Genomic DNA, 111,492 nt, shown 5'->3' with positions numbered 1-111,492 from the left:
GCCGACGGCGCCTTCGCCCGCCGCCGTCCCGAACATCAGGGAGATGATCGTCTCGGTATTCTCCGCATCGGAGGAGGCGCGCAGCGTCTCCGGCGCGATCTCACCGACGTTGCGCCCGAGCCGCAGCACTGAGATGCGGTCGCCATAGGCGACGGCCTCGTTCAGCTTGTGGGTGATGAAGATGACGGCGATGCCCTGCGCAACCAGCCGCCGCATCAGTTCGCCGAGTGCCACCGCCTCGTGCGGCGTCAGCATGGCGGTCGCCTCGTCGAGGATCAGGCAGCGGCTGCCGCGCATGAGCGCGCGCAGGATCTCCACCTGCTGGCGCTCGCCGAGCGACAGGCTGCTGACCAGGGCGTGCGGATCGACGCGCAGCCCGAGCCGACCGGCGGTCTCGCGGATCGCCGCCGCGATGCCCTTGCGGTCCGGCGTCTTCCACCACGCGCCGCCAAGCGCGAAATTGTCGATGACGGACAGGCTTGGCACCAGCATCGAATGCTGGAACACGGTTCCGATGCCGATCGAAAGCGCCTGCCTGGGAGAGCCGACGAGCGTTGGCCTTCCGTCGACCTCGATGCCGCCCTCGTCGGGCTGCTGCAGCCCGGACAGCATGCCGACCAGGGTCGACTTGCCCGCGCCGTTTTCGCCGAGCAGGACATGGACCTCGCCGGCATGGATCTCGATGGTGACGTTGTCGTTGGCGACGACGCCTGGAAACCTTTTGGTGACGCCCCTCAGCGCGACCACCGGCGCACCGGGCGGCGCGGTCGTGGAAGCGGCTGGCGCCTGACTGGGTGCTTGCATCAGCACGTCCTGAAAGAAGAGAGGCCCGCCGCGCTGTGGCGCGGCGGGTTCAATGTCGGATTGTCGGCTTACTGGACGGCCTTGACCAGCTTGTGCACGCTGTCGGCGTCGTATTTCGGCTCGACCACGATCTTGCCGGAGACGATGTCGGCCTTGATGGCTTCGATCTGGGCCCAGATGTCGTCGGGGACGTTCTTGGTCTTCAGCAGCGAAAGGCTGTTGTCCGACAGCTTGATGTCGTAGTTGCGCGTGCCGAACTTGTCGGCCTTCAGGTCTTCGATCATCGCGCCGTAGACCGGGGTCAGGTCCCAGACGACCGACGACAGGAGGTAGCCCTTGTCGATCGAGGTCTTGTCGCCGATCACGTCGATGAAATAGGCCTTGCCGCCATCGGTCGCCTTGGTGGTCTCGACCGCCTGCAGCATGCCGAAGCTCGAACCGTTGCCCTGGCCGAAGATGACGTCGGCGCCGGAGGCGATGACGGTCTCGGTGACGCGCTTGCCGCCGGCGGCGTCGGCATAGGCGGCCGGGCCGATCACCGCGTAGCGGACTTCAACGGCCGGGTCTTCGGCCTTGACGCCCTCGGCGAAGGCGACGGACATGTTGTTCCAGGACGGAGGCTCGCCGGAAACGACGATGCCGACCACCTTGGTGCGGCTCATCTTGGCGGCGAGCCTGCCGGCCAGATAGGCGCCCTGGTGTCCGGAGGCGGTGTAGTCGGCGACCTTTCCGGCTTCGAGCTTGTCGGGGCTGTCGACGATGGCGACGGGGATGTTCAGTTCCGCGCCGATTTCAGGGGCGGCGGTGTTGTAGCCGCTGGCGTGGGCGATGAGCAGGCTGGCGCCGTCCTCTCCCAGTTCGCGCAGCGTCGGGCGTACGTCGCCGTAGCCCAGGTTCTCGGCCACCACGACTTCCACGCCGGCGGCGGCAGCCGCAGCCTTGGCTGCGTCGACGCCCTGCTGGTTCCAGCCCATGTCGGTGCCCTGCTCGGGGGCGAGGATGGCAATCGACTTCACCTCGGCGGCGTGCAGCGCCACCGTCCCAACTCCACCCATGAGCGCCAGCGCCAGAGCCGTCCGGCTTGCCGTCTCGATCATCCATTGTTTCATGACATTGTTCCCAGTTCTCGATTTTGGTTGACTAATGGCCTTGAGCCGGGTGCATTCGTCCTGTCCTCACCCCCGAACGACGGTCAGAGATGCAGGTTTTGCCCCTTCTTGTTGCAGCCCTTGTCGGGCTGTTCGCTGCGCCGGCAGCCGCCGGTACGCAATCTTTCGATGTCACCATCAGGAACACCGGCGAGACCGTGCTCGCCTGCGATGCGTCGATCGCGCACTGGTTCTCGAACGCGCTCGGAGACGTGGCGCCCGGACAGACGCTGCGCTTCACGCTGCTCGCCGACGCGAGCGACGGAACGGTGTTCATGCGCAACAGCGCCGGCGACGAGATGCCCGTGCAGCGGTTGTGGTGCGGATTGAAGGGCCGGAGCTGGGCCACGCGCGCCGAGATCGGGCTCGACCGCCGCATCGGCGAAGTTCCCGCGCCGATCGCGCTCGACTGCGCCGGAAAGACGGCCAGCACCGTCTGCGCCCGACCGTAGGCGCACCGGATTGCTGAGATCGTGGGTCCAGACGTCGGACGCATGGAAATCACTTCTGGCGCGATGAGCAAACAGTTCTCCCGGCACTGGGCAAGCACCCGCCGGAACGGCTTTCGGCACGCTCCGATTGACAGCGCGAGAATACGATAACACTATCATACCGTATTACAATCGGAAAAACTCGCGCCCGCGGATTCTTGCGCCGCCGGGCATCCCGCGCGAGCTATCCCAGGCCCGGCCATCGTGGTCCGGGCCGCAGTCCTGAAGGATTTTGAAGATGCGTACTGCGATCGTTACGGGCGCCAGCAGGGGCCTTGGCCGGGCTTTCGCGATCGGTCTGGCCAAGGACGGATTCGCGCTCAGCCTCGCCGCGCGCCAAGCCGACGAACTTGCGGCGACAGCCGAGGCGGCGCGGGCGGCTGGCTCGCCGCTTGTGACGACGCACGCCCTCGACCTGTCGCTGCCGGAATCGCCGGGCATCGTGGTGGAGCGCACGCTTGCCGAGACGGGCAGCATCGACGCCCTCGTCAACAATGCCGGGGCGACCAAGCGCGGCGACTTCCTCGCCCTGTCGGATGCCGACTTCATCGACGGGTTCGGCTTGAAGTTTCACGCGACGGTTCGTTTCTGCCGCGCCGCATGGGAACCGCTTGTCGCCAGCCGCGGGGCGATCGTGAACATCTCCGGGGTCGGCGCGCACACGCCCGAACCGGACTTCACCATCGGCGGCCCGGTCAACTCCGCGCTCATCAACTTCACCAAGGCGATTGCCAAGCGCGCGCAGGGCACCGGCATGCGCATCAACACGCTCTGCCCCGGCCACATCGTCACCGAGCGTTTGGGAAAGCGCATCGAGACGCTGGCGCGCGAGCGCGGGATTTCCGTCGAAGAGGCACGCGAGGCGATGCGGATCAGCCAGGGCATCGCGCGCTACGGCGAGCCGGATGAAGTCGCCGACGTGGTGCGCTTCCTGTGCAGTCCGGCCGCGGCTTATGTGCACGGAACGGTGATCGACGTGGACGGCGGCGCGACGCCGGGGATCTGAAGCGAACGGCGCGCCGGTCGGCCCGGCGCCAGAGCGCTCAGCCGGCCGATTCGGCCGTCTCTTCGTCCAGCCGCTCGCGCAGGATCTGGATCGCCACCTTGCCCGCGTTCATGACGTGGCGGGCGGCCGCCTTGCGGGCGTCCTTGCCGCGGCGCGCGGCCAGGTGCCCGACGAGTTCTTCCAGTTCCTCGAGGCTTTCGCGCGTGCGGCCGGGCGCGCCGAGCGAGGTCGCCCGCAGAACCATCACCCGCGCATTGAGCGAGGACAGCGTGTGGCCGAGCGCCTCGTTGTGCGCGCCGTCGATCAGGCAGTCGTAGAAGGCGTTCTTGGCGGTGAGCCGCTCGAGCGGATCCGGGCTGCCGGCCGACGCCTTCAGGACGTCGAACGCCCGCTTCAGCGCGACGATGTCCGCGTCGGTGGCGTTGCGCGTGAACAGTTCGCAGGCGAGCCCCTCGAGTTCGACGCGCACCTCGTAGATGCCCTGCGCCTGCTCGGGCGACAGGCGCGCGACGATCGGGCCGCGATGCGGCAGGACCTGCACCAGCCCCTCGCTTTCGAGCTGCCGCAGGGCTTCGCGGACGGCCGTGCGGCTGACGCCCGTCATCTCGCAGAGGTCCCGCTCGGTGATCCGCTGCCCGGAGGTGAAGTAGCCAAGTGCGATCGAATTGCGGATGCTCTCGGTGACGCTGTGGCGCACCGGCGCGGCCGCCTTGGTCACTTTGAAATCGATAGGCAGTGCTTTCACGTTCATGCCTGGACCTGTGGACTTGGGTTTCCTCGGGCCCCCGACTCAATTCGCCCCGGGGGCATTGTATGACGATCCTACTATACGACCGGCCGGCAATTCGGAAGCCGGCACGGTCATGCTGCCGCCGAATCGATCACCCGCATGGCCGCCGCGACGCCCGCGCCAACGTCGATGCCCTTCACGCCGAGCGCCGCGCATGCGCCCGCTACCGCCGCGACGGCCACCAGCGAATAGATCGGCCGCGCCGTCGGCCCCATATGTCCGATGCGGATGAGCTTGCCCAGCGTTTCGCCGCGGCCCGACGAGACGACGACGCCGTAGCGCTCGCGCACGGCGCTTCTGAGCTTCGCCTCATCGACGCCTTCCGGCACACGGACCGCGGTACAGGTCGGCGAGGCGATGTCCTCGCTGGCCGCCCACAGTGAAAGGCCGGCCGCCTTGATGCCAGCGCGGCACGCGGCGGCGGTGAGCGCATGGCGCTGCCACACCGCTTCGTCGCCCTCGGCGAGGTAGAGGTCGAGCGCGGCGTCGAGGCCGTTGATCTCCGACACCGAAGGCGTGAAGGGGAACGGCTGCGTCGCCTCGTGCGCACGCCGCCAGTCGACGATGGACAGCATCGAGGCGCGGGGCGCGTCCGGGTTCGCCTCCATCTTGCGCCAGGCCGCATCGCTGACATGGAGCAGCGAAAGGCCGGGCGGGCATCCCAGGCACTTGTTCGGCCCGGTGACGAAGATGTCGGCCTCGCAGGCTTCCGGCAGGACATTCATGCCGCCGAACGAGGACACCGCGTCGACGATCAGCAGCTTGCCCGCGGCGCGGACGGCGGCGCCGATCTCGTTGGCCGGGTTCACGGTGCCGGACGGCGTGTCGTGATGGCAGAGCGCGACGACGGCGATGTCGGGGCGATTGCGGAGCGCTTCGGCGACGGCCTCGCCGCTCAGCACCTCGTTGTAGGGGACTGCCAGTTCGAGAACCTCGCCGGCGTAGCGGGCGGCCCAGTAGCCGAAACCCTTTCCGTAGACGCCGGACACGAGGTTCAGCACCACATCGCCCTTGGCGATCAGGGAAGCGGCCGCCGCTTCCAGCGCGAGCACGGGCTCGCCATGCAGGATGACCGGCTGCGACGCCGAACGGAATGCGCGGCGAACTTTTTCGTTGACCGCCTCGTAGTGCGCGAGGAAGGCCGGGTCGTAGTCGTAGAGAACCGGCCGCGAGAGGCCGCGCAGCACCGCCGGATAGGCGTCCACCGGGCCGGTGGTCAGCGTGAAGATCGGATCGGGGATGGGGGTTCTGGACACGTCTCTTCTCCTGTCGCGGTGCTTTCGCTTCAACTCTATCTCGGTCGTGCGAGCGCCAGGAAATGCGCGCCGTCGTCGGCGTCCTCAATTCCCCAGATCGCTTCAACCAGTTCGTCCACGGCCAGGTCGATCCCGCGCCATTCGACCTGCGCGCGCAGCTTGGCCGCGAGGTCGGCATCGGTCATCGGCCGCTCGAGCCCGCCCCTGGCGGCCTCGACGGAACGGACGATCTCGCGGCCGTCGGCGAGCGTGAGACGAACCCGCGCGCTTTCCAGCGAGCAGGACGGATCGTCGTGGAAACGCAGCCTTGCGCCGAAGGCGCGAAGGTCGGGATCGGCCACGCTGCGATCCGAAAAGGCGTCGAGGTCGGCGATGCCGCGCAGCAGGCTGACGGCCACGGCATGCTGTGCGCTCACCTGTGCCAGGCGGCCCGACGTCACGCCCGGTCGATCCGTCCTCTGGCGCAGCAGCGGATGTCCCGTCAGTTCGACGTCGACGATCGCCGCCGGGTCGAAGCCGCCTTCCGCGTGCAGAGCCAGACACGCCTCGATCACCGGGTTGAGCACGACGCCGCAGGGATAGGGCTTGAATGTGTTGTTGAGCACTTCCCACCCGCTGCCGAGGCCGTCGGTCAGCCGCGAGGGCTCTGCCGCATCGCTGTAGAGCGAGAAGAAGCCGTGCCGGCCGGTCAGTGGGCGTTCGGGTCCGGCAAAGCCGCGTTCGGCCAGCAGCGCGGCCATCAGCCCGCCGCGCGCCGCCTGGCCGACGCTCAGGCTTTTAGACATGGTGCCGAGCGTTTCCACCGAGCCGGCGGCCTGGGCGAGCGCATTGCCGAGCGCATCCGCCAGCGCGGGCGGCGCAAGGCCGAGCAGGCGGCCGGTGGCAAGCGCCGCGCCGACGATGCCGCAGGTCGAGGTGATGTGCCAGCCGCGCGCATAGTGTCCGCTGCCGGCTGCGTTGCCGAGCCGGCAGGTCGCCTCCATGCCGACGACGAAGGCTTCAAGCAGGGCAGAGCCGCTGACGGGGCGCCCCTCGGCTGCCCGCAGTTCGGCCAGCGCCAGCACGGCGGGGCCGACCGGCGCGGCCGGATGGATGACCGTCGGGACATGGGTGTCGTCGAAATCGAAGATGTTGGCGGCCGCCGCGTTGATGCAGGCGGCCCACAGCATGTCGGCGCGTTCGCGGCGGCCGATCAGGCCGGTCGTCGCCGCGCCGCCGAAGCCGGAGGAGAGTTCGGCCAGCCGGTCGATCGCCGCCTCGCCGGCGCCGCCGATCGCCGTGCCCACCATGTTCAGCAGCGAACGGCGTCCAGCCGCCCGCACGGCTTCGGGCAGGGCTTTCGGCGTGCCTGCGAACTCGGCGAGCAGCAGTTCCGGCGTCGGCGCGGCTCCGCCCACTCAGGCCTCCCTGGCGGCGCGGCCGCGCACCTCGACGCCCGCCCATCGCTCGAGCGGACGGATCACGGCGGTCATGTCGGCGTCCGGTCCGAAATCGGCCTTCGTCACGGCAAACAGCATGCGCACGGCGTTGCCGACCATCATCGGCACGCCGAGGCGCTCGGCTTCGTCCAGACAGAGCCGGATATCCTTCAGCGACAGCGAGATGGCGAAGCCGAAATCGAAGCTGCCCGGCAGCACGAAGCGCGGGATCTTGTCGACGCTGGCGGAGGTGCGGCCGCTTCCGGCGTTCAGCACCTCGACCATCACGTCGGCGTCGAGGCCTGCCTTCGCGCCCATCACCATCGCCTCGCTGGTGATCGCCAGCGAGGCCGCCGAGCAGATGTTGTTGATGAGCTTCATCACCTGCGCCTTGCCCGGCTCCTCGGCGATCCGGATCACCTTGCCGAAGGCGGCGAGCAACGGCTCCACCACGGTGAAATGCGCCGACGGCCCGGCCGCCATCAGCGCCAGCAATCCCTTCCTCGCGCCGGCGACGCCGCCGGACACCGGGCTGTCGACCAGCGCGACGCCGGCGCCGTTCAGGATGTCGGCCAGTTCCATCTCGCTCTTCGGGCCGGTGGTCGAGAGGTCGACCACGCGCTTTGCCCGGCCGGGCGCGGCGGCGATCGCCCTGCCGACCGCGAGCACCACCTCCGGCGTGGGGAGCGAGAGGAAGATCGTCTCCACCCGTTCCGCCAGTTCCTCCAGCGTGGCGGCCGTCGGGGCGCCCGCTGTCGCCAGTTCGGCCATGGCGGCCTGCGACCGGTCGTAGACGACCGGACTGTGGCCGGCGCCGATCAGTCGCTCGGCCATGGGCCGTCCCATGTTCCCCAAACCGACGAAGCCGATGGTGTCTTTCATGTCATTCTCCTTGCCGGCTGTTCGCTCAGGCGATGGACCAGCCATTGTCTACAGGGATCGCAGCGCCGTTGATGCCGTCGCTCTGCGGGCCGCAGAGGAAGAGCGCCAGCGCCGTCACCGTCTCCATGGGGATGAACCTGCCGCCTGGCTGACGCGTCGACAGGAAGAGGGCCGTCGCCTCGTCCCGGCCGATGCCGCGCTCGGCCGCAAGCGTGTCGATCCGCGCAAGCGCGCTGTCGGTCGCCATCAGTCCGGGACAGATCGCGTTGCAGGTGATTCGGGTGGACGCCAGCTCCAGGGCGACGGTTCGCGTCAGCCCGACCATGGCGTGCTTGGTGGTGACGTAGTCGGCGCGATTCGCCAGGGCGATCAGGCTGTAGACGGAGGCCATGTTGACGATGCGTCCGAAGCCGCGTTCGCGCATGCCGGGCAGGCAGGCGCGGATGAGCCGGAACGGCGCCGAAAGATTGACCTCCAGGGCGCGGTTCCAGTCGGCGTCGGCGAGATCGGTCACCGCCGCAATCTTCCGGATGACGGCGTTGTTGACCAGGATGTCGACGCCGCCCATCGCTTCGGTGGCCTCGGCGGCCAACCGGTCGGCGGCCGCGTCGACGGCGAGGTCGAGGATGCTCGATCCGACCGGCCTGCCGGTTGCATCGGAGAGGCTTCGGGCCGCGTCGGCGACGGCAGGCGAGATGTCGGTGAGGTAGACCGTGTCGCCGGCTTCGGCGAAGGCGCGGGCCAGGCCCAGCCCGAGGCCGACCGCCGAGCCGGTGACCAGCACCCTGCGCGGCGACGTGGTCTTTGCGCCGCTCATCGCGCCAGCTCCTGCCAGGACAGAAGCGGCGGCTCGTCCAGGCGGACTGCGATCCCTTCGAGCGAGGGATGGGGCGCGGGGTATGCACGAATCACCGCCGGGTCGTGGCCCGGCACGATGTGGTCGAGGCTCGGGGCCAGCGCGACCAGGCGCTCGAAGCCCCTCAGCAGCGCCTGTTCGTCGACGAAGATCGGGAACGGGTTGCGCCGCGCGAGGTTGGCGTAGAGGTGGGTCGCGTCGGACGCGACCACGACCCAGCCGCGCCGGGTGAAGACGCGCACGCATTGCAGGCCGGCGGAGTGACCGGGGACGGAATGCAGCCAGAGGCCCGGGGCAAGGCGCCGGTCGCCGTCGTGGAAGGTGACGCGTCCCGCATAGAGCGCGCGTACATAGTCGACGATGTTCTCGACGTCGAAAACGGCCCGGGCTTCCGGGCGGCATATGCAGGGGCCGGTGGCGTAGGCCGGTTCGGCGGCCTGAAGATGGAAGCACGCCCTCGGAAACTCCGTGAGGGTGCCGGCGTGGTCGTAGTGGAGATGGGTCAAGATGACCTGCTCGACCTGCGCGGCGTCGACCCCCAGCAGCCTCAGCGCTTCGGACGGCGTGCGCAGGAGCGTGCGCCCGCGGGCGGCCGCCGCGTCGGCTGCAAACCCTGTGTCGATGACGTAGATTTCGGCGTCGCGCCTCGCCAGCCATATGAAGTAGGCGAGGTCGGACCCGGCGTCGTGCGGGTCGGCGTGCAGGAAGTTGTCGGCCGGCGCCCGGCCGCCGTGGACGGCATAGCGCAGCGCATAGAGTTCGAAGGGCGCTGGCGCTTCCTCCCCGTCGACGTCCGCAGGCTCTGCCATCGCCTCCACCCGCTCGCCCGCACATTGGCGCGGCAAGCTTTGTATTTCAGTATGACCGTATTCCTGTCATACAATCTGTTGACACGTCAAGCGCGGCGTGTCTAACTCACACCATCAGGCGGCGCCGACCAACCGGCTTCGCTCCTGCCGCGAGGCGGGCAGCATCCCACCGGAGAGATTTATGACTCTTCCCGAATTCAAAGGCGAGCAGTTCGAGAAAGGGCTTAAGGTCCGCAAGGAGGTGTTGGGCGATGTCCATGTCTCCGCTTCCCTTGCTGCCGCGGACGACCTGACCGCTCCCCTGCAGAAACTGGTCACCGAATGGTGCTGGGGCGAGGTCTGGACCCGCCCAGGGCTTGACCGCAAGACGCGCAGCTTCCTGAATCTCGCCATGCTCACGGCCCTCAACCGCCCGCACGAGATCAAGCTTCATGTGCGCGGCGCGCTGAACAACGGCGTCACCGAAGAAGAGATCGTCGAGGTGATTCTCCAGGCTGCGATCTACTGCGGCGTGCCGGCTGCGCTCGATTCGATGCGCGTGGTCGCCGAGATGATCCGGCAGGTCCGCTCGGAAAAGGCCGCCGAAAGCGGCTGACGCAATTCATCCATGGCCGCTGAGCGCCCGCAAGAGAGGCGTCCCGGCACGAAATCCAATGGGAGACCCCGCTGTGACACAGCAGAAAGCCAGAACGTCCCTCGACAAGCCGCACCGGCTGAAGACAGGCGCCGAATACAAGGAATCGCTGCGCGACAACCGGCAGATCTGGGTCGGCGGCAAGAAGCTCGGCAGCGTCTATGACGAGCCCGCGCTCGCCAAGGGCGTCGACCTGCTCGCCTCGATGTTCGACGACCAGTTCACCGAGGAACACGCCGACGCGACCACCTATTTCGACAAGGACGCAGGCGCCATCGTGAGCCGCTCCTGGCAGGTGCCGCGCACCAAGGAAGACCTCGCCGACCGGCGCAAGATGATCGAGTACACCTCGCTCAAGACCGCCGGCACCTTCGGCCGCCCGCCGGATCTGGCGCCCGCCATCGTCGTCGGCCTCTATGCCTACCTGCCGACCTTCAAGAAGAAGAAGTCGCTGATCGATGGCGTCGATCCCGATTTCGCCGAGAACATCGAGCGCTATCTCGAGTTCGGCCGCGACAACAACGTGACCGCGTCGGAAAGCCTGGCCGGCCCGCAGGCCGACCGGTCGTCGCCCAAGGCCGGCGAAGCATCGCTGCTCAAGGCGCGCAAGGTTACCAAGGACGGCATCTACATCTACGGCGCCAAGACGGTCGGCTCGATCTCCGCGCAGGCCAATGACATCTTCTTCACCAATCTCGGCGGCATCCAGGATACGCCGGCCGACGCCTGCATCTGGGGCTCGATCCCGATCGACACCGACGGCATCAAGATGATCTCGCGCGAGATGGTGTCGCAGCCAGAATCCAGCGCGTTCGACCATCCGGTTTCGAGCCTCGGCGAGGAAGCCGACCAGTTCATCGTCTTCGACAACGTGTTCGTGCCGAAGGAGCGCCTGTTCAACCTCGGCGACCCGACCGCGATGAGCTATTACGGCCCGGTCTGCGTGTTCGCGCACTGGCACGTATTGACCCGCCTTGCCGTCAAGGCGGAGCTCTTCGTCGGCGCCGGCCAGATGGTGCTCGACTATCTCGGCACCGGCCGCATCCCGGCCGTGCAGATGATGCTCGGCCAGCTCATCGAGTACGCGCAGACGCTGCGCGCCTTCGTGGCCGCCGCCGAGGCGCTTGCGACCCCGACCGAGGGCGACGTGATGCGCCCCGACGTCGGCATGCTCACCGCCGGCCGCCTCTATTCGATCGAGAACTATCCGAAGATCATCCACATCCTGCAGGAAATGTGCGGCCAGGGCCTCGTCATGCGCTTCGGCAAGAGCGCCTTCGACAACCCCGACGTCGGCCACTACCTGCATGAGCTGCTGCCCGGCCACGGCGTCAGCGCCATGGTCAAGGAGCAGTTGATGAACTTCATCTGGGACATGACGTCCGGGTCTCTGGCCGGCCGCGTCGCGCTCTTCGAGAACGTCAACGCGACGCCTGCGCCCGCCTTGCGCGCGCGTCTCTACAACGAGGTGAAGCGCGACGGCTATGTCGCGCAGGTCAAGAAGATCGCGGGCATCGAATAGTCCCCCAAAGCTGGTTTGCGCCATGGATCACGCCGCGCTGATTGACCGCTTCTATGCCGCCTATGCCGGCCGCGACGCCGACGGCGCGGCGGCTCTCTACCACCCCGACGGGTGGCATGAGGAGGTGGCCATGTCGAAGCGGCGCGAGGGCCGCGAGGCCCTCGCAGGCGGACTGAACGGGTTCTGGCGCATGCTGCCGGACGCAGCCTGGGAGCGGCGCGGATACGTCCGCGCCGCCGATACCGTGGCGGTTCCCTACCACATGACCGGCACCTTCACGCCGAAAGGCGAGGGCGCGACGCGACGGCCGATCGCCCTCGACGGGGTCCACCTCTTCGAGATACGCGACGGCCTCCTGGCCGGCACCCGCGACATGTGGGATCTCGACCTCTTCCGCGCGCAGATGGGCTAGGCCTGGCATGGATGAGCTCGCCGAACTCGACGGCATGGCGCTTTCCGCGCTGATCGCCAAGGGCGAACTCAGCGCGCTGGAGGCGCTCGACGCCTCGATCGAGCGGATCGAGCGGCTCAACCCGTCCATCAACGCCGTCGTCCATGCCCATTTCGACCTGGCCCGCGAGCAGGTCCGGCATGTCCTGCCGAAAGGCCCGCTGTCGGGCGTGCCGATGCTGCTGAAGAACACCGGCTTCGAGGCGACGGGCATGATCCTGTCGACCGGATCGGAGCTGCATCGCCATACCGTCAGCCAGAGGGACTCGACGATCACCGCGCGCTACAAGGCGGCCGGCATGGTGATCCTCGGCAAGAGCAACACGCCCGAATTCGCGCTGAGCTTCACCGCCGAACCCGAGGCCTTCGGCGCGACCCGCAATCCCTGGGATCTCGAGCGCACCTCGGGCGGCTCTTCGGGCGGTTCGACCGCCGCAGTGGCAAGCGGCATGGTGCCGGTCGCCAACAGCTCGGACGGCGCCGGTTCGACGCGTCTGCCGGCGAGCCATTGCGGCCTGTTCGGGCTCAAGCCGTCACGCCTGGTCAACCCCGTCGGTCCGGTCGCCGCCGAGGCGATCGCCGGCATGTCGACCCCGCACGCCGTGACCTGGTCGGTGCGCGACAGCGCCGCCATGCTCGACGCGACCGGCGGTCCCGACCTTGGCGACCCATGGGCTTCGCCCGCCCGCCCCGGCACCTATCTCGCGGCACTGGGCGCGCTGCCGCCGCGCCTCAAGGTCGCCATGCTGCTCAAGCCGCCGACCGGAACGCCGGTCGACGCCGAGGTATTGGCCGAGGTGCGCGCCGCAGCGCGGCTGCTGGAGGGCCTCGGCCACCAGGTGACCGAAATCGACGACGCCGGCTATGACGGCGAGGCGCTCAAGGCGGCGTGGCGCGTGATCGCCGGCGTCAATGTCGGCCTCGGCGCCGCCGGCGGCGATCCTGGGTCGCCCAACATCGCAAGGCTGGAGCCGGTCAATCAGGAATGGGTGCGCGAGGGTCTCGCAACATCGGGAACACGCTATCTCTGGGCGGTCAACCAGCTGCACGCCTCGGCACGCGCGATGGGCCGCTTCTTCTCGCAATACGACATCATGCTGACGCCGAGCGCGGCGGAAGCCGCTCCGAAGATCGGCACGCTCGCGGGCGCGGGCAAGAGCCTCGACGCCTTCTTCGACCAGTTCTGGGCACATTCCCCGTTCACCGCGGTATTCAATACCTCGGGTTGCCCGGCGATGAGCGTCCCGCTCGGCATGACGCCGGGCGGCCTGCCGGTCGGGGTGCATTTCGGGGCGGGCTTCGGAAAGGACGCCCTGCTCCTGTCACTCGCCGCGGAACTGGAACGCGCGGCGCCCTGGGCTGGTCGCCGCCCGCCGGTGCCAGGCTGACGGAGGAACGCGCCATGCATACCCAGGACATCCTCGAAATGACGGCGCGCGACATGGCGGCCGCGGTGGGCTCCGGCCGCCTGACGGCCCGCGCGGTCGCCGAGGCGCATCTCGAGCGCATCGCTCAGGCGGACGGCCCCGTCATGGCGTGGCAGCACCTCGATCCGGCCCAGGCGCGGCGCGACGCCGACCAACTCGACGCGCAAGGCGTCGCCGGCCCCCTCGCGGGCGTGCCGATCGGGGTCAAGGACGTCATCGAGACCGCCGACATGCCGACCGGCTACGGCACGCGCGTCTATGACGGCTTCCAGCCGCTTTGGGATGCGCCCTCGGTCGAGATCGCCAGGCGGGCCGGCGCGCTGGTGATGGGCAAGACCGTCAGTACCGAGCTGGCGATGGCAAGCCCCAACAAGACCCGCAACCCGCACAATCCGGCGCACACCCCGGGCGGCTCGTCCTCCGGTTCCTGCGCCGCCGTGGCGGCCGGCATGGTGCCGCTCGCCTTCGGCACCCAGACGTCTGGCTCGGTGATCCGCCCCGCCAGCTTCTGCGGCGTCACCGCGCTGAAGCCGACCTTCGGCCTGATCAACACGGTCGGCATCAAGGTGCTGTGCCATGGCCTCGATACGCTTGGCGTCATCGCGCGCAACGTCGGCGACGCGGCGGCCTGCGCCGCCGCGCTCTCGGGCCGCGCCGAACTGGCCGACCTGTCCGCGCCGAGGCGGCCGCGCCTTGGCGTCCTGCTCGGTACGCGGCTGGAAAAGGCCGAGCCGTCGTCGATAGAAGCGGTCGAGCGGCTCGCACGCGTCGCCGAGGAAGCCGGCGCCGAGGTGACGACCATTCCCGCGCCGGCCTGGTTCGACGGCGTCTTCGATCTGCATGAAGCCGTGATGGGCTGGGAAGTGACGCAGTCGCTGGCCTACGAGATCGGCCGCCGCTGGGAAGAGCTGACGCCGGTCACGCGCGCCATGCTCGAAGACCAGGGGCGGGTCACCGAGGAAAGCTATCGCGCTGCGATGCAGGTCCTGCCGGGGGTGCGCCTCATTGCGGACGCCCTGTTGTCGCGCTTCGACGCGGTGCTGACGCTTGCTGCGCCCGGTGAGGCACCGGAGGGAACGGCGACCGGCGACCCGATCTACAACCGCCTCTGGAGCGTCCTGCAGGTTCCGCTCGTCGCGCTGCCCGTCGCGAAGGGCCCGCGCGGCCTTCCGCTCGGCGTGCAACTGGTCGGCGCGCGCGGCGAGGACCATCGCCTCGGCTCCGCCGCCCTTTTCCTCGAAAGCTGCGTCTCGGCGCAGGGAGGTCCGCGATGATCCATTCGATGCCGTCCCCCGATACGCTTGCCGACGATTTCCGCGCGGCGATGCGCCAGCTAGCGGCGACGGTCTGCGTCGTCACCGCCGGCAGGGGCGCCTCCCGGCGCGGACTGACGGCGACGGCGGTCTGTTCGCTGTCGGTGACGCCGCCGTCGATGCTGGTCTGCGTGAACCGGCAAGGCGCTGCGCATCGGGCGATCACCGAAAACGGCTGCTTCTGCGTCAACATCCTCGCCGCCGACCAGCAGGATGTGGCCCGGCGCTTCGCCGGCCAGACCGGCGACGCCGGCGAGGACAAGTTCGCGGCCGGCCAGTGGAGTTCGCTTGCGACCGGCGCACCGGCGCTTGACGGCGCGCTGATCAACCTCGATTGCGCGCTGTCGTCCGACGTCGAGACGGAGAGCCACAGCATCTTCATCGGGCACGTCAGGCAGGTCAGGTTCGGCGCCGTGAAGTCGCCGCTGCTGCACTACGACCGCAGCTTCTTCTCGCTCGAGAACCAGACGGCACTCTGAATTCGCCGCTACCGCGCGGCATCCGCAACCGCAGAAGGATCGCAGACTCATGGCAATCAGCGACGTGCAGTTCTTCCAGGGCTGGAAGCAGGTGCTCGGGATGTGCAATCTCAAGCCCGGCGAGCAGGTGACGATCCTGACCAGCGACGACAGCAACCCGCAGATCGCGAGCATGGCCAGGCTGGCCGCGTCCGACATCGGCGCGGTCGTCAGCGTGCTGAACCTTGCGCCGATGAACGGCGAGAAGGCGATCTCGCGCGACAAGTCGGGCTACATCGGCAAGACCCCGCTCGAGGGCAATTCGGCGGCGCTCGCCTGCCTGAAGGCGTCCGACATGGTGATCGACACCATCCAGCTGCTGTTCTCCAAGGAGCAGGAGGAGGTGCTGAAGACCGGCGCGCGCATGCTGCTGGCGGTGGAGCCGCCGGAAGTCATGATGCGCATGATCCCGACGCCCGAGGACAAGGCGCGCGTGCTTGCTGCCGCCAAGAAGATCGGCGCCGCCAAGAAGATGACGGTCACTTCGGCTGCCGGAACCGATTTCAGCTGCGACATCGGCCAGTATCCGGTGTTGACGCAGTACGGGCTTGCCGACGAGCCCGGCCGCTGGGACCATTGGCCGAGCTGCTTCGCCGCCACGTGGCCGAACGAGGAGAGCGCCGAGGGCACCATCGTCATCGACGAGGGCGACATCCTGCTGCCGTTCAAGATGTATGCGCGCGAGCCGGTGACGGTGACCATCGAGAAGGGCGTCATCCGCGACATCAAGGGCGGCTTCGACGCCGAGTTCATGCGCAAATTCATGGAAAGCTTCAACGACCCGCGCGCGTACGCGATGGCGCATGTCGGCTGGGGCTTGCACACGCGCGCTCACTGGACGGTGCTCGGCCTCTACAATCCGGAGGCGCAGCTCGGCATGGATGCGCGCTCCTTCGCCGGCAACTTCCTGTGGTCGTCCGGCCCGAACACCGAAGCCGGCGGCGACCGCGACGTGCCCTGCCACCTCGACATCCCGCTGCGCAACTGCTCGCTGTCCCTCGACGGCGAGGCAATGACGCGGAACGGCGAGGTCGTCAACGCTGACCAGCGCTAGGCCGATGGCGCGCTACGATGTGGCGATCGTCGGCGGCGGGTCCGCCGGCGCGCTGCTGGCGGCGCAGCTGAGCGAGGATGCCGGCCGCCAGGTCGTCCTGGTCGAGGCCGGCGGGGAGCCTGACGATCCCGATATCGCCGTTCCGCAGGCATGGCCGGCGCTGCAGGGCCGCAGCTACGACTGGGACTACCGCACAGAGCCGCAACCGGGAACCGCCGGCCGCGTCCATGCCTGGGCGCGCGGCAAGGCGCTTGGCGGCTCGAGCCTGCTGCACGCCATGGGTCACATGCGCGGCCACCCCGCCGATTTCGCCGCCTGGGCCGCGGCGACCGGCGACGCGCGCTGGAGCTGGGAAGGGCTGCTGCCGGCTTTTTTGGCGATCGAGGATCACAGTCTCGGCGGCGACGGCGTGCACGGCAAGGGCGGGCCGCTACCGGTCACCCTGCCGGGCGAGGACGTGAGCCCTGTCGCGCGCGCCTTCATCGAGGCCGGGGCGGCGCTCGGCCTGCCCAGTATCCGCGGCCACAACACCGGCGAGATGGTCGGCGTGACGCCGAATTCGCTGACCATCCGCGACGGTCGCCGCATCACCGTTGCCGAGGCATGGCTGACGCCCGCGGTGCGCGCGCGGAAGAACCTGACCATCCTGGCCGGCCATCTCGTGCGCCGGCTGAAGCTCGACGGCAACCACGCGGTCGCGCTGGAAGCGGCAGGCCCGGACGGCCCGGTCGAGATCACCGCCGACCGCATCATCCTCAGCGCCGGTGCCATCGAAAGCCCAGCCCTGCTCATGCGCTCCGGCATCGGTCCGCAGGCCGTGCTGGCCGAAGCCGGCATCGCCTGCAGGATCGCCGCGCCCGATGTCGGGCGCAACCTGCAGGACCATCTGCTCGGCGCGGGCAATCTCTACGCGGCCCGTCGCGCCGTGCCGCCGTCGCGGCTGCAGCATTCCGAATCGATGGCCTATATGCGCGCCGGCGATTTTTCTGCGGGGGGTCGCCCCGAGATCGTGGTCGGCTGTGGCGTCGCGCCGATCGTGTCCGAACGCTTCACGGCGCCGCCCGCCGGGGCGGCCTATTCGCTGCTGTTCGGCGTCACTAATCCGTCGAGCCGTGGAACCTTGCGCATCACCGGCCCAGAGGCGGGCGACCGGCTGGTGATCGATCCCTGCTACCTGCAGACCGAGCGCGACCGGAAACTGTTCCGCGCCGCGCTGGCTGCCGCGCGCGAAATCGGCCACCGGCGGGAGATGGCCGAATGGCGTGAGCGGGAACTGCTGCCGGGACCGCTGGAAACGGATACCGGCATCGATCGCTTCATCGCCGAGGCGGCCATCACCCACCACCATCCGTCCGGTACCTGCCGGATGGGCGGCGACGACCACTCGGTGGTCGATCCGGACCTCAGGCTGCGCGGCCTCGACAACCTGCACGTCGTCGACGCATCGGTGATCCCGACGCTGACGGCCGGTCCCATCCATGCGTCCGTGCTCGCCGTCGCCGAGACCTTCGCACGCAAGGCGATCGCTGGCGCCTGATCCGTCGGCCGCCGGGCGCCGCGACAGTTCACATGCGCCGCGCGGCAGGGCATGCTGGAGTGCCAACAGTCCGGACAGTTCCGCCCATGCATTTTGATGTCGCCCACTTTTTCGAAGCGCCGCCCGCCGCCCTCAGGCCGTTCGTGAAGATGCACGGCCTTGGCAATCATTTCGTGATCTTCGACAGGCGGACCGACAGGCGGGCCTTCCGGAATGCGGACATCGTCAGGATCTGCGACGCCCGTATCGGGGTGGGCGGCGATCAGCTGCTAACCATCGAGCCGCCGTCACCTGAAGGCATCGCCGGCGGCGCTTACGCCCGGATGCGCATCTTCAACATCGACGGCCGGGAAGTGTCGGCCTGCGGCAACGCGACCCGCTGCGTTGCGCATCTTCTGTTCCGCGAAAACGGCGGGAGCGCGCTTGTTCTCGAGACCGGAGCGGGGATGCTGAACTGCCGCCGTACCGGCTCGCTCGAGGTCAGCGTCGAGCTTGGGCCGATCGGCTGGAACTGGCGCGATTTTCCGCTGGCGCGCGAGGTCGACATGCGCAACCTGCCGGTGCGGAGCGGTCCCCTGCAGAACGGCACGGCCCTCTGGATCGGCAATCCGCACGCCGTGTTCTTCGTGGACAGCCTGGCCGAGGTCGACCTCGCCCGCCATGCGGCGCCGATCCACGACGACCCGCTCTTTCCGGAAGGCGTCAATGTCGGCGTCGCGGAACTGGTGGATGCCGGCACGATCCGCCTTGCGGTGTGGGAACGGCCCGGCATCGCGACGCGGGCCTGCGGAACCGGCGCATGCGTGGCCGCGTTCGCGGCGCGCCAGAAGGGCCTGAGCGCCAGCGACCGGTTCAACGTGCATCTCCCCGGCGGCCGGCTGACCGTTGAACTGCAAGGGACGATGGCCGTCATGTCCGGCCCGGTCGCGACTTGCTGCGCGGGCGTCGTCGAGGCCGAGCCGGTCGCCGATTTCGAGTGACCGCCGGCGGTCGGCGGCGTGCCGCCCGGAAGCTTCAGGCGATGCGCGAACCGTCGCTGTCGAGCAGCACGCAGTCGCGCGGATTGAAGCCGACCTCGATCGTTTCGCCCTCGCGGGCGACCCTGCCGTCGATCGGGGTGTTGGCGCGCAGCGTCGTGCCGCCGCCGATGTCGATCTCGTAGATCGCGCTAGATCCGAGGTAGGATGTCGAGATCACCCTGCCGGCGAGGCGGTTGGACGGCGCCGCCGCACCGACCGAAATCTTCTGCGGACGCACCACGACCGTCACCGCGGTTCCCGGCGGCAGCGCTTTCGCAGTGGCCACCTGCACCGCCTGTCCGGCGGCGAGCGATACTGTCGCGGCGCCTGGCTCCGCGGCGCTGACGGCGCCCGCCAGCAGGTTTGCCTTGCCGAGGAAGTCGGCCACGAAGGCCGTCGCGGGCATGTCGTAGACCTGTTCCGGCGTGCCGATCTGCTCCATGCGTCCGGCGTTCATGACGACGATCTGGTCCGACATCGACAGGGCTTCTTCCTGGTCGTGCGTGACGAAGATGGCGGTGATGCCGGTCTGCTTCTGGATCTTCTTGATCTCGACGCGCATCTCTTCGCGCATGTTGGCGTCGAGCGCCGACAGCGGTTCGTCGAGCAGCAGCACCTCCGGCTCGAAGACGATGGCGCGCGCCAGCGCGATGCGCTGCTGCTGGCCGCCCGACAGTTGCGAGGGAAGCTTCTTCTCGCTGCCCGGCAGCCGGACCATTTCGAGGGCCTGGCGGACCTTCCGGTCGATGTCGGCCTTGGGCACGTTGCGGTATTTCAGCCCGAACGCGACGTTGTCGTGGACGTTCTTGTGCGGGAAAAGGGCGTAGCTCTGGAACACCAGCCCGATGTTGCGCTTGTAGATCGGGACGTCGTCGACCCGCCGTCCGCCGATCGAGATCTGGCCGCTCGAGATGTCGACCAGCCCGGCGATGGAGCGCAGGATGGTCGTCTTGCCGCAGCCCGACGGCCCCAGGAGGGTGACGAAGCTGCCGCGGCGGATGGCCAGCGAGAAATCGCGCACGGCCATGAACTTGCCGTAGGCGATGTCGATGTTGCGGAACTCGACGGCCGGGACGTCTCCGCCGGCCGCCGATGCCCCGGCCGCAACCGGCCGGGGCTCCTGGGCATGATCCGCCAACTGGTCAGGCACCCTTGGAGATCCTGTCCCACTGCTTGGTCCAGGCATCCTCGTTGTCCGCCCAGTAGATCGGGTCGGCGAAAGTCAGCGACGTCATCGAGCCGGTCGGATCGAAGGCCGGCAGCGCCTTGATCTTGTCGGTCAGCTCGACCTTGGTGGGGTCGAGGGACGGCGGATAGTTCTGTCCCTCGGCAACCGCGATCGAGGTCGCCGGATCGAGCATGAAGTTGATGAGTTCCTCGCATTCCGCCATCGGCGAGCCCTTGAGGACGAGCATGTCCTCCATCCAGGCGTAGGAGCCGGCCGGGTCGAGATAGCCGATCGGGTGGCCCTGCTGCTGCAGCGCTGCGATGCGGCCCGACCACGCGTCGGTGACGACGATCTCGCCCTTGGAGAGCAGGTCCATCAACTCCGCGCCGGAACTCCAGAACTTCTTGGCGAGGTCGCGCGTCTCGCGCACCTTGGCCCAGACCGCGTCCATGTCCTTGATGGCGTTGGGATCCTGCCCGGTGGCGAGCGCCGCGTACCAGACGCGGGTCGTCATGTCGGCATAGCCGCCGACCTTGCCGGCATACTTCTTGTCGGCGAGCAGGGAGGCGCCCTTCTCCTTGGCTTCCTCGGGCGAGATGACCGTGGTGTTGTAGGCGAGGCCGGTCGTTCCGTAGTCATAGGGCACGGCCGACAGTTTTGGCGTCAGCTTGCGGAACGGCTCGATCATCGGCTGCAGCACATTCGCCAGATTCGGAATGTTGGCCTCGTTGATCTCGGAGTTCACGCCGGCGTTGACGTATTTGATGTAGTAGTTGACGCCGGACGAGTGGATGATCTGGAAGTCGCCGGGCTTCGACGTCTTGATCTTGGTGATGATCTCGTTCTCGTCGCCGAACGTGCCCTGAACGACGTTGTTGCCGGTCTTGGCGGTGTAGGGCTGGAAGGCGAACTTGTCGATCGCCTCCTGGACCACGCCGCCCCAGCCGTCGAAGCGGACCTCCGTGGCGGCGGCGAGCGCGCGGCCCATCCACGACATCGAAAGGCCGGTCGACGCGGCGGCGGCTGCCGTCAGCGTCAGGAAGGTCCGGCGGCTGATGTCGCCGTTCTGGTACCGGTCGTGCAGCCGTTCGAGCCGCTTGGTGTTGGATAGCTTCATCATGCGTTCTCCCTTGTTTTGCCACGTCTATTCAATCGGGTGAGGCCCTGAAGGACGATCCCGCCCAGCAACGGAATGCCGACGGTCACCAGGATCATGACCGTGCCGAGCGCGTTGATCTCGGGGCTGATCGAAATCTTGAGCATCGACAGGATCTGGGTCGGCATCGTCTCGACGCCGGCCGGCCGCCAGAACAGGCTGGCCGATGTGTTGTCGAACGAGATCGTGAAGGCGAGCAGTGCGCCGGCGACCACCGCCGGAACGAGCAGCGGCAGCGTGATTTCGCGGAACGACGCCAGCCGCGATGCGCCGAGCGACAGCGCCGCTTCCTCGTAGACGCGCCGGATGCCGACCATGCGGGCCTGGGCGATCAGCACGACATAGGGGACGGCGAGCAGGATGTGGCCGAGAATCAGAAGCAGCAGCGTCCTGGGCTGGTCGACCGCCTTGATCGCCACCAGCAGCCCGACGCCGAGGATGGTCTCGGGCACGAGGGCCGGCAGGATCACCAGCGTGCCGATCGCCTGCTTGCCAGCGAAATCGAAGCGAATGAGCGCGTATGCCGTCACCACGCCGACCGCCGTGGTGACGGCGGCGGTGACCAGGGCGATCCACATCGAGGTGCGGAACGCGGCGAGCACCTGCTCGTTCTCCAGGAGCTTGCCGTACCATTGCAGGCTGAAGCCGGTCATCGGGAAGCCGCCGAACATCGACGAATTGAACGACAGCACCACCGTGGCGATGATCGGCGTGAACATGAAGATGTAGACGCACAGCGTGACAAAGCCGGTCAGACGCCAGGCCCAGCGGCCTTCCTTGTCTCCGGAAGCCGCCGCGCTCATCCGCCCAGACCCTTCATGATCTGCGACATCCCCATGTAGCGGGTGTACATCGCGGCGAAGCAGCCGAGCACGACGAACAGCACGATCGACAGCGTGGCGCCCATCGGCCAGTTCAACTGGCCCATGATGGTGTCATAGATGAGGTTGCCGAACAGGGCGTCGCGGCCAGAGCCGAGCAACTGCGGCGTCACGTAGCTGCCGGCCGCCAGCACGAAGCAGAGCAGCAGGCCGGCGGCGAGGCCCGGCAGCGACAGCGGCAACGTCACCTCGCGGAACGCCTGGGCGCTGGTGCAGCCCATGGAGCGCGCCGCCGCGATCAGCGTGCGGTCGATGCTCTCGAGGCTGACATAGACGTTGAGGATCATATAGGGCAGCAGGAAGTGCAGCAGGCCCATGATCACGGCGCCTTCCGTGTAGAGCATCTGCATCGGCTGGTCGATCAGGCCGAGCTTGAGCAGCGTGACGTTGATCAGGCCCTGCTCGCCCAGGATGTGGATCCAGGAGAAGGTGCGGATGGTGAAGCTGATCCAGAAGGGCACGATGAGCAGCAGCAGCAGCAGCCACTTGTGCTTGAACGTCGTCGCCCAGATGAAATAGGCGGGGAAGTAGCCGAGAACCCCGCAGATCAGCGCCGTCATGGCCCCGACCCGCAGCGTCTTGAACAGGAAGCCGTGATAGTAGGTGTCGGTCAGGAACTCGTGCCAGTTGGCGAGTGTCAGCGTGCTTTCCTCGACGCCCGCAGTCACGAAGGTGAAGAAGGTGTAGACACCCATCACCGCGATCGGCAGCATCAGGAAGAAGATCAGAAGCAGCAGCACAGGGGCCACGAGGACCCACGCCAGGCGTGGATCGTATAAGGTCCAACCCTTGGTCATTCACTCGATGTCCGGTGCGCTTTGTTGCAGCGCTTTTTTGTTCCCGGCACGAGATTGGGTGATTAGCGGCCCGATGTCCACAGCCGCCGTGCAGAAATCGATCCGGCCAGGCAATTTCCGGCGGACTGACGGTGCGGGGAATCGTCGCAAAGCGCCGCCGCGGCGGCATGTGGCCCGCCAGCAGACCAAGCCGGCGCCCACGACAACGACCGGTGAGGCGGCGTCCGCCGAGGCGCGTTCGCTCAGGCCAGGAGAATGCGCGCGGCGGTGAACACCAGGGTGCCGGCAAGCGCGGCCATGCTGATCGCGACCACCACGGCGCCGGACACGAATGCGACGCCGGCGATCAAGCCGAACGGCCTGTCCGATGATTTCGTCATGGCTTTCTCCTTGAATCCGAGGTTGCCGACGCGCGACCGTTGCGGCTTTCGCCCGCACCGCCGTCGAATTTGTCTTCCCGCAGCGGCGCATCCATGCCGTCCTGCAAAAGCACGCGCTCGGCGGCGCCGTCCAGATCGTCATACTGGCCGTTTCGCATGGACCACAGGAAGGCGGCAAGGCCGGCAAGGCCCATCCCCAGCGCGATCGGCACCAGCCAGGCGAGGTAGCTCATGTCGCCTCCGCGAGGCCGAGACGAGGGGCGCTTGCACGCGCGGGGGCGGCGTCAGCGGGGGACAGCCGCATGGCGTTGGCGACGACCAGGATGGAGGAGGCCGACATCGCCACCGCTGCCATCAGCGGCGTCACGTAGCCGGCGACCGCCACCGGGACGACCAGGACGTTGTAAAGGACGGCAAGCGCCAGATTCTGCTTCACCAGCCGCGCAGCCTGCCGCGACACGGCGAGCGCCCGCGGCACCGCCGCGAGGCTCGAACCGAGGAACACGAGATCGGCTGCATTGCGGCCGACATCGGCCGCCGACGAGGGCGCCATGGAAACATGCGCGGCGGCAAGCGCCGGCGCGTCGTTAAGCCCGTCGCCGACCATCAGCACCTTGCGGCCGGCGCGCGCGAGTTGCTCGAGCCGCTTCACCTTGTCCTCCGGCAGCGCGCCGCACCGCGTTTCGGAAATGCCGAGAGCGCGGGCGACCCTGTTCACCTCGGCCTCGCGGTCGCCGGACAGGATCTCCATGGGCATGCCGAGCCCGGCCAGCTCCGTCACGGCGTCGCGCGCGCCGGCCCTGAGGTCGTCACCGACGACGAACGATCCGGCGCGACGTCCGTCCCTCGAGAGCCAGACCGTGGCCGATCCGTCGTCCGATGCGTCGCCGAGCGCCCATGCTTTTCGGCCGAGCCGGTAGACGCTGGCGCCGACGCGGCCCTCGATGCCCAGGCCGGGCACCTCGCGGAAATCGGAAACCGGAGCGTGCCGGGCAGCGAGCGTCGCGACGGCGCGCGAAACCGGATGCCTGGACAGCGCGGCGAGCGCGGCCGCACCGGCGAGGTCCGCCGCGTCGACGTCGTGCCCCTCGATCCGGGTTCCGCCGGTGGTCAGCGTGCCCGTCTTGTCGAAGACGACGGCGTCGGCCTCGGCAAGCCGCTCGAGGGCGCTGCCGTCCTTGATGGTGACGCCGGCGTCGAAAAGCCGACGCGCCGCCATGACGTGGACCATGGGCACCGCGAGGCCGAGCGCGCAGGGGCAGGTGATGATCAGCACCGAGATCGCGACGGTGACGGCCCGGTGCCAGTCGCCGTCGAGCAGGAGCCAGCCGACACCGGTTGCGAGGGCGAGAAGGTGGATCACCGGAGAATAGAGCCGCGCCGCGCGGTCGGCGATGCGCCGGTAGCGCGCCCGGCCGCTTTCCGCCGCTTCCATCAGCCGAACCATGTCGGCGAGGAAGGAATCGCGCGCCGGGCGGGTCGTCCTGATGGTCAGGGCGCCGTCGAGGCTGAGTGCGCCGGACAGCACGTCGATGCCCGGTTCTGCATATTGGGGCGCGGCTTCCCCTGTCACCACCGACAGGTCGAGGCCGCCGGCGCCGTCGATCACGGTACCGTCGACGGGGATCCGGTCGCCGGGCGCGACAAGGATGACGTCGCCCGCGCCGATCTCGGCAAGGCTGCGGTACTCGCGGCTTCCGTCGGCGGCGATGACGGTCGCTCCCCTGGGCATCATGCGGGCGAGGCCCGCCACCGCGTCGCGCGCCTTGCCGCGCATCGCGTGATCGAGGGTGCGTCCGGCGAGGAGGAAGAAGATCAGCGACGTGACGGCGTCGAAATAGGCATGCGCGCCGCCGGTTGCGGTGTCGTAGACGCTGAGGCCCAGCGCCATCAGGATGCCCACCGAGATCGGCAGGTCCATGTTGGAGCCGCCGCCGCGGACGGCGGCCCAGGCCGACGCGAAGAAGATGCGTCCGGAATAGGCGACGGTGGGGATGGCGAGCGCCGCCGAGATCATGTGAAACGCGTGCCGCGTCGACGCGTCGGCGCCCGACCAGACCGACACCGACAGCAGCATGATGTTCATAGCGGCGAAACCGGCGACCGCGGTCGCCCGCAGAAGCCGCGCCATTTCCGGATCACGGTCGCCGTCGCCGGCTTCGGTCAGGCTGGCGTCGTAGCCGGCCGCGTTCAGCGCGGCGATCATCGGCGGGACGCCGCCGTTGCCGCGCCACCGCACCGAAACCCGGCGCGCCGTGAGGTTCAGCCTGGCGGAGACGACGCCGTCCAGCTTCCCGAGGCCGCCCTCGATCGCCGCGATGCAGGCTCCGCAGCGTGCCTGGGGCACCGAAAGCTCGGTCTGGAACGTGCCGTCGCCGAGATCGCGGCTCGCCAGGGCGATCTCGCTGGCGGCGACTGCGCCACCCGGAACGGTGGCGGCTGCCGCCTCAACACCGGGGGCGCAGCAACTCAAGGATCAATCCTCCGGGCGGGCGATCGCGCGGTATGCGTGCCAGGTGGCATGGCCGAGCAGCGGGAAGATGATGATCATGCCGACGAGGCCGGTGGCGACGCAAATGGCGAACAGCACCAGCACCATCGCGCCCCAGGCGATCATCGGCTTCAGGTTGTTCCACACCAGCCGCATGCTGGTGCCCATGGCCGTCAGCGCGTCGACCGGCCGGTCGAGCAGCATCGGCACAGCGAACACGCTGATGGCGAACGCGAAGGCCGCGAACAGGCCGCCGATCGCCGTGCCGACGATGACCATCGCCAGGCCATAGGGAGTGCCGAACAGCACGCCGACGACGTGGTCCAGGCCGGGAAAGGCGACGACGCCGAAGAACAGCGCCCACAGCAGCACGGCGGCGCGCATCCAGAGGAGCATCACCAGCGACAGCAGGAGCCCGGTGAAGAACACCTGCGCGCCGGCGCGCGGGCGCACGCGCAGCATGGCGCCGAGGCTGACATGCCGGCCCGCGCCGATGGCGCGGCTTTTCTCGTAGAGGCCGATCGCCAGGAACGGCGCGACGATCAGGAAGCCGGCGAGCGCGGGAAACAGGATGTAGTCGCGTCCGAACCCGACCAGCGTCCAGACGAAGGCGACGGACAGCACGAACACGCCGAGGCCGTAGGCGAGGCTGGAGGCGGGATTTGTCCAGAAGTCGCGCCAGCCGGCCGCCAGCCAGCGGAATCCCTCGAACATGGGAAGGTGGCGCTGCAGTCTGGGGTCGCGCGTCTCTCCGATGCCGGAGGTCTCGCTGAGCAACCAGTAGCCCTTGTCGGTCTCGCCCATAACCTGCTCCTTCAGCACGCTGGCTTGGCAGCGCGGTAGCCGCCGCCCGTTTCACTGACATGCGCCACGCAATCCGGCTGCGACTGGTAGGCGACATAGACGAGGTGCGCGTTGGCTCCCGCGAAAAGCAGGAGGCCCGCGGGCACCAGGACCCATGGCAGCCAGCCGCCGCGCAGGCGCACGCCGCGGCTCATCGCTGTTGCGCCCCCAGGTCGGTGACGTAGAGCGCCAGCGTCCTGATGTCGGCCGGGGACAGCCGCTTGTCCCAGGTCGGCATGTGACCCTGCCTGCCGCCGTGCACCGTGGAGATGATCGTCTGCAGGTCGCCGCCGTAGACCCAGGTGGCGTCGGTCAGGTTGGGCGCGCCCAGGTCCGGGTTGCCCTCCGCCTTTTCCCCGTGGCAGGCGACGCAGGTCGTCGCGAAGACCTCGCGGCCCGCGTCGATCTGGGCGGCGTTGTGCTCGGTCGAATAGTCGGGATGGCCGAGCGAGTAGACATAGGCGGCCACGTTGCGCACCTGCTCGCGGTCGAGCATGCCGTCGCGTCCGAACGCCGGCATCTGGCCGATACGGCTGTCCGGATGCGCCGAGTTGATGCCGACGCGCAGCGTCTGCTCGATCGTCTCGGGGTCGCCGCCCCACAGCCAGTCGGCGTCGGTCAGGTTGGGATAGCCGGCGCCTCCCTTGCCGTCGCGCCCATGGCAGGCGGCGCAGTTGTCGCCGAACAGCTGCCGTCCGGTGTCGCGCACCGTGCGCATCAGCGCCTCGTCGGCGAGGATCGCCGGGTAGGGCTCGGTCTCGATCCGCGTCGTCCACTCGGCGCGCTGCTGCTGGCCTTCGACGACCCGGGCTTCGACCGCCGAATGCTGGTCGACGCCGAGCAGGCCCTTCGTATAGGTGGTCCCGAGCGGCCAGGCCGGCACGAGGAACCACCAGGTGATCGCCCACAGGTGCGTCAGCAGCAGGAAGATCAGCACGCCGCGTGGGATCGGCGTGTCCAGTTCCTTTATGCCGTTCCATTCGTGACCGGTCGTCTCGCGGCCGGTGAAGGGATCGCGCTCTATTTCTGCCATGGCCTGTCATCCCGATCGAGAATGCTGTGCTTTGCCCGGTCGAACCGCTGCCGGTTGGACGGCCAGAGCGCGTAAACGACGACGCACAGGAAGAAGCCCATCAGGTAGAACAGGCCCCAGCTCTTGGAGAACGCGACCAGCGTGTCGTGGCTGAAATCCATCGCCGCCTCCTCAGTTGGCCGCCGCCGCGGTCTCCCCGGCGGCGGCCTGCTCGCGGCTGGCGGCGTCGGTGAGCTGCCCGAGCACCTGCAGGTAGGCGACGAGCGCGTCCATTTCGGTAAGCTGCGTGGTCACGCCGTCGAAGGCGCTGACCTGTGTCGCGGCGCCGTAGCGTTGCGACACGGCGGCTGCGAATTCCGAATCCGGAACCGCCTGGCCATAGGCGTCGCGCGCGGCGTTCTCCACCATCTCTTCGGTATAGGGAACGCCGAGCGCGCGCTGCGCCGCCAGGTGCTGCGGAAGGTCGTCGATCTTCAGCGTCGTGCGGGCCAGCCATGGATAGGCCGGCATGTTGGATTCCTGCACCACGTCGCGCGGGTTGATCAGATGCGCGACGTGCCAGGCGTCCGAATACTTGCCGCCGATGCGCGCCAGGTCGGGACCAGTGCGCTTGGACCCCCAGAGCATGGGGCGGTCGTATTGCGATTCCACGGCCAGCGAGTAGGGACCGTAGCGCTCGACCTCGTCGCGCAGGGTGCGGATCATCTGGCTGTGGCAGGCGTAGCAGCCCTCGCGGACATAGATGTTGCGCCCGGCCAGCTCCAGCGGCGTGTACACCCTCATGTCCGGCGCCTCCTCGACGGTTTCGTCGATGGTGAACAGCGGGGCGATCTCGACGATGCCGCCGACGCTTGCCGCGGCGATGATCGCGATCACGAAGCCGATGGTCGACCGCTCGAGCTTGCGGTGTAGGAGCTCAGACATGGATCATTCTCCGGGAACGGCGGCGGGGACGACGGGGACGTCGGATTCTCGCGGCTGGGCGAGCGGCGCCTGGCGGATCGTCATCCACATGTTGTAGCAGCCGACGACCGCCCCGATCAGGAACAGCAGTCCGCCGAACGCGCGGGCGATGTAGTAGGGGTACATGGCCAGCAGCGAATCGATGAAGGAGTAGGCGAGCGCGCCGTCATCGGTGTAGGTCCGCCACATCAGCCCCTGGATGATGCCGGAATTCCACATCGCGAAGACGTAGATCAGCGTTCCGGCGATCGCCAGCCAGAAGTGGACCTCGACCAGCGCGGCGGAATACATGCGCTCGCGCTTCCAGAGCGTCGGAACGATCGTGTAGAGCGAACCGAAGGTGATCAGCGCCACCCAGCCGAGCGCGCCGGCGTGGACGTGCCCTATCGTCCAGTCGGTGTAGTGGCTGAGCGCGTTGACCGGGCGGATCGCCATGAACGATCCCTCGAAGGTCGACAGGCCGTAGAACACCGCCGCGGCCATCATGAAGCGCAGCGTGGCGTCGTCGCGGACGCGGTGCCAGGCGCCGTTCAGCGTCAGCAGCGCGTTGCCCGCCGAAGCCCAGGACGGAACCAGGAGCATCACCGAGAAGGTCATGCCGAGCGTCTGAACCCAGTAGGGCAGGGCGGTGTAGTGCAGGTGGTGCGAGCCCGCCCACATGTAGAAGAAGGTGATGCCCCAGAAGCTGAGGATCGACAGGCGGTAGGAGAAGATCGGCCGCTGCGTCCTGATCGGCAGGTAGTAGTAGAGCATGCCCAGGAAGCCGGCGGTCAGGAAGAACGCGACCGCGTTGTGGCCGTACCACCACTGCACCATGGCGTCCTGGACGCCCGGCCAGATGGTGTAGCTCTTGGCGTGGCCGATCGAGACGGGCAGCGCCAGGTTGTTGACGATGTGCAGGATCGCCACCACGAGGATGAACGCCATGTAGTACCAGTTGGCGACGTAGATGTGCGGCTCCTTACGCCGCGCGATCGTGGTGATGTAGAGCAGGAAGTAGGTCACCCAGACGATCACCAGCCAGAGGTCCGCATACCATTCGGCCTCCGCGTACTCCTTGGACTGGGTGATGCCGAGCAGGTAGCCCGACACCGCCAGCACGCAGAAGAGATTGAAGCCGATGAGAACGAACCAGGGGCTGATCTGACCGGTCAGCCGCGCGCGCGAGGTGCGCTGGACGACGTGGAAGGACGTGGCGATGAGCGCGTTGCCACCGAAGCCGAAGATCACGCCGGTCGTGTGGGTCGGGCGCAGCCGGCCGAAGCTGGACCACGCGGCGTCGAAGGCGAGGTTGGGCCAGGCCAGCTGGGCGGCGACCCATACGCCCATGAACATGCCGAAAACCGCCCAGGCCATGGACAGCACGATGCCGACCTTGATCGGGTCGTCGTAGTAGGAGGCCGCGCGGTCCTCGGTCGGCTCGGGGGCGTAGAGCGACGACATGATGAGGTAGATCACGACGCCGGCGAAGAGCATCACGATGACGCCCTGCACGCCCAGCACGTCGGAGCGCCCGACCGCCGCCATCGCGATGCCGGCCGCGCCGACGATCGCGGCGAGGAAGAGGGCGATGCGCCGTTCAGAATAGGTCAAGTTTCCGATCATTGGTCCCTCTCCTGAAGAGCACGTCGCAAAGTACTTTTCCCCGAAATTTCCGGTAGATCAAGTAGCGCCGAAAGTTCCGAACGGTTGCGCGTTATGTCGGCCAGCGTGAAGCCGTCGAAAACCGCGAGGAAGGCGTCCAGCGCCTTGCCGACGACGCGCTTGAGCGCGCAGGCCGGCGAGATCACGCACGCGCCGCCGTCGGTGCGCATGCAGGTCGTCAGTGCGAAATCGTCTTCCATCTGCCTAACGACCTCGCCCAGGTTGATGTCCTCCGGCCGGCGCGCCAGCGCGATGCCGCCGGCCCGCCCGCGGGTCGTGTCCAGATAGCCCAGCCGCCCGAGTTTCAGACCGACCTTGAGAAGGTGGTTGCGCGAGATGTCGTAGGCGGTCGCCACGTCGGTTATCCGGCACGGCCGGCCCTTGTGGAGGGCCAGGTAGATCAGCACCCTGAGCGCGTAATCTGTCTGAAGGGTCAGGCGCATCCTGCGGATTCCCTGTTCCGGGTAATGAGGGAATCCATCCTAGACGAAAACGCGGTGTCGGCGCGACAGCGCAATCCGGCGAATCGTGGACAGCGCGCGGGCCGTTCACGCCACGGCCCCCGCCGCCGGGCGGTCCAGCCGGAAGAACATCGCGAGCTGCAGGCTCCGCGCGATCCTTTCGGCTCGGTCGACGAAGACCCCGGTCACTTCCGGCGGACAGCGCGCCTCCGCCGTGGCGCGGAAATGGCCGAGCCAGATCTGAAAATCCTGCTCGCGTACCTGCTTGAGCTTCAGATGCGCGGGAACCGGCCGTCCGCTGTAGTCGCCGGTCTTGAGCACGACGGAGCACCAGAAGTCGGTCATCTTCTCCAGATGGGGCTCCCAGTCGCCGCGGATCTCGGCGGCGAAGATCGGGCCGAGCCTCGGGTCAGCCCGCACGCGGCCGTAGAAATCGCGGACCAAGTCGCCGATGAATTGGCGGTCGACGCGAGGGTCGTTCAGCGGCCTCTCGGCCGGCGGGCGGGCGCTGACTGGAATAGGTGGTGTCATGGCCGAACCGAAAGTGGTAATCCTTGCACCACAATTACCGTCCAGCCGTGTCCCAGGCAAGTTGACAATTGTCGCAGGCAGGGCGCGGCGGTCGCACCGGACATCGGCGAAGGTAGTGATTTCCTTCACCTATTGCCGCCAATATCCGGCCGATGGCCAGAAGCACGGGCTCCGACGTTGCGGGTGTTGTGATCATCGGGGGAGCCCACGGCACGTTGGCCTTCGCCCGTAGCCTCGGCGCGTGCGGAATTCCGGTCATCTACGTGACGGACGACACGCCGCTACCCGGCTGGTCGCGGTTCGTCCGTGAGACCGTGCGCTGGCCCGGTCCACACGACGAACAGGCGGTGCCCTTCCTTCTCGACGCCGCGAAGCGACGCGGCTGGCACGGCTACCTGCTCGTCGCCGGCGGCGACGCGGAGGTGCGGCTCGTCTCCGAGCACCGCGCGCGGCTCGCTGCCGCCTACAGCATCATCCTTCCCGACTGGCAGGCGCTCAGCTGGCTTTGCGAGAAGCCGTTGCTCTACAAGCGGGCCGCCGAACTCGGCGTCAGGACGCCGTCGACCCACGCGTTCGGGTCGGCCGAGGCGATCGCGTCTGCGGACGTCAGGTTTCCGGTCGTGCTCAAGCCCAACATGGGTGGCGGCAACAATGCATTCGCCAAGGCCAAGGTGATCAGGGCGGACGACATGCGCTCCTTCCAGCTCGCCTTTCGCGACGCCTGCGCGCAGATCGGCGCACAGAACGTCGTCGTCCAGGAGCTCATACCCGGCGGCGGCGAAAGCCAGTTCTCCTATGCAGCGCTTTGGAACGAGGGCAAGCCTGTCGCCGAACTGACCGCCCGGCGCAGCCGGCAGTATCCCGTCGACTTCGGCTATACCAGCACCTGCGTCGAGGTACTCGATGAGCCCGAGGCGGCCGAGGCGGCGCGCACCATGCTGGCTTCGGTCGGCTTCAGCGGCCTCGTCGAGGTCGAGTTCAAGCGCGACGGCAGGGACGGGGCGCTGAAGCTGCTCGACGTCAATCCGCGTCCCTGGTCGTGGTTCGGACTCTGCCGGGCGGCGGGCATCGACCTGGGCGCGATGCTGTGGGACGTGTCGCAGAAGCGACCGGTGCGGCCGGCGGCAGCCAGGCAGGGCGTCGCCTGGGTCTACCTCGTGCGCGACGTCGTTGCCGCGATCGCGCTGATGCGGCGAGGCGACATCGGCGCCGCCGCCTACATGCGGTCGCTGCGCAAGGCGCGGTCGTGGGCGACCTTCGCGCTCGACGATCCGCTGCCCGGCCTGATCGACATCCCCCTGACCGTCTGGCGCGTGCTTACGCGCCGCATCCTCGGCTAGAGCATCGGACCCGACATGCCGCTGATCCAATCGACGAAGAGGCTGGTCAAGCACGCGGCCATCCGCGCGGGCCTCGAGGCCGTTGCGCTCTCCGGTGCGGCTGCGCTGTTTCCAGAGGCCGGCGGGCGTGGCGTGATCTTCACGCTGCACCACGTGCGCCCCGAAGGGGCGGTGAGCGAATTCTCGCCGAATGCGCTGCTTTCGGTGACGCCGCAGTTCCTCGGCGAGGCCATCGATGCCGCGCTCGATTGCGGTCTCGTGCCGGTCCATCTTCATGACCTGCCGGCGCTGCTTTCCGACCCGGCCGACGAACGCAACTTCGTGGCCTTCACCCTGGACGACGGCTACCGGAACAATGCCGAACACGCCGCGCCGGTGTTCCGGGCCCGCGACGTTCCCTACACGATCTTCATCAATCCGGGCTTCGTCGAGCGGACCCGCACGATGTGGTGGGAGACGGCGGCCGAGCTGACGCGCCGGGCGCCGTCCTTCCGGTTCGACTTCGGTGACGGAGCAGGCGCCGTCGTGTCGACATCTCCGGGGCAGAAGTACGCCGCCTTCGACCGGCTGGCCGCCTTCGTTGCATCCGCGGACGAGGACGAGGCGGTGGCCAGGATCGACGATGTGGCGCGCGACCACGGGATCGACCCGATCGGCATCGTCGATAGGCTGGTAATGGACGAGGCGGACCTGCAGGACCTTGCGCGCGATCCGCTCGTCCATTTCGGCGCGCACACGGTGACGCATGTCAACCTGCGCCGCGTCCCGCCCGAGCGCCTGCTGCGCGAGATCCGGGAATCGACCACGACGGTCGAGCGCTACGTCGGCCAGCGGCCGCGCTCCTTCTCCTATCCCTATGGCTGGCGCGGCGCCGTGGGCGAGCGCGAAGTGCAGGCTGCCGCCGACGCCGGCTTCCCGGCCGCGGTGACGACGCAGCCCGGCGTGCTTTCGGCGGCCGCCGCAGCGCGCCCGACGGCGCTGCCCCGGGTCTCCCTCAACGGGCATTTCCAGAAGCGCCGCTACGTGAAGGCTCTAATCTCGGGCATTCCGTTCCGCCTCATGTAGGAGACGGCGCCGAGAAGGTCAGGGCCTGTTGGTGCGTCGCCTGAAGACGGCGTAGTCGATCGTGCGCACGGCATCCAGGAAGAACGGCATCGGCGGCGTCTGCAGCTCCTCGAAGACGCCGCAGTCGCGGATCGCCGGCTTGGCCCAGCCGATGGCGTTGTGGCTGGAGCTTCCGTAGACGACGTAGCAGTCGCGCGGCGACTGCTCGAGCGACTGGACGAGGTTGCGAAGAACGACGTCGAACACGTCCCTGGAGAACGGGTTGTAGAAGTAGACGACCAGCGGCGTGTCCGGGAAGGCATAGGCCGCCGCATCGGCCTCGACGACCGACAGGGCGCGGCATCTCTGGGCCGGATTGCGGTAGGTCTCGAGGTTGCCCTGCGCGATGGCCACCAGTTCCCGCGCAAACTCGACGCCGACGATGGCGCCGAAGGAATAGTGCGAGGCCAGCAGAAGCGTGCGCGACTTGCCCGAGCCGATGTCGATGAAGGTGTAGCCGGACAGGTTCTCCGGCAGGCTGCGCATGATGAAGTCGAAAGACTTCGGCGACGTGCACACGCACTCATTGCCCTTGGTTCGGTTCGGGCCGACCACGTCGAGCTGGTCGAGGCGTATCGAGCCAGCCGTGTCCACGCCGTTGGCGCGGTCCCAGCGGCGGGCGAGGCGGTCAGCCAGCATGTGGCGCAGGTTGCGCAGGACGAAGCGCCCGCTTTCGCGCGCGCCGTGCCGCCGCACCAGCCGAAACGGTTCCAGCACGCCGTGGCGCCGCACGATCTCGAGCGCGCGGCCGAGGCGGTTTGCCGAATGGTCGGCGGAGGCGGGCGGATTGCGACCCGTCATTCGTCAACTCTCCGTCATGACGCTGCGGTGGCCGGTGAGATCGGCCGCCCGTTCTAGGAGAGATGTATGAAGAAAGCCGATACGCGGGCGTGCCGGCCGCTAGCTGTCTGGCGCAGGCGGCCCGTCGGCGGCGTTCAGCAGATCGGCCAGCTCCGCCAGGGTCTTGACCATCCGGCGCCGGTGGTCGGGCGCAAGTGCCGCGAACCGCCGCGCAAAAGCTTCGCTGAACGGCCCGAGCGCCCGGGCGAGCACGGCCACCCCGGCCGGCGTCGTGCGGGTGAACACGATCCGGCGGTCCTCGCTGGAGCGATGCCGGGTGACGAGCTGGTGACGCTCGAGGTTGTCGAGGATGGTCACGACGGTCGCCGCGCTCAGGTCGACCTGTTCGGCGATCCTGGTCGTGCTGATCTCGCCGAGGCTGCCGACGGCGGTCAGAACCGCAAGCTGCGGCGCCGTCAGGCCCGACGTCTTCTGCAGCGCGCGTGAACCCAGGTCGCTGGCCCGCACGATGCGCCGGATCGACTTCAGGAGCGGCAGCATCTCCTCGGGCGGAAGCGGCGGCGGGTCCGGCAGGCCGATTTTGTCAATCTTTGTCATTAGACTTCAAATCATTCGAACTCGAACTATATGGAGACCGTCAGCCACTTCTGCAAACACACAATGGAGGTCCAGCCCACGCATGTGCGGTATTTGCGGCGAAATCAAATTCGACGGGTCGGCGCCGTCCCTTGAGGCGGTGTCGAGCATGATGGCGGTCCTTCAGCCGCGCGGTCCGGACGGCGCGGGAATCGTCTCGCACGCAGGCGCGGCCTTCGGCCACCGGCGCCTCAAGATCATCGACCTGTCCCAGAAGGCGCAGCAGCCGATGGTCGATGCGGCGCTCGGCATCACGATCACGTTCAACGGCTGCATCTACAACTATCCCGAACTGCGCCGCGAGCTCGAAGCCATGGGATACAGCTTTTTCTCTGACGGCGATACGGAGGTGATCGTCAAGGCGTGGCATGCCTGGGGCGAGCATTGCGTTGAGCGCTTCCACGGCATGTTCGCCTTCGTGCTGCAGGAGCGCGACAGCGGCCGCATCGCGATGGCGCGCGACCGCTTCGGCATCAAGCCGCTCTACATCGCCGACCAGGTATCCGGCCTGCGCTTCGCGTCGTCGCTTCCGGCACTGCTCGCCGCCGGCGGCGTCGACATGTCGATAGATCCCGTCGCGCTGCACCACTACATGAGCTTCCACGCCGTCGTGCCGCCGCCGCGGACGATCCTGAAGGGCGTCGCCAAGCTGCCACCGGCGACGGTGCGCATCATCGAGCCGGACGGCAAGGCGCGCGACCGGCGCTACTGGGATGTGCCCTTCAGCCGCGACCCGCGCGACCATGTGGTCTCCGCCGAGGAGTGGCGCGACCGCGTGCTGGACGCGCTTCGGGTGTCGGTCAGGCGCCGCATGGTTTCGGACGTCCCGGTCGGCGTCCTGCTCTCCGGCGGCGTCGATTCCAGCCTGATCGTCGGCCTGCTCGCGGAGGCCGGCCAGACCGGATTGATGAGCTTTTCGGTAGGCTTCGAGGAAGCCAACGGCGAGAAGGGTGACGAGTTCGTCTATTCCGACCTGATCGCCCGCGAATTCGGCACCGACCACCACAAGATATTCGTTCCGTCCGAGCGGCTGATGGATGCCCTGCCGGCCACCTTCGCGGCGATGTCGGAGCCGATGGTGTCCTACGACAATGTCGGCTTCTTCCTGCTGTCGCAGGAGGTGTCGAAGCACATCAAGGTCGTGCAGTCGGGGCAGGGCGCAGACGAGGTGTTCGGGGGGTACCACTGGTATCCGCCGCTGGCCGATTCCAACGATATCGTCGACGACTACGCACGCGTCTTCGTCGACCGCCCGCACGAGACGCTGAAGCAGCAGCTGGGCGGCGACTGGATCGACGGCGTCGATCACAGCCGGGCGCTGATCGAGCGCGAACTGCTGCGCGACGGAGCCGACACGCCGGTCGACCGGGCGCTGCGGCTGGACGCCAACGTCATGCTGGTGGACGACCCGGTGAAGCGGGTCGACAACATGACGATGGCCTGGGGGCTTGAGGGGCGGGTCCCGTTCCTCGACCACGAACTGGTCGAACTGGCGGCACGCATTCCGCCCGAGGAGAAGCTGAAGCAGAACGGCAAGGGTGTACTGAAGGACGTCGCCAGGATGGTCGTTCCCCCCGAGGTGATCGACCGCAAGAAGGGCTATTTCCCGGTTCCCCAGCTGAAATATGTCGACGGACCCTATCTCGATCTTGTCAGGGACGCGCTGACCTCCGAGCGGGCGAGGACGCGCGGGCTTTTCCGGCAGGACTATCTCGAGACACTGTTCGCGGCGCCGTCGGAGCACATCTCCCCGCTGCAGGGCTCGGAGCTGTGGCAGGCGGGCCTGCTCGAGCTCTGGCTCCAGACGCACGGAGTCTGAACCATGGCAACGAAACAGGACGCGGCCGGCAACGCATCGGACCGCAGGGAGCACGCACTCGATCACCGGCTTCGCCGGCTGCGATTCAACACGCTCCACGGCAGCCCCGCGGAGGCGGATGGCGACAGCGCGAAGTCGGTAGTCCTGGATTGCGGTTGGGGCCGCCTGTTGTTTTCGCAGACGTTCGACAGCAATGCGGCGCTGGTCGACGCCCTGCGCCAGGAGGAGGAAGAGCAGCGCGACATCGCCTTCTACGTGACCGACCCGCATGTGCTGCTGAGCCTCGCGCCGCAGGAAACGTTCCTCGACCCGTCGCACACCTACCGGCTCGAGCTGCCGACCTACCGGGCCCCGCGGCGCGCGCCCAAGGGGTTCTTCATCAGGCGGCTGTCCTCCGAGGCGGATGCGAAGGCGGTCAACAAGATCTATGTCGCGCGCGGGATGGTGCCGGTGGCTCCCGAGTTCTTCTGGTCGAAGAGGGACAGCCGGTCGCTGACCTACTTCGTGGCCGAGGACGAGGCATCGGGCGAGATCATCGGCACCGTGACGGGCGTCGATCACCATAGGCTGTTCAACGATCCCCGCAAGGGTGCGTCGCTCTGGTGCCTTGCTGTCGATCCCGCCGCACGCCACCCGAGCGTGGGCAACATGCTGGTGCGCCGCGTCGTCGAGTATTTCCAGGCGCGCGGCGCCGCGCATGTCGACCTGTCGGTTTTGCACGACAACCGCCAGGCGATCGCGCTCTACGAGAAGATCGGCTTCCGGCGCATCCCGGCCTTCACCATCAAGCGCAGGAACCCGATAAACGAGCAGCTCTTTTCGACGCCGATCGAGGGATATGGCGAACTCAATCCCTATGCCCGCATCATCGTCGACGAGGCGCGTCGTCGCGGCATCCATGTCGAGATCAGCGACGCGAGGGCCGGCTTCTTCCGGCTTGCGCATGGCGGTCGCTCCATCCGGTGCCGCGAGAGCCTGACCTCGCTGACCTCCGCCGTCGCCGCATCGATCTGCGACGACAAGGCGGTCACGCGGCGCGTCGTCGCCGCCGCCGGCGTCGAGGTGCCGGCCCAGATGGAGGCCTGCGAGGGCGCTTCCGTCGCCGACTTCCTGTCGCGCCACGGCAGCGTCGTGGTCAAGCCGGCGCGCGGCGAGCAGGGACGCGGCATCGCCGTCGGCCTGACGACGCTGCCCGAGGTGGAAGCCGCGGTCGCCGAGGCAAGAACCGTCTGCGACCGGGTTCTGGTGGAGGCCTGCTTCCAGGGAGACGATTTGCGCCTCGTGGTGATCGACAACGAACTGGCCGCGGCGGCGGTAAGGCGTCCTCCGCGCGTCGTCGGCGATGGCTCCAGCACGATCGGCGCGCTGATCGAGGGGTTGTCGCGCCGACGCGCCGCGGCCACCGGCGGTGAAAGCACGGTCACCGTCGACGGCGAGACCGTTCGCTGCCTGGGCGCAGCCGGCCACGGGCTCGACACGGTCCTGCCGGCCGGCGAGGAGGCGGTGGTGCGCAAGACCGCGAACCTCCATACCGGCGGAACCATCCACGACGTCACGGACGCGGTCCATCCGGCCCTGGTCGAGGCAGCCTGCAAGGCGGCGCGCGCGATCGACATTCCGGTCACCGGCATCGACCTGATGGTAAAATCGCCGACCGAGCCAGACTATGTCTTCATCGAAGCCAACGAGCGGCCCGGACTGGCGAACCACGAGCCGCAGCCGACGGCGGAACGCTTCATGGACCTGCTGTTCCCGATGTCGCGGCGCAGGCCGGCGTCGCGTGAAGCAGGGGCAGGCGCATGACAAAGCCCTCGGTCGACTGCGCATACCTGCTCGGCCAGCTCGAGGCGCTGCTGGCGATCGACAGCCCGACCAGCTTCACCGACACCGCCGTCCGCTACTGCAGCCGGGAACTGAAAAGGCTCGGACTGACGCCGGAGATCACCCGCCGGGGCGCCATCCGTGCGGTCAGCCAGGGCGGACGGCGCCACGGCGCCAGGGCGATCGTGTCGCACCTCGACACGCTCGGCGCGCAGGTCAAGGCGATCAAGCCGAACGGACGCCTCGAACTCGTCCCGATCGGCCACTGGTCGGCGCGGTTCGCCGAAGGCGCGCGCGCCAATGTCTACGGCAGCCGGGGCATCCTGCGCGGCACCATCCTACCGCTCAAGGCGTCGGGCCACACCTTCAACGACGAGATCGACAGCCAGCCGAGCGGGTGGGCCTTCGTCGAGCTGCGGATCGACGCCGTCACCGGGGACGCGGCCGGAACGGCGGCGCTCGGCGTCGAGATCGGAGACATCGTCGCCATCGACCCGATGCCGGAATTTTCCGATTCGGGCTTCATCAATTCGCGCCACCTCGACGACAAGGCGGGGGTCGCGGTCATGCTGGCGACCATCGAGGCCTTCCAGCGTTCGCAGGCGAGCACTCCGGTCGACATCCACTGGCTGTTCACGGTCGCCGAGGAGGTCGGCGTCGGCGCATCCTCCGTGATATCGCCGGAGATCGCCTCGCTGGTCGCGGTCGACAACGGAACCACCGCGCCCGGCCAGAACTCTTCCGAGTTCGGCGTGACGCTCTGCATGGCCGACCAGTCGGGACCGTTCGACTACCACTTGACGCGCAAGCTGGCGCAACTGTGCGCCGACAACGCCATCCCGTTCCAGAAGGACGTCTTCCGCTACTACCGCAGCGATTCGGCCTCGGCTGTCGAAGCCGGCCACGACATCCGCGCGGCGGTTGTCGCGTTCGGCGTCGATGCGTCCCACGGCTATGAGCGTATCCATCGCGACGCGCTGACCTCGCTCGCCGATCTGCTGATGGCGTATGTGACCAGCCCGGTCGAGATCGCCAGGGACGCCAACGACCTCGCGGGCATCGAATCCTTCACGCGCCAGCCGTCGGCACAGGGGTGAGATGCAAGTCTGCGGAAGTGGCCGGAAACACAGATGTAACTAACCGGTTGTAAAAATTGCCTTTGCGTATAGGCTTCGCATGCCTTCTGGAGACCGCGCATGCTGCCGCCTTCCGCCGAGATACCCGTCGCCGACCGCGTTGCCGATGCCGCCCTGCTCGTCATCGACATGCAGAACGACTTCGTGCGGCAGGGCGCGCCGCTGGAGGTGCCGGAGGCCCGGGACACGATCGCGCCGATCCGGCGGCTTCTGGCGGCGTTCCGCGACCGGCGACGGCCCGTCGTCTACACGCGTTTCCTGGCGACGCAGGAGCCGTCGCTCATGTGGCTGTGGTCCCCGCAATGCGGCGTCGACACGAAATGCTGCTGGGATGGCGTGGACCGCGCCTATGCCGACGCGGCCGGTAAGCTGGACTGCACGGCGGTGATCGACGAATTGTCGCCGTTGCCGGGCGAGCCGGTCATCGACAAGTACGGATACGGCTCGTTCCATGCGACGGGACTGGACGCGCTGCTACGCGGTCTCGGCGTACGGTCGCTGGTCGTCACCGGGACGGTAGCGCAGATTTGCGTCGAGGAAACTGCCCGCGAAGCCTTCCATCACGGCTATCGCACGGTGATGGTGTCAGACGGCGTGTCGTCATTCGACCAGGAACTGAAGGCGGGCACGCTGAGGAATTTCGCGATGAAGTTCGGCTGGGTCGCCGATGCCGCGACCGTGCTCGACTGGCTTGGCGCGACGCCGCAGACGCGCGCCTGAGGGGCGAGGGAAGGGCGACGGCGCGCCGTCCCTCCCGGACGATCCCTGGAGACTGGAGGCGGCCGCGAACCGCGGCGCGGTTGGTCAGAGCGCCGCGCAGACCGCCTTGATTTCGGTGTAGGCGCGGATCGCCTCGAAGCCGCATTCGCGACCCCAGCCTGACTGCTTGGCGCCTCCGAACGGCAGCGCGGAATCGAATGCGCTGTGGGTGTTGATCCAGACGTTGCCGGCCTTCACGCGGCTGGCCATCTTGTGCGCGATGCCGAGATTCGTGGTCCAGATCGATGCGGCCAGCCCGTAGGGCGTGTCGTTCGCCGCGCGCGCGATCTCGTCGAGGTCGTCGTCGTCGAACGACATGGCGCAGACGACCGGCCCGAAGATCTCTTCCCTGACGACCGACATCGAGTGGTTGGTTTTGGCCAGGAGGGTGGGCTCGATGAAGTAGCCGGCGTTGCCGATGCGCCTGCCGCCGGTCACGACGTCGGCTCCGGCCTTGCGGCCTTCCTCGATCAGGCCGGAGACACGCTGGAACTGTTCGTCAGAGATCAGCGGGCCGAGCTGCGTTCCCGGCTGCAGAGGGTGGCCGGCAGCCAGCTTCGAGGCCTGCTCGGCGATCCCGTCGAGCAGCTTGTCGTGGATCGACCGATGCACGTAGATGCGCGTGCCGGCGGTGCAGACCTGGCCCTGGTGATAGAAGCCGGCGCCCGTGATGCCGGGAATGGCGCGTTCGAGATCGGCGTCGGGGAACACGATCATCGGCGACTTTCCACCGAGCTCGAGGGTCAGGCGCTTCATGTTTCCGGTGGCGGCGCGGGCAACGATCTTGCCGACTTCAGTCGAGCCCGTGAATGCGACCTTGTCGACATCGGGATGTTCCGCGATCGCCGCTCCGGCCGTCTCTCCCATTCCGGTGACCACGTTGACGACGCCCGGCGGGAATCCGACCTCTTCGATGATCCGGGCGAGGCGCAGCGTGCTGAGAGGCGTCTGCTCCGCCGGCTTGATGACGACCGTGCATCCGGCCGCGAGCGCCGGCGCCAGCTTGTAGGACAGCAGGATCTGCGGGAAGTTCCACGGCAGGATGAGGCCGGCGACGCCAACCGGCTGGCGCAGCGTGTAGGCATGGAAGTCTCCGCCGCCGGTCAACTGGATCTGCTCGCCGTTCAGCTTGCTCGCCCAGCCGGCCATGTAGTGGTAGGTCACGCTGGTCTGCACCATGTCGCCGTGGCGCGCGTAGGCCAGCGGCTTGCCGCCGTCGATCGCCTCGATCTCGGCGAGTTCGTCGGCCAGTTCCTCGATCCTGAGCGCCAGCTTACTGATCAGCTTGCCGCGCTCGATCGGGCTCAGCTTCGGCCAGGGACCCGTCTCGAATGCCTTGCGCGCTGCGGCGACGGCCTTGTCGACGTCCGCGCTGTCGCCGGCCGGAACGGTCGCGAGCTGCTGTCCCGTCGCCGGGTCCTCGACCGCCATCGTCGCGCCCGACACTGTATCGACCCACTGGCCGTCGATGTAGAGCTTGTGCTTCTCGGCCAGGAACCGGGAAACGGCAGGCGTGATCAAGGAGGGTATGTTTGAAAGGTCCACAGGAGTTCCCCATCGTTCCCGAGCGCGCGCCGTCGCTGCGGCTGCCCGACGCGGCCGATCGCTTTTCACGTGTTGAAGTCAACCAACCAGTTGTTTGATAACATGGGTGCGCCGCTGCCTGTCAAGCGCTCGCGGCCTCAGGACAGCCAGCGATCGAGGTTCGCCTTCACGAACTCGTCGTCCGAGAGATCGGAATGCACACGGCAGACCCGGTCGATGGCTTCGGCCTGTCCCGGTCCGAGCGTCTCGTCGGGGTCGAGGCACCAGATGCCTTCGAGCAATCCCTGGCGGCGAAGCACTTCGTGGCAGCCTGCGATGCAGCCGCGGAAGTCGTTCGCGACGTCGAAGAATGCGGCGTTGCAGTCGGTGACCCGCGCATCCAGGGCGAGAATGTCGTCCGGTATTGAGCCGGCCTGGACGGCAGCCTTGATGCGCTCCAGCAACTGGACGGCCGAGCGCGTCCAGACCGACCAGTGGCCGAGCAGCCCCCCGCGGAAGCGGACCCTTACAGGCAGGCCATCGCGTACGATGTCGAACGGCACGGCAAGGTCGAGGACGATGTGGTCGTCATTGCCGGTATAGAGGGATATGCGGTCCTCGGCGCGGGCTTCGACGAGGCCGCGCACGACGTCGATCGTGCGGTAGCGATTGAAAGGGGCCGCCTTGATCGCCACGACATTGTCGATCTCGCAGAAGCGCTTCCAGAAGCGCGCGTCGAGCGGCAGTCCGCCGACGGCCGGCTGGAGATAGAAGCCGACAAGCGGAATCTCGTCGGCGACCTGCCGGCAATGGTCGATGATCTCGTCTTCGGAGGCGCCTTTGAAGGCCGCGAGGCTGAGCAGCCCGGCGTGATAGCCCATGCTGACGGCGGTGCGGGCTTCCCTGACCGCCTGCCTGGTCGGGCCGACGACCCCCGCGACCATCGCCATCGGCCGGTTGGTCCAGTTCTCCGCCGCTTCTATGGCGGCAGCCAGCACAGGCTCGAAGAGACCGACGTCACGGATCTCGAACTGGGTCGTGTGCACGCCGACCGCCAGCCCGCCGACGCCGGCGTCGACATAGTAGCGCGTCAGCGCGCGCTGGCGCTTCGGATCGAAGGCGCGGCCGGCGTCAAGCGCGAGCGGCTGTGCAGGAATGACGGCGCCGTCGCGCAGGAGCCCGGCTATCTGCGGCGGCAGTTGGTCGCGATGAAGTCCCATGTTCGTCTCTCATGTCCGGCAGTCGCCCGACGAGAACAGCTCCGCCCGCGACGTCGCGGACGATAACAGACGAAACCAAGGAGTCAACCAACTGGTTGGTTTCTTCTTAGCGCCGCCATGGAGAACTCGATGACATGGGTTCGCCGCTGGGCGATCGCCTCGGGCGAGTTCAGCGCACGGTCGAAGATGGCCGACAGGGTCGGGTTGTTGGAGAAGTAGAAATAGGAGATCCCGGCGATCGAGATGTAGACGTTGATGGGATCCATGTCGTCGCGGAATACGCCTTCGGCGGCGCCACGCTTCAGCGTTTCGGTCAGCAGATCGACCAGCGGCCAGTGCATCTCCGTCAGCTCTTCGGACCTGGCCGCATGCGGCGCGCCCTGCGCGTTCTCGTCGTTGACGAGCCGGATGAATTCCGGGTGCTCGACCAGATAGTCGAAGGAATAGCCGATCAGCGTGCGCATCGCTTCAGCCGGGGTGAGGTCGCTCAAGTGCAGCGCCTTCTCCTTCTCGCGGATCTCCGAATAGACCGTCTCGAGGGCGACGCGGTACAGATCGTCCTTGTTGCCGAAGTGATGGTACAGCAGCTGCTTGTTCACCCCGGCCCGGTTAGCGATCTCGTCGACGCGTGCGCCGGCGAACCCTTTGTCGGCGAACTCGCTGATGGCCGTCGAAAGGAGCGCCGCGCGCGTCGCCGCCGAATCGCGCGGCTTCGACTGTCGCCGGACCTTGCCGCGTCCCGCCGCACCTGCTGCCAATCCGGCCATTTGTCGTTCTCCGTGGTCGATTGAACCGCTCGTAGCATGAGTCTGGCGATGCGCATCGATCACAACGCAAATCCCATCCATCCGTCCATAGCAGGGATTGTCTGTTGACCGCCAATCCGAACCCATGATAACCAACTGTTTAGTTACTTTGGGGGTGGAATGCAAATGCGGCAGGCGACGACTGGCGCTTTCGCTTCTCGCGACATACCCAGGATCTACTGGGCGCTGGGAGGCCTGATCCTGATCGGCATGCTGAGCGCGCCGCAGTTCCGCACCCTTTCCAACCTGGCAAACATCGTCGAGCAGTCCGCCACGCTGGCGGTGCTGGCGCTCGGCCAGGCCTTCGTCATTGCCGGTGGCATGATCGACCTGTCGGTGGGGCAGTTGGTCGGCCTGATCACGGTGGTTGCCTGCATGATGTTCGAGGCATATCCGGGCATGGACGCGGCGGTGATCCTCGGCTGTCTCGCGCTGGCGGCGCTGGTCGGGCTGGTCAATGGCGAGTTGCTCAACCGGCTGAAGATGTCGCCGCTGATCCTCACCTTCGGCATGCTGAGCGTGCTGCAGGGCGTCATCTTCATGCTGACGGACCGCAGCGTCGGCCAGGTCGCGCCTTCGATCGCGTTCCTCAGCAACGGCCGCCTGCTTGGTGTTCCCGTTTCGGTGATCCTGGTCGTTGCGGTTGCCGCGGCAGCCTACTACGCGCTGCAGCGCTCCATCTTCGGCTGGCATCTGCTTGCGATGGGCAACAGCGCCGAATCCGCGCGCAAGGCCGGGCTGAACCTGTTCTCGCTGACGCGGGTCGCCTTCCTGGTGTCGGGCCTTTGCGCCGGCATCGCCGGCCTGCTGGTTGCGGGCCGGCTCGGCACGGGCTTTCCCAACGCCGGCAACGGCCTCGAACTCGACGCCATCGTCGCCGTGGTCCTGGGCGGCGCGCCGCTGAAGGGGGGGCGCGTCAGCGTCGCCGGCATCATCGGGGCCGTGCTCTTCCTCGGCGTCCTGAACAACCTGCTCAACCTGCTCCAGGTCCCGGCCTTCACGCAGATCGTGGTCAAGGGCCTGATCGTCATCATCGCGATCCTGGCGGATCGCCCCGGCAAGGCGGCGCAGGCGGCATGAGAACCGACGCATCCACCCGGAGCCTGGCGATGCGGCTTCCATCCCTGGACAAGGCCGCGGTGTGGATCGTGCTGTTCGCGCTGGTGCTCCTGGCGGGACTTGCGTCCGACGCGTTCCTGAAGCTCAACTACCTGACGAACCTGGTGCGCCAGGCAGCGCCGGTGGGCATCGTCGCCGTCGGCGTCACCTTCGTCATGCTATTGCGCGGCGTCGACCTGTCGGTCGGCGCGATCGTGTCGATGAGCGCGGTCGTCTGCGCCATCGTGATGAACGGCCTGGCGGACAACCTGTGGCTCGGCGCAGCCGCCGCGATCGCCTGCGGAGCCGCCATCGGTCTCGCGAACGGCCTGCTGATCGCCTACGGCAAGGTCTCGTCCTTCATCCTGACGCTCGCCATGTCGATCGTCGTCTATGGCCTCGTCCAGATGGGGACCGGGGGCACGGCACGCGGGATCGTGTCGCCCGGCTTCCGCGAGGTGTTGAACGGTCGCCTGGGCGGCGCCCTGCCGGTCCTGGTCATCTGCTTGTTGCTCGCGGTCGCGCTCGGCATCTTCCTGCAGTCGCGGACGCACTTCGGCCGCAGCGTCTACCTCATCGGCGCCAATCCGGAGGCCGCGCGCATTGCCGGTCTGAACGTCAAACGGGTGACTGTGGTGGCCTATGTCGTGTCGGGCCTGTTCGCCGGGCTCGGGGGCCTCGCCCTGCTGGCGCGCACTGGCGTGTCCGGGACCAACCCGGGAGCCGGCATGGAGTTCGACGTGCTCGCCGCCGTCGTGCTCGGCGGAACCACGTTCGCCGGCGGGCGCGGTGGCGTAGGCGGCACCTTCGCGGGCATCATGGTCCTCGTCATCGCGCTCAATCTCGCCAACGTCTCGGGGCTGCCCTTCGCGGCGCAACTCACGATCAAAGGCATCATCATCATCGTCGCGTCGGCCGCCCATTCGTGGATCGGCAGCCGCGGCGGCGCTCGCAGTCAACACTAACCACCAGAAGGGAGTAACGAAAAATGCGCAGATATTTCATGCCTCTTGTCGCCGCGGCGATGATCGGCTCCTTCACCGCCGGCGCCTCGGTCGCGCAGGACATGGACCTCACCAAGAAGGAAACCTACGACCAGATCATGACTTGGGCCGGCGAGCCCCTCGACACGTCGAAATACAAGAAGGACGGCGACCTCAGCATCGGTGTTTCGGCCGGCTATCTCAGCAACGCCTGGATCAACTTCACCGCGCAGTCCATCAAATACGAGGCCTCGCTGCACCCGGAGATCAAGGAGCTCAAGATCACGGACGCTGCCTTCAACCCGAGCAAGCAGGCCGCGGACATCGAGGACCTGCTGACGAGCGGCGTCGATGCCATCCTGTTCTGGCCGGTTGACGAGAAGGCGATCCTCCCGGTGCTGAAGAAGGCCCACGACCAGGGCGTCGTGACGATCAACATCGGCTACAACTTCATGCGCGATCCGGCGGTCACGTCGAACGCCTACGTCAACCAGTGGACCTATTCCGAACAGGTCGCGACCGAGTTCGCCAAGTCCCTGAACGGCAAGGGCAAGGTGTTCGCCATGCTGCCGATCGCCGGTTCGTCGGCGGCCGTGGTTCAACTGGCGGTCCTCCAGGACGTGCTCAAGAACAACCCCGAGATGGAGCTCATCAGCGCCGAGTACGGCGACTGGGACCGCGGCAAGGCAAAGCAACTGACAGAGAACCTGCTGCAGCGCTTCCCCGAGATCGACGGCGCGTTCTCCCCGGCCGGGCAGATGTCGATGGGCATCTATGAAGCCTTCGACGAAGCCGGCCGGCTCGAGGAACTGACGCTGTCGCCCGGCGACGACTACAACGGCTGGACCAAGCTCGTCGCCAAGGAAGGCAAGTGGGGCTCGGTGACGAGCGGCCTGGAGGTAGGCCGCGAAGCCGTCAAGCAGGCCGTCAGCATCCTGACCGGAAAGCCGACGACCACCGCCGTCGTGGTGCCGACCCGCTACCTTGATGCCGGCGACGCGGCCAAGCTCAACGAGGCCGATCGGCCTGACGACTGGTTCAAGACCGACCTGCCGGCCGAGTTCCTCCCGCAATAGCGCAAGGACGATCATGCCGCTGCTACAGACACACGCCCTGACGCGCCGGTTCCCGGGCGTGGTCGCGCTCGAGCGCGTGGACTTTGCCGCCGAAAGCGGCGAGGTCCACGCGGTTTGCGGCGCAAACGGAGCCGGCAAGTCGACCTTGATGAACGTGCTGTCCGGCACCATCCGCCCCAGCGCCGGCACCATCGCGATAGACGGCCGCGAGGTGGTCTTCGCCTCGCCCGCGGAGGCAGCCGAGGCGGGCGTGGCCATCGTCTACCAGGAGTTCAGCTCGATCCCCGAGTTGACCGTCGCCGACAACATCTATCTCGGTCGCGAGTTCAAGGGCCGCCTGCGGTCGGTCGATCGCCGCGCTGCCTCGCGCTCCGCCGCCGACCTGTTGGAGCGCTATGGCATCTCCCTTCAACCCGACGTCCTCGTCGGGTCGCTTGGCGTCGCCGACCGCCAACTCGTCGAACTGGCCCGCGCGCTTGCCTTCGACGCGCGCATCCTGATCCTCGACGAGCCGACGGCCGTGCTTTCCATTGCCGAGCAGGAGAAGCTCTTCGCCGTGATCCGCACCCTGCGCGAAAAGGGCCTGCTCATCCTCTACATCTCGCACCGGCTCGAGGAGATCTTCGAGATCGCCGACCGGGTTTCGGTGATGCGCGACGGCAAGCTCGTCGCCACGCGACAGAAATCGGGCCTGACGTCGTCCGAACTGGTCCGGCTGATGACCGGCCGCGACGTGCCGAGCCACATCGCGCCCGATCCGCTCGGCGACGGGCGCCGCACCATTCTTCTGCTGCAAGGGCTCCTCGATGGCGGCGCGCCGATCGAGCTCCGACACGGCGAGATCCTCGGCTTCGCGGGGCTGGTCGGCGCCGGCCGAACCTCGATTGCGCACCGCATCGCCGGCCTGCGTCCGCGCGAAGGATTCGCCGCCTTCGTCGATGGCGCCGCACTCCCGGACGATCCCGCAAGGGTGGCCGCGGCCGGCCTGGTCTACATGACCGAAGATCGCAAGCGCGACGGCATCTTCGGTCCGCTCGGGGTCGCCAGCAATGCGACGGCGGCCTCGCTCGCCCGCTTCTCGTCCCTCGGCTTCCTGCGGCTGCGCCAGGAGCGCAACGTGGCCGGGGAGGTGCTGCGCGGGCTTAGGCTGGTGGCCGCTTCCCTCGACACGCCGATCGGCTCGCTGTCAGGCGGCAACCAGCAGAAGGTCCTGTTCGCGCGCGCCTTGCTGGCCAGGCCGAAGGTGCTGATCTGCGACGAGCCCACGCGGGGCGTCGACGTCGGGGCCAGGGAGGAAATCTATGCGACGTTGAGGCGCCTCGCCGGCGAAGGCGTGACCATCATCATGATCTCGTCGGACCTCAACGAGGTGCTCGCCCTCAGCCATCGCATCGCCATCGTCAGGCACGGGCGCGTCACCGCGGTGATGGACAATGCCGGTCTCGACGAGCATGCGCTGGTCGTTGCCGCGACCGGCGCAGGCTCTGACCTGGACGCGGCGTAGCCGCGCTAGCCGAATTCCGGGCCCGCGGCGATCAGCATCCTGTCCGGCGCCCCGGGCAGGTCCCGGCGGTCGAGCACCATGCGTTCGAAGGTCCGGAACGCCTCCATGCCGCGCCGCTCGAGCGATGGCCGCAGGTGCGACCCGGCATCCAGAAGGTCGATGATCACCGCCCCCGCGACGGTCGCCAGGGCCATGTCCAGAAGCTCCTGCCCCTCGGGCGCGGAGGCCGCGACGAGCGGGCCGATCTGCGTCGCCCTGCGGCCCCTGCGGATCATGATGAACGACCGTGCGTCGCCGAGGGCGACGCCGCCCGGCCGGTCGCAAAAATCCTCCAGAAGGAAAGCGCGGTCGCCGCCGAACGCCTGGCGATCAAGGTCGAGCACGGTTTGCCGCTCCACGACCGCATGCGGGCGCTTTGAGTGCCCCAGACCGACCCCGCGCCAGCGCGTCATGCCGCAGCAGGTTCTGAAGCCGAGCTGACCGTAGACCTTGGCGCCGTCCGGCGTCGCGTCGAGCAGCGACGCGGCGTTGCGGTCCCGCATCTCGCGTATGCAACGGCCCATGAGTTTCGAGGCGAGCCCCCGGCGGCGCCAGTCTGTGGTGACGAGCACCATCGAGATCCAGCCGATTTCGCCGAAGGGAAGGACGGCCGCCGAGGCCACGAGACGATCGTCGCCATGGATGCCGAAGCAGGTCCCCGGCGCCATGAAGAGGCCCCAGTCGGCCTCCGTCTGGTTCCAGTTCGCTTCGTCCGACAGCGCCAGCGCATCGTCGATGTCGGCCTTGCCGAGAACGACTTCCGAGGCGTTGTCAGTAAGACCCACTTCTGACCTCGAATTTTGTCGGCTTGCCGAAGCTGCGCCGGCCGGATCCGATCCAGTCGGCGACCCAGTCGATCATGGTCAGGACCGGTACCTTGGGATAGCCGAAAAGATGGACTGCCCGCGCCGTGTTGGTCAGCCACGAGCGCTCCGCTTCCTCGCCGACGATGTTCGGCTGCTTGTCGAGGCGGCGGCCAAGCTCCTGGGCCAGCCACCGCACCGGCAGGATCTCGGGGCCGCTGATGTTGATCGGCATCGGCGGGGTGGCGCAGTGCGCGAGGCAACGAAGCGCCTGCGAGCACGCGTCGCCCTGCCAGATGACGTTGACGTGGCCCATGGAAACGTCGATCGGCTTGTCCTCGATGACGTTCCTGGCGATGTCGTGCAGCACGCCGTAGCGAAGGTCGATCGCGTAGTTCAGCCGGAACAGAACGCCGGGCGTTCCATGGATGCTCGAATAGTGCTGGAACATCCGCTCGCGGCCGAGGCAGGTGATCGCGTACTCGCCGGGCGGCGCCGGCTGCACCTCCTCCGAACTTCCGCCCTCTCGCAGCGAGGCGAACGGATAGACGCAGCCGGTCGAAAACGCCACGATTCGCGATGCCTTGAAGGTTTCCGCGACGATCGCCGGAACCTGCACGTTCATCGCCCAGGTCTGGCCGGGGTCGGCGTTCGCGCCGAACTTGAAGCCGGCCATGAAGATCACGTTCTCAAGGCGCGGCAGCTGCCTCACCGCCTCGGCGTCGAGCAGGTCGCATGCGACCGTCTCGATGCCGTGCGCCTCCAGTTCGTCGCGGACGCCCGGCGAGGAGAAGCGGGCCACCGCGACGACGCGCTTGGAAGGCGCGGCGCGCTTCGCCATGCGGGCAAGCGTCGGTCCCATCTTGCCGCCGACGCCGAGGATGATGATGTCGCCCGGCACCCGCTCGAGGTCCTGGACGAGTTCCGGCGAAGGCGTCGACATGAAGTCGTCAAGGAGCGCTTCGCTATCGATGGTTCGTGGAACCCGGTCAATTACGGACATGTTCTATTCCTGTCTGCTGTCGTTGCGACGGCCTGCACCACGGATGCTCCGCCAAAAAGTTCACGCCCTGATGGGAGGGCGGCGATCCTTCCAGGGCATCTCCTGCTCGAGCATCGTCGCGAGGGCCAGGATCGTCGCCTCGTCGCCATAGCGGGCGACCGCCTGCACGCCGATCGGCACGCCGCTGGCGGACATTCCGAGCGGGATCGACATGGCCGGCTGGCCGGACATGTTGAACGGGTACATGAACACCGAGTCCATCCACTTCGCGTTGTAGGCGTCGAGGTCGGTCTCCGACATGTCGTAGTAGCCGACCGGGCGCGGCAGTTGCGTCAGTGTGGGCGTCAGGTAGATGTCGTAGGCATCGGTCTCGGCGGCGATCGCCCGTCCGACCTGGCGGACGCCCTCGACGTCGGAAATGTGACGCACGCCGCTGGTTGCCCGGCCGCGCTCGATGACCGCCCAGGTGACCGGCTCGACATCGGCCCTGGTCACCGGCCGACCGACCAGGGGCGCCAGCCAGTCGAAGAGGGCCGCCGTCTGCACGCAGCTCATGTCGGTGTAGGTTTTCCACGCGGCGTCCGCGTCGAATGCGAGATCGTGTTCCTCGACCTCGTGGCCGAGGCGATCGAGAAGCCTGACGGTGTCGAGCATCGTCTGCTTGACCTCGGCATCGATCGGGCGGCCGTGCGGCGGGGTTACGGTATAGCCGACGCGCAACCTGGAGGGCGCGCGGCGCGACAGTTCCAGCCAGCTCTCGGCGGGAACCGGAGGCTGGTAGGGGTCGCCTGGAAGCGCCCCGGCGACAGCGTCCAGATAGGCGGCGGTGTCGCGAACCGTGCGCGTGTTGGCGAGGAAATAGGCGCCGCCGTGCCAGACGTCGGCGACCGGCGCGAGCGTGATGCGTCCGCGCGACGGTTTGAGGCCGAGCAGGCCGCAGCAGGAGGCCGGGACGCGGATCGAGCCCGCAGCGTCGCTGGATTCGGCGATCGGCACCATGCCCGAAGCGACAGCCGCGCAGGAGCCGCCGCTGGAGCCGCCGGCTGTCAGGTCCGTGCGCCACGGGTTGGCGGTTGCGCCGTAGAGCTTGGGTTCGGTCGAGATCGACCAGCCGTTTTCCGGAGCGTTGGACTTGCCGACGAGCAGGAAGCCGGCAGCCTTGAGGCGCGTCACCACTTCGGCATCGGAATCCGAGACGACATCCTTGAGATAGAAGCAGGAGTTGGTGTTGGGCGCGCCCTTCCACGACGTCGCCAGCTCCTTCAGAAGGTAGGGCACGCCGGCGAAGGTCGCCTGCCTGTCGACCGTCTTCGCCGCGTCGCGGCCCATGTCGTAGAGCTTGTGAATGACGGCATTGAGCTTCGGATTGAGCTCCTCGATGATGCTGACCGCGGTTTCCACCAGCTCGATGGGCTGGACCTCGCCCTTGTGCACCAGCTCGGCGAGCGCCAGCCCGTCCGAGTCGACATAGGTTCGCTTCAGATCATCCGTTGTCGCCACGTCTTTCTCCTCCCGTGATGAAGTCTGCGCCTCGCTCAGCGACCATCATGACAGTGGCCATGATGTTGCTGGCGATTTCGTCCGGAAACACCGATGCGTCGCAGACGCGCAGACCGTCAAGCCCATGCACTTTCAGCGACGACGGATCGACGACGGCTTCGTCGTCAACGCCCATCCGGCAGGTGCTGGTCGGATGGTAGATCGACTGGCACTGAGCGCGGACGAAATTGGCGATCTCCTCGCGCGTTCCGGCTTCGCAGGACGGCGAGACCTCGCGCAGGCCAAGATGGCTGAACGCACTGGTCGCCGCGATGCCGCGGCTGAGCCCGACCGCGTCGACGAGCGTGGCGAGGTCGGAACCCTCAGGATCGGAAAGATAGTTGGGGTCGATCGCCGGGTGCATCAGCGGATCGGCGGAGCGCAGGGTCAGCGTGCCGGTGCTCTTCGGGCGCTGAAGCACGTTGAACATCGAGATGCCGGGCACGATCGACATATAGCGGGCATGGTCGCGATGCGGGGTGGCGATGCCGTAGATCTGCAGGTCGGGTTCGGCGAGATCCGGCCTCGACTTCGCCTGGCCGCCGCTGGTCGACCAGGGGTTCGCCATCGGGCCGGTTCGCCGGTCGCCCCACTCCTCGACCGCGTCGCCCCATTCCGCTTCGCTGATGCCGCCGATTCCGAACTTCTCCCTGGTCGCGAACGTGACGACGCAGTTCACATGGTCCTGCATCGAACGGCCGACGCCCGGAAGATCGCAGACCGGATCGACGCCCCTGGACCTGAGTTCGTCGGCCGCGCCGACGCCGGAGAGCATCAGAAGATGCGGGCTGTTGACGGTTCCGCCCGCCAGCACGACCTCGCTGCCGGCATACGCGGTCCTGAGCCTGCCGAAATGCAGATATTCGACGCCGCGCGCCCTGTTGCGATCGATCAGGATGCGCGTTGCCGTGGCCGAGGTGACGACCGTCAGGTTCGGCCGCGACATCACGGGATCGAGGAACGCGGTTGCCGGGCCGCAGCGTTCGCCGTCCTTCATGAACACTTGGAAGAAGCCGCAGCCGTACTGGTCGCCGCCGTTGAAGTCCTCGTTGTAGGGCAGGCCGTATTCCTGTGCCGCCTTGACCCACAGGGTCTCGGCCGGGTTGTGTTCGGCGACGTCGGTGACGGGCAGTTCGCCGCTGTCGCCGTGGAACGGCGAGCCGCCAAGGCGGGTATTGCTCTCCGACTTGCGGAACCAGGGCAGGACGTCGTCCCAGCCCCACCCGGCGCAGCCCCTGTCGCGCCAGCGGTCGTAGTCGGAGATCGACCCGCGCATATAGACGAGCGCGTTGGTCGACCCGGAGCCGCCGAGCATGCGCCCGCGCGGCCATGCGATACGCCGCCCGAAGCAGCGGGCCTGCGGGACGGTGTGGTACTTCCAGTCGTATTCCGTGTCGATCAGGCCGATCCAGGCCCCCGGCATTCTGGCGCCGAGCGGCATCTCCGGCGGTCCTGCCTCGAGGAGAAGGACCTTGCAGGCGGGGTCAGCCGAGAGGCGATTGGCAAGAACGCAACCGGCCGCGCCGGCGCCGACGATGACGATGTCGAAGCTCGTGGGGTCTGACATATGCCTTGGGGCTCTCTGGTGCAGCCAAAATATGCGGTTCAATTGCGCAAATGAGGATAATCGAAATAGCTTTGGTGCGTCAACCAACTGGTTGGTTTATAAACTGCGGACTCCGACGAGGAACGCGGCCTGTCTCGGCCGGTGAGCGGATGTCGGGATGCCTGGCGCTGACGGGCCGTTCAGCCGGCCCTTACCGAGGTGACGTTGCCGTTGTTGTCGACGGTGCAGCTATGGCGCTTGCCCGCCGCATCGAGCTCGACCTGGTAGGTCGCGCCGTCGATCTGCCGGGAGCTGATCGGCAGGACCTTGTCGGAGGCCGTGCCCGTCTGGGTGGATACCGCGCTAGCGCACAGCAGCTGGAGGTCGGCCGGCGCCGTCTGAAGGGTCGACCGGGCCGTTTCCTGGGGCTCGTTGGTGGAGGCGCAGCCGGTTGCGGCAAGCAGCGCCAGCGTTGCAGCTGCCAGCATGGCCGACCGGCAGGATGTACGTGTTTGCGGCATCGGTTTTCCTCTCCTTACCGATCAGCGACAGGTCCTAGACACCCTTGTAGAGCGCAGCCCCCTGCATCAGCACGATGACCTTTGCGCCGACCTTGATGCGCGAATGCAGGTCGACGATGTCGTCGTTGTTCATGCGGATGCACCCCGACGAGACATCTAGGCCGATGGTCCAAGGTTCCGGCGTGCCGTGGATGCGGTAGATCGTGTCCCGGTCACCCTCGTACAGGTAGAGCGCGCGTGCGCCGAGCGGGTTGTCGGGTCCGCCAGGCTGGCCGCCGGCCCATTTCGCGGCGTTGGGGTCTCGCGCCACCATCTCGGCGGGAGGCGTCCAGGTGGGCCATTCAGCGACCCGGCCGACGCGCACGATACCGGCCCAGCCGAAGCCCTCGCGGCCGACGCCGATGCCGTAGCGGATCGCCTGGTGTCCCGGCTGGACCAGGTAGAGGAAGTGCTGGTTTCCGTCGATGATGATCGTGCCGGGCTGCTCGGCGGTGCGGAACTTCACCACCTGCGGGCGGAAGGCTTCCGGCGCCTGCTTGTTGCGGGCGAACATCTTGCGGGCGGTCGCCCGGTCGTACTTGACCCATTTGCGGGTCTTGGCGTCGTAGATCTCGGTTGCTGCGAACGAAGGCGTCGTGGTCAGCGCGAAGGCCGAGATCAGCGCTGTAAGCAGAAGCTGGCGGCGGCTGTACATGGAGGTTCCGGCCATCAGTGCCTCCATCCATCGACGCGACCGCCGTTCGTCTCGATCCATGCCTTAGCGAAGTCCGCCGGCACCTGCCGGTCGACCTGCAGCGCGTAGCTCATGGCGGAGATCTCGTCCGGCTTGAAATCCACCTTCTCGAGGAACGCGGCGACGTCGGGATGCTTGGCGGCGAAGGCTGCCGAATAGGCGATGTGGAACTCGACCGGACCCCAGGCGACCGGCGCGCTCGACTTGGAGATCCAGAGCGGATCCTCCGACTGCGGCACGATCTTCCACTTCGCGGGGTCGTAGGGCGGCTCGGTCAGCCGCACGATGTCGTGCAGGTTGAAGATGTGATGCGGCGCGTAGCAGTAGAAGACCATCGGCCTGCCGGTCGCGACCGCGGCGTCGACCGCGGCCATCGCCACGTCTTCCTCGGCCTCGACCAGCGTAACGCTGCTGGCGTAGCCGTAGGAATTGGCGCGCACGCGCTCGATGCCGGTCGACGTCCAAGTCGAGGCGCCGATCCAGATTTCGCCGGTCCCGTCGCCATCGGTGTCGAGCAGGGCGGTCTTTGCGGGATCGCTGAGGTCGGCGACATCCTTGATGCCGGCGGCCGCTGCATCCGAGGTGGCGCACAGACCCTGCCACGCAGCCACGCCCAGGTGGCTGAGCACGACGGACTTGCTGCCGTCCGGCCCGTAGCGCTTGACCAGATCGTCGAAATTCGGCTGCCAGACCTCGGGGACGGCGGCGATCTCGCCGGAATCCATGCCCGCGAACGCCAGCATCGTGCCGACTTCGCGCACCTCGGCGTCCAGCCCGAACTCCTTGGCAATCGCAAACTTCAGGATGTTCGCGCTCGCCTGGCCGGAGGGCCAGTTGGGCATGGCGATCACCAGGTCGGCTGCAGGCGCCGGCCCGGCCAGGGCCAGCAACGAAGCCGCCGCGAAAAGCATCGGTCGGAACATCATGCGGCATACCTCATGCGTTACTTCGTCGATGCGCCCCCGCGGCAGCATCTTAGACAGTATCGCGGCGATGCCAACATTCAAAATGCGCCGGCATCGATGCGCCGGCGATCGCCGCGGCTGCCGGGACGTCGCGTCGGATCAGATTGTCACCGCGCGCTGGCGGGCGACGCCGATATGCTCGGCCATGGCGTGGGCCGCGGCGTCCTCGTCGCGCCGCTCGATCGCTTCGATGATCTTCATGTGCTCGCCGATCACCTGCGGGATCATCGTTACGTAGAGCCGGGTTTCGGCGAGCCGGATGAGTTTGATCTTGATCCAGTTCACCCGGTAGGCGTTGGCGATGATGTCGTTGCCGAGATGGTCGATCACCGCCTCGTGCAGCATCAGGTCGGTCGCTTCCGCTTCTTCCATCAGCCCGGCGTCCTCGCCGGCCTTGTGGCGCGACAGCACGGCCTCGTGCCGCCGGCGTATCGCGGCGACGAGGTCGGCCGGTGCGCTGCGGGCGAAGATGCGGACCGCGGCTTCCTCGAGGAACAGTCGGAACTGGAAGGCGTTGCGCACCAGGTTGATGTCGACCTGGGGAACCTGCATGCCGCGGTGCGGAGCGGTGCGGATGAGCCCCTCGGCCTCGAGCCTGGGCACCAGTTCGCGGATGGCGCCGAGCGGCAGGCCGGTGATGGCGACGAGTTCGCGCTGGGTGATGAACTGGCCGGGCTTGATCTCGTTGGCGAGGAGGCTGCGCGTGTAGCCGACATAGGCCTGCTCGCGCAGCTTCAGCGCATCGCGCGAACCGCCGGGCGCCTCGCTCATGCCGATTTCCTGTCCGGCTGCGGAGCGGCGATGGCGTCGTAGGCGGCGATCAGCGTTGCGCTCTGCGCCGGGCCAAGGTCGATCAGCGGCGCGCGCGTGCCCGCGTATCCGGCGTCGCCATGCATGTGCGCGACAAGCGCCTTGATCGCCGGCAGCACGGGATAGGACACGACAAGGTCCACCAGCGGCACGATGGCGGGGCTGTCGGCGCCTTCGTGGACCAGCCGGCGCAAGAGGCCGGGCACGAGATTGGCCATGCCGCAGATCGAGCCTTGCGCGCCAGCCGCCATCGCTTCGGCGAGCTGGCGTTCGTCGCCGACCAGGATGGCCAGTTCGCCGTGCGCGGCGAGAAACGCCTTGGTCGTCGCCGGGTCGCCCGAGGAGTCCTTGACGCCGGCGATCACGCCCGGGAAGGCGCGCTTCAGCCGGCCGACCAGATCGACCGACAGCGGGACCGCCGTCTGGCCCGGTATGTGGTAGAGGATCACGCCGCGGGCGTCGCCGCGCATGCCCTCGATCGCTTGCGAGAACCAGCGGAAAAGGCCGTCGTCATCCGGCCCCTTGAAGTAGAACGGCGGCGCCAAAAGCAGGCCGCGCGCGCCTGCGTCGAGGGCGAGCCGGGCCTGGTCGACCGCGTCGGCGACCGCCGTCGCCGTCACGCCCGCGTGGATGCGCCCGGGTGCGACCCCGCCATCGAGAAGGGCGGCGATCATGGCCGACCGTTCGCGCATGCCGATCGAAAAGCCTTCGCCGGTCGTGCCGAACAGCGTGACGCCGTCGCACCCCTCGTCGAGCAGATGACGCGCATGTCGCCGGAGGCGGCCGAGATCGATTGAGCCGTCAGCCCCGAAAGGCGTGACCAGGGCTGCGGAAACGCCAAAGATGTCTTGATTTTTCATTTCTGACTTCATAGTGAATACCAACTAACATGTTGCTGAGTTTCGAGGCTGGGTCAAGATGCCAGCCGCGTGGAAGCCGGCCACGGGTTGGAGAGGGGGAACCGTCGGGCGCTGCCAAAGAGGCTTTTCCCGGCTGCCGCCCTGTGCAAACGATAGTTGGACGATCATGATCTGCCGGTTCAGGCAGAACGAGTGTTTCAGGGAGGAAGACAGATGATCAATGGCATCACGCGCCGGGCGTTTCTCGGCACGACCGCCGTCGGGTTGGGCTCGATGGCTTTCGCCGGCAACGTTTTCGGCCAGGACAAGGTCAAGCTGCGGCTGTCGTCGCCGGCGACGCCGACTGACCAGCGCGCGGTTGCGCTGACCGAAGTCTTCGCGCCCGGCGTCGCCGCGTTCGCCGACTTCGAGCCGCACTGGAATGCGACGCTGTTCAAGCAGGGCACCGAACTCGAGGCGATCGCGCGCGGCAACCTCGAAATGTCGATCACCTCGGCGCAGGAACTGGCGTCGATCTATCCGGAATGGTCGATCTTCACGGCAGGCTACCTGCACAGGGACGCCGAGCACCAGAAGAAGGTTTTCGCCGCCGACTTCATGGACCCGATGAAGAAGAAGGTCGAGGACGAACTCGGCGTGAAGCTGCTGACGGTCATGTATCTCGGTCGCCGCCAGGTGAACCTGCGCACCGAAAACGAGATCAAGACCCCGGCCGACATGGCCGGCATCAAGCTGCGCATGCCCGGCACCGATGCCTGGCAGTTCCTCGGCTCGGCGCTCGGCGCCAATCCGGTTCCGCTGGCGTTCACCGAAATCTACACCGCGCTGCAGACCGGCGCCGTCGACGGCCAGGACAACCCCCTGCCGACGGTGCGTGATTCCAAGTTCTACGAGGTGACCAAGCAGATCGTGCTGACCAGCCATCTGGTCGACCTCAACTACGTCGCCTTCTCGAAGGCGGTCTGGGACAAGCTGACGCCGGACCAGCAGGCGGCCGTCCAGAAGGCGGCGGACGATGCTGCGGAATCCGGTCGGCAGAAGCAGCTCGCGCTGGAAGCCGAACTCGAGCAGTTCTTCAAGGATCAGGGCCTGAAGGTCTATACGCCCGACGTCGATGCGTTCCGCACCCATGTCCAGAAGGCTTATCTCGAATCCGACCTCGCGAAGGATTGGCCCGAAGGCATGGTCGACAAAGTCAACGCGCTTTAGCCGGTGCCGGCCGCCGTACGCGCAGCCCTTCGCTGGCTGCGCGCCAGGGCCGAGAACGTGGCGGTGGGCTTGCTCGCCGTCATGTTCCTGTCCTTCATGCTCCAGATCGTCTCGCGCTATGTGTTCAACAGCCCGATCGGCTGGACGCTGGAAGTCTGCCTGACCATGTGGCTGTGGCTCGTCTTCTGGACGTCGGCCTTCTGCCTCGAAGACCGCGACCACGTACGGTTCGACATGCTCTACCTGATGGCGAACCGCCGGCTTCGCCGCGTCTTCGCGCTGGTTACCGCGGTGGCGATTGCCGGAGGCATCCTGGCGGCGCTCCCCGCCACGCTCGACTACATCACCTTCTACAAGATCAAGAAGAGCGCCACGCTGCGCATCCGCCTCGATATCGTCTTCAGCGTCTACGCGATCTTCGCCGTGGCGGTGATCGTCCAGTACGGCCTGCGCGCCTGGAATCTCCTGCGCGGCCGCGACCTCGATGACGAAGCGGACCTGAGGCCGACATGAGCCTTGCCTTCGCGCTCTGCCTGCTGGTGCTGTTCGTGCTCGCCGGTCTCGGCGCGCCGATCGCGCTGTCGATGATCGTGTCGGCGATCGTCTTCCTGGCGGTCAAGGGCCAGGATCTCGGCCTCGCCGCCGAGCAGATGATCCAGGGCATCTACGACAGTTTCATCATTCTCGCCGTCCCGCTGTTCATCGTCGCCGCCAACATCATGAACGCCGGCACGGTCAGCGAGCGGCTGCTCAACTTCTGCATCGCGCTCGTCGGCCGCTTCCGCGGCGGCCTTGGCCACGTCAACGTCGTCGCCAGCCTGATCTTCTCCGGCATGTCGGGCTCGGCCGTCGCCGATGCCGCCGGCATCGGCAAGATTATCATCGAGATGATGGTCAAGGGCGGCCGCTACACCGGCGGCTACGCCGCGGCGATCACTGCGGCATCGGCGACGATCGGCCCGATCATCCCGCCCTCGATCCCGATGGTGATGTACGCTCTCGTCTCCGACACGTCGATCGGCTACCTGTTCCTCGCCGGCATCGCTCCGGGCCTGCTGATGGGCCTCGTGCTGATGGCGATGAACGCCTGGCTGGCCCACCGCCGCGGCTTCGCGGTCGAGGAGCCGGTGCCGCTTCGCGAATTTCCGCGGATCACCTTCAGGGCGTTCCCCGCGCTGATGATGCCGGTGATCCTGCTCTACGGCATCTATGGCGGCGCCACGACCCCGACCGAGGCGGCGGCGATCGCGGCGGCCTACGCGTTCATCCTCGCCGCGGTGTTCTACCGCTCGATCACGGCGAAGAGCCTCTATGCGGTGCTGCTCAGTTCGACGCGCTCGTCCGCCTCGGTCGGGCTGGTGATCGGCGGCGCCCTGATCTTCAACTACATCGTCGCCAGCGAGAACATACCCGGCACGGTTTCCGGCGCGATGGCCGGCCTCGACATCTCGCCGCTCGGCTTCCTCATCGCGGTAAACGTGCTGTTCCTGCTGCTCGGCTGCCTGCTTGACGCGACGACCATCATCCTGGTCATTGTGCCGCTGTTCATCCCGACATGCCGGATGCTGGGCATCGACCTCGTGCATTTCGGCGTGGTCACCGTGGTCAACGTGATGATCGGCCTGATCACGCCGCCCTACGGCATCCTGCTCTTCGTCATCAATGCGACGACAGGGATTTCGCTGCAGGCCATGATCCGCAACATATGGCCGTTCTTCTACGCGCTGATCGCAGCGCTGGCGGCGATGATCCTGCTGCCCGACATGGTGCTGTGGGTCCCGCGCCTCTTCGGCTACCAGGGTTGAGGCACGGATGCTGAGGCTCGGACTGATCGGCGACAACATCAAGCCGTCGCGCGCGCCCGAACTGCACCGCCAGGCCGGCCGACTTGCCGGGATCGAGGTCAGCTACGACCTGCTGATCCCCACGGAAACCGGCCTCGACTTCGACCGGTTGTTCGAGCGCTGCCGCGCCGAGGGCATGCGCGGGCTGAACATCACCTACCCCTACAAGCAGAGGGTCGTGCCGAAGGTCCGCATCGACGATCCGCTGGTCCGGCGCCTCGGCGCGATCAACACCGTGATCTTCGAGGACAGCGGGGCGCTGGGCTACAACACCGACCACAGCGGCTTCATCGCGGCATACCGTGCGGCGTTCGGCGCCGCCGATCCGGGCCGGACGGTCGTGCTGGGCGCCGGCGGCGCGGGCAGCGCCGTCGCCTTCGGGCTGATCGCGCTCGGCGCCAGCGACCTGACGATCATCGACAGCGACATCGAGAAGGCGGAGGCGCTGGCGCTTGCGATCGGCGACGCGGCCGCCGTCTTCGTCAGCCCGGCGCTCGACGCCGCATCGGCACGCGCCGACGGCATCGCCAACTGTACGCCGATCGGCATGGCGGGGCGCCCGGGCGCGCCGATCGACCTGGCGCTGATCGGCGGCCAGCGCTGGGCCTTCGAAGCGATCTACACGCCACGCCAGACCGCGTTCAGCCTTGCCGCCGCCGCGGCCGGCCTCGACGTGCTGGACGGCTATCAGCTTTTCATCCACCAGGGCATCGACGCCTTCCGGCTCTTCACCGGCCGCGGCGTCGAGGAGGATGCCCTGCGCGCCGTGTTGGGCGGGTAGGGTCGGGGTGTTCGCCAACCTGGTTCCGGTCGGCCCGAAGCCCGTTCGTCAGTCGGGGCCGGCATCGGGGTCGCGGTCTATGGCGTCGACGAAGTCGAAGCGGTCGACGTCGAACAAGCCGCGATCCGTCATCTTGAGGTGCGGAATGACCGGCAGCGCCAGGAAAGCCACCTGCAGGAACGGTTCCGGCAGGACGCAGCCGAGCGCATAGGCGGCTTCCCTCAACCGGTGCAGGTCGTGCGAGATCGCCTCGAACGGCTTGTCGCTCATCAGACCGGCGATCGGCAGCGCGAGTTCGGCCGCCACCACGCCGCCGTCGGCCACGACGAAGCCGCCACCGAGCTCGATCAGCCGGTTGACGGCGACGGCCATGTCGGCGTCGGTTGCGCCGATCGCCGTGATGTTGTGGCTGTCGTGCCCGACGGAAGAGGCGATGGCGCCGCGCGCGAGGCCGAAGCCGCGCACGAAGCTGCGGCCGATGTTGCCGTTCTTCCCGTGACGCTCGATGACGGCGACCTTCAGGGCATCCGCGGACACGTCCGCCTGCAGGCCGCGCTCGCCCGTCGCCAGCATGGCGCTGTCGCTGAAGGTGATGATCAGGCCGGGCTTGACGCCGATGACCGGTGTCCAGTTGCGGTCGGCGCGGGCCTCGACGATGAAGTCGTCGGGGGAGACGGGGCGGGCCTTCATCGAGCCGAGCCCGACCGGCTCGACCGGCCGGCGTTCGGCGAAGCGCTCGGCGGTGACGCGGCGGCCGCCGGCGATAACGTCGCTGACGCGGCAGTCTTCCAGACTGTCGAGCAGCGCGATGTCGGCGCGCCAGCCGGGCGCGACGAGGCCGCGGTCGCCGAGGCCGAAGATGCGCGCGGCCGAATGGCTGGCGGCCCGGTAGACGTGGTGCAGCGGCCGTCCCATGGCGATGAGCCTGCGGATCGAGCTGTCGAGATGCCCTTCCTCGGCGATGTCGAGCGGATTGCGGTCGTCGGTGCAGAGCGCGACGAAACTCGACGTGTTCTCGTCCAGCACCTCGGCGAGCGCGTTCAGGTCCTTCGAGACCGAACCCTCGCGGATAAGGATGGCCATGCCCTTGGCGAGCTTCTCGCGCGCCTCGGCGGCGCTGGTCGCCTCATGGTCGGTGCGGATGGCGGCTGACAGGTAGCCGTTGAGCGCGGTGCCCCGCAGCAGCGGCGCGTGGCCGTCGATGTGGCCGCCCTGGAAGGCGACCAGCTTGGCGACGATGCCCGGATCACCGCCAAGCACGCCCGGGAAGTTCATCATTTCAGCGAGGCCGATCACCTTGGGGTGGCGGCGGAACGGCTCAAGATCGCCGATCTCGAGCGCGGCTCCGGAGGTCTCGAAGCCGGTCGCCGGCACGCAGGATGAGAGGTTTACCCTGATGTCCATCACCGTGCGCTCTGCGCAGTCGAGGAAATACCGGATGCCGTCTGCCCCCAGGACGTTGGCGATTTCGTGGGGGTCGCAGATCGCGGTCGTGACGCCGTGCGGCAGCACGCAACGGTCGAACTCGAACGGCGTCACGAGCGAGGATTCGATATGCAGGTGCGTGTCGATGAAGCCGGGAACCGCGAACCGGCCGGCGCCGTCGATGACGGTCGCGCCTTCGTAGCGGGCGTGGGTTCCCACGATGCGGTCGCCGACGATGGCGATGTCTGTTTGCGTCACCGCGCCCGTGATGACGTCGAGCAGGTTCACGTCGGCGATCACGAGATCGGCCGGCTCCTTGCCCTGTCCGGCCATGATCATGCGGGTGAGTAGGTCGGCTGTGGTCACGGAGCGCCTGTTCCAGCTTTGTGCGATGCCCGGCATCGCGGCCCGGCTCGCCCTCATCTTAGCCGGCGCGCCGGAGCCGGCCAGCCCCCTTCGCCATCGTCACGCATTTGACGCTCTTAACGCCCGTAATAGAGCGTCACCACATGTTTCGCCTCGGCGAAGAACAGCCAGCGTTCCACCAGCATGCCGGCGAGTTGGGACAACGCCGCGCCGACCGACAGCGCGGCGGCCAGCCCGGCGATGTCGGCGAAGCTGAATGCCGTCGCAAGCATGAGCAGCGGAGCCGCGAAGGCGAGCGCCTGGGTGATGAGGCGCAGCTTCATCGCGTGCTTGCGCGCGACGACGAAGCCCATTTCCTTCAAAATGTAGGTTTCTTCCGTGTGCGGCCACTCGATCGAGCGCACCGTGCCGCCCGCCAGTCCGGTCGCGCTGTTGAGCGTCGTCGTGGGAACGAGGCCGTCATTGTATTGCCATGTCGCGCGTTTCCAGCCCCAGCCGACCATGCCGGCGACGATGGCGAGGAGCATCGCCGGCGTTCTCGGCGCGTCGAGCAGCGCAAGCAGCGCGTTGAACAGCACGCTTCCTGTCATCGCCGCGTAGATGAGATAGCCGGGCAGCGTGAACTTGCTCGACCATTGGGCGATGGGTTTCAGCGAGGCATAGATCATGCCGGTGGTGCAGACGGTGACGACCGCACCGGCCGCCGACAGAAGTCCCATCGCCGCGACCCAGCCGCTATCGCTGCCGAGGATCACCCAGCCGATGCCGAAAAGCCCGGCGGGCACGAAGGTGGCGACGGCCGCCACGCCCTCGCGCGACAGCCACGATGTCCGCCATTGCGAGAAGGCGCGCCAGGCGCGCTCGGGCCGCCCGAGATGAGCGGTCGACGACAACAGGCCGGTTGCGATAAGCCCGAGCGCCAGCCCGAGCGCGGCGAGCCGGAACCAGAAGCCGGGTTGTTCGGGCGCAAGCGCCGCCGTCAGGCCGACGAGGGCAAGCAGCCCGTATCCTGCGCCGGTCGCGGTTGTGAAGAAGATGACGGAGTATGCGGGATGCATGGAATGCTCAACTGGACAGCATGCGGTCGACCCAGCCGAGGAAGCCGCCCTCGGCCTTGACCGGCTCGAGCGGCGCCGCGGCCACGCTCGGCGCCCGCCCGGTGCGGGCGCGTGGCGGCAGGTAGCGGTTGGTCGGATTGTAGCCGAGTTCGGGCATCAGCGGCACGCCGCCGCGCTCGGCGACGAGCTGAGAGATCGCCGACGCCGGGTCGCCGAGGTCGCCGAAATGCCGCGCGCTGGTCGGGCAGGCGGCAACGCAGGCCGGCACGCGGTCCTCAGGCGCGATGTTGTCGTTGTAGATGCGGTCGACGCACAGCGTGCACTTCTTCATCACGCCGACATCGGTGTCGAACTCTCGCGCGCCATAGGGGCAGGCCCAGCTGCACAGCTTGCAGCCGATGCACTTGTCCTCGTCGACCAGCACGATGCCGTCGGAGGAGCGCTTGTAGGAGGCGCCGGTGGGGCAGACGGTGACGCAGGCCGGTGTCTCGCAGTGCAGGCAGGAGCGCGGGAAATGCACGGTCCGGCTGCCGGCCTCGGTCGTGTGCTCATAGGCGTGCACGCGGTTGAACCAGACGCCATCGACATCGCCGCCATAAGGGTCGATGTCGGTCAGCGGCGCCATGTGGCCGCCGGTGTTCCATTCCTTGCACGAGGTCACGCAGGCCTGGCAGCCGACGCAGGTGTCGAGATCGATGACGAGCCCGAGTTTTTTCTCGGTGGTTGCGGGAAGACAGGTCATTTTGCAGGCTCCGCCCACTCGGCGCCGAAGGCGAGTTTTTCCACGGGTTTTGGGAAATGCGGCGGCTGCGCGAGGCGGTCGAACCGGGGCTCGGTGAAGCCCGCTTCCCCGGGCGCGCATTTCTCGATGCGCACCTTGAGGTCGAACCACGCCGCCTGACCGGTGACCGGGTCGGAGTTGGAATAGCGTCCTTCGCTGCCCGGCAGCCTGTCGCCGATGATGTGGTTGAGCAGGAACCCCCGGTTGGACTCGGCTGCGTCGTCCTTGAGGCCCCAGCTTCCCTTGCGCTTGCCGATGGCGTTCCAGGTCCACACCGTCTGCGGGTTCACCCCGTCGACAAGCTTGATCTGGCCTTTCACGCGGCCGTTGACGCTTTCGATCCACACCCAGTCGTCGTCGGCCAGGCCGAGCCCGGCGGCGGTCTCGCGATGGACGAAAAGCCGGTTCTGGCTGGTGATCTGCCGCAGCCAGGCATTCTGCGAACCCCAGGAATGGTACATGTGCATCGGCCGCTGGGTCAGCGCATGCAGCGGATATTGACCGGCCTCGACCTCGGCCTGCCCGATGGGTTCGTACCAGAACGGCAGCGGGTCCATGTAGGTTTCCAGCCGTTCGCGCTCCGCCTCGGGCGGCACGGCATCGCCAAATCCGCGCGCGGCCAGCCGGAATTTCTGCAGCGGCTCCGAATAGAGCTGGAAATGGACCGGCCCGAAACGGTCCTTGAACCCCATATGGATGGCGAATTCGATGTAGGAGCGGTTGCCCATCTTGTAGAAGCGCTGGTTGTCGTCGAGGTCGTGGTGCCAGAAGCCGCCATTGTCGATGTAGCGCTGCAGCTGGTCCGGGTTCGGCTTGCCACGCCCGAACGTCTCGCCCTCCGCACCGCGCCAGCCGGCGAGCGGCCCGATGCCCGGCGAGCGCTCGTGGTTGACGATGTAGTCGGCATAGTCGCGGTACTTCGCCGAGCCGTCGTCGTTAACGAAACCCGGCAGGCCGAGCCGTGCGCCAAGGTCGATGAGCACGGTCTGGAACGGCCTGACGTCGCGGTCGGGATCGAGAACCGGCTGCCGGATCGCGTCGCCCGGCCCGTCGGCATGGCAGATCGGCCGGTCGAGCAGGCTGATGCAGTCGTGCCGCTCGAGATAGGTGGTGTCGGGCAGCACGAGGTCGGCATAGGGAACGGTCTCGGAGTAATAGGCGTCCGAGTAGATGATGAAGGGGATCTTGTATTCGCCCTGCTCGTCCTTGTCGGTCAGCATGGCGAGCGTCTCGACGGTGTTCATCGACGAGTTCCACGCCATGTTGGCCATGTAGAGGAACAGCGTGTCGATTCTGTAGGGGTCGCCGGCCCAGGCGTTGCGGATCACCGCGTGCATCAGCCCGTGCGCCGCGAGCGGCGCTTCCCAGGAATAGGCCTTGTCGATGCGCACTGGCTTGCCGTCGCCGTCGACCAGCAGGTCCTCGGGTCCGGTCACGAAGCCGAGCGGCACGCCGGACAGCGGCGTCATCGGCTTGCCGCCGTCCTTGCCGGCCGGTTTCGGTCCGGGCGGCGCCAGTTTCGGGAAGGGCGGCTTGAAGCGGAAGCCGCCGGGCACGTCGACGGTGCCGAGCAGCACCTGCAGCAGGTGGATCGCACGGCAGGTGTGGAAGCCGTTGGAGTGAGCCGAGATGCCGCGCATCGCATGCATGGCGACCGGCCGCCCGCGCGTCGTCTCGTGCCGCCGCCCGGCCCAGTCGGTCCACGGTATGGGCAGCTCGATCACCTGCTCGAAGGCGACATGCGCCAGTTCGGCGGCGATGCGCCTTATCGTGTCGGCCGGCACGCCGCAGCGCTCCGCCACCGCGTCCGGAGAATGGCTTTCGTCGAGATAGCGTTCCGCGAGCAGCTGGAACACCGGCACGCAGCGCCGGCCCCTGACGGTGCGAATGCCCGTCAGCGCAAATTTCGCGTAAGGGTCGAGCGCGCTGGCCGGCGCGCCGGCTTCCCGGTCCCACGCCAGCGGCCGCTCGTCGTCGCCGCGCAGGAAGAGCCCGTCGTCGGCTGCGCCCGGCTCCTGGATCACCAGCACCGGCGCGTTCGTGTAGGCGGCGAGATAGTCGAGGTCGATCTTGCCGGCCTTGAGCAGCTCATGCACCAGCGCCAGCACGAAGAGCCCGTCGGCGCCGGGCCTGATGCCGATCCAGTCGTCGGCGATGGCGTTGTAGCCGGTCCGGCAGGGATTGACCGAGACGACCTTGGCGCCGCGCGCCTTGAGCTTGCCGAGCCCGATCTTGATCGGGTTGGAATCATGATCCTCGGCGACGCCGAACAGCATGAAATACTTTGTCCGATCCCAGTCCGGCTCGCCGAATTCCCAGAACGAGCCGCCGATCGTATAGAGCCCGCCGGCCGCCATGTTGACCGAGCAGAAACCGCCATGCGCGGCAAAGTTGGGCGTGCCGAATTTCGAAGCCCACCATCCGGTCAGCGACTGGGACTGGTCGCGCCCAGTGAAGAAGGCGAGTTTCTTCGGATCGGTCGCCCGGATGCGGGACAGCCTGTCGGTGGCGATCTTCAGCGCCTCGTCCCATTCGATCTCGCGGAACTCGCCCGAGCCGCGCGCGCCGGTCCGCAGCAGCGGCTTGGCAAGCCGCGCCGGGCTGTAGTGCTGCATGATGCCGGCGCTGCCCTTGCCGCAGATCACCCCGCGGTTGACCGGGTGATCCTTGTTGCCGTTGATGTAGCGGACCTTGCCGTCCTTCACATGCACATCGATGCCGCAGCGGCAGGCGCACATGTAGCAGGTCGTCTTGGTGATGCGGTCGCCCACCGCGGGCGAGGTCTCGACGCCGTCGCCCTCGCGGGGCGCTGGCCGGCCTAGCGGCTGCTGCGAAGGCGCAGCGTTTGCGGCCTTGCGTCGAAATGTGCTCACGATGCGATCAACCGGTTCTTGTGTCTCAGGCGGCTAGAATTTCGCGCAACGGCGATTTCGGGCAAGATTGCGACCGAGAAACGCCCATCATCCGGAAAACCATTCCAACAAGACTGCACGATCCGAAAAAATCGGTCAAACAGATTGTTATTGTAATTTTGATCGATGTTGTTTCTTAATCGGGCATGACACCGGAGCAGTTGCGAATTTTCGTTGCGGTGGCGGAACGCGGCCACGTGACGCGGGCGGCGGGATTTCTAGGCATGTCGCAGTCCGCCGCGTCGGCTGCCATCAAGGCGCTCGAGGCGTCGAGCGGCGTGCAACTGTTCAACCGGGTCGGCCGGTCCATCGAGCTTTCCGCCGCGGGCAGGCGGTTCCTCCCGGAAGCGAAGTCGGTTCTGGAACGAATCGCAGCCGCGCGATCGGTTCTCGACAATGCGGCCGAGGGTGTCGCCGGCAGTCTCGCCGTCGCGGCCAGCCAGACGATAGCCGGCTACTGGCTTCCCAGGCGGCTCGCCGCCTTCCAGGAGCGGTATCCGGGCGTGCGGCTGAACGTGACCATCGGCAACACGCGGCAGGTGGAGAATCAGGTCCTCGACGGCGTCGCCGATCTCGGTCTTGTGGAGGGGCGCACTGAATCGGACCTGCTGCGCCGAACCAGGGTCGATATCGACCGCTCGATGCTGGTCGTGGCCAAGGCGCATCCGCCGGTACAAGAAATCTCGCCCGGCCGCCCCGACATATCGAGCCTGCGCTGGATCGTGCGCGAGGCGGGGTCGGGCACGCGCGAGGTACTGCACGACCTCACGCGCGGCATGGGTATCCCCTTCGACGCTCTTCGCATCTTCCTGGTGTTGCCCAGCAACGAGGCCGTTGCGCGGGCCGTGGAAGCGGGTGCGGGGGCTACCATCATCTCACAACTGGTGGTAGGTCGGGCAGTCGCGGAAGGTGTATTGCAGAACGTAAGCCTCGACTTACCCAAACGTGAGTTCGCGCTTATCTCGCATCGTGATCGACAGGCGACGACATCTCAGGGCGCGCTAAGGTCTTTTTTGCTCGAGGCGTCTTCCGGGCCTCGATAACGCGAAATCCAGCGTTTCTTTCGGATTTTCGAGTGGAATCCCTGCGGTTTAACTTCGCAGCTCGCGTTTTTTTGTCTGGAGTCTGCTGCGGAGACATTGAGCCGGGCAAGTTTCCGGAATAGACACGCACGGGATGTTGAGGGGGGACGAAGTATTGGCTGACATCGACAAGAGCGCATTGATCGCGCTAACCGCCGAGATTGTATCGGCTTACGTAACCAAGAACCGGCTTCCGCCGGGCGGTTTGACCGAGCTTATCGCCAGCGTGAGTGATTCGATCGGCAAGCTCGGCGGTCCGACGCCGGAGCCGGAAGCCGTTCCGGCCGTCAACCCGAAGAAGTCGGTCCACCCGGATTACATCATCTGCCTGGAAGACGGCAGAAAGTTCAAGTCGATGAAGCGCCACCTTGCGCTGCACGGCATGACGCCGCAGCAGTACCGCATCAAGTGGGGATTGCCGGCCGACTATCCGATGACCGCGCCGAACTACTCGGCGGTGCGTTCCGCCATGGCCAAGGACATCGGCCTTGGCCAGAAGCCGGAGCAGGAGATACCGGCTGCGCGCAAGGCGCCGTCGCGCAAGTCGGCCAAGGGTAAGATGCGCGCCAAGGTGGAAGACTGACGAGGTGAACGAACGCCATCCGCCACGCGATATCGCGCGCGATGAACGCGCGGCAGGGGATGGCCGCCGGTGATCCCGTGGGTTCAGCTCGATGCGGCGAAGGTGCCGGGCGGCGGCGAACTGCGCCTCAAGCGCCGCGGCGCCGAGTTCTCGATCATGCTCGGAACCAACGAGCTGATGAACAGCCGGCTAAGCGGTTCGGAAGAGGCGCTCGCCGAACTCGCCTGCGCCAGGATCGGCGGCAGGAGCCGCGTCCGCATGCTCGTCGGCGGCCTGGGCATGGGTTTCACGCTGCGCGCCGCGCTGGCGCGCCTCGCGCCGGACGCCACGGTGGTGGTCGTCGAACTGGTGCCCGCCGTCATCGCCTGGGCGCGGGGACCGATGGCCGAGGTCTTTGCAAACAGCCTCGACGATCCCCGGGTCGAGATCCGGGAAGCCGACGTCGCCGACGTCATCAGGGCGGCGGTCGGCGAGTACGACGCGATCCTGCTCGACGTCGACAACGGCCCGCAGGGACTGTCGCGCAGCGCCAACGACCGTCTCTACGGCATGGCCGGGCTGGCGTCAGCGCATGCGGCGTTGAAGCCGGGCGGCGTGCTCGGCGTCTGGTCGGCGCATCCGGACGGGAGTTTCGCCGCACGGCTGCGGAAGAGCGGATTTCGTGTCGACGAAGTCAACACGCGTGCACGCGGCAAGCGCGGCGCGCGCCATGTCGTCTGGATGGCGGCTCGCTAGGGCACACCGTCGTCCCGGCCGCCGACGCGTTGGATTGCAGGGATGCCCGCCCTGGCATGTGTGCGCGGCCGCCCGGCATGCTATGAGCGGCGGCAGCGCGAAAGCCTCCCATGGAACTCTGGATCCCGATCACCATCGCCGCCGCCTTCCTGCAGAACCTCAGGTCTGCGGCGCAAAAGCACCTCAAGTCCGTCATGGGCACGACGGGCGCGACCTTCGTGCGCTTCGGCTTCGGCGTGCCGTTCGCGCTCGCCTTCCTGGCCGCCCTCCACTGGCTTCTCGACTATCCCCTGCCCGCGCTCAACGCGCGGTTTCTGGGCTGGGCCGTGCTGGGGGGCGTATGCCAGATCACGGCGACGTTCCTGCTCATTCACCTCTTCTCGTTCCGCAACTTCGCGGTCGGCACCGCATATTCGCGCACCGAACCGGCTCAGGCGGCGCTGTTCGGCCTGGCCTTCCTCGGCGAGGCTCCCAGCCCGGGCGTGCTCGTCGCGATCGCGATCAGCGTGCTTGGCGTCATGCTCATCTCGGTCGCGCATGTGGCGGTCGGCCTGCGCAGCATGGTCACCTCCACCTTCAGCCGCACCGCCCTTGTCGGGCTCGCCTCCGGCACCATCTTCGGCGTATCGGCCGTCTCCTATCGCGCAGCGTCGCTGTCGCTTGGCGGCCCCAACTTCGCCATGCAGGCTGCGGTGACGCTGGCTTTCGTCATCACCTTCCAGACGCTGATCATGCTGGCATGGATGGCCTGGAAGGACCGCAGCGAGATCCTGCGCGTCGCCCGCGCCTGGAAGCTGTCGCTCTTCACCGGCTTCGTCGGCGCCACGGCGTCCTTCGGCTGGTTCGCGGCGATGACGCTGCGGCAGGCGGCTGCCGTCAAGGCGCTGGCGCAGATCGAGATGCTGTTCACCTTCGCCGCGACGATCTTCTTCTTCAAGGAGAGGATAAACCGGCTCGAGGTCGCCGGATGCGCGCTGATCGTCGGCGGCATCCTCGTCCTGTTGGCGGTCAGGTAGCCGGCGCCCGCCTGGACCGGCGGCTTGACGGCGCGCGCGGCGTTTCCGATGCTTGCGCTCAGACGGAGAAGAACATGCTGACCGGATCCCTCTGCCGCGCCGCGCGCGCCCTCGTTGAAGTCTCGCGCGCCCAGTTGTCCGCGTTTTCCGGCGTCGACGAAGCAGCGATCGAAGGCTTCGAGCGTAAGGTTTCGACGCCCGGCGCGTCCGACATCGCCGACCTCACCGCCGCCCTGGAGGAGTTGGGCGCCACGTTCATCCCCGAGGACAGCCGTGGCGCCGGCGTGCGCCTGAAGTTCACCGCGTCGGAACGCCGGCGGCTCCAGACGCTGGAAGGCGAGGGCGGCATCGCCCGCGCGGACGACGTGCCCTGAGGGTCGTCAGGGCACGATCAGTGTGCCGGCGCCGTGTTCGGTGAAGAGTTCCAGCAGGACCGCGTGCGCCGTCTTGCCGTTCAGGATGACGACGCCTTCGACGCCGCGCTCGATCGCCTCGATGCAGGTCTCGACCTTGGGGATCATGCCGCCCGAGATCGTGCCGTCGGCGATCAGCGCCCTGGCCTGCGCGACGGTCAGCTCGTCGATCAGCTTCTTGTCCTTGTCGAGCACGCCGGGCACGTCGGTGAGGAACAGCAGGCGCGAGGCGCGAACGGCGCCGGCGATGGCACCGGCGAAGGTGTCGGCGTTGATGTTGTAGGTGTGCCCGTCGCGGCCCGGCGCCACCGGCGCCAGGACCGGGATCATCTCGGACCGGGCAAGCAGGTCGAGCAGCGTACGGTCGACCTCGACCGGCTCGCCGACGAAGCCGAGATCGAGCACGCGCTCGATGTTGGAATCGGGATCGCGGAACTTCTTATGCGCCTTCTCGGCGAAGACCATGTTGCCGTCCTTGCCGCACAGCCCGATCGCCCACTCGCCTTCGGCGTTGATCAGCGCCACGATTTCCTTGTTGATCGAGCCGGCGAGCACCATCTCGACGATCTCGACCGTCTTCTGGTCGGTGACGCGCAGGCCGCCCTCGAATTTCGACTCGATGCCCATCCGGTTCAGCATTGCGCCGATCTGCGGGCCGCCGCCATGGACGACGATCGGGTTGACGCCGGACTGCTTCAAAAGCGCGATGTCGCGGGCGAAGGCGCGCCCGAGTTCGATGTCGCCCATCGCATGGCCGCCATACTTCACGACGACGGTCTTGTTCTCGTAGCGCTGCATGTAGGGGAGCGCCCGCGATAGCAGAGCGGCCTGCATCTCTGCGGTGGCGGCGATATCCGTCGTCATCGTGTCCTCGGGGCAGGAGGGGAATGGTGGCGGCGTCTTAGCGGGAAACGCCGGCGCGGGCAAATGGTTCGGCGTGCTCGGCATCTCGATTCCGCCGGCCTCGGGCGCGCGTCCGCGGCACTTTTCAATTGGCCGCGAACCACATAGTCTCGTAGGCGATGACGCCACAGGACATCACCAAGCTGATCGTCCGGGTCTCGATGAAGGATCGGGCCGCGTTCGACGCGCTCTATCGCGAGACAAGCGCGAAACTCTTCGGAGTCTGCCTGCGTATCTTGCGGGACAGGGGGGAGGCCGAGGAGGCGCTGCAGGAGGTCTACGTCAAGATCTGGACGAAGGCCGATCGCTTTGCCGTCTCCGAGCTGAGCCCGATATCCTGGCTCGTCGCAGTGGCGCGCAATCATTCGATCGACGTGATCCGCGCGCGTCGTCCGGCAGCCGTCGACATCGACCAGGCGGTCGGCGTGTCCGATCCGTCGCCGGATCCGGAGGCCGCGGCGGCCCTGACAAGCGAGGGCGCACGCGTCAACACCTGTCTCGAGGAGCTTGAGAAGGATCGCGCCGACGCGGTGCGAGGCGCCTATCTCAACGGCGATAGCTATGCCGAGCTTGCCGGCCGCTTCGGCGTGCCGCTGAACACGATGAGAACCTGGCTGCGCCGCAGCCTGATGAAGCTGAAGGAATGCCTCGAGCGATGAGCCTCGTGGACGACATCGGACCGGACGCAGGAGGCGACGACATCGTCGCCGCCGAATACGTTCTGGGCGTCCTTCCGACGCAGGAGCGCGCGACCGCGGCGCGGCGCATCGACGCCGACCGCGGGTTCGCGGCGATGGTCGATCGCTGGGAGGTCCATTTCGCGCCGCTCGCCGCCGGCTATGCGGCCGTCGAGGCGCCGGCATCGGTCAAGGCCGCCGTCGACCGGCGGCTGTTCGTGGACGGTTCCCGGCGGGTCGCGCCGGATGGCGGAAGGCCTGGCCTGCTGTCCAGTCTTGCCCTCTGGCGTGGCATTGCCGTCGCCGCGCTTGCCGCGCTTGCGCTCTATGTCGTGCTGCCCCTGCTCGCGCCGCGGCCGGCGATCCAGCCGCCCGCCACTCTGGTCGCTTCGCTTGCGGCCGACGGCAGCGACGTTCGCTACCTCGCCGTGATCGAGGAGCCGGGCGACGGCATAGGCCTGTCGCATGTCTCCGGCCTGCCGCCCGAGGGTCGCGCTTTCGAACTCTGGGTCATCGCCGGCGAGCAGCCGCCGGTGTCGCTTGGCGTCATCCCGACCGGCCCTGCCGTGAGGATGGTTGTCGGTACGGATATCCGGGAGAAAATCGCCGCTGGAGCCGTGTTCGCCATCAGCCTGGAACCTCCCGGAGGATCGCCGACCGGCCAGCCGACCGGGGCGGTCGTGGCAGCCGGAGACCTCAGGAAGATCTGACTGCCGCCCATCGCCGAAGTCGCGGGGCGACCCTTACGATCAAGCGGCTGAAAAGTTTCAGGAAAATCATAAAACATATGTGATCCCGACGCTGAAACCGCCGGGCGCGCGGCGCGTATCTCCCCAGTGCTTCGAAGAAGCTGACAACACCCAAGGAGTGAAACCATGCGCGCATTTGCCTGTTCCCTGTTCGCCGGCGTCCTTTCCGTCACGGCGTTCGCCGGCGCCGCATACGCCGAGAACCCGATGGTCGGCGGCGCGGCGATGTATGCCGACAAGAACATCGTCGAGAACGCGGTCAACTCGAAGGATCACACGACGCTGGTCGCCGCCGTGCAGGCGGCCGGATTGGTCGAGACGCTGTCCGGCCCCGGCCCGTTCACCGTCTTCGCGCCGACCAACGAGGCGTTCGCCGCCTTGCCGGCTGGCACGGTGGAAACCCTGCTCAAGCCCGAGAACAAGGATCAGCTGACCAAGATCCTGACCTGCCACGTGGTCGGCGCGAAGGCGATGTCCGCCGACATCATGAAGATGGTCGACGACGACAAAGGCGCGCACCCGGTCAACACGGTAGGGGGCTGCACCTGGACCGCAAGATACGAGGGCGACAAGATCATGGTCGAGGACGAGAACGGCAACGTCGCCAACGTCACCATCGCGAATGTCGAGCAGTCGAACGGCGTCATCCACGTGATCGACAAGGTTCTGCTGCCGAAGATGTAGGCCAGGCCGTCTCAGGCTTCCGTCGCGCCGACCATGCCCCCCATGGACGTCGCGGCGGCTTTGCGCCCCGCCCGCAAGCGATTGCAGCGCGGGGCGCCTTGTCCGAAGGTGTCCCTCAGCCGCCGTTGACCGCCAGCGCGATGGCGGCGCGCAGTTCCGCCAGGCCCTCGCCCTTTTCCGACGATGTCGCGATGACCCCGGGATAGGCGGCCGGCCGCTTCTTGATCTTGTCGAGAGTCTCGGCGATCAGCCTCGGCACGCCGGCTGCCTTGATCTTGTCGGTCTTGGTGAGCACGATCTGGTAGGAGACCGCTGCCTTGTCGAGCAGCGACAGGATTTCGTCGTCGTTCTTCTTGATCCCGTGGCGGGAATCGATCAGCACGTAGACCCGCTTCAGCGTCACGCGGCCTTGAAGGTAGTCGAAGACCAGCTTCGTCCACTGGTCGACCTTCTCCTTCGGCGCGCTGGCGTAGCCGTAGCCGGGCATGTCGACGAGCGCCATCGGCGGCAGGTCGTCCTTCTCGCCGGAATAGCCGTCGGGCACGAAATAGTTGAGTTCCTGCGTGCGCCCCGGCGTGTTCGACGTGCGGGCGAGGCCGCTGCGGCCGACCAGCGCGTTGATGAGCGAGGACTTGCCGACGTTGGAGCGGCCCGCGAATGCGATCTCCGGCGGCCCCTCCGGCGGCAGGAACTTCATCGCCGGCACGCCGCGGATGAACACCCACGGCGAGGCGAAGACCTCGACATCCACAGTCCCGCTTGTCTTTCCGTTCAACGCGCTGCCTCCAGCGCCGCGATGTCGGCGCCGCGTATGGCATTCAGGTTGCGGGTGATCTTGTCAACCGGCCAGTTCCACCAGGCGACCTGAAGCAACCGCGCGACGGTGCGCTGGTCGAAGCGCATCTTGACTGTCTTGGCGGGGTTGCCGGCGACGATCGCATAGGGCGGAACGTCATGGGTGACCACCGCCTTTGCAGCGACGATCGCACCGTCGCCGATGGTCACCCCGGGCAGGACGATGGCCTCCATGCCGATCCACACGTCGTTGCCGAGCACCGTGTCGCCGCGCAACTCGCGATGCCAGGTCGTTTCGTCGAAACCTTCCTCCCACCCATGCCCGAAGATGTTGAAGGGATAGGTCGAGAAGCCCGACATCGCGTGGTTGGCGCCGTTCATGATGAAGCGCGCACCCTCGGCGATTGCGCAGAACTTGCCGATGACCAGCCGGTCGCCGATGAAGTCGTAGTGGTGCAGGACGCACTTTTCCTGGAACTTGTCCGGGCCGTCCGGGTCGTCATAGTAGGTGAAGTCGCCGACCTCGATATTCGCGGCCGTCACCAGCGGCTTCAGGAACCCGACGCGCGGGTGCATCGGGATCGGGTGCTTCAGTTCGGGCCGCGGTCCCTCGCGCGATTGGTATTCGGGTCCCTGCATGGCGTTCCCTCCGTCCTCTTGCCGGAGGGAACTATAGCGCGGAAGTCGCGGCAGCAAGTTCTCAAGATGCGCGGCTAGTGCCCGATCTGTCCGGTCAGCCTCCTGCGCAGCGCGTTCGAGATGTTGTCGAACACGAACACCACCGCGAGGATCAGCAGCACCATGTAGGCGACGTTCTCCCAGTCGGAGTTGGTGCGCATCGCCTCCCAGAGCTTGAGTCCGATGCCGCCTGCGCCGACCGCGCCGATGATCGTCGCCGAGCGCGTGTTGGATTCCCAGAAGTACAGCGACTGCGAGATGAAGATCGGCAACACCTGCGGGATGACGCCGTAGCGCTGCACCAGGACCGGGGCGGCGCCGACCGAGCGGATGCCCTCCCGCTGGCGGTCGTCGATGTTCTCCAGCGCCTCGGAGTAGAGCTTTCCGAGTGTGCCGGTGTCGGTGAAGAAGATCGCCGAGATGCCGGCGAGCGGCCCCGGTCCGAAGGCGCGCGTGAAGAACAGCGCCCAGATCAGCATGTCGACAGAGCGCAGGAAGTCGAAGAAGCGCTTCAGAGCCTGGTTGACGAGCCGGCTCTGGGTGATGTTGCGCGCGGCGAAGAAGGCGAGGGGGAAGGCGAGAAGGCTGGCGAAGACGGTGCCGACAAAGGCCATGACGATGGTCTGAAGGAGCTTGGTCCACACGTCGAGGTGCTGCCAGTCGGCATTGTAGAGGATGTTGTTCCAGGCCAGCGCGAGGTTCGATCGCGTGGGGTCGATCCTGTCGCCGCTGACGATCATCCTAGCGACCTCGGGCGCCGACTTGCCCCAGAAGGGGGAGCGCGTGTCGAAGAGGAAGTTTTCCCATCCCCAGAAGCGGTGGCTGATCTTGATCTCGTCGTCCTCGATGTCGGCGCGGCCGGGGAAGCCGAAGCTGACGACGATCTTGCCGCCGGGATTTTTCTGGGCAGCCCAGGAAGGCAGCGGACCGCGCGGGGTTACGCTCTCGTCGCGCACGATGTCGGCGACCAGCGTCTCGGCGCCGCGCGTGACGGTCACCACGCCCGGAACGGCGGTTATGACATTGCCGGAGCCGACGGTCGCCGTCGCGCGAACCGTCTCTTCGCGTTCGACAGCGATGGGGGGCTGGTCGTCGGCGGACGAGGCTGCGTCCGGCTGCGGCGGCGGCTCGACCGTTCCGAGGAAGCTGCCGCCGGAACTGCTGGTTCCGCCGCCTGATCCGCCGCTGGTCGTCGAGGCGGGCGCCTGGCTGCGCACCATGGCGCTTTCCCGCACCAGCCAGTCGGGATTGCCGTTTTCGCCGAGCGGATCTCCGCGCGAGAACGAAATGTCGAGATAGCCGTCCTCGAACTCGATGCGCGGCCGCACCTCGTAGCTCACCCAGTCCGCGAGATAGGTGCCGGCGATGTCCCATCGACCGTTGGCGACGATCGTGCCTACTGAGAAGAACCACCACGCGAAGGCCATGTAGGCGACCGTGCCGACCGCAAGGCCCCAACCGAGCCGGCGGCGGCGCGCGGGACCCGCGAACGCCTGCGGGTAGCGTGCCGCGATTGCGTCGACTTCTGCTGCCGTGAGCGTGCTCATGTCAGCGTCCTCCCCCGCTCGCGAAGGCCTGCTCGCCGACCAGCCTCTTCCGCAGATAGGCGGACAACTGGTCGACGGCGACGATCGTCAGGAACAGCAACAGCACGATGGCCAGCGTCTTCGCCTCGTGGCCGCGCGAGATGGAAAGGCGCAGCACCTCGCCGATGCCGCCGCCGCCGACGGCGCCGATGATGGTCGATGCGCGCACGTTGATTTCGAGCCGCAGCAGCGCGTAGCTCAGGAAGTTCGGCATGACCTGCGGCACGATCGCGAACCAAACCCGCTCGATCCAGTTCGCGCCGACCGCGCGCAGGCCTTCGTCGGGCTTCATGTCGGCGTTTTCGACGACCTCGAAGAACATCTTGCCGAGCGCGCCGATCGTGTGGATCGAAACCGCGACGATCGCCGGAATGGCGCCGAGCGAGAAGATGGCGAGGAAGAAGCCGGCGATGACGATCTCCGGGAACGCGCGCAGGACTTCCATGAAGCGGCGAACGAAGAAGCGCAGCCACCGGTTGGCGACAAGGTTGCGCGCGGCCAGGAAGCAGAGCAGGAAGCCTGCGCCGAACCCGATCAGGGTGGAGACGAGCGCGATGTTCAGCGTCTCGACCATCTTGTAGAAATATTCGGGAATGTAGAACCCGTCGGTCAGGTAGACCCGCCCTTCCGGATAGTTGAACTTGAGGCTGCCGTCGTCGTAGGGCGAGGGCAGGTCGAACAGCGCGCGCCAGATCTCCCAGCCGTCGCGCGGGACAAGCTGGTCGATGAAGTCGAAGAAGTGCGGCAGGCGATCCCAGAACTTGCCTGCGTTGCTTTCGTTGGCGAACCAGAGGGAACCGCCAAGCGCGACCAGCATGAAGATCGCGCCGCCGAGGGTATAGAGCCGTCGGCGCGTGGCCAGCTCCTGCCAATGCCGTTCGACGGCGAGGGCGGTGTCGGATGTGATTGCTGTCATGGCGGCCTGGCGTTCAAACGAGAACGCGCCGCGGTTTCCCGCGACGCGTTTCGAGTGGCTGAAGGATTACGAACCGATCTGCGCTTTGCGGGCGTCGATGATCGGCTGATAGAACGCCGGCGTCACCTCGGTGTAGCTGGTGTATTCGCCGCCCTGGATCGCCGCGAAGCAGGCCGGGTCGGACTTCGGCAGTTCCATCATGAACGCCTTGAACTTGTCCTTCATGCCGGCATCCATCGAGCTGCGCACGACGATCGGGCCGTTCGGGATCAGCGGCGATTCCCAGAGCTGGACCAGGTCGTCCATGTCGAGGATGCCCTTTTCGACCATCTTGCGCAGGTTGCCCGACGTGTAGCCGTCCTTGAACTCGCCGACGCCCGAGGCCCAGGTGGTGCCAGCGTCGAAGGTGCCCTTGAGGACTTCGAGGACCAGGTTTTCATGGCCGCCGCCGAAGCCGGTCTCGGCGAAGTATTCCTTCACGGCGACGTTGCCGAGATCCTTGGGCAGCGAGGTGACCGGCACGAGATAGCCCGAAGTGGAGTCCGGATCGGCGAAGCCGAGCTTCTTTCCCTTCATGTCCTCGAGCTTGGTCATGCCCGAATCCTTGCGCGCGACCATGATGGAATGGTAGCCGGTCGAGCCGTCGGTCTGGACGGTCGTCAGGATGGGTTCGACCGCGTCCTTGTTTTCCAGGTAGATCTTGGCGTAGCCCGACGCGCCGAGTTCGGCATAGTCGAGCGTGCCGCCGAGCAGGCCCTGGATCGTGCCGTCATAGTCGGCGGCCGGATACAGCGACACCTTTTCGACGCCGAGAACCGACGGCAGCTTGTCGACCATGCACTGGAAGCTGCGCAGCCGGTCGGCCTCGTTCTCGCCGCCGAGGATGCCGATGCGGAACACCTTGAGGTCTTCGGCCTGCGCGCCGCCGACCATGATCGCGGTGAGCGCCACGGCGCCATAGAGTGCTTTTCTGAACATGTTCGTCTCTCCTGTTGTGACCCGGCTGTCTGCCGGACGCCTGGTGGTATGAATGGTATGCATGGCGCGGGACGCGCTCAGGTGCTGGCGAAAGCCGGCGTGAGCGAAGGCGCCGACTTGCGCGGCCGCGACGCCGCGATGCTGGTCGAGGTGATCGCCTCGGAGATCTCGTCACCGTCCGGGTCGGCGCCATAGACCATGTGAACCGCCTCTCGGGTCAGGTCCTCGGGAGCGCCATCGAACACCACCTTGCCGGCAGCCATGCCGATGATGCGGCTGCAATAGGCGCGGGCGGTATCGAGCGTGTGCAGGTTGGTGACGACGGTAATGCCGTCGCGCAGGTTGATGTCCTGCAGTGAATCCATAACGACCTTGGCGTTCATCGGGTCGAGCGACGCGATCGGCTCGTCGGCGAGGATCATCTTCGGCTGCTGCATCAGCGCGCGCGCGATCGCCACGCGTTGCTGCTGGCCGCCCGACAGTGTTCCGGCGGGTTGCAGCGACGCCTGCGCGATGCCGAGCCGCTCCAGCGAGGCGATGGCCTGGGCGCGCTCCTCGCGCGAAAACATGCCGAGCAGGTTGAGCGACGTCGAGCGATGGTTCAACCGGCCGAGCAGCACGTTGGTCAGCACGTCGAGGCGCGGCACGAGGTTGAACTGCTGGAAGATCATGGCGCAGTCGCGCTGCCAGCGGCGCAGGGCCGGTCCGGACAGCGCGGACACCTCGGTCTCCTCGAAGATGATGGATCCCTCGGTCGGGTCGATCAGTCGGTTGATCATGCGAAGAAGAGTCGACTTGCCGGCCCCGGAGCGACCGATCACGCCGACCATCTGTCCGTTGGGGATTTCGAGCGCAACGTTGTCGACTGCCGTGTTTGCGCCGAAGCGGCGCGTCACGTCGCGGATCTTCAACATATCGTCTTCCCTGTCCGGTTTCTTGCCGATTTCGGGAATGCGTTAGCCGACCGACATGAAGGTGCCGTGTCGGGAGCATGTCAGTTTTGTTACGCTCCACAGACGGCGGGCAGCGGCTTGCGTGTCGCATCGCATGCGCATGCGTTCGGCGTGGCGGCCTCGTGGCGCCCTTGGGCAGTTGCCTCGCGGCTAAAATCTGCGTGAGCGGACGTCAAAAACGCTCGGCAGGCACTGAAAACCGGCGCCGATTTCACTACATAGGCGCGGCATTTCATTTTGAGGAATCACTGATGCAATTTTCTCGGACGACCCGCTTCGCGACACTACTCGCGGGCCTGTTCCTTGCTTTCTCCATGGTTGCGGTCGACCATGCCGACGCGCGGCGCAGCGGCAGCTTCGGCAGCCGTGGCGCCAAGACCTTCCAGCAGGCCCCGACGACGAGGACCGCGCCGCAGCCGACCGCTCCGGTCGAGCGCTCGATGACCCCGAACACCGGACCGACGGCTGCGCGTCCCGGCGCCGCCCAGGCCCAGTCGCAGCGCCCGGGCTTCATGAACGGCTTCGGCGGTTCGATGCTGCGCGGCCTGATGCTCGGCGGCCTGATCGGCCTGCTGCTCGGGCAGGGTTTCGGCGGGCTCGCGGGCATGTTCGGGCTGTTGATGCAGGCGCTGCTGATCGGCGGCGCGATATGGCTGGTCCTGCGCCTGTTGCGCGCGCAGCCCGCCCGCTCGCCGGAGCCCGCCTTGGCGGGCGCAGGGGCCGGCGGCGGCGTTGCCCGTCGTGACGTGGGGAGCAGCGATATCGGGCGTTCGTTCAAGATACCGAGTATCGGAGGCAGCGCTTCTGCACCCGCACCGGCCACGCAGCCGACGCTCCACGACATCGAGCTCGGCCAGCAGGACCTCGACACGTTCGAGCGCATGCTGACCGAGGTCCAGGAGGCATTCGGCCGCGAGGACCACAAGGAGCTGCGCCGCCTGGCGACTCCGGAGATGGTATCGTACCTGTCCGAGGAACTGGCCGAGAACGCGCAAAAGGACGTCCGCAACGATGTCAGCGACGTGCGTCTCCTGCAGGCCGACATCGCCGAGGCCTGGAACGAAGGCGACCGCGACTACGCGACAGCCGCGCTCAACTATGCGGCGATCGACGTGCTGCGCGACCGCAAGAGCGGGGACGTCGTCGAGGGAGAGGCGGGAACGGCGACGGAGACGACGGAACTCTGGACCTTCGTGCGCCAGACGGGCGGCGACTGGAAGCTGTCGGCGATCCAGCAGGCCTGATCCTTCTATATCGACGGCAGGGGGGGTCACGCTTCAGGCGTGGCCTTCCCCTGTCGAAAAGGCGTTCCGGACGCGGGAAGCTCGCTAGGCGGCTTCCGAAATTTCGGCCTTGCGCAGCGCGCGGTCCAGCGCGTCGATGCAGAGTGCATCGTGCGACGCCCCGGCCCCCTGTCTCAGGATGACCAGCGCCTTTGCGACCGGCATCGCGGCGCGATACGGCCTGTCGGCGGTGAGCGCATCGAAGACGTCCGCCGTCGAGACGATCCTGGTTTCGAGGTCGATCTCGTCACCGGCGAGGCCTTTCGGATAGCCCTTGCCGTCGAGCCGTTCATGATGCGCGCCGGCAACCTTCGACAGGTCGGCAAACGCCGCAATGCGCGAGAGGATCGCCTCTGAAAGCTCGGCATGGCGCTTCATGGCGACCCATTCGGCATCGTCGAGCTTTCCAGGCTTGTCGAGGACGCAGTTGCTTACCCCGAGTTTGCCGATGTCGTGCAGCAGGGCTGCCCGCTTCAGCCAGCGTCGGCGGCCGTCGTCGAAGTCCATCTCCTCGGCGATCAGGTCGGCGAAGACGGCGACGCGTTCGCTGTGGCCCGACGTGAATGGGCTCTTCGCGTCGATGACCCGCGCAAATGCCCCGGCGATATCGTCCAGATAGTCCTCGTCGGCCAGCGCCACGCTCTGGCCCGGCTCCATATCGAACACGACCTGCTCGATGTCGGGGGAGGCGAGCATGCTCCAGAATGCGTCGTCGGCAGCAACCGCCTGGAAAGCCGCCACTGCTGCCGGGTCGAACCAGCTGCCCGAACGGTTGCCGATCTCGGAGTAGGCGGCGGCGCGTCCGCTGGCAGCGTGGAAGACGTCGGCCACCTGGGCGAGCAGGGCGATGCGGGCGAAGGGGGAGATGTCGGCCGCAGCCTTGCCGTGCGGCTTGCCGCCGCCATCCCAATGTTCGTCGAGGTCGAGGATGCCGTTCGCGACCGAATCGGAGAACCGCATCTGCAGCGCGATTTCCGCCCCGCGCTGGCAGCGCGTCTCGATCAACTCGCGCGCGATTTTCCCGCCGCTCTGCAGGATCGCCATGATGCTTCTGAACCGCTGCGCTAGGTGTGTATTGGCGCCCGTGTGCGAAAGCACGAACCGGAGCACCTGCGGCAGGCTTCCGTCGAGCAGCTTGAAGTCGTTCTTGAAAGAAATGTCGTCCGCCAGATAGAGCTCGCAGATACGCGCGGCATTGCTGCTGCAGCCGAGATCCTTGAGCAGCAGGGCGTAGTAGAGCTCCCTCAGCTGGTGTTCCGTCATGCCCATGGCCCGGCCGACATGGATCCCGATCCAGCAGCACCTGACGCAGTGGCCGGGCGGCTGGCCCTCCGTGAGGTCGAGGGCGCGGCTCAGCGCGCCGAGGATTTCCGCCAGACGAACAACCTTACCCATGCCGTGATGTGCGCCCCGTCAGCCACAACCGACATAGCGCCAAAGTTGCAAAAGCGGTGTTAACGCGGCGGCTGGGTGGAATGGGAATGCCGGCGCGGGGCTCCGGCTACCCGCCATGTTTCTCCAGGAACGCTTCGGCTGAAAGCGACCGAAAGTCGTCCAGCGCCGCGCGCAGGCGGGCATGGTCCCAATCCCACCAGGCGAGCGCCTGGTAGCGTTCCGCCGTGCTGCGGTCGAACCGGTCCCTGATCGGCCTTGCCGGCACGCCGGCGACGATCGTGTAGGGCGCGACATCCCGGGTGACGACGGCGCCGGAGCCGACGACGGCGCCGTCGCCGACGGTCACCCCCGGCAGCACGGTCGAGCCATGGCCGAGCCATGTGTCGTGGCCGATGGCGACGCGCCTGGCGCGGCGCCTGGCGAAGAAGCCGGCCTCATGTTCGGCGTCGTCGAAATAGTCCGATGCGCGGTAGGTGAAATGGTGAAGCGTCGGCCGCTCGACCGGATGGTTGGTCGCATTGAGGCGCACGGTCGAGGCGATGTTGGAGAACTTGCCGATGTCGGCGCAGAACACCATGCAGCCTTCCATCAAGTAGGAATAGTCGCCGACCGTCGATTCCGTAACGCGGCAGCCCTCGGAGATCTCCGTCCACCGTCCAAGAGTCGAATCCTTGATCCTTGCGGTGTCGTGGATAAGCGGCGTCTCTGACAGCCTCCTGCTCATGCCGCGGCCTTTCCCGGAGCAAACGCCGTCACGTCTATGATGGCGTCGGCCACCGCTTCGCGCACGTCGGCGTCGTGGAAGATGCCGAGCAGGGCGACGCCGTTGCGCTTCTTGCCGGCGATCAACTCGATGACAACCTCGCGGTTCCTGGCGTCGAGCGATGCCGTGGGCTCGTCCAGCAAGAGCACGGGGTGCGGCGTGATGAAGCCGCGCGCGATGTTAACGCGTTGCTGCTCGCCGCCGGAGAAGGTGGCGGGAGGCAGGCTCCAGAGCTTCTCCGGCAGGTTGAGACGATCGAGCAACGCGCGCGCCCGGTCCCGGGCTGCGTCGCGGGCTTCGCCAAGCGAGATCGCCGGCTCGGCCACGACGTCGAGCGCCGAAACGCGCGGTACGGTGCGCAGGAACTGGCTGACATAGCCGATCGTGTCGCGACGGATGGACAGCACGGTTCGCGGGCTCGCCGTCGCCAGGTCGATCAGCTGGCCATGGTGGTCGACGATGATCTGCCCGGCGTCGACCGCGTAGTTCCCATAGAGCATCTTCAGGATCGAGCTCTTGCCGGCGCCCGAGGGGCCGCCGAGCACGGCGCATTCGCCAGAGCGGATGGCAAAGGACACGCCCTCCACGACGGGCAGGCGGATGCCCGAGCGAAGATGCATCGTGAAGCTTTTCGACACGTCGGAGACGACGACCGGCGTTGCCATGGTCACACCTGCAGGATGGAGGAGACAAGGAGCTGCGTGTAGGGCGCACGCGGATCGTCGAGCACGCGGTCGGTGAGGCCGGTCTCGACCACATGGCCGTCCTTCATCACCATCATGCGATGCGACAGCAGGCGGGCGACGGCCAGGTCGTGGGTGACCACGATGGCGGCGAGCCCGAGGTCGTTGACCAGTCCGCGCAAGAGGTCGAGCAGGCGCGCCTGTACCGAGACGTCGAGACCGCCGGTAGGCTCGTCCATGAAGACCAGCCGCGGACCCGTCACCAGGTTGCGTGCGATCTGCAGGCGCTGCCGCATGCCGCCGGAAAATGCGCGGGGCTCGTCGTCGACGCGGTCCTCCGCGATTTCCACGCGCGCAAGCCAGTCGATCGCGGTTTCGCGGATGCGTCCGTAGTGGCGGTCGCCGACGGCCATCAGCCGCTCGCCGACATTGGCGCCGGCAGATACGGTCATGCGCAGGCCGTCCGCGGGGTTTTGGTGCACGAAGCCCCAGTCGGTGCGCATCAGGAAGCGGCGCTCGGCCTCGCTCATGCGGTAGAGGTCGCGGAAGGTCCCGTCGCGCATGCGGTAGGACACGCAGCCCGAGGTCGGCGTCAGCCGTGTCCAAATGCTGTTCAGCAGCGTGGTCTTGCCGGAGCCGGACTCGCCGACGATGGCCAGGACCTCGCCCGGATAGAGTTCGAACGAGATATCCTCGCAGCCGACCCGCGAGCCGTAGAATTTCGACAGCGAGGAAACGCGCAGAAGGGGTTCGTCGCTCATTCCGCGGCCTCCTTGGCGCCGAGTTCGCCAACGTGCCCTTTGGCCCGCCGGGTCTCGCAATGATCGGTGTCGGAACAGACGAACATGCGCCCGCCACGGTCGTCGAGGATCACCTCGTCGAGATAGACCTGCTCGGCGCCGCAGAGCGCGCAGGGCCTGTCGAACTTCTGCACTTCGAAAGGATGGTCCTCGAAATCGAGGCTGACGACATCGGTGAAGGGCGGGATCGCGTAGATGCGCTTCTCGCGGCCTGCGCCGAACAGCTGCAGCGCCGGCGACATGTGCATCTTCGGATTGTCGAACTTCGGCGTCGGCGAAGGGTCCATCACGTAGCGCCCCTCGACCTTCACCGGATAGGCATAGGTGGTGGCGATATGCCCGTGCCTGGCGATGTCCTCGTAGAGCTTGACGTGCATCAGACCGTACTCCTCGAGCGCATGCATCTTGCGCGTCTCGGTCTCGCGCGGCTCGAGGAAGCGCAGCGGCTCGGGGATCGGCACCTGGTAGACCAGCGTCTGGCCCTCGGTCAGCGGCCACTCGGGGATGCGGTGGCGTGTCTGGATGATGGTCGCCTTCGCGGTCGCGGTCGTCGTCTCGACGTCGGCCACCTTGCGGAAGAAGTTGCGGATGGAGACGGCGTTGGTGGTATCGTCGGCGCCCTGGTCGATCACCTTCAGCACGTCGTCGGGACCGATGATGGCCGCCGTCACCTGCACGCCGCCGGTGCCCCAGCCATAGGGCATCGGCATTTCGCGGCTGGCGAACGGCACCTGGTAGCCGGGGATGGCGATGCCCTTCAGGATCGCGCGCCGGATCATGCGCTTGGTCTGCTCGTCCAGATAGGCGAAGTTGTAGGTGGCGATGTTCCCGTCCTGCGCGCTCATTCCGCGGCCTCCTTCATCGCCTGGTCTGCGGCGGCCTTTGCTTCGTGCTCGGCGCGCATGCGGCGCACGAGGTCGAGTTCGGCCTGGAAATCGACATAGTGCGGCAGCTTCAGGTGTTCGACGAAGCCGGTCGCCTGAACATTGTCGGAATGCGAGATGACGAACTCCTCGTCCTGGGCGGCCGCGGTGATGTCTTCGCCGAGCTCGCGCGCTCGCAATGCCCGGTCGCACAGCGACATCGCCATCGCCTTGCGCTCGCTCTGGCCGAACACCAGCCCGTAGCCGCGGGTGAACTGGGGAGGCTGCTTCGCCGACCCCGCGAACTGGTTGACCATCTGGCATTCGGTCACGCGGATGCGGCCGAGCGTCACCGGAAAGTCCAGTTCCGGCACGTCGAGTTCGAGTTCGACCTCGCCGATGCGGATCTCGCCGACGAAGGGATGGCTGCGCGCGTAGCCGCGCTGCGTCGAATAGGCGAGCGCCAGCAGGAAGCCCTCGTCGCCGCGCGACAGCGCCTGTAGCCGGCTGTCGCGGGCGAGCGGAAACTCCATCGGCTCGCGCGTGATGTCGCCGGTGGCGTGGCCGGCAGGCAGTGCGCCGTCGGCCTCGATCAGGCCTTCGCCACCGAGGATGTCGGAGACACGGGGCATCGCTTCGGGCTCGGCGTCGCGTAGTTCCGGTGCGGCGACCGCGCCGCCCGCCGCCAGTTCGGGGTCGAGCAGTCGGTGCGTGTAGTCGAAGGTCGGTCCGAGCATCTGGCCGCCGGGCAGATCCTTGTAGGTGGCCGAGACGCGCCGCTCGGCCAGCATCGCGGCGGTGTCGACCGGCCGCGTGTAGCCGAAGCGCGGCAGCGTGGTGCGGTAGGCGCGCACCAGGAAGATCGCCTCGATGAGGTCGCCGCGCGCCTGGACGATCGCCAGCGCGGCCAGTTCGCGGTCGTAGAGCGCCCCCTCGCTCATGACCCGGTCGACGCCGAGACCGAGTTGCTCGACGATCTGGTCCAGCCTGATGGCCGGCACGCTGCGGTCGCCGCGCCGGCGATCGGCAAGCAGCCTGTGGGCGTTGCGGATGGCGGCCTCTCCGCCCTTGACGGCAACGTACATGGCTCAGCCCTCCTGGTGGCGAATGCGGGTCGTGCGCGGAAGGCAGGCGATGCCCTCGGGCGCGGCCAGGATGAGGTCCACGCCGCGCGGGAAACGGTCGCGGTTCTGCGTCCACTGCTCGATGAAGTGGCGCGGCAGGACGGCGGGAGCGAGCGTCGCGCTTCCGTCGATGCCTGGGCCGTTGAGGACCAGCGGCTCGCCCGCCGAGAGGCTCGGGACCTGCAGGATCAAGGTAGTCGAACGGTCGGGGTAGTCCTGGGTGCCTTGCGCGAAATTGTCGAGCGCGATCAGGCCCGCCGGGTCCGCCACGAGGGCGAAATGCGCATCGGTCGGGTTGTCCGCCAGAGGCGCGCCGGTGTGGAAACCAAGCCAGCTCGCCACCGCCCGGGCCTGCTTGAGCGCCGGATCGAGCCAGAGCGGCGTGTCGCTGTCGCAGAAGGTGAGAGCGACGGCGGCGGCGACGGCCGACAGCGGCGGCGGCGGCCGGGTGTCGGCCGCTGCGACCCGGATGCTGCCGGGCCGCGCCATAGCGTCCATGACGGCGCGAAAGACCGCCTGCGCGTCGAATACCGGGTCGGCAAATCCGCCGGTGATGTGTTCGGCGCCGAGGGCGCCCGCATTCTGTCCCGGCGTCGCCATCAGTCTTCTCCGCGCACCATGGTGAAAAAGTCGACCTTCGTGGCTGCGCCTTCGGCGCGCCGCCTGGATTCGGCCTCGGCCTGCAACGCGAGGAGAGGCGCCACGATCCCGTCCTCGACGGTCGCCCGGGTCTCTGGCGCGCACCATGTGGCGTCGAGGATGGCAGCCAGGCGCACCTTCTCCTTGTCGCGGCCGAGCGCGTAGGCATGCCCGACCTGGCCGGAGGGCAACTGGACCGTGGCGCGGGTGACGGTCGCCTCGCCGGTGTTGAAGGGCGCGCCGCCCCCGCCGATCCTGCCGCGCACGGTCACGAGGCCGGTTTCCGGGCCGCGCAGCGTCGTTGCCTCGAGGACGACGCCGGCGGCGTCGCTGAGCCGCTTCAGGTCGTCGCCGGACGCCTGGGCGAACGCGGCCATTGCGGTCCTGCGCGCGAGATCGGCGACGCGATCGGTGGGTCTTTCCATTGTTCAGTACCTGAGTATTTGTCTATTGATCTAGACGATGCTACAAATTATCACGATAGCTATCGTGTGTCGATGACGACAGGATGACAGGCGCGGGAAATGGCGACGAAAACGGCGGGCAGGGTCGACAGGAGGAGCGGGATCGCGCTTTGGCGGCAGATCGCCGACCAGATCCGGCAGGCGATCGGCACGGGCGAGTTTGTTGAGCGGCTTCCGCCCGAGACGGTGCTGGCGACCCGTTTCCGCGTGAACCGGCATACGGTGCGCGGCGCCATTTCGGCCCTGGTGCAGGAAGGCGTCCTGAGGGCGGAACAGGGTCGCGGCACGTTCATCGAGAGGAAGCGCAAGCTGGCCTATCCGATCGGCGTGCGGACCCGGTTTTCAGAGGGCCTCCAGGGGCAGACCCGCGACCGGCGCGGCGTCCTTCTCGGCCATGCGGTGGAGGCGGACCCGCGCGCCGCCGGGGCGCTGGGGCTGGCGGAGGCGGCCGCCGTCGTGCGGCTCGAGACACTTGCGGAGGCGGACGGGCGGCCGGTGTCGCGGGCGACGAGTTTCTTCGATGCTGTGCGCTTCGCCGGCATCGCGGCACGCTATGCCGAGAGTGGGTCGGTGACGACGGCACTCAAGAGTTACGGGGTGTCCGACTACTTTCGCATGTCGACCTCGATTTCGGCCAGGCATGCCGCCGATCAGGACCTCGCCGACCTCAAACTGGCGCCGGGCGCGATCGTGCTCGTGACCGCCTACGTCAACGTCGACCCCGAGGGCCGCCCCGTGCAGTTTTCCGAGACCCGGTTCGCCGCCGACCTGGTCGAGCTCACGGTGAGCTGACGCGCGAGCCTGCCGCGCGCCGGGTCCGACCGGCGCCCTGGGATCATCGATATCCGTTGCTGGCGCTCGCTGCGGCGCGGCGTGCCGGATAGGACTCCCATACAAGTTGACCGGGCGGCGTCGTGCCGGCTGCCCTGATGCGTCTTGAGGCGGGCACGGGACGAGCGCCGTGGCATCCCATTCCCTTGCCGACCGGCCGGAACGGCGTTCCGGCGCAGACATTGACGGCGCCTATGCTTGGGCGCGGCTGGCGATCGGCACGGTGCTGGCGACGATCGGCGGCGCCGGCATGTGGGTCGTCATCGTGGTTATGCCGTCGGTTCAGGCGGAATTCGGCATAGACCGCGCCGGCGCCTCGCTCCCCTACACGGCGACGATGGTCGGTTTCGCGCTCGGCAACATCTTCGTCGGGCGCGCGATCGACCGCATCGGGTACTGGATTCCCGCGCTGATCGCCTCGATCACGCTGGTGGCCGGGTTCGGGCTCGCGGCGGCTGCGCCGTCGATCCTGACATTCACCCTGGTGCAGGCGGTGATCGGCGCCGGCTCGTCCGTCATCTTCGGCCCGCTGATGGCGGACATCTCGCACTGGTTCGAACGGCGCCGCGGCGTCGCGGTCTCGATCGCGGCGGCCGGCAACTATCTCGCCGGCACGCTGTGGCCGGTGGTGGTGCCCTACATGATGGGCCACGGCGGCTGGCGTTTCACCTATCTCGCCTGCGGGGCGATCTGCCTCGTCACCATGGTCCCGCTGTCGCTCATGCTGAGGCGCCGGCGGCCGGTGCGCGAGGCGCATGCGCAAAGCGCGGCGCGCGTGGTGCAGCCGATATCGCTTTCGCCGGCAGCGCTGCAGGCGCTGCTCGTCGTCGCCGGGCTTGGCTGTTGCGTCGCCATGTCCATGCCGCAGGTGCATATCGTCGCCTACTGCGTCGACCTCGGCTACGGCGTGGCGCGCGGCGGGGAGATGCTGTCGATCATGCTGGCTGCCGGCGTGGTCAGCCGGCTGGCCTCGGGCTTCCTCGCCGACAGGATAGGCGGCGTGAAAACCCTGCTCGTCGGCTCGACCCTGCAATGCCTGTCGCTGCTCTTCTACATTCCCTTCGATGGTCTCGCCTCGCTCTACATCGTCTCGCTGGTATTCGGCCTTTCCCAGGGCGGGATCGTGCCGAGCTACGCGATCATCGTGCGCGAATACATGCCGGCGGCGGAAGCCGGGCAGCGCATTGGCATCGTGGTCGTGGCGACGATCGCGGGCATGGCGCTCGGCGGCTGGATGTCGGGCTGGATCTACGACCTGACCGGCTCCTACGCGGCTGCGTTCCTGAACGGCATCGCCTGGAACCTGCTCAACATGCTGATCGCCTTCATGCTGCTCTGGAAGTCGGGGAGCATGCGGCCAAGGCCCGCACGGGCGTAGGCAGCGCGTCGCATTGCGCCGCCCACGATTGCAGTGCCGAGTGCTGCCCAAAGTTTTGTGTGGACCGTTAGGGGCGCGCAATTCAATGCCGCTTGACCGCCGTTCGGTGCACGCTAGGGAAGGTGCAGTCCAACCCTCATTGCTGTGCTTGCCATGCTGATCAGAGAACCGGTCGTCCAAAAGCCCAAGAACGCCATCCGCCATTCGAGCTACGAGACGGAATGCCGCGAGGCGCTCAAGCCGCATCTCGACTCGATCATCGACCTGGCGGTGAAGGCGGGCTGGGACCGAAAGATGGCGAGCTTCAGCCTGATGTACCTGGCCGCCAAGACGACACGCACGGCCTGAACCCGGTCGATTTGTGAGCCGGCGAACGGCGGGCCCTTTCGCGCGCCGGTCAACTTGCCTATGAAGGGCGCGCGGAGCGTCCGCTCCGCGCAGTTCATCCAGACGGTAGCGGAATCCATGACCAGCCATAGCGAACGCCTGACCTTTGCCCGAGAGCTCGCCGAGCGCGCCGGGAAACTCGGCATGGAATATTTCCGCCGGCTCGATACTCTGACGGTCGAGGCGAAGGGACACCAGGACCTGGTGTCCGAGGCCGACCGCGAGGTCGAGCTTTTCGTGCGCCGCGAACTGGCACAAGCCTATCCCGACGACGGCGTCATCGGCGAGGAACATGCGCCGAAGGCGGGCACCACCGGCTACGACTGGGTGATCGATCCGATCGACGGCACGGCGAACTTCGTGCGCGGCATTCCCGCCTGGTGCGTGGTGATCGCCTGCGCCAGGGACGGCGTGACGGTCACCGGCGTGATCCATGAACCATCGACCGGCGAGACCTTCTACGGCGAAAGGGACGGCGGCGCGTGGCTGAACGGCAGGCCGATGCGCACGACCGCCTCCAGCAGCCTGGGCGACGGGTCCCTCGGCATCGGTTTCTCGAATCGCCGCGAGACCGCTGCGGTGCCGGGCCTTATCACCGACCTCCTGGCGCAGGGCGGCGTCTTCTACCGCAACGCGTCGGGCGCGCTGATGCTGGCCTATGTCGCCTCCGGTCGCCTGATCGGCTACATCGAGAACCACATGAACGCCTGGGACTGCATCGCCGGGCTGCTGCTGGTCGAGGAGGCCGGCGGCCGGATCGTCACGCCCGACCCGAAGACGGTGCTGAAGGAAGGCACGGTGGTGGTCGCCGGAGGCGCGGACGTCTACGATGCCATCCACGCGCTTGGCGCGAAGTTCTACGACATCTGATCCGGCATCCCGCGCCGGCGGTCGGCGGAATTCGCCGCGACGGCCCGTTAGCAAGGCCGTCGCGGCGAGACGTTGTCAGAACTTGTAGCCGACGCCGACGCGCACCGCGTGCTCGGTGACGTCGACATCGGTCGTTCCCATGAAGCCGAAATTGCTGCCGCCATAGTCCGAGTAGCGATAGTCGAGGCGGGTAACCCAGTTCTGCGTGAACGCGTATTCGACGCCGGCGCCCACGGTCCAGCCGGCGAAGGTTTCCGTTTCGTCGATGATCGGCGCCGCATCGACGGAAACTTCTGAGACGGCGAGGCCGCCGGCGCCGTAGACCAGCAAGCTGTCGATCGCGTAGCCGAGCCGTCCGCGCAGCGCGCCCTGCCATCCCGTCCCGATGTCGATGCCGTAGATAGCCCCGTCGTTCGCGGTGAAGTTGACGTCGCCCTCGATGCCGACGACCCATTTCCCGACCTGCCAGTTGGCGCCGGCGTAGCCGCCGATCGCGCCGCCGCCGAGGTTGACGCGATCCGCGCTGTCGTCGGCTCTCGCCCAGGCGCCGCCAGCATGGACACCGACATAGACGCCAGACCAATCATATGGGGCAGTCTCGCCGGTCATATCGGCGGCCAGCGCCGAAGCGCTGAAGGCAAGCGAAGCGGAGAGCGCGATGACGAGGGGAGTGAATTTCATGAAAAACGTCCTTGCAGTTGGTATGATTGCGTTTGGGAGAATTGGCGGCGTCAGATGTTGATCTGTTCCGCCTGGCAATAGGCACGCACGGTGGCGATGCGCTGGGTGTCCTGGCCCTTTCCGGGGACGCGGAGCGGCGTGAAGTTGCGGCTGCCGGGGGCCGCGAGCGAGCCGGCGAACAGCGCCGGCGATGTCGCCTTTCCGCCGCTTCGACCGGAAACGTAGCCGCACACCGCGACGCGCCCGTCGGCCAGCCTGTAGCTGGCATGCAGGCCGGACACCGCGACCGGCACCTTGAGATAGTTCCGGAGGCCCGTTTCCACGGCGGCGCGTTCCGACGCGCTCAGGCGGTGCTCGGAGTGGGTCAGATATCCGTCGCCGCCGCCGTCGATGGTTTCGCAGCCCGCTGCTGCCAGGCCCGCGCAAAGCAGGGCCGCCGTCGTCTTCATCTGCATGTCGATTTCTCTTTCTGTTTGATGCTAGGAATTGACCTAAGGGAACAGGGGGGACGGGGCATGGCGGGGAAAGAGAGCGATCGGGCGATCGCCTTGATCTATTCCGCGTTGCTCGGGGAGATCGAATGGCAGGGCGTGGTCGACGAGGTCGCCGCGGCGACCCATTCGGATTTCGCCACGCTGTTCTATCACGATGCCAAGAGCGGCAGCGGCGCCATCACGCTTGCCAGCGGGATTCCCGAAGCCGTCCAGCGCGATTATGCAAGCCACTTCGCGCCGCTCAACCCCTGGATGGAGCAGGTCGCATCGACGCCGATCGGTCTCGGTGTGGTGGGTGAACAGATCGTATCGCGAGACCGTTTCCTGCGCACCGAATACTACAACGACTTCCTGCGGCTGCAGGACCAGGAAAGCGGGGTCGGCGTGACGGTTCGGCGCGACGACGACTGCTTTTTCCTCTTCTCCGTGCTGAGCGGCGACTCCGATTTCGAGCGCAACAGCGGACGGGCCGCCTACCTCACCCGCATCGCGCCGCATCTTCGGCGCGTTTCCGACTTCCACGTCAACCGCAAGGCACCCCTGGGCGGCGATCTTGCGCGAGAACTGGGTCAACTCGGCGGAATCGCCGTGGTGGTGGTCAACGTGGCCGGCAAGGTGATCCACGCCTCGCAGCGAGGCGAAGCGTGCCTGGCCGGAGGCGACGTGCTCGGCGTCGATGCCGCTGGCCGCGTGTCCTTCCGCGACTCCATGGCTCAGAGCGTCTTCAGCCATGCGTTGCGCGGACGCTATGGAGACCTCATCACGCGCAGGATCGCGGCCGGCGACGCCGATGTGACCTTTGTTCGCGTAGCCGAGGACAACGGTTCGGCGATATTCCTGGGTGGCGCCCTGGCGATCCTGATCGCAACGCGTCGCGTCGTGCCGGGCGCGCAGGCGATGGCCGTTCGGTTTCGCCTGACGCCGGCGGAGACGCGGGTGCTCGAAGGCATCCTGGATGGACGCCGCCCCGGCGAGATCGCCGGCGTCGCCGGCGTTTCGGTCGAGACGGTGCGCAGCCAGCTGAAAGCCATCTACGGCAAGACCGGCGCGAACAGCCAGTCCGCGCTGGTGCGTATTGCGGCTGGGTTTGCCGACAGCGGAAATGATGGTCACGCGGCGCCTCGAAAGCTGGACTGACCGCGAACCATATTGAACGGCGAAGCCCGCACATCACCCGTTCAGGGGATGAGCGGAATCTGTTTTGGGGTGGCCGTGCCGACCGGGGGGGCGTGTCGATCGAGGCGTTGGCTATCCGCCGATCAGGACGGGACCGCGAGCGGGAAAGCCTAGGCCGACCGCCTGGCCAGCCTGGAAGGGAGCATCGACGTCGGGCGTGACGACGAATGCCTCGCCGAGCCCGGTCGAAACCACGAATTCGAGGTGGCTGCCCACATAGGTCGCCTTGGAGATGGTGCCCGGCAAAGTGTCGGGCGTCCCGTGTGGATTGAGCGTCAGCCGACCGGGGCGCGCCGCCAGCCTGGCGGGGCCGGGGCCGAAGCCGCGCGCCGGCAGGGTCAGCGTCAGGTCGCCCAGTCTTACGGAGGCGACGCCGTCTTCGACGCTCTCGATCGCGCAGTCGAAGATGTTGGCTTCGCCGATGAAGTCGGCGACGAATCCGTTGGCGGGAGCGTCGTAGAGTTCGCGCGGCGTGCCGTCCTGGGCGATGACCGCGTTGTTCATCACGATGATGCGATCGGAGACGGCGAGCGCCTCCTCCTGGTCGTGCGTCACGTAGACGACGGTGAGTCCAAGTTTCTGCTGGATCTCGCGAATCTCCTCGCGCACATGGCGGCGCAGCTTGGCGTCCAGGTTGGAGAGCGGTTCGTCGAACAGCAGCACCTGCGGCTCGAGTACCAGCGCACGCGCCACCGCGACGCGTTGCTGCTGGCCGCCGGAGAGCTGGCTCGGCAGCCGGCTTCCATAGTCGGAGAGGCCGACGAGATCGAGTCCGGCACTGGCACGCTCGGCGACCTCCTGCTTGGCGAAGCCGGAGAAGCGCAGGCCGTAGCGCACGTTCTCCTCGACCGTCATGTGCGGGAACAGCGCATAGGACTGGAACACCATGGAGACGTCGCGGTCGGTGGCCGGCAGCGTGGTCACGTCGACGCCGCCGATCAGGATCTGCCCGGCGGTCGCCATCTCGAGGCCGGCGATCATCCTGAGCGTCGTAGTCTTGCCGCAGCCGGACGGACCGAGCAGCGTGACGAGCCTGCCCGCCTCGATCTTGAGCGAGACGTCGTCGACGGCCGGCGTCCGGCTCTTGCCGTAGATCTTGGTGACGTCGCGGAATTCCACCGACGCGGCGTTGCTTCTGATCTCGGCCATCAGCCGCCTCCCGAAAACGCCGGCTGGCGGCCGGGCAGATCGACGTTGGTGCGCGATTGCGACAGGTCGCCCTGGTCGCGGCGGCGGCCGATGTTGAGCCGTCCGACCAGGAGCTGCATGATGCCGATCACAACCAGCATGACCAGGATCAGGACGGCCGAGTAGGCGATGGCGATGCCGTATTCGTTGTTCTCGACGCGGCCGACGATGTAGCTGGTCGACATGTCGTACTGGGCGCTGACGAGAAAGATGACGGCGCTGATGGCCGTCATCGCCCGCACGAAGGAATAGACGAGCGCGGCCAGGATCGCCGGGCGCAGGAGCGGCAGCACCACCTTGCGGAAGGTCTGCCACGAGTTGGCGCCGAGCGTCAGCGAGCTTTCGTCGAGGCTGCGGTCGATCTGCGACATCGAGGCGACGCCGGCGCGCACGCCGACCGGCATGTTGCGGAAGATGAAGGAGATCACCAGGATGATGCCGGTACCGGTGATCTCGATCGGCGGCACGTTGAAGGCGATCACATAGGAGACGCCGATGACGGTGCCGGGGATTGCGAAGGACAGCATGGTACCGAACTCGAAGGCATTCTTGCCGGCAAAGTTCTGCCGCACCAGCAGGTAGGCGGTGAGCAGGCCGATCGCCGCCGTCAGCGGCGCCGAGATCAGCGCGATCTGCATCGTCGTCCAGAAGGAGCTCCAGGCCGCGCCGCGCCAGTGGATGCCGAACTCGGTCCAGCCGACGGCGAAGGACTTCACGTAGTGGTCGAAAGTCAGCGAGAAGTCGACGCCCCACAGCTTCACGAAGCTGCCGTAGAAGATGGTGACGTAGATGAAGAGCGTGAACAACGTCCAGAAGCCGGCGATCGCATAGACGATTTTGCGGAAGCCGGACGGCAGTTGCGGATGCACCCCGGCGTCGCCCTTGCCGGAGACGGTGGTGTAGGACTTGCTGCCCAGCCAGAAGCGCTGCGCGTAGAAGGCGCCGAGCGTGAAGAACAGCAGCACGATGGCGAGGATCGCCGCCTGCGCCTGATCGTACTGCGCGCCGACGATGGCGAAGAAGATTTCGGTCGAGAGAACGTCGAAATTGCCGCCCAGAACGAGCGGATTGCCGAAGTCGGCCATCGATTCGATGAAGCCGAGGAGGAAGGCGTTGGCCAATCCCGGGCGCATCAGGGGCAGCGAGACCGTGACGAAGGTCTGCCAGCGGCTGGCGCGCAGGGTCTGGGCTGCCTCTTCCATCGACGGGCTCACCCCCTCGACGACGCCGATCATGACGAGGAAGGCGATCGGCGTGAAGGCGAGCACCTGCGCGATCAGCAGGCCGGGCAGGCCGTAGACCCAGCGGGTCGGCTGCAGACCGAAAAGGTCGGCGACGGTCTGGGTGACGACGCCGGACAGGCCGAACAGCAGGATGATGGCGAGCCCGATGACGAAGGGCGGCGTGATGATGGGCAGCACCGTCAGTGCGCGCAGCAGCGCGCCGTGGCGGAACCCGGTACGGGTGACCATCAGCGCGAAGACGAGCCCGAGCGCGGTGGTGATGACGCCGACGAGGACGGCGAGGAACAAGGAGTTCCAGGCGACGCCGCAGCGCGGGCCGCCCGCAAGGCAGGAAAGGCCCCACAGGCGCTCGCTGAACATTTTTTGCAGGAACACAGCCAGTGAATAGTCGCCGTCCTGCGTGACCAGCGCGCTGGCGAACATCTGGAGGATCGGCATGAAGATGAACAGCGCGACCGCGGCGATCACGAAGCCGATCGCGCCGACGACGAACTCGTCGCCGCCGACCGCGCCGCGCGCCGCGAACCCGAGCGTCAGCAGGAACAGGAAGGCGCTGCCCACCAGCACCGCGCCCCACCCCATGCCGAACTGCCTGTCATCGAGGTCGCCGAAGAGTGCGGTCAGCCACTGCCACTGGAAGCCGCGGAGGCCGATGCCGAAGCCCTGCAGCATGAACCATGCAAAGCCGGCCGCGCCGACAGCGATGAGCAGGGCCCCGAACACGGGGTCCTGCTTGCGCCGTCGCCAGAGGAGAAGAGGCGCCGCGAGCAGCAGCACCATCGGCGCCAGCCAGAGCCTCTCGCCCTGCAGCACGAGGAACAGGGCGGGTGCGACCTTGTCCGACAGCGGCCAGCCGTCGAACAGCCACGAGAAGGTGAAGAAGTTGTCGCGCAGCCCGTACCAGGGCAGCAGGCAGAATCCTGCCAGGCCGACCGCCGTCCACAGGGCGACGGTCGGGTGAAGCGCGGGAAGGCTGCGTCTGGCGCGCAAAGCGTCAGGACTACTGCGGCAGCGTCGAGACCTCGGTGTCCCACTTCTGCAGCAGGCGCTTGCGTTCGTCGCTCGAGCCGTACTTCTTGAAGTCGTAGTCGATCAGCTTGATGGCCGAGAGGTCCGGCGACAGCGGCGACGGCGTGGCGTTCTTGTTGGAGGGGATCTGGAACGATTTCACGTCCTTCGCCTTGTCCTGCATGGCGGCGGTCAGGGCCCAGTCGTAGAACTTCTTCGCCTCGTCCGGGTTGCGGGCGCCCTTGATCAGCGACATCGAGCCGATCTCGTAGCCGGTGCCCTCGCACGGCGCGACGGTGACGATCGGGAAGCCGGCCGCCGACTGCGAGACCGCGTCGTGCATGAAGACGATGCCGACGGTGGTCTCGCCGAGGCCCGCCGCCTTGATCGGCGCGGAGCCCGACTTGGTGTACTGGTTCACGTTCTTGTGCAGCGCCTTCATGTAGTCGAAGCCCTGGTCCTCGCCCATCAACTGCACCATCGTGGCGAGCATGGTGTAGGCGGTGCCCGACGAGTTCGGGTTGGCGATCTGCACGTGGCCCTTGAACTCGGGCTTGATCAGGTCGGCCCAGCATTTCGGCTCGGGCAGGTTGTTGCGGGCGAGCAGATCCTTGTTGTAGCCGAAGCCGAGCGCGCCGGAATAGACGCCGATCGTCTTGTTGTCCGCAGCTTCCGCCTGCTTGATGGCCCAGTCGTAGAGCTCGCCGCGCATCGGCGATTCGTACGCCTCGGTCAGGCCTTCCTCGGCGGCCTGCAGGTGCGGGTCGCCCGTGCCGCCCCACCAGACGTCGCCCTTCGGATTCGAGGCTTCCGCGCGCACCTGCGCGTACGTCTCGCCGGAGCTCTTGCGCGTCATGTCGACCGTGATGCCGGTCTCGGCCTCGAAGCCGGTCTTGATCTGCTGGCACCAGGCTTCGTCGGCTGAGCAGTAGAGGGTCAGGCTGGCGGCCTGCGCCGACACGGCGCCCGCGACCAGGGTCGCGGCGAAAGCGGCGGAGTAAAGGAAAGGCGATTTCGTCACTGATGTTCCTCCCGTTTTGTTCGTCGTCTAATCAACGCGACTGGAGGCACATTCCGTGGTTTCACGCGGAATTGCAACCGTGAAAGGCGACGTGATCGGGCGCGGCGATCCGCGACGGTCCGTTCGGGCGGGTAGCGGCCTGTCAGCGATCGCTGCGGACGTAGAGCCAGAGCGTCAGCGGGGCGAGGACGGCGGTGAGAGCCACCGGCGCGATCAGCGCAAGCCCGATCTCTGCCGCCGTCGCGTCTCCGCTCATCAGGCCGCGCATCGCCGTCGTCATCAGCGAGACCGGGTTGACCTCCACGAACACGCGCAGCCAGCCCGGCATGGTTGCCGGATCGACCATGATGTTGGATGCAAAGACCAGGGGAAAGATGGCGGTGAAGCCGATCGTCATCACGGTCATCGGCGTGCGGATCAGCAGGCCGAGCACCATGAAGATCCAGCCGATGCCGAACCCGATGGCGATGAGCAGCGCGAAGGCCGAGATGACGCCGACGACACCGGCTTCCGGCCGGTAGCCGAGGATCAGGCCGATGACCAGGATGATGCCGCCGGCAATCAGATGGCGCAGGATGTCGCCCACCATCAGGCCGGCGAAGGGCGACAGCGACCAGATCGGCAGCGAGCGGAAGCGGTCGAACAGGCCCTTGCCCAGATCGGTCGACAGCCCCATGCCCGAATAGACCGAGTTGAAGACGACGGTCTGCACGAGGATGCCGGGCAGGAAGAACTGCAGGTATTCGCGCGGCGAGCCGGCCAGCGCGCCGCCGAACACGAAGGTGAACAGAAGCGTGAACATGATCGGTGTCATGACCAGGTCGAAGAGCTGCTCCGGCACGTGCTTGAACTTCAGCACGGCGCGCCAGCCGAAGACCAGCGCGTTGGAAAACGCCGAGGGCGGCGCGGGACGGTCGACCCGCCGCAGAAGCTGGGTGGAGGCTGTGTCGTTCACGCGGCTTCTTCCTTCTTGTTCTCCTCTGACGCAGGCTGGCCGGTGAGGGCGAAGAACACTTCGTCGAGGCTCGGTTGTCCCATCGAGAAGTCGGAGATCTCGATGCCGCTCGACATGAGTTCGGTGAGCGCCTCGTTCGCCGCCCGCGCCGTGCTCCCGGGCACCGAAAGCTCGGCCCCCTCGGTACTGCGCTGGACCGTCTGGCCGAGCCGCCGCTCCAGCAGGGCCGCGGCGTCGTCGAGCTGCGAGGGATCGGCGAGCGCGACATGCAGGAAGCCCGAGCCGGTGGCGGCCTTCAACTCGCGGCTGGTGCCTTCGGCGATCTTCCGGCCATGGTCGATGACCGCGATGCGCGCGGCGAGTTGGTCGGCTTCCTCGAGATACTGCGTTGTGAGCAGGATGGTGACGCCGGAATTGGCCAGTCCGCGGATCATCCGCCAGACGTCCTTGCGCGCCTTCGGGTCGAGGCCGGTCGTTGGTTCGTCGAGGAAAAGCACTCCTGGCGTCACGATCAGCGACGCCGCGATGTCGAGCCTGCGCCGCATGCCGCCCGAATAGGCCTTCACCTGCTTTCCGGCGGCGTCCGACAGGTCGAACGCGGCCAGCAGTTCGTCGGCGCGCGCCTTCGCGGCGCGGCCGCGAAAGCCCCAGAGGCGGGCGAGCAGGATCAGGTTCTCGCGGCCGGTGAGATCCTCGTCGAGCGAGGCGAACTGGCCGGTCATCGCGATCGAAGCACGCACGCCGTCGGGAGATTGCAGCAGGTCGTGACCCATCACCGTGGCTGCGCCGGAATCCGGGCGCGAGAGCGTCGCGAGCATGCGCATCAGGGTCGTCTTGCCGGCGCCGTTCGGGCCGAGGATCGCGAAGATCATGCCGCGCGGCACATCGAGGTCGATGCCGTCGACGGCGCGCAGTTCGCCGAAGGCCTTCACAAGACCGCGTGCGACGATTGCCTGATCGGCTGGCGTGGCGGACAGTCGTGCTGTTGGCGAAATCTGGTTCATCGCATTCGATCCGGGGTTTTCGGGATGGCGCTTGACGACCACGCCCTGCGGCAAGCGGTCGCATATATAGCCTCGCGCAGCCGTTTGGAACCTCTGGACGCCGGCGGCGGCTCCTCTCCTGACAGATCAGGACATCTGCGGTTTCCGTCCCCGAGGCTGCCGGCGTGCCGCGATGTCGGGCCAAGCGGGCTGGACGTCCGAAATCTCCTGCCCCTGGGTCAGGACGCCCCGGATGGAACGAAACCTCGAAACCGGATAGATTGCTGTCCGCCGCACGGTCCGCAAAGGGTTGGCAGCTTGCGGCGTCCGAATAGCTGAAAGGACCTTACGAATGCGGATCACGATGATAGGCAGTGGCTATGTCGGCCTGGTGTCGGGCGCCTGCCTCGCCGATTTCGGACATGACGTCGTTTGCGTGGACAAGGACGAGGACAAGATCGCGGCGCTGCAGGCCGGCCGGATCCCCATCTTCGAACCCGGGCTGGACAGCCTGGTCGCCGGCAACGTCAAGGCGGGCCGGCTTTCCTTCACGACCGATCTCGCCGGCGGCGTCGAGGGCGCCGAGGTGATCTTCATCGCGGTCGGCACGCCGGCGCGCCGCGGCGACGGCCATGCCGACCTGTCCTTCGTCCACGAGGCCGCCCGCACGATCGCTCCGCTGCTCAAGGACTTCACCGTGGTCGTGACGAAGTCGACCGTCCCGGTCGGCACCGGCGACGAGATCGAAAAGATCATCAAAAAGGCGAACCCCGCGGCCGACGTTGCGGTCGTCTCCAATCCCGAGTTCCTGCGCGAGGGCGCGGCAATCGACGATTTCCGCCGGCCCGACCGCATCGTCGTCGGTCTTTCCGACGAGCGCGCCGAGGCGGTGATGACCGAGGTCTACCGTCCGCTCTATCTCAACCAGGCGCCGATCCTGTTCACCGGAAGGCGGACCGCGGAGCTGATCAAGTACGCCGGCAACGCCTTCCTCGCGATGAAGATCACCTTCATCAACGAGATAGCGGACCTCTGCGAGCAGACCGGCGCCAACGTTCGGCAGGTGGCCCAGGGCATCGGCCTCGACAAGCGCATCGGCTCGAAGTTCCTGCACGCCGGCCCGGGCTACGGCGGCTCATGCTTCCCGAAGGATACGGTTGCGCTTGCCAAGACCGCGCAGGACTTCGGCAGCCCGCTCCGGCTTGTCGAGACGACGGTCGCGGTCAACACCGCGCGCAAGCGCTCGATCGCGCGCAAGATCGTGGCGGCCTGCGGCGGCGACGTCAGCGAGAAGAAGATCGCCATCCTCGGCCTGACCTTCAAGCCGAACACCGACGACATGCGCGAATCGCCGGCGCTGACCATCATCCAGGCGCTGCAGGACGCCGGAGCCGAGATATCGGCCTACGATCCCGAAGGCATGGCGCATGCCAGGACGATGATGGAGAACGTCGATTTCGCGAGCGATCCCTACGATGCCGCCAAGGACGCCGAGGCGCTGGTCATCATCACCGAATGGAACGCCTTCCGCGCGATGGACTTCAAGCGGCTGAAGCAGGTGATGAAGACGCCGTTGCTGGTCGATCTCAGAAACATCTACCGCAAGGACGAGGTGAAGGGGCACGGCTTCGCCTATGTCGGCGTCGGCCGCCCGACCGAAGACTACCTCAGCCCCGTCAGGCTCAGCGTCAAGGCGAACGCTTCCTAGGAGCCGCCGGCCGCCCGTGCGACGTCAGGCCTTGCCCCCGCGCAACGCGAGGATGCGGCGCGCACTTTCCTCGTCGGTGATCAGCACCGTCGGCGTCAGCAGCTTCAAGGCGCCGATCAGCGCCTCGACCTTTTCGGGGCCACCCGAGGTGAGGATGCGCATCGGCGCCTTGCGCAACCGGTCGACGTCGACCGACATGACGAGATTGTTGATCGGATGGTCGACGATTTCGCCATCGACGTTGAAGGGATGGAACAGGACGTCGCCGACGGCTCCCCGCGCGACGAGTTCCTCGCGCTGGCTCTCCTTGAGGTACCCGCCCCGGTAGAAGGTGGTGGCCGAGCGGATGCCGCCGATGCTGAGCAGCACGGCGTCCAGTTCGTCGGTCATGCGGAAGATGTCCTGGAGGCCGCAGCGTTCGATCAGCGCGATCTTGGTTTCGACGCTGTCGACGACCGCGGGCGCTGGGATCAGGTAGCCCTCGCCCTGGAACGCCTGGGCGAAGCGCCAGGCGAATTCGGCCGGATTGATCTGACGTGCGACGCCGACGCCGCCGAGCAGGGAAATGACCTTGAAGTCGGGCAGGGTCTTGGGGTTGATGAAGGAGAGTGTGCTGAACAGGGTTCGACCCCAGCCGACGCCGACCCGCATGCCCGGCCGCATGACCTCGGACAGGAAGGCCCCGGTCCTGGCGCTGATCACCGGAATGGGGTCCGCCTGCGCGTTGGACAGGGGAGCGACGATGGCCTGCTGCAGCCCGAACGTCGCCTCCAGGCTGCGTTCGAGGCGCACGATCTCGGAAAGTTCGCTCTCGATCGCAATCTTGACTTCGTTGCGGGCCCGCGCCTCGGCGAGCATGCGCACGACCGTGATGCGGCCCACGCCGAGCACGTCGGCGATCTGGTTCTGTGTCATCTGTTCGATGAAATACATCCAGGCGGCGCGCACCCGCAGCCTGTCGGCCCTGCGGTCATTCGCCGGCGCTGCCGGTTCGTCGCCGTTGGCTTTCTTGCGTGCGCCCGAGGGGCTGGGGCCTTTGACCATGGGATTCCCCGCTAAATCCGCCATCCGGCCAGGAATTCAGGCCAGCCTGTCGTCCGCTTAGACCGCATGCAAGGGCATGAATGCAATTGGAGATTCGTCGCGTACACAGCTAGCGCATTTGCTTGGAGCGCGCGATGAACGCCTGTATCATGGGGCCAGGCGCCCGATAGGAAATCGACATGCTCAGAGAATTGTCCGAAGACGTCAGGATACTGGTGAAGGACCGACTGCGCGATTTCCGCTCGATCGTGCGCCAGCACAGGCACGATCACGCGCCGGGCCAAGGCCGGGCGGCGGACGCCAATGGGCAGCCTCTTCCGGTTCGCGGGATCGAGGGCCTGCTCGGACACGCGGCGAGCGCCTTCGACGACGTCATGACGATCGCGGAAGGGCTCGCGCCGCGGCCCGGAGCGGGAGGGGCGTCGCGATCCGGCCCGCAGCCGCTGCAATCCTATTTCCGCGGGCCGGGCGACGCGACGCTGGATGGCGAACGGGCGTTCAGGCGCGATCTCTACCGGTTGGCCAAGCTGGCGCTGGTGAAGAACGGCCTGAGCGACTTCCGCATTCTCGAAAGCGATTTCGCGGCGGTCCACGAAAAGCTCGAGAAGGGTTCCGCCGGACCGATCGCGAGGCTGCACGCGCAAACGGAAAGGGACGAGCGAATCCAACTGGTCGCAGCGCTGTGCGCGTCGCTCTTCGTCGAACTCGTTCGCAAGGGGCCGGTCAGGCTGGCGCCGGTCGGGGCGGACGGATCGACAGGGGCCGATGGCGTGGTCGCGTCGAACGCGCTCGCGGCCATCGCCATCGCGTGCGGGCTGGCCACGCTCGACATGGAAGGCGCCCCCGCGGCGGAACTGATGGAGATCGCGTCGCTTGCCGTTGGCGCGCGCGGCGATCGCATTCGCGCCGCGCTCGATGGCGATGAGCGGATGGACAGGCTCACCGCGCTGTTCGCCGGCCTGCTTACCCATCTCAACTAGCGTCATGGGCGCCACACCCGTCGTCGCCTCCTGCGGTTTCTGAGCCGGGTTTCAATCGGCCGGCGTCTCCGGAACAAGCTCCGTGATCGTCTTCTTGGCCCGCAGGATCGAGGACGGGCTCATGCTGAGCTCCGTCAGCCCGAGGCGGACAAACTCCGGAATCAGGTCGGCGCGCCCGGCTGCCTCACCACACATGCCAACCATGATGCCCGCATCCGTCGCGGCTCTGGCCGTCATCGCGATGGCGGCCATCACCGCAGGATTGGTGACGTCGTTGAGATGCGCGACCGCCGGATGCAGCCGGTCGGCCGCCATCACGTATTGCGTCAGGTCATTGGTGCCGATCGAGAAGAAGGCGACATGCCGGGCAAGTTGCGGCGCGATCAGCACCGCTGCCGGCGTTTCGATCATGACGCCGAGTTCGAAGCGTCCGGTCGGCACGCCGGCCTCGGCCAGTTCGGCCTCGCACTCCGCGATCAGAACCTTGGTCCGTTCGACCTCGGCGATCTCGGCCACCATAGGCAGCATCACCTTGACGTTGCCGTGCACGGCGGCGCGCAGCAGGGCCCTGAGCTGTGTCTTGAAGATATCCGGCCGGTCGAGGCACATGCGGATGCCGCGCCAGCCGAGGAAGGGGTTCTCCTCGTCCGGAAACTCGATGCCGGCGACCGGCTTGTCGCCGCCGATGTCGAGCGTGCGAATGATCACGGACCATGGCGCGAACGCCTTGGCGAGGGTGGCGTAGGTTTCGGCCTGCAGGTCTTCGGACGGCAGATGCGCGTGCCGCATGAAGAGCAGCTCCGTCCGGAACAGCCCGACGCCCATCGCGCCGGCCGCCTTGGCCGGGTCGATCTCCTCGAGTGAGCCGAGATTGGCGGCGACCTCGATGACGGTCCCGTCGCCGCGCCTGGGCACGGCGTCCCGGAACTCCGCCAGCGCGGCGCGCTCCCGCAGGGCGTCGCCGGTCAGGCGCAGGATTTCGGCGCGCACCGCGTCATCGGGCTCGGCCGCCACCCAGCCGGCTGCCCCGTCGATGGCGATCTCCTTGGCCGAGGCCAGGTCCTTGACGGCCTCTCCGAGCCCGAGCACGGCCGGAATGCCGTGCGACCGCGCGATGATGGCAATATGCGAGGTCGCGCCGCCCTTGCCGCACACGATGCCGCCGATGCGGCCGAGCGGTGCGCGCGCCAGATCCCAGGCGCCGATGTCGTCGGCGACGAGCACCGCGCCTTCGGGCACCGTCGACAGGTCGGCTTCTTCCTCGCCGAGCAGCGCGAGCGCGATCTGGCGTCCGACGGCGTTGATGTCGTCGGTGCGGGCAGCCAGATAACCGTCCTCGACCGCGCTGAACTCGGCCGCCGTTGCATCGGTCGCGCCGATGACCGCCGACACGGCGTCCATGCCCTGGCCGATCCAGCGCTCGGCCTGGTCGATCAGCGCTTCGTCGCCGGCGATGTCCATCAGCGCGGCCACGATGGCGCGATCGCTTTCGGCGAGCGTGGCGTCCGCCAGCGCGTCGGCCATGCGTTTGCGAACGAGGCTCACGGCGGCGTGAAGCCGCTCGATCTCGGCCGGGATCGCGTGCGCCGGCAGCGTGTGCGGCTGCGGCCTGATCTCCTTGGGGAAGTGCGCGAACACGGGGCCTACCGAGGCGCCTTCGCTGGCGGCAATGCCGCGCAGGCGGCCATCGGTGCTATCGTCGGAGACAGGGCGGGCGACTGGAACTGGCGCAGCCGGAGCGGCGGGCTGATCCTCTGTCTCTGCATCCTCGTCGAGCCCGGCGCGGGGGTTCTCCAGATAGCCGATCAGCGCCTCGATGGCTTCGGCGGCGTCGGCGCCGTCGGCGCGCACGGTAACCTCCTGGTTCTCCTTCACCGAGAGCAGCATGAGCTTGACTGAACTCTTGGCGCTGACGGACTTGCCGTCCTTGACGATCTCGACATCGCTCTCGAAGCTTTTCGCGAGCCGGACAAATCGGGTCGCGGGGCGCGCGTGAAGTCCGTCGTGCACTCTGACGATTGTCGAGCGTTCCATGGGCACTATCCTAGATAACTGTACGGTTTGTGGGCGACTAGGCCGCCGCGACGACGATGACGGCGCCGGTCTTCAGGGCGCCGACCAGTGCCTGCGCGTCGACAACGGCCGCGCAGATTTCCCCGGGCCGCTCGGCTTCGGCGGCGCCATTGAAATTGATGACCACATGGCCGATTTCGCGGACCTTGTTCCAGGCGGCTGGACCGACGGCGGTAATCTCGGCGCTGACGTCGCCGATCGCGATCGACGCGCCCTTGGTCGGCGCGTCGTCGCTTGGCCCGGTCTCGGCGCTGTGCAGCACCGAGACCTCGGCCAGTTCGGGGGGCGAGCCATCCGCAAACAGGATGACCACGCCGCCTTCGGCAAGGTCCGCCACTTCGGGACCGATTGCGGTGACCCTCGTCTTGAGCAGTACAGACATGTGGCGAACCTTTCTTGGCTTACAGGACGACCAGGCTGAACGCCCAGGCGATCAGGACCGAAACCGGGCCCATGATCTGGCGGCTGATGAGCACCGCCGGCACGCCGATCTCGATCGTCTTGGGCTTGGCCTCGCCGAGCGCCAGGCCGACCGGCACGAAGTCGCAGCCGACCTGGGTGTTGTAGGCGAACAGCGCGGGCAGGGCCATTGCCGGCGAGATGGTGCCGTTGGCGATCTGCGGGCCGATGATGGCGACGCCGATCACCTGTGCGATCACCGCGCCCGGGCCGAGGATCGGCGACAGGAACGGCAGGCCGCAGATGGCCGAGATGATCAGCAGGCCGATGATGTTGTTGGCCAGCGGTCCCATCGGCTGGGCGAGCAGGTCGCCGATACCGGTGTAGAGGATCAGGCCGATCAGCATCGTCACGAACGCCATGAACGGCAGCACGTTGCGCACGACCTGGTCGATGGTGCGGCGGCCGGCGTTGAAGAAGATGCCGACGACGCGACCCATGACGCGACCGACCGAACTGATCAGGCCGACGAGCCCGCCTTCGACTTCCGGTGCGACGTTGGCGGCCTTCACAGCCGGCGAATCGGTTGGTGCAGTGCTCAACTCCGCTGACTCCCCTGCGGCCGTGACGGCTTCGGAACCGTCCGCCAACGTTATGTTTTCAGGCTTCACCCCGGAGACGTAGATGTCCTCCGTGATGAACTGCGCGAGCGGGCCTGCCTGCCCGACGGGCGTGATGTTGACGGTCGGAATTCGCTTGCGCGGATAGACGCCGCAACGCGCGGTGCCCCCGCAATCGACGACGACCACCGCCATCTCGCTTTCGATCGGCGGCGCCTTGAAGCCGTCGACGGCCTCGGCCCCGGTCAGTTCGGCGATCTTCGCGGCAAGCGGATGGATGCCGCCGCCGGTCACCGACACGATCTTGTTGCGCTGCTCGGTCGGTTCGATGACCAGGGGACCGCCCCAGCCGGTCGAACCGCGTGAGATTTTTACGGCCTTGTAAGACTTTGCCATGATGTCCTCCCGGCCCCGAACTAGAGTTCAACGCCCTGGCGGCGGGCCATGATGGCCGTGATCCGCTCAGTGAGGATGCCCTTCAGCAGGATCACGATCAGGCCGACGATGGCGTACCAGATGGCGACCTGGATGTGATAGCCCGAGGCGACTGCGCCCTGGCGCTCCAGCTCGAGCAGCGCGACCAGCACGCCGCCCCAGACGAAGTATTCGCCCGGATTGACATGCGGGAACAGGCCGAGCGGCGGGTGCACGTAGGAGACCGCGGCGTCGTAGAATGCCGGCTTGTGCTTTTCCTCGAGGAACGAGCCGAAGGTGTAGGCCATCGGGTTGGTCAGGAAGAAGACAGAGATGACCGGCAGCACGGTATAGCGGGTCAGCGCGATCCGTCCTGCGCCGCGTGCGATGCCGTGCACACGCTGCTCCCCGACCAGTTCGGTGACCGCGTAGAAGGCCGTCATCAGAACGACGAGCGTCGGGATGATGCCGGTGACGAAGCCGGCGAACACCTCGCCGCCCTTCTGGAAGATGCCGATGAAGTACTTGCCGGCGGCGGTCAGCCAGCCGAGCTGTTCTTCCTGCTGCACATGCTGCAGCCGGTCCTTGAACTCCTCGACGGAGATGCCGCCGCCAGGAGCCGCCGCCGGAGCGTCCGTGGTCGCTTGCGCGAGCACGATGAGGTTGTCGCGCGTATGGTCGAGCCCAGCCGCGCCGTGGTGAATTGCAGCATCCGAGACCATCGCACCTGCCACATGCAGGTGTTGGACGGCCATGTCGGCATGCTGTGCCAACATTGAAAAGACTGACATAACTCCTCCTTCAGCCGCCTTGCCTCCTTGTCCCTGTCGGCAACGGCGGTTGCGCTATGCGCGAGCTGCGTTCAAGCCGGACAAGCCCGGCTGCCTCCCTGGCTCCGACCGCGCGCGATCGATCTGTTCGATCGCCCTTTTTACGGCCTCGGCCACGCCCGGTTCCCCCTCTCCCAGCACTGCGGGATTGGACCGGAGCCCCTCGAGGGTCATCCCCTCGAACTCTTCATGCCTGCGGAACTTGGTGAAGACTGTGCGGCCGCTCATGACCAGCAGGCGGCGAACGATCAGATCCGGGGTGACGACGATCACCACGATCGTGCCCTTGGAGAAGCGCCCGCGGAAGTTTCCGGCGCCGACGAAGCCGTCGTTGAACTGCTGGGTCACGCCCTTGAAGACGTCGGTGTAATGCCGCATCTGCAGCCAAACGCCGAGCGACTGCAGCGCCCAAACGCAAAACAGCGCCAGCAACCCCCATTGCCAAATTGCCATGGCTTCCTCCCAAGCCGTTTCCCGGGCTCGAAAAATGTGCCCCGGAGCCGGCAATCAGAGAACATTTGTTTTCTGTAATGTCAATGTGTATAATTTCGACTGGGCCCGATCCCCACACTTCGTTGCCGGATTGGCCGACGTCGGAGGCGGTGGTAAGGCTCCGGGATGGAAAAGAGGCCGATGGACCTGCGCTTCAAGGAAGAACTGGCTTTGATGCCGGATCTCGGGCATCGCCTGAGGCGGCTGCGCTGGTTCCGCATGACCTTTCGCAGCCACGCCCGCCTGGTCGGCGCGACCTACGGGCTGCGCTTCGAGATCGACGATGCGAAGCTCACGCGGGCGTTCCTCGACTGGGTCGAGACCATGGAGAAGCGCAAGGACCTGGCGAAGGTCGACCGCGCCGACTTCGTCATCTTCGCGGCCGGCCTCGTGCTGCGCGAACTGATCCGCCAGGAGCCGGCGAAGGCGGTTCAGGGGACACCACCGTCGGCAGCAGCCGGGCCGGAGATGGCCGAGATCGTCGCGTTCTGGCCGGAAGGCTTCCTCTACACCAACTTCTGCGTTTCGGCGATCGCCGCCATATACGAGCAGGAGTTCGGCGAGGCGCCGGCAATCGACACCTGCGCCGACGACCTCAGGACCTGGTGGTCCTACCGGGAGAACGTCGAGGAAATGCCGGCCTATGCGGTGGCCTTCCTGGACCGTTTCCTCGGCGCGGAGCCAAACTGGCTGCTGCCCGACGATCCGTCCTCCCGGCCGGCCATGGTCGAAGCACTCGAGGCGCCGTCGCGGCCGCGCCCGATCCGTTTCGGCAATCCCCGCTGACGGCTCGACGGCAGACACTGCAACCACAGGACAGGAACACGATTGGCGTGGCGGACAGATTGATCATTTTCGATTGCGACGGCGTGCTGGTCGACAGCGAGCCCCTGGCGGCGGAAGCCTATGAACGGGTCTACCGGAAGCATGGCATGGACGGCGTCGGCGCCGACATCATCGCGCAATGCATCGGCATGAAGCAGGCGGACATCCTGGTTCGCATCCAGGAACTGACGGGCCACCGGTTTCCGGACCATGCGCATGACGACATCTGGGCCGAAACGAAGCGGCTGTTCACGGAAAAGCTGGTCGAGACGGAAGGGCTGAGGCATTTTCTCGACGGGCTGGGCGCCGAACGCTGCGTGGCGTCGTCGTCGTCGATCGAGCGCATCAACCACAGCCTCGAGATCACCGGCCTCCTGGCGTTCTTCGGCGATGCGATCTTCAGTTCCTCGATGGTCAAGCGCGGCAAGCCGGCGCCCGACATCTTTCTCTACGCCGCAGAACGGATGGGGGCGGACCCGTCGCGCTGCGCGGTGATCGAGGATTCCCCGCTCGGCGTGGAAGGGGCCGTTGCGGCGGGCATGACGGCGATCGGCTATACCGGCGGAGGCCACACCTATGCCGGCCACGGCGAGAAGCTGATGTCGCGCGGCGCCGTCGTGGCCTGCGCGACCTGGAATGCCGTGCGCGACGAACTGACGGCGCGGGGCTTCCTGGGGCGCTAAAAAGCCTCCCCGGCCGGGGAGGCTTTTACACTATACCAGCATTCCGAGCGGGTTTTCGATGCGGCGCTTGAAGGCGGCGAGCAGTTCGGCGCCGAGCGCGCCGTCGACCGCGCGGTGGTCCGTCGACAGCGTCACCGACATCACGGTGGCGACCGTGACCGCGCCGTTCTTCACGACGGCCCGCTCCTCGCCCGCGCCGACCGCCAGGATCGTCGCATGCGGTGGGTTGATGACGGCGGCAAAGTCCTTGATGCCGAACATGCCGAGGTTGGACACCGCCGTCGTGCCGCCCTGGTATTCTTCCGGCTTCAGCTTCTTGTTCCTGGCGCGTGCGGCAAGGTC

At 67.1% G+C, this 111,492-nt stretch carries 113 protein-coding genes (1 of these 113 only partly in view); 43 read left to right on the top strand and 70 right to left on the bottom strand.

Going from position 1 to position 111,492, the window contains the following annotated elements; translation table 11 throughout:
- Window positions 1–804, bottom strand: partial view of a putative B6 ABC transporter ATP-binding protein gene (locus ABUE31_RS14215; protein ID WP_367724305.1) — the 5' portion only. 774 nt of this gene lie to the left of the window's left edge; only the first 804 of its 1,578 coding nucleotides appear in the window; the start codon lies at window positions 802–804; its stop codon lies off the left edge, out of view.
- A 68-nt stretch (window positions 805–872) separates the two neighbouring features.
- Window positions 873–1,913 (bottom strand): putative B6 ABC transporter substrate-binding protein, encoded by a 1,041-nt coding sequence (locus tag ABUE31_RS14210; protein ID WP_367724303.1) that lies wholly within the window; start codon window positions 1,911–1,913, stop codon window positions 873–875.
- Between the two features lie 89 nt (window positions 1,914–2,002).
- On the opposite strand from ABUE31_RS14210, the gene ABUE31_RS14205 reads away from it, so the two are divergent.
- Both ABUE31_RS14205 and ABUE31_RS14200 read left to right on the top strand, forming a co-directional pair.
- Complete coding sequence (locus ABUE31_RS14205; RefSeq protein ID WP_367724302.1) at window positions 2,003–2,404, top strand: hypothetical protein; 402 nt, start codon at window positions 2,003–2,005, stop codon at window positions 2,402–2,404.
- A gap of 277 nt (window positions 2,405–2,681) precedes the next feature.
- Window positions 2,682–3,449 carry an SDR family oxidoreductase gene (locus ABUE31_RS14200; RefSeq protein ID WP_367724301.1) on the top strand — a complete coding sequence of 256 codons (768 nt, stop codon included), beginning with the start codon at window positions 2,682–2,684 and terminating at the stop codon, window positions 3,447–3,449.
- Window positions 3,450–3,486: 37 nt separating this feature from the next.
- On the opposite strand, the gene ABUE31_RS14195 is transcribed toward ABUE31_RS14200, so the two are convergent.
- From ABUE31_RS14195 to ABUE31_RS14170, 6 genes are all read right to left on the bottom strand, one after another.
- Window positions 3,487–4,200, bottom strand: coding sequence for a GntR family transcriptional regulator (locus tag ABUE31_RS14195; protein ID WP_367724300.1), 714 nt, complete (start codon window positions 4,198–4,200; stop codon window positions 3,487–3,489).
- Window positions 4,201–4,310: 110 nt separating this feature from the next.
- Window positions 4,311–5,495: a pyridoxamine--pyruvate transaminase gene (ppaT, locus tag ABUE31_RS14190; RefSeq protein WP_367724299.1), complete on the bottom strand. Its 1,185-nt coding sequence runs from the start codon at window positions 5,493–5,495 to the stop codon at window positions 4,311–4,313.
- Between the two features lie 35 nt (window positions 5,496–5,530).
- The gene (locus tag ABUE31_RS14185; RefSeq protein WP_367724298.1) at window positions 5,531–6,892 is read right to left on the bottom strand and encodes an MmgE/PrpD family protein; all 1,362 of its coding nucleotides are present in this window, start codon (window positions 6,890–6,892) and stop codon (window positions 5,531–5,533) included.
- Window positions 6,893–7,795: an NAD(P)-dependent oxidoreductase gene (locus ABUE31_RS14180; RefSeq protein WP_367724297.1), complete on the bottom strand. Its 903-nt coding sequence runs from the start codon at window positions 7,793–7,795 to the stop codon at window positions 6,893–6,895. It abuts the gene before it with no gap.
- Window positions 7,796–7,820: 25 nt separating this feature from the next.
- On the bottom strand, window positions 7,821–8,612 hold the full coding sequence (locus ABUE31_RS14175; RefSeq protein ID WP_367724296.1) for an SDR family oxidoreductase: 792 nt from the start codon (window positions 8,610–8,612) through the stop codon (window positions 7,821–7,823).
- Complete coding sequence (locus ABUE31_RS14170; protein ID WP_367724295.1) at window positions 8,609–9,460, bottom strand: N-acyl homoserine lactonase family protein; 852 nt, start codon at window positions 9,458–9,460, stop codon at window positions 8,609–8,611. Before ABUE31_RS14170 ends, ABUE31_RS14175 begins: the two co-directional genes overlap by 4 nt.
- Before the next feature lie 181 nt (window positions 9,461–9,641).
- On the opposite strand from ABUE31_RS14170, the gene ABUE31_RS14165 reads away from it, so the two are divergent.
- From ABUE31_RS14165 to dapF, 9 genes are all read left to right on the top strand, one after another.
- On the top strand, window positions 9,642–10,055 hold the full coding sequence (locus tag ABUE31_RS14165; RefSeq protein ID WP_367724294.1) for a carboxymuconolactone decarboxylase family protein: 414 nt from the start codon (window positions 9,642–9,644) through the stop codon (window positions 10,053–10,055).
- 73 nt (window positions 10,056–10,128) lie between these two features.
- The gene (locus tag ABUE31_RS14160; RefSeq protein ID WP_367724293.1) at window positions 10,129–11,616 is read left to right on the top strand and encodes a 4-hydroxyphenylacetate 3-hydroxylase N-terminal domain-containing protein; all 1,488 of its coding nucleotides are present in this window, start codon (window positions 10,129–10,131) and stop codon (window positions 11,614–11,616) included.
- Window positions 11,617–11,638: 22 nt separating this feature from the next.
- Window positions 11,639–12,028 carry a nuclear transport factor 2 family protein gene (locus tag ABUE31_RS14155; protein WP_367724292.1) on the top strand — a complete coding sequence of 130 codons (390 nt, stop codon included), beginning with the start codon at window positions 11,639–11,641 and terminating at the stop codon, window positions 12,026–12,028.
- Between the two features lie 7 nt (window positions 12,029–12,035).
- Window positions 12,036–13,454: an amidase gene (locus ABUE31_RS14150; RefSeq protein ID WP_367724291.1), complete on the top strand. Its 1,419-nt coding sequence runs from the start codon at window positions 12,036–12,038 to the stop codon at window positions 13,452–13,454.
- 14 nt (window positions 13,455–13,468) lie between these two features.
- Window positions 13,469–14,767 (top strand): amidase, encoded by a 1,299-nt coding sequence (locus ABUE31_RS14145; RefSeq protein WP_367724290.1) that lies wholly within the window; start codon window positions 13,469–13,471, stop codon window positions 14,765–14,767.
- Window positions 14,764–15,285, top strand: coding sequence for a flavin reductase family protein (locus tag ABUE31_RS14140; RefSeq protein ID WP_367724289.1), 522 nt, complete (start codon window positions 14,764–14,766; stop codon window positions 15,283–15,285). Before ABUE31_RS14145 ends, ABUE31_RS14140 begins: the two co-directional genes overlap by 4 nt.
- A 49-nt stretch (window positions 15,286–15,334) precedes the next feature.
- Window positions 15,335–16,378: a 2,5-dihydroxypyridine 5,6-dioxygenase NicX family protein gene (locus ABUE31_RS14135; RefSeq protein ID WP_367724288.1), complete on the top strand. Its 1,044-nt coding sequence runs from the start codon at window positions 15,335–15,337 to the stop codon at window positions 16,376–16,378.
- Between the two features lie 4 nt (window positions 16,379–16,382).
- A complete protein-coding gene (locus tag ABUE31_RS14130; RefSeq protein WP_367724287.1) occupies window positions 16,383–17,915 on the top strand; it encodes a GMC family oxidoreductase in 1,533 nt (510 codons plus the stop codon).
- 86 nt (window positions 17,916–18,001) lie between these two features.
- Window positions 18,002–18,895 (top strand): diaminopimelate epimerase, encoded by an 894-nt coding sequence (gene dapF, locus ABUE31_RS14125; protein ID WP_367724286.1) that lies wholly within the window; start codon window positions 18,002–18,004, stop codon window positions 18,893–18,895.
- A 34-nt stretch (window positions 18,896–18,929) separates the two neighbouring features.
- On the opposite strand, the gene ABUE31_RS14120 is transcribed toward dapF, so the two are convergent.
- From ABUE31_RS14120 to ABUE31_RS14050, 15 genes are all read right to left on the bottom strand, one after another.
- Window positions 18,930–20,084 (bottom strand): ABC transporter ATP-binding protein, encoded by a 1,155-nt coding sequence (locus ABUE31_RS14120; RefSeq protein WP_367724285.1) that lies wholly within the window; start codon window positions 20,082–20,084, stop codon window positions 18,930–18,932.
- Window positions 20,077–21,222 (bottom strand): extracellular solute-binding protein, encoded by a 1,146-nt coding sequence (locus ABUE31_RS14115; RefSeq protein WP_367724284.1) that lies wholly within the window; start codon window positions 21,220–21,222, stop codon window positions 20,077–20,079. Before ABUE31_RS14115 ends, ABUE31_RS14120 begins: the two co-directional genes overlap by 8 nt.
- On the bottom strand, window positions 21,219–22,061 hold the full coding sequence (locus ABUE31_RS14110; protein ID WP_367724283.1) for an ABC transporter permease: 843 nt from the start codon (window positions 22,059–22,061) through the stop codon (window positions 21,219–21,221). The genes ABUE31_RS14115 and ABUE31_RS14110 overlap by 4 nt, the downstream gene beginning before the upstream one ends.
- On the bottom strand, window positions 22,058–22,936 hold the full coding sequence (locus ABUE31_RS14105) for an ABC transporter permease (protein WP_367724282.1): 879 nt from the start codon (window positions 22,934–22,936) through the stop codon (window positions 22,058–22,060). The genes ABUE31_RS14110 and ABUE31_RS14105 overlap by 4 nt, the downstream gene beginning before the upstream one ends.
- A gap of 242 nt (window positions 22,937–23,178) precedes the next feature.
- Complete coding sequence (locus tag ABUE31_RS14100) at window positions 23,179–23,316, bottom strand: hypothetical protein (RefSeq protein ID WP_367724281.1); 138 nt, start codon at window positions 23,314–23,316, stop codon at window positions 23,179–23,181.
- Complete coding sequence (gene ccoS / locus ABUE31_RS14095; protein WP_367724280.1) at window positions 23,313–23,549, bottom strand: cbb3-type cytochrome oxidase assembly protein CcoS; 237 nt, start codon at window positions 23,547–23,549, stop codon at window positions 23,313–23,315. Before ccoS ends, ABUE31_RS14100 begins: the two co-directional genes overlap by 4 nt.
- Entirely contained in the window at window positions 23,546–25,789 is a 2,244-nt protein-coding gene (locus ABUE31_RS14090) for a heavy metal translocating P-type ATPase (RefSeq protein ID WP_367724279.1), read from the bottom strand. Before ABUE31_RS14090 ends, ccoS begins: the two co-directional genes overlap by 4 nt.
- Window positions 25,790–25,792: 3 nt before the next feature.
- Window positions 25,793–26,611, bottom strand: coding sequence for a DUF2189 domain-containing protein (locus tag ABUE31_RS14085; RefSeq protein WP_367724278.1), 819 nt, complete (start codon window positions 26,609–26,611; stop codon window positions 25,793–25,795).
- 11 nt (window positions 26,612–26,622) lie between these two features.
- On the bottom strand, window positions 26,623–26,805 hold the full coding sequence (locus ABUE31_RS14080; protein ID WP_367724277.1) for a hypothetical protein: 183 nt from the start codon (window positions 26,803–26,805) through the stop codon (window positions 26,623–26,625).
- Window positions 26,802–27,683, bottom strand: a complete 882-nt coding sequence (gene ccoP / locus ABUE31_RS14075; protein WP_367724276.1) for a cytochrome-c oxidase, cbb3-type subunit III — start codon at window positions 27,681–27,683, stop codon at window positions 26,802–26,804. Before ccoP ends, ABUE31_RS14080 begins: the two co-directional genes overlap by 4 nt.
- Complete coding sequence (locus ABUE31_RS14070) at window positions 27,671–27,844, bottom strand: cbb3-type cytochrome c oxidase subunit 3 (RefSeq protein ID WP_367724275.1); 174 nt, start codon at window positions 27,842–27,844, stop codon at window positions 27,671–27,673. The genes ccoP and ABUE31_RS14070 overlap by 13 nt, the downstream gene beginning before the upstream one ends.
- Before the next feature lie 10 nt (window positions 27,845–27,854).
- On the bottom strand, window positions 27,855–28,607 hold the full coding sequence (gene ccoO, locus ABUE31_RS14065; RefSeq protein ID WP_367724274.1) for a cytochrome-c oxidase, cbb3-type subunit II: 753 nt from the start codon (window positions 28,605–28,607) through the stop codon (window positions 27,855–27,857).
- A 3-nt stretch (window positions 28,608–28,610) separates the two neighbouring features.
- A complete protein-coding gene (gene ccoN, locus ABUE31_RS14060; protein ID WP_437344135.1) occupies window positions 28,611–30,248 on the bottom strand; it encodes a cytochrome-c oxidase, cbb3-type subunit I in 1,638 nt (545 codons plus the stop codon).
- Complete coding sequence (locus ABUE31_RS14055) at window positions 30,248–30,733, bottom strand: RrF2 family transcriptional regulator (RefSeq protein WP_367724272.1); 486 nt, start codon at window positions 30,731–30,733, stop codon at window positions 30,248–30,250. The genes ccoN and ABUE31_RS14055 overlap by 1 nt, the downstream gene beginning before the upstream one ends.
- Window positions 30,734–30,838: 105 nt before the next feature.
- Window positions 30,839–31,411, bottom strand: a complete 573-nt coding sequence (locus tag ABUE31_RS14050) for a group III truncated hemoglobin (RefSeq protein ID WP_367724271.1) — start codon at window positions 31,409–31,411, stop codon at window positions 30,839–30,841.
- Between the two features lie 86 nt (window positions 31,412–31,497).
- Between ABUE31_RS14050 and ABUE31_RS14045 the strand changes: the two genes are divergently transcribed.
- On the top strand, window positions 31,498–32,622 hold the full coding sequence (locus ABUE31_RS14045) for a carboxylate--amine ligase (protein WP_367724270.1): 1,125 nt from the start codon (window positions 31,498–31,500) through the stop codon (window positions 32,620–32,622).
- A gap of 15 nt (window positions 32,623–32,637) precedes the next feature.
- The gene (locus ABUE31_RS14040; protein WP_367724269.1) at window positions 32,638–33,687 is read left to right on the top strand and encodes a polysaccharide deacetylase family protein; all 1,050 of its coding nucleotides are present in this window, start codon (window positions 32,638–32,640) and stop codon (window positions 33,685–33,687) included.
- A gap of 18 nt (window positions 33,688–33,705) precedes the next feature.
- Here ABUE31_RS14040 and ABUE31_RS14035 read toward each other — a convergent pair whose 3' ends face one another.
- Together ABUE31_RS14035 and ABUE31_RS14030 are read right to left on the bottom strand one after the other, a co-directional pair.
- The gene (locus tag ABUE31_RS14035) at window positions 33,706–34,527 is read right to left on the bottom strand and encodes a class I SAM-dependent methyltransferase (RefSeq protein ID WP_367724268.1); all 822 of its coding nucleotides are present in this window, start codon (window positions 34,525–34,527) and stop codon (window positions 33,706–33,708) included.
- A 99-nt stretch (window positions 34,528–34,626) separates the two neighbouring features.
- Entirely contained in the window at window positions 34,627–35,124 is a 498-nt protein-coding gene (locus ABUE31_RS14030; RefSeq protein WP_367724267.1) for a MarR family winged helix-turn-helix transcriptional regulator, read from the bottom strand.
- A gap of 82 nt (window positions 35,125–35,206) precedes the next feature.
- On the opposite strand from ABUE31_RS14030, the gene ABUE31_RS14025 reads away from it, so the two are divergent.
- The 4 genes from ABUE31_RS14025 (at window position 35,207) to ABUE31_RS14010 (ending at window position 40,659) form a co-directional block, all read left to right on the top strand.
- A complete protein-coding gene (locus ABUE31_RS14025; RefSeq protein ID WP_367724266.1) occupies window positions 35,207–36,982 on the top strand; it encodes an N-acetylglutaminylglutamine amidotransferase in 1,776 nt (591 codons plus the stop codon).
- A gap of 3 nt (window positions 36,983–36,985) precedes the next feature.
- Window positions 36,986–38,785, top strand: coding sequence for an N-acetylglutaminylglutamine synthetase (ngg, locus tag ABUE31_RS14020; RefSeq protein ID WP_367724265.1), 1,800 nt, complete (start codon window positions 36,986–36,988; stop codon window positions 38,783–38,785).
- Complete coding sequence (locus ABUE31_RS14015; RefSeq protein WP_367724264.1) at window positions 38,782–39,900, top strand: osmoprotectant NAGGN system M42 family peptidase; 1,119 nt, start codon at window positions 38,782–38,784, stop codon at window positions 39,898–39,900. Before ngg ends, ABUE31_RS14015 begins: the two co-directional genes overlap by 4 nt.
- 99 nt (window positions 39,901–39,999) lie before the next feature.
- Window positions 40,000–40,659 (top strand): cysteine hydrolase family protein, encoded by a 660-nt coding sequence (locus ABUE31_RS14010; protein ID WP_367724263.1) that lies wholly within the window; start codon window positions 40,000–40,002, stop codon window positions 40,657–40,659.
- Between the two features lie 84 nt (window positions 40,660–40,743).
- On the opposite strand, the gene ABUE31_RS14005 is transcribed toward ABUE31_RS14010, so the two are convergent.
- The 3 genes from ABUE31_RS14005 to ABUE31_RS13995 all read right to left on the bottom strand — a co-directional run bounded on the left by ABUE31_RS14005 (window position 40,744) and on the right by ABUE31_RS13995 (window position 44,272).
- Entirely contained in the window at window positions 40,744–42,243 is a 1,500-nt protein-coding gene (locus ABUE31_RS14005) for an aldehyde dehydrogenase family protein (protein ID WP_367724262.1), read from the bottom strand.
- Between the two features lie 137 nt (window positions 42,244–42,380).
- Complete coding sequence (locus ABUE31_RS14000; RefSeq protein ID WP_367724261.1) at window positions 42,381–43,442, bottom strand: dihydrodipicolinate synthase family protein; 1,062 nt, start codon at window positions 43,440–43,442, stop codon at window positions 42,381–42,383.
- 83 nt (window positions 43,443–43,525) lie between these two features.
- The gene (locus ABUE31_RS13995; protein ID WP_367724260.1) at window positions 43,526–44,272 is read right to left on the bottom strand and encodes a TetR/AcrR family transcriptional regulator; all 747 of its coding nucleotides are present in this window, start codon (window positions 44,270–44,272) and stop codon (window positions 43,526–43,528) included.
- 102 nt (window positions 44,273–44,374) lie between these two features.
- Between ABUE31_RS13995 and ABUE31_RS13990 the strand changes: the two genes are divergently transcribed.
- From ABUE31_RS13990 to ABUE31_RS13975, 4 genes are read left to right on the top strand one after another with little or no spacing between them, the layout of a single operon-like run.
- Window positions 44,375–45,328 carry an ABC transporter permease gene (locus tag ABUE31_RS13990; RefSeq protein ID WP_367724259.1) on the top strand — a complete coding sequence of 318 codons (954 nt, stop codon included), beginning with the start codon at window positions 44,375–44,377 and terminating at the stop codon, window positions 45,326–45,328.
- 29 nt (window positions 45,329–45,357) lie between these two features.
- Window positions 45,358–46,311 carry an ABC transporter permease gene (locus ABUE31_RS13985; RefSeq protein ID WP_367724258.1) on the top strand — a complete coding sequence of 318 codons (954 nt, stop codon included), beginning with the start codon at window positions 45,358–45,360 and terminating at the stop codon, window positions 46,309–46,311.
- Window positions 46,312–46,334: 23 nt separating this feature from the next.
- Window positions 46,335–47,405, top strand: coding sequence for a substrate-binding domain-containing protein (locus ABUE31_RS13980; RefSeq protein WP_367724257.1), 1,071 nt, complete (start codon window positions 46,335–46,337; stop codon window positions 47,403–47,405).
- A 13-nt stretch (window positions 47,406–47,418) separates the two neighbouring features.
- A complete protein-coding gene (locus tag ABUE31_RS13975; protein ID WP_367724256.1) occupies window positions 47,419–48,909 on the top strand; it encodes a sugar ABC transporter ATP-binding protein in 1,491 nt (496 codons plus the stop codon).
- 5 nt (window positions 48,910–48,914) lie between these two features.
- On the opposite strand, the gene ABUE31_RS13970 is transcribed toward ABUE31_RS13975, so the two are convergent.
- From ABUE31_RS13970 to ABUE31_RS13930, 9 genes are all read right to left on the bottom strand, one after another.
- Complete coding sequence (locus ABUE31_RS13970) at window positions 48,915–49,733, bottom strand: GNAT family N-acetyltransferase (RefSeq protein WP_367724255.1); 819 nt, start codon at window positions 49,731–49,733, stop codon at window positions 48,915–48,917.
- A complete protein-coding gene (locus tag ABUE31_RS13965) occupies window positions 49,720–50,754 on the bottom strand; it encodes an NAD-dependent epimerase/dehydratase family protein (RefSeq protein WP_367724254.1) in 1,035 nt (344 codons plus the stop codon). Before ABUE31_RS13965 ends, ABUE31_RS13970 begins: the two co-directional genes overlap by 14 nt.
- Before the next feature lie 60 nt (window positions 50,755–50,814).
- Complete coding sequence (locus tag ABUE31_RS13960; protein ID WP_367724253.1) at window positions 50,815–52,254, bottom strand: amidase; 1,440 nt, start codon at window positions 52,252–52,254, stop codon at window positions 50,815–50,817.
- Window positions 52,238–53,860 carry a GMC family oxidoreductase gene (locus ABUE31_RS13955; RefSeq protein ID WP_367724252.1) on the bottom strand — a complete coding sequence of 541 codons (1,623 nt, stop codon included), beginning with the start codon at window positions 53,858–53,860 and terminating at the stop codon, window positions 52,238–52,240. Before ABUE31_RS13955 ends, ABUE31_RS13960 begins: the two co-directional genes overlap by 17 nt.
- Window positions 53,861–54,039: 179 nt before the next feature.
- The gene (locus ABUE31_RS13950; RefSeq protein WP_367724251.1) at window positions 54,040–54,360 is read right to left on the bottom strand and encodes a hypothetical protein; all 321 of its coding nucleotides are present in this window, start codon (window positions 54,358–54,360) and stop codon (window positions 54,040–54,042) included.
- 34 nt (window positions 54,361–54,394) lie between these two features.
- Entirely contained in the window at window positions 54,395–55,069 is a 675-nt protein-coding gene (locus ABUE31_RS13945; protein WP_367724250.1) for a L,D-transpeptidase, read from the bottom strand.
- Window positions 55,069–56,019 carry an ABC transporter substrate-binding protein gene (locus ABUE31_RS13940; protein ID WP_437344127.1) on the bottom strand — a complete coding sequence of 317 codons (951 nt, stop codon included), beginning with the start codon at window positions 56,017–56,019 and terminating at the stop codon, window positions 55,069–55,071. Before ABUE31_RS13940 ends, ABUE31_RS13945 begins: the two co-directional genes overlap by 1 nt.
- Before the next feature lie 138 nt (window positions 56,020–56,157).
- Window positions 56,158–56,829 carry a GntR family transcriptional regulator gene (locus ABUE31_RS13935; RefSeq protein ID WP_367724249.1) on the bottom strand — a complete coding sequence of 224 codons (672 nt, stop codon included), beginning with the start codon at window positions 56,827–56,829 and terminating at the stop codon, window positions 56,158–56,160.
- Entirely contained in the window at window positions 56,826–57,728 is a 903-nt protein-coding gene (locus ABUE31_RS13930) for a dihydrodipicolinate synthase family protein (RefSeq protein WP_367724248.1), read from the bottom strand. Before ABUE31_RS13930 ends, ABUE31_RS13935 begins: the two co-directional genes overlap by 4 nt.
- Before the next feature lie 213 nt (window positions 57,729–57,941).
- Here ABUE31_RS13930 and ABUE31_RS13925 point away from each other — a divergent pair, with 213 nt between their 5' ends.
- The 4 genes from ABUE31_RS13925 to ABUE31_RS13910 are packed head-to-tail and all read left to right on the top strand — an operon-like array spanning window position 57,942 to window position 61,562.
- Window positions 57,942–58,937: a sialic acid TRAP transporter substrate-binding protein SiaP gene (locus ABUE31_RS13925; RefSeq protein ID WP_367724247.1), complete on the top strand. Its 996-nt coding sequence runs from the start codon at window positions 57,942–57,944 to the stop codon at window positions 58,935–58,937.
- Window positions 58,938–58,940: 3 nt separating this feature from the next.
- Entirely contained in the window at window positions 58,941–59,450 is a 510-nt protein-coding gene (locus ABUE31_RS13920; RefSeq protein ID WP_367724246.1) for a TRAP transporter small permease, read from the top strand.
- A complete protein-coding gene (locus ABUE31_RS13915; protein ID WP_367724245.1) occupies window positions 59,447–60,742 on the top strand; it encodes a TRAP transporter large permease in 1,296 nt (431 codons plus the stop codon). Before ABUE31_RS13920 ends, ABUE31_RS13915 begins: the two co-directional genes overlap by 4 nt.
- Before the next feature lie 7 nt (window positions 60,743–60,749).
- Window positions 60,750–61,562, top strand: coding sequence for a shikimate dehydrogenase family protein (locus ABUE31_RS13910; protein ID WP_367724244.1), 813 nt, complete (start codon window positions 60,750–60,752; stop codon window positions 61,560–61,562).
- 48 nt (window positions 61,563–61,610) lie between these two features.
- On the opposite strand, the gene ade is transcribed toward ABUE31_RS13910, so the two are convergent.
- From ade to ABUE31_RS13890, 4 genes are all read right to left on the bottom strand, one after another.
- A complete protein-coding gene (ade, locus tag ABUE31_RS13905; RefSeq protein ID WP_437344126.1) occupies window positions 61,611–63,389 on the bottom strand; it encodes an adenine deaminase in 1,779 nt (592 codons plus the stop codon).
- Between the two features lie 80 nt (window positions 63,390–63,469).
- Window positions 63,470–64,411: a dimethyl sulfoxide reductase anchor subunit family protein gene (locus ABUE31_RS13900; protein ID WP_367724243.1), complete on the bottom strand. Its 942-nt coding sequence runs from the start codon at window positions 64,409–64,411 to the stop codon at window positions 63,470–63,472.
- Window positions 64,412–64,418: 7 nt separating this feature from the next.
- Window positions 64,419–65,153 carry a 4Fe-4S dicluster domain-containing protein gene (locus tag ABUE31_RS13895; protein ID WP_367724242.1) on the bottom strand — a complete coding sequence of 245 codons (735 nt, stop codon included), beginning with the start codon at window positions 65,151–65,153 and terminating at the stop codon, window positions 64,419–64,421.
- On the bottom strand, window positions 65,150–68,065 hold the full coding sequence (locus tag ABUE31_RS13890; RefSeq protein WP_367724241.1) for a molybdopterin oxidoreductase family protein: 2,916 nt from the start codon (window positions 68,063–68,065) through the stop codon (window positions 65,150–65,152). The genes ABUE31_RS13895 and ABUE31_RS13890 overlap by 4 nt, the downstream gene beginning before the upstream one ends.
- A 185-nt stretch (window positions 68,066–68,250) precedes the next feature.
- Between ABUE31_RS13890 and ABUE31_RS13885 the strand changes: the two genes are divergently transcribed.
- The 5 genes from ABUE31_RS13885 (at window position 68,251) to ABUE31_RS13865 (ending at window position 71,894) form a co-directional block, all read left to right on the top strand.
- Window positions 68,251–69,147 (top strand): LysR substrate-binding domain-containing protein, encoded by an 897-nt coding sequence (locus ABUE31_RS13885; RefSeq protein WP_367724240.1) that lies wholly within the window; start codon window positions 68,251–68,253, stop codon window positions 69,145–69,147.
- 154 nt (window positions 69,148–69,301) lie between these two features.
- A complete protein-coding gene (locus ABUE31_RS13880; RefSeq protein ID WP_437344125.1) occupies window positions 69,302–69,769 on the top strand; it encodes a Ros/MucR family transcriptional regulator in 468 nt (155 codons plus the stop codon).
- A 69-nt stretch (window positions 69,770–69,838) separates the two neighbouring features.
- Window positions 69,839–70,504 carry a spermine/spermidine synthase domain-containing protein gene (locus ABUE31_RS13875; RefSeq protein WP_367724237.1) on the top strand — a complete coding sequence of 222 codons (666 nt, stop codon included), beginning with the start codon at window positions 69,839–69,841 and terminating at the stop codon, window positions 70,502–70,504.
- A gap of 110 nt (window positions 70,505–70,614) precedes the next feature.
- On the top strand, window positions 70,615–71,520 hold the full coding sequence (locus ABUE31_RS13870) for an EamA family transporter (RefSeq protein WP_367724236.1): 906 nt from the start codon (window positions 70,615–70,617) through the stop codon (window positions 71,518–71,520).
- A gap of 74 nt (window positions 71,521–71,594) precedes the next feature.
- Window positions 71,595–71,894, top strand: coding sequence for an XRE family transcriptional regulator (locus ABUE31_RS13865; protein WP_367724235.1), 300 nt, complete (start codon window positions 71,595–71,597; stop codon window positions 71,892–71,894).
- Window positions 71,895–71,900: 6 nt separating this feature from the next.
- Here the strand turns inward: ABUE31_RS13865 and argB are convergent, their stop codons facing one another.
- The gene (argB, locus tag ABUE31_RS13860; RefSeq protein WP_367724234.1) at window positions 71,901–72,797 is read right to left on the bottom strand and encodes an acetylglutamate kinase; all 897 of its coding nucleotides are present in this window, start codon (window positions 72,795–72,797) and stop codon (window positions 71,901–71,903) included.
- 158 nt (window positions 72,798–72,955) lie between these two features.
- On the opposite strand from argB, the gene ABUE31_RS13855 reads away from it, so the two are divergent.
- The 3 genes from ABUE31_RS13855 to ABUE31_RS13845 all read left to right on the top strand — a co-directional run bounded on the left by ABUE31_RS13855 (window position 72,956) and on the right by ABUE31_RS13845 (window position 74,946).
- Window positions 72,956–73,495 (top strand): sigma-70 family RNA polymerase sigma factor, encoded by a 540-nt coding sequence (locus ABUE31_RS13855; protein ID WP_367724233.1) that lies wholly within the window; start codon window positions 72,956–72,958, stop codon window positions 73,493–73,495.
- The gene (locus ABUE31_RS13850) at window positions 73,492–74,223 is read left to right on the top strand and encodes an anti-sigma factor (protein ID WP_367724232.1); all 732 of its coding nucleotides are present in this window, start codon (window positions 73,492–73,494) and stop codon (window positions 74,221–74,223) included. Before ABUE31_RS13855 ends, ABUE31_RS13850 begins: the two co-directional genes overlap by 4 nt.
- Window positions 74,224–74,388: 165 nt before the next feature.
- On the top strand, window positions 74,389–74,946 hold the full coding sequence (locus ABUE31_RS13845; protein WP_367724231.1) for a fasciclin domain-containing protein: 558 nt from the start codon (window positions 74,389–74,391) through the stop codon (window positions 74,944–74,946).
- 115 nt (window positions 74,947–75,061) lie between these two features.
- Here the strand turns inward: ABUE31_RS13845 and yihA are convergent, their stop codons facing one another.
- The 6 genes from yihA to phnC all read right to left on the bottom strand — a co-directional run bounded on the left by yihA (window position 75,062) and on the right by phnC (window position 80,813).
- On the bottom strand, window positions 75,062–75,721 hold the full coding sequence (yihA, locus tag ABUE31_RS13840; protein WP_367724230.1) for a ribosome biogenesis GTP-binding protein YihA/YsxC: 660 nt from the start codon (window positions 75,719–75,721) through the stop codon (window positions 75,062–75,064).
- A complete protein-coding gene (locus ABUE31_RS13835; protein ID WP_437344134.1) occupies window positions 75,718–76,317 on the bottom strand; it encodes a CatB-related O-acetyltransferase in 600 nt (199 codons plus the stop codon). Before ABUE31_RS13835 ends, yihA begins: the two co-directional genes overlap by 4 nt.
- Before the next feature lie 137 nt (window positions 76,318–76,454).
- The gene (gene phnE / locus ABUE31_RS13830) at window positions 76,455–77,966 is read right to left on the bottom strand and encodes a phosphonate ABC transporter, permease protein PhnE (protein ID WP_367724228.1); all 1,512 of its coding nucleotides are present in this window, start codon (window positions 77,964–77,966) and stop codon (window positions 76,455–76,457) included.
- A 1-nt stretch (window position 77,967) separates the two neighbouring features.
- Window positions 77,968–78,921 carry a phosphonate ABC transporter, permease protein PhnE gene (gene phnE, locus ABUE31_RS13825; RefSeq protein ID WP_367724227.1) on the bottom strand — a complete coding sequence of 318 codons (954 nt, stop codon included), beginning with the start codon at window positions 78,919–78,921 and terminating at the stop codon, window positions 77,968–77,970.
- Window positions 78,922–78,987: 66 nt separating this feature from the next.
- A complete protein-coding gene (gene phnD, locus ABUE31_RS13820; protein ID WP_367724226.1) occupies window positions 78,988–79,899 on the bottom strand; it encodes a phosphonate ABC transporter substrate-binding protein in 912 nt (303 codons plus the stop codon).
- Window positions 79,900–79,976: 77 nt separating this feature from the next.
- The gene (gene phnC / locus ABUE31_RS13815; RefSeq protein ID WP_367724225.1) at window positions 79,977–80,813 is read right to left on the bottom strand and encodes a phosphonate ABC transporter ATP-binding protein; all 837 of its coding nucleotides are present in this window, start codon (window positions 80,811–80,813) and stop codon (window positions 79,977–79,979) included.
- Between the two features lie 290 nt (window positions 80,814–81,103).
- Here phnC and ABUE31_RS13810 point away from each other — a divergent pair, with 290 nt between their 5' ends.
- The gene (locus tag ABUE31_RS13810; RefSeq protein WP_367724224.1) at window positions 81,104–82,096 is read left to right on the top strand and encodes a Tim44 domain-containing protein; all 993 of its coding nucleotides are present in this window, start codon (window positions 81,104–81,106) and stop codon (window positions 82,094–82,096) included.
- Between the two features lie 84 nt (window positions 82,097–82,180).
- Here ABUE31_RS13810 and ABUE31_RS13805 read toward each other — a convergent pair whose 3' ends face one another.
- The 8 genes from ABUE31_RS13805 to phnG all read right to left on the bottom strand — a co-directional run bounded on the left by ABUE31_RS13805 (window position 82,181) and on the right by phnG (window position 88,827).
- Window positions 82,181–83,530, bottom strand: coding sequence for an HD-GYP domain-containing protein (locus ABUE31_RS13805; protein WP_367724223.1), 1,350 nt, complete (start codon window positions 83,528–83,530; stop codon window positions 82,181–82,183).
- A gap of 106 nt (window positions 83,531–83,636) precedes the next feature.
- A complete protein-coding gene (locus ABUE31_RS13800; protein WP_367724222.1) occupies window positions 83,637–84,254 on the bottom strand; it encodes a DapH/DapD/GlmU-related protein in 618 nt (205 codons plus the stop codon).
- On the bottom strand, window positions 84,251–84,958 hold the full coding sequence (gene phnL, locus ABUE31_RS13795; RefSeq protein ID WP_367724221.1) for a phosphonate C-P lyase system protein PhnL: 708 nt from the start codon (window positions 84,956–84,958) through the stop codon (window positions 84,251–84,253). Before phnL ends, ABUE31_RS13800 begins: the two co-directional genes overlap by 4 nt.
- A gap of 2 nt (window positions 84,959–84,960) precedes the next feature.
- The gene (phnK, locus tag ABUE31_RS13790) at window positions 84,961–85,737 is read right to left on the bottom strand and encodes a phosphonate C-P lyase system protein PhnK (RefSeq protein ID WP_367724220.1); all 777 of its coding nucleotides are present in this window, start codon (window positions 85,735–85,737) and stop codon (window positions 84,961–84,963) included.
- Complete coding sequence (locus ABUE31_RS13785) at window positions 85,734–86,621, bottom strand: alpha-D-ribose 1-methylphosphonate 5-phosphate C-P-lyase PhnJ (protein ID WP_367724219.1); 888 nt, start codon at window positions 86,619–86,621, stop codon at window positions 85,734–85,736. Before ABUE31_RS13785 ends, phnK begins: the two co-directional genes overlap by 4 nt.
- Entirely contained in the window at window positions 86,618–87,724 is a 1,107-nt protein-coding gene (locus ABUE31_RS13780) for a carbon-phosphorus lyase complex subunit (protein ID WP_367724218.1), read from the bottom strand. Before ABUE31_RS13780 ends, ABUE31_RS13785 begins: the two co-directional genes overlap by 4 nt.
- Window positions 87,725–87,727: 3 nt before the next feature.
- A complete protein-coding gene (gene phnH, locus ABUE31_RS13775; protein ID WP_367724217.1) occupies window positions 87,728–88,363 on the bottom strand; it encodes a phosphonate C-P lyase system protein PhnH in 636 nt (211 codons plus the stop codon).
- Window positions 88,363–88,827 (bottom strand): phosphonate C-P lyase system protein PhnG, encoded by a 465-nt coding sequence (gene phnG / locus ABUE31_RS13770; protein ID WP_367724216.1) that lies wholly within the window; start codon window positions 88,825–88,827, stop codon window positions 88,363–88,365. Before phnG ends, phnH begins: the two co-directional genes overlap by 1 nt.
- Window positions 88,828–88,926: 99 nt before the next feature.
- On the opposite strand from phnG, the gene phnF reads away from it, so the two are divergent.
- The 4 genes from phnF (at window position 88,927) to ABUE31_RS13750 (ending at window position 92,332) form a co-directional block, all read left to right on the top strand.
- On the top strand, window positions 88,927–89,658 hold the full coding sequence (gene phnF, locus ABUE31_RS13765; RefSeq protein ID WP_367724215.1) for a phosphonate metabolism transcriptional regulator PhnF: 732 nt from the start codon (window positions 88,927–88,929) through the stop codon (window positions 89,656–89,658).
- Window positions 89,659–89,827: 169 nt separating this feature from the next.
- Window positions 89,828–91,075 (top strand): MFS transporter, encoded by a 1,248-nt coding sequence (locus tag ABUE31_RS13760; RefSeq protein ID WP_367724214.1) that lies wholly within the window; start codon window positions 89,828–89,830, stop codon window positions 91,073–91,075.
- A gap of 153 nt (window positions 91,076–91,228) precedes the next feature.
- The gene (locus ABUE31_RS13755; RefSeq protein ID WP_367724213.1) at window positions 91,229–91,423 is read left to right on the top strand and encodes a hypothetical protein; all 195 of its coding nucleotides are present in this window, start codon (window positions 91,229–91,231) and stop codon (window positions 91,421–91,423) included.
- Between the two features lie 117 nt (window positions 91,424–91,540).
- Entirely contained in the window at window positions 91,541–92,332 is a 792-nt protein-coding gene (locus ABUE31_RS13750) for an inositol monophosphatase family protein (protein ID WP_367724212.1), read from the top strand.
- A 75-nt stretch (window positions 92,333–92,407) separates the two neighbouring features.
- Here ABUE31_RS13750 and ABUE31_RS13745 read toward each other — a convergent pair whose 3' ends face one another.
- Window positions 92,408–93,013 (bottom strand): outer membrane protein, encoded by a 606-nt coding sequence (locus ABUE31_RS13745; protein WP_367724211.1) that lies wholly within the window; start codon window positions 93,011–93,013, stop codon window positions 92,408–92,410.
- Between the two features lie 50 nt (window positions 93,014–93,063).
- Entirely contained in the window at window positions 93,064–93,336 is a 273-nt protein-coding gene (locus tag ABUE31_RS13740; RefSeq protein ID WP_367724210.1) for a hypothetical protein, read from the bottom strand.
- Window positions 93,337–93,372: 36 nt separating this feature from the next.
- Here ABUE31_RS13740 and ABUE31_RS13735 point away from each other — a divergent pair, with 36 nt between their 5' ends.
- Complete coding sequence (locus ABUE31_RS13735) at window positions 93,373–94,644, top strand: LuxR C-terminal-related transcriptional regulator (RefSeq protein WP_367724209.1); 1,272 nt, start codon at window positions 93,373–93,375, stop codon at window positions 94,642–94,644.
- Window positions 94,645–94,755: 111 nt separating this feature from the next.
- Here ABUE31_RS13735 and ABUE31_RS13730 read toward each other — a convergent pair whose 3' ends face one another.
- From ABUE31_RS13730 to ABUE31_RS13710, 5 genes are all read right to left on the bottom strand, one after another.
- On the bottom strand, window positions 94,756–95,832 hold the full coding sequence (locus ABUE31_RS13730; protein WP_367724208.1) for an ABC transporter ATP-binding protein: 1,077 nt from the start codon (window positions 95,830–95,832) through the stop codon (window positions 94,756–94,758).
- Window positions 95,832–98,105: an ABC transporter permease gene (locus ABUE31_RS13725; protein ID WP_367724207.1), complete on the bottom strand. Its 2,274-nt coding sequence runs from the start codon at window positions 98,103–98,105 to the stop codon at window positions 95,832–95,834. The genes ABUE31_RS13730 and ABUE31_RS13725 overlap by 1 nt, the downstream gene beginning before the upstream one ends.
- A 10-nt stretch (window positions 98,106–98,115) precedes the next feature.
- Window positions 98,116–99,144: an ABC transporter substrate-binding protein gene (locus ABUE31_RS13720; protein WP_367724206.1), complete on the bottom strand. Its 1,029-nt coding sequence runs from the start codon at window positions 99,142–99,144 to the stop codon at window positions 98,116–98,118.
- A 142-nt stretch (window positions 99,145–99,286) separates the two neighbouring features.
- Window positions 99,287–100,099 carry an ABC transporter permease gene (locus ABUE31_RS13715; RefSeq protein WP_367724205.1) on the bottom strand — a complete coding sequence of 271 codons (813 nt, stop codon included), beginning with the start codon at window positions 100,097–100,099 and terminating at the stop codon, window positions 99,287–99,289.
- Window positions 100,096–101,103: an ATP-binding cassette domain-containing protein gene (locus tag ABUE31_RS13710; protein ID WP_367724204.1), complete on the bottom strand. Its 1,008-nt coding sequence runs from the start codon at window positions 101,101–101,103 to the stop codon at window positions 100,096–100,098. The genes ABUE31_RS13715 and ABUE31_RS13710 overlap by 4 nt, the downstream gene beginning before the upstream one ends.
- Window positions 101,104–101,434: 331 nt before the next feature.
- On the opposite strand from ABUE31_RS13710, the gene ABUE31_RS13705 reads away from it, so the two are divergent.
- Window positions 101,435–102,790, top strand: a complete 1,356-nt coding sequence (locus tag ABUE31_RS13705; RefSeq protein ID WP_367724203.1) for a UDP-glucose dehydrogenase family protein — start codon at window positions 101,435–101,437, stop codon at window positions 102,788–102,790.
- Between the two features lie 24 nt (window positions 102,791–102,814).
- Here the strand turns inward: ABUE31_RS13705 and ABUE31_RS13700 are convergent, their stop codons facing one another.
- On the bottom strand, window positions 102,815–103,834 hold the full coding sequence (locus tag ABUE31_RS13700) for a sugar-binding transcriptional regulator (RefSeq protein ID WP_367724202.1): 1,020 nt from the start codon (window positions 103,832–103,834) through the stop codon (window positions 102,815–102,817).
- A 179-nt stretch (window positions 103,835–104,013) separates the two neighbouring features.
- Here ABUE31_RS13700 and ABUE31_RS13695 point away from each other — a divergent pair, with 179 nt between their 5' ends.
- Window positions 104,014–104,814, top strand: coding sequence for a hypothetical protein (locus ABUE31_RS13695; RefSeq protein ID WP_367724201.1), 801 nt, complete (start codon window positions 104,014–104,016; stop codon window positions 104,812–104,814).
- A 51-nt stretch (window positions 104,815–104,865) separates the two neighbouring features.
- Here the strand turns inward: ABUE31_RS13695 and ptsP are convergent, their stop codons facing one another.
- From ptsP to ABUE31_RS13670, 5 genes are read right to left on the bottom strand one after another with little or no spacing between them, the layout of a single operon-like run.
- The gene (ptsP, locus tag ABUE31_RS13690; protein ID WP_367724200.1) at window positions 104,866–106,848 is read right to left on the bottom strand and encodes a phosphoenolpyruvate--protein phosphotransferase; all 1,983 of its coding nucleotides are present in this window, start codon (window positions 106,846–106,848) and stop codon (window positions 104,866–104,868) included.
- 37 nt (window positions 106,849–106,885) lie between these two features.
- Entirely contained in the window at window positions 106,886–107,269 is a 384-nt protein-coding gene (locus tag ABUE31_RS13685) for a PTS glucitol/sorbitol transporter subunit IIA (protein ID WP_367724199.1), read from the bottom strand.
- A 19-nt stretch (window positions 107,270–107,288) separates the two neighbouring features.
- Window positions 107,289–108,302 (bottom strand): PTS glucitol/sorbitol transporter subunit IIB, encoded by a 1,014-nt coding sequence (gene srlE / locus ABUE31_RS13680; protein WP_367724198.1) that lies wholly within the window; start codon window positions 108,300–108,302, stop codon window positions 107,289–107,291.
- A gap of 20 nt (window positions 108,303–108,322) precedes the next feature.
- The gene (gene srlA, locus ABUE31_RS13675; RefSeq protein ID WP_367724197.1) at window positions 108,323–109,111 is read right to left on the bottom strand and encodes a PTS glucitol/sorbitol transporter subunit IIC; all 789 of its coding nucleotides are present in this window, start codon (window positions 109,109–109,111) and stop codon (window positions 108,323–108,325) included.
- Between the two features lie 54 nt (window positions 109,112–109,165).
- The gene (locus ABUE31_RS13670) at window positions 109,166–109,603 is read right to left on the bottom strand and encodes a transcriptional regulator GutM (RefSeq protein ID WP_367724196.1); all 438 of its coding nucleotides are present in this window, start codon (window positions 109,601–109,603) and stop codon (window positions 109,166–109,168) included.
- Between the two features lie 180 nt (window positions 109,604–109,783).
- On the opposite strand from ABUE31_RS13670, the gene ABUE31_RS13665 reads away from it, so the two are divergent.
- On the top strand, window positions 109,784–110,428 hold the full coding sequence (locus tag ABUE31_RS13665) for a hypothetical protein (protein WP_367724194.1): 645 nt from the start codon (window positions 109,784–109,786) through the stop codon (window positions 110,426–110,428).
- Window positions 110,429–110,475: 47 nt separating this feature from the next.
- Entirely contained in the window at window positions 110,476–111,150 is a 675-nt protein-coding gene (locus tag ABUE31_RS13660; RefSeq protein WP_367724193.1) for an HAD family hydrolase, read from the top strand.
- A 30-nt stretch (window positions 111,151–111,180) separates the two neighbouring features.
- Here the strand turns inward: ABUE31_RS13660 and ABUE31_RS13655 are convergent.
- Window positions 111,181–111,492 (bottom strand): 2-oxo acid dehydrogenase subunit E2 (locus ABUE31_RS13655; protein WP_367724192.1); only part of this gene is annotated, 312 nt, incomplete at its 5' end.

The sequence above is a fragment of the Mesorhizobium marinum genome, from assembly GCF_040813675.1.
Lineage (GTDB): Bacteria > Pseudomonadota > Alphaproteobacteria > Rhizobiales > Rhizobiaceae > Mesorhizobium_K > Mesorhizobium_K marinum.
The sequence above is the reverse complement of the archived record's forward strand: the minus strand, read 5'-3'. Positions and strand labels throughout refer to the sequence as shown.

Coding starts and splice junctions, on each gene's coding strand:
- ABUE31_RS14015 (WP_367724264.1), top strand. CDS start 38,782: ATGACAAAGCCCTCGGTCGACTGCGCATACCTGCTCGGCCAGCTCGAG.
- ABUE31_RS13755 (WP_367724213.1), top strand. CDS start 91,229: ATGCTGATCAGAGAACCGGTCGTCCAAAAGCCCAAGAACGCCATCCGC.
- ABUE31_RS13665 (WP_367724194.1), top strand. CDS start 109,784: ATGGACCTGCGCTTCAAGGAAGAACTGGCTTTGATGCCGGATCTCGGG.
- ABUE31_RS13785 (WP_367724219.1), bottom strand. CDS start 86,621: ATGAGCGCGCAGGACGGGAACATCGCCACCTACAACTTCGCCTATCTG.
- ABUE31_RS13900 (WP_367724243.1), bottom strand. CDS start 64,411: ATGCATCCCGCATACTCCGTCATCTTCTTCACAACCGCGACCGGCGCA.
- phnE (WP_367724228.1), bottom strand. CDS start 77,966: ATGAGCACGCTCACGGCAGCAGAAGTCGACGCAATCGCGGCACGCTAC.
- ABUE31_RS13730 (WP_367724208.1), bottom strand. CDS start 95,832: ATGGCCGAGATCAGAAGCAACGCCGCGTCGGTGGAATTCCGCGACGTC.
- ABUE31_RS13750 (WP_367724212.1), top strand. CDS start 91,541: ATGACCAGCCATAGCGAACGCCTGACCTTTGCCCGAGAGCTCGCCGAG.
- phnG (WP_367724216.1), bottom strand. CDS start 88,827: ATGGAAAGACCCACCGATCGCGTCGCCGATCTCGCGCGCAGGACCGCA.
- ABUE31_RS14200 (WP_367724301.1), top strand. CDS start 2,682: ATGCGTACTGCGATCGTTACGGGCGCCAGCAGGGGCCTTGGCCGGGCT.
- ABUE31_RS13800 (WP_367724222.1), bottom strand. CDS start 84,254: ATGAGCAGGAGGCTGTCAGAGACGCCGCTTATCCACGACACCGCAAGG.
- ngg (WP_367724265.1), top strand. CDS start 36,986: ATGGCAACGAAACAGGACGCGGCCGGCAACGCATCGGACCGCAGGGAG.
- ABUE31_RS14025 (WP_367724266.1), top strand. CDS start 35,207: ATGTGCGGTATTTGCGGCGAAATCAAATTCGACGGGTCGGCGCCGTCC.
- ABUE31_RS14000 (WP_367724261.1), bottom strand. CDS start 43,442: ATGGGACTTCATCGCGACCAACTGCCGCCGCAGATAGCCGGGCTCCTG.
- phnE (WP_367724227.1), bottom strand. CDS start 78,921: ATGACAGCAATCACATCCGACACCGCCCTCGCCGTCGAACGGCATTGG.
- ABUE31_RS14080 (WP_367724277.1), bottom strand. CDS start 26,805: ATGAGCCGCGGCGTGCGCCTGCGCGGCGGCTGGCTGCCATGGGTCCTG.
- ABUE31_RS14110 (WP_367724283.1), bottom strand. CDS start 22,061: ATGAGCGCGGCGGCTTCCGGAGACAAGGAAGGCCGCTGGGCCTGGCGT.
- ABUE31_RS14175 (WP_367724296.1), bottom strand. CDS start 8,612: ATGAGCGGCGCAAAGACCACGTCGCCGCGCAGGGTGCTGGTCACCGGC.
- ABUE31_RS13870 (WP_367724236.1), top strand. CDS start 70,615: ATGGAACTCTGGATCCCGATCACCATCGCCGCCGCCTTCCTGCAGAAC.
- ABUE31_RS14140 (WP_367724289.1), top strand. CDS start 14,764: ATGATCCATTCGATGCCGTCCCCCGATACGCTTGCCGACGATTTCCGC.
- argB (WP_367724234.1), bottom strand. CDS start 72,797: ATGACGACGGATATCGCCGCCACCGCAGAGATGCAGGCCGCTCTGCTA.
- ABUE31_RS13695 (WP_367724201.1), top strand. CDS start 104,014: ATGCTCAGAGAATTGTCCGAAGACGTCAGGATACTGGTGAAGGACCGA.
- ABUE31_RS14145 (WP_367724290.1), top strand. CDS start 13,469: ATGCATACCCAGGACATCCTCGAAATGACGGCGCGCGACATGGCGGCC.
- ABUE31_RS13985 (WP_367724258.1), top strand. CDS start 45,358: ATGCGGCTTCCATCCCTGGACAAGGCCGCGGTGTGGATCGTGCTGTTC.
- ABUE31_RS13835 (WP_437344134.1), bottom strand. CDS start 76,317: ATGCACCCGCGCGTCGGGTTCCTGAAGCCGCTGGTGACGGCCGCGAAT.
- ABUE31_RS13935 (WP_367724249.1), bottom strand. CDS start 56,829: ATGAGCGAGGCGCCCGGCGGTTCGCGCGATGCGCTGAAGCTGCGCGAG.
- ABUE31_RS13705 (WP_367724203.1), top strand. CDS start 101,435: ATGCGGATCACGATGATAGGCAGTGGCTATGTCGGCCTGGTGTCGGGC.
- ABUE31_RS13895 (WP_367724242.1), bottom strand. CDS start 65,153: ATGACCTGTCTTCCCGCAACCACCGAGAAAAAACTCGGGCTCGTCATC.
- ABUE31_RS13925 (WP_367724247.1), top strand. CDS start 57,942: ATGATCAATGGCATCACGCGCCGGGCGTTTCTCGGCACGACCGCCGTC.
- ABUE31_RS14035 (WP_367724268.1), bottom strand. CDS start 34,527: ATGACGGGTCGCAATCCGCCCGCCTCCGCCGACCATTCGGCAAACCGC.
- ABUE31_RS14130 (WP_367724287.1), top strand. CDS start 16,383: ATGGCGCGCTACGATGTGGCGATCGTCGGCGGCGGGTCCGCCGGCGCG.
- ABUE31_RS14150 (WP_367724291.1), top strand. CDS start 12,036: ATGGATGAGCTCGCCGAACTCGACGGCATGGCGCTTTCCGCGCTGATC.
- ABUE31_RS14105 (WP_367724282.1), bottom strand. CDS start 22,936: ATGACCAAGGGTTGGACCTTATACGATCCACGCCTGGCGTGGGTCCTC.
- ABUE31_RS13915 (WP_367724245.1), top strand. CDS start 59,447: ATGAGCCTTGCCTTCGCGCTCTGCCTGCTGGTGCTGTTCGTGCTCGCC.
- ABUE31_RS13865 (WP_367724235.1), top strand. CDS start 71,595: ATGCTGACCGGATCCCTCTGCCGCGCCGCGCGCGCCCTCGTTGAAGTC.
- ABUE31_RS13685 (WP_367724199.1), bottom strand. CDS start 107,269: ATGTCTGTACTGCTCAAGACGAGGGTCACCGCAATCGGTCCCGAAGTG.
- ABUE31_RS13885 (WP_367724240.1), top strand. CDS start 68,251: ATGACACCGGAGCAGTTGCGAATTTTCGTTGCGGTGGCGGAACGCGGC.
- ccoS (WP_367724280.1), bottom strand. CDS start 23,549: ATGAGCTACCTCGCCTGGCTGGTGCCGATCGCGCTGGGGATGGGCCTT.
- phnD (WP_367724226.1), bottom strand. CDS start 79,899: ATGTTCAGAAAAGCACTCTATGGCGCCGTGGCGCTCACCGCGATCATG.
- ABUE31_RS14135 (WP_367724288.1), top strand. CDS start 15,335: ATGGCAATCAGCGACGTGCAGTTCTTCCAGGGCTGGAAGCAGGTGCTC.
- ABUE31_RS14115 (WP_367724284.1), bottom strand. CDS start 21,222: ATGATGAAGCTATCCAACACCAAGCGGCTCGAACGGCTGCACGACCGG.
- phnH (WP_367724217.1), bottom strand. CDS start 88,363: ATGGCGACGCCGGGACAGAATGCGGGCGCCCTCGGCGCCGAACACATC.
- ABUE31_RS14055 (WP_367724272.1), bottom strand. CDS start 30,733: ATGCGCCTGACCCTTCAGACAGATTACGCGCTCAGGGTGCTGATCTAC.
- ABUE31_RS14070 (WP_367724275.1), bottom strand. CDS start 27,844: ATGGATTTCAGCCACGACACGCTGGTCGCGTTCTCCAAGAGCTGGGGC.
- ABUE31_RS13845 (WP_367724231.1), top strand. CDS start 74,389: ATGCGCGCATTTGCCTGTTCCCTGTTCGCCGGCGTCCTTTCCGTCACG.
- ABUE31_RS14170 (WP_367724295.1), bottom strand. CDS start 9,460: ATGGCAGAGCCTGCGGACGTCGACGGGGAGGAAGCGCCAGCGCCCTTC.
- ABUE31_RS14165 (WP_367724294.1), top strand. CDS start 9,642: ATGACTCTTCCCGAATTCAAAGGCGAGCAGTTCGAGAAAGGGCTTAAG.
- phnL (WP_367724221.1), bottom strand. CDS start 84,958: ATGGCAACGCCGGTCGTCGTCTCCGACGTGTCGAAAAGCTTCACGATG.
- ABUE31_RS13700 (WP_367724202.1), bottom strand. CDS start 103,834: ATGGTCAAAGGCCCCAGCCCCTCGGGCGCACGCAAGAAAGCCAACGGC.
- ABUE31_RS14155 (WP_367724292.1), top strand. CDS start 11,639: ATGGATCACGCCGCGCTGATTGACCGCTTCTATGCCGCCTATGCCGGC.
- ABUE31_RS13940 (WP_437344127.1), bottom strand. CDS start 56,019: ATGATGTTCCGACCGATGCTTTTCGCGGCGGCTTCGTTGCTGGCCCTG.
- ccoP (WP_367724276.1), bottom strand. CDS start 27,683: ATGGCAGAAATAGAGCGCGATCCCTTCACCGGCCGCGAGACGACCGGT.
- ABUE31_RS13850 (WP_367724232.1), top strand. CDS start 73,492: ATGAGCCTCGTGGACGACATCGGACCGGACGCAGGAGGCGACGACATC.
- ABUE31_RS14195 (WP_367724300.1), bottom strand. CDS start 4,200: ATGAACGTGAAAGCACTGCCTATCGATTTCAAAGTGACCAAGGCGGCC.
- ABUE31_RS14180 (WP_367724297.1), bottom strand. CDS start 7,795: ATGAAAGACACCATCGGCTTCGTCGGTTTGGGGAACATGGGACGGCCC.
- ABUE31_RS13965 (WP_367724254.1), bottom strand. CDS start 50,754: ATGTCCGTAATTGACCGGGTTCCACGAACCATCGATAGCGAAGCGCTC.
- ABUE31_RS13990 (WP_367724259.1), top strand. CDS start 44,375: ATGCGGCAGGCGACGACTGGCGCTTTCGCTTCTCGCGACATACCCAGG.
- phnK (WP_367724220.1), bottom strand. CDS start 85,737: ATGAGCGACGAACCCCTTCTGCGCGTTTCCTCGCTGTCGAAATTCTAC.
- ABUE31_RS13855 (WP_367724233.1), top strand. CDS start 72,956: ATGACGCCACAGGACATCACCAAGCTGATCGTCCGGGTCTCGATGAAG.
- ABUE31_RS13945 (WP_367724250.1), bottom strand. CDS start 55,069: ATGGCCGGAACCTCCATGTACAGCCGCCGCCAGCTTCTGCTTACAGCG.
- ABUE31_RS13780 (WP_367724218.1), bottom strand. CDS start 87,724: ATGTACGTTGCCGTCAAGGGCGGAGAGGCCGCCATCCGCAACGCCCAC.
- ABUE31_RS13910 (WP_367724244.1), top strand. CDS start 60,750: ATGCTGAGGCTCGGACTGATCGGCGACAACATCAAGCCGTCGCGCGCG.
- ABUE31_RS14030 (WP_367724267.1), bottom strand. CDS start 35,124: ATGACAAAGATTGACAAAATCGGCCTGCCGGACCCGCCGCCGCTTCCG.
- ABUE31_RS14205 (WP_367724302.1), top strand. CDS start 2,003: ATGCAGGTTTTGCCCCTTCTTGTTGCAGCCCTTGTCGGGCTGTTCGCT.
- ABUE31_RS13745 (WP_367724211.1), bottom strand. CDS start 93,013: ATGAAATTCACTCCCCTCGTCATCGCGCTCTCCGCTTCGCTTGCCTTC.
- ABUE31_RS13710 (WP_367724204.1), bottom strand. CDS start 101,103: ATGAACCAGATTTCGCCAACAGCACGACTGTCCGCCACGCCAGCCGAT.
- ABUE31_RS14100 (WP_367724281.1), bottom strand. CDS start 23,316: ATGACGAAATCATCGGACAGGCCGTTCGGCTTGATCGCCGGCGTCGCA.
- ABUE31_RS13930 (WP_367724248.1), bottom strand. CDS start 57,728: ATGAAAAATCAAGACATCTTTGGCGTTTCCGCAGCCCTGGTCACGCCT.
- phnC (WP_367724225.1), bottom strand. CDS start 80,813: ATGTTGAAGATCCGCGACGTGACGCGCCGCTTCGGCGCAAACACGGCA.
- ptsP (WP_367724200.1), bottom strand. CDS start 106,848: ATGGAACGCTCGACAATCGTCAGAGTGCACGACGGACTTCACGCGCGC.
- dapF (WP_367724286.1), top strand. CDS start 18,002: ATGCATTTTGATGTCGCCCACTTTTTCGAAGCGCCGCCCGCCGCCCTC.
- ABUE31_RS13975 (WP_367724256.1), top strand. CDS start 47,419: ATGCCGCTGCTACAGACACACGCCCTGACGCGCCGGTTCCCGGGCGTG.
- ABUE31_RS14085 (WP_367724278.1), bottom strand. CDS start 26,611: ATGGGCGAGACCGACAAGGGCTACTGGTTGCTCAGCGAGACCTCCGGC.
- ABUE31_RS13980 (WP_367724257.1), top strand. CDS start 46,335: ATGCGCAGATATTTCATGCCTCTTGTCGCCGCGGCGATGATCGGCTCC.
- ABUE31_RS14210 (WP_367724303.1), bottom strand. CDS start 1,913: ATGAAACAATGGATGATCGAGACGGCAAGCCGGACGGCTCTGGCGCTG.
- ABUE31_RS13955 (WP_367724252.1), bottom strand. CDS start 53,860: ATGTCAGACCCCACGAGCTTCGACATCGTCATCGTCGGCGCCGGCGCG.
- srlE (WP_367724198.1), bottom strand. CDS start 108,302: ATGGCAAAGTCTTACAAGGCCGTAAAAATCTCACGCGGTTCGACCGGC.
- ABUE31_RS13810 (WP_367724224.1), top strand. CDS start 81,104: ATGCAATTTTCTCGGACGACCCGCTTCGCGACACTACTCGCGGGCCTG.
- ABUE31_RS13950 (WP_367724251.1), bottom strand. CDS start 54,360: ATGCCGCAAACACGTACATCCTGCCGGTCGGCCATGCTGGCAGCTGCA.
- ABUE31_RS13805 (WP_367724223.1), bottom strand. CDS start 83,530: ATGGGTAAGGTTGTTCGTCTGGCGGAAATCCTCGGCGCGCTGAGCCGC.
- ABUE31_RS14040 (WP_367724269.1), top strand. CDS start 32,638: ATGCCGCTGATCCAATCGACGAAGAGGCTGGTCAAGCACGCGGCCATC.
- ABUE31_RS14010 (WP_367724263.1), top strand. CDS start 40,000: ATGCTGCCGCCTTCCGCCGAGATACCCGTCGCCGACCGCGTTGCCGAT.
- ccoO (WP_367724274.1), bottom strand. CDS start 28,607: ATGTCTGAGCTCCTACACCGCAAGCTCGAGCGGTCGACCATCGGCTTC.
- srlA (WP_367724197.1), bottom strand. CDS start 109,111: ATGTCAGTCTTTTCAATGTTGGCACAGCATGCCGACATGGCCGTCCAA.
- phnF (WP_367724215.1), top strand. CDS start 88,927: ATGGCGACGAAAACGGCGGGCAGGGTCGACAGGAGGAGCGGGATCGCG.
- ade (WP_437344126.1), bottom strand. CDS start 63,389: ATGCCGGGCATCGCACAAAGCTGGAACAGGCGCTCCGTGACCACAGCC.
- ABUE31_RS13670 (WP_367724196.1), bottom strand. CDS start 109,603: ATGGCAATTTGGCAATGGGGGTTGCTGGCGCTGTTTTGCGTTTGGGCG.